The sequence below is a fragment of the Streptomyces kanamyceticus genome (assembly GCF_008704495.1).
GTDB classification, from domain to species: domain Bacteria; phylum Actinomycetota; class Actinomycetes; order Streptomycetales; family Streptomycetaceae; genus Streptomyces; species Streptomyces kanamyceticus.
The window spans coordinates 8,957,439-9,072,781 of the sequence record NZ_CP023699.1 but is presented as its reverse complement, the minus strand read 5'-3'; the positions used below and the strand labels follow the sequence as shown (position 1 = coordinate 9,072,781).

Here is a 115,343-nt window from a genome sequence, read left to right as displayed (position 1 = left end):
CTACGCGCCGAGCCGCAAGCCCGACGACACGACGCTCGCCACCGGCCAGCTGATCTGGGGCGCCGAGACCACCGACGCCCTCCTCGGCCTCGATCCCACCGATCACCCCCGGTTCGTGCCGACAGTGCGCTGGGCGCGCGCCGTCGTCCCCGCGCTGAGCCGCTTCGGCACCGGCTTCGGCGGGGATCAGCAGCAGTCGGTGTTCTATCCCGAGCCGTACGTACGGGACGCCTTCACCGAGGCGAACAAGGGGCAGGTCTTCATCGAGCTGGCCCAGGCCGTGGACCTCACCTTCCGCGACGGCGGCCAGAACGCGGGCGCGCTCGCCCAGCCGAACTTCCCGGTGGCGGGGCTCTCCCGGCTCACGGGACCCGTCGCGGCCACCCCCGCCCACCTGCTGGCGGCCGACGGGCAGGCCGTCGACAAGTGGGCCAAGCTCGCGCAGGGCCGGTTCAACCCCCTCGACTACTTCGGGGCACTGTCCGGGGCGAAGCTGTTCGGAATGTTCCCGCTCTCGGAGATCATGAGCGAGATCGGCCTGGACAACCTGAAGGCGCCGAACTTCTTCACGGCGACCGTCAACGCGGTCACCGGATTCCTCAGCGACCTGCGCGGCCTTCGCGATCTGCTCACCTCGGTCGAGGAGCAGTTCCCCGACATCGCGGACCAGGTCATCCGCGTGACGGACGCGGCGGCCGCATTCACCCAGCTCCTGGTCGACTACATCGTCGGTCAGCTGGAGGGCCTGCCCGACCCCACCACCATCGAAGAGGTGGAGAACGCCTTCAACGCGTTCTCCGAGGCGCTCGCCGCGCTGCGCGTCGGGCTGCCCGCCGCGGTGGACACCGGCGTGCGGCAGCTGCTCAGCAGGATCGCCGAGCAGGTCGCCACCTGGGACAGCGCCGTCGGTCAGGCGCTCGCCCTGAAGAAGGCGATCGAACTGGCGGCACTCGGCGCCAAGTTGCCCGACCTCGTCACCTCGCGCCTCGAATGGCAGCCCGACATCAAGGCCTGGACCCCGGACAAGCCGACGCCGACCAAGGCCGAGGACGCCGTGTTCTGGCCGGTGGGCAAGTTGACGCTGGTCACCGACCTGCGGGGGTCGCTGCGTCCGGATGTGACCCAGGCGGCGGACGTCACCTGCACCCTCGGCAAGTTCGACCTGCGCATGGTCCCGGGCTTCGACGCGATCGTGCTGCACTTCGACCAGATCAAGTTCACGATGCGTGCCGGGCAGAAACCGGACGTGGAGGTGAAGTTCGGCGGCGTCGACTTCGTCGGGAACCTGGAGTTCGTCCAGACCCTGCGCAACATCATTCCGCTGGACGGCTTCAGCGACCCGCCCGCGATCACCGTGGACAGCTCCGGGATCCACGCGAACTACTCGATGCAGCTGCCGAACGCGGCCGTCGGTGTCTTCAGCCTGGAGAACCTCTCGCTGAACGCCGCGCTCTCGGTCCCCTTCATCGGCGACACCCCGCTGCAGGCCGGGTTCGCGTTCTGCCGCCGGGAGGCGCCCTTCCGGCTCACGGTGTCGATGCTGGGCGGCGGCGGCTACTTCGGGATCGTCCTCACTCCCAAAGAGATCGCCGTCATGGACGCCGCCCTGGAGTTCGGCGCCGCCGTGTCCATGAACTTCGGCGTGGCCAGCGGCAGCCTGTCCGTGATGGCGGGCATCTACTTCCGCCTCGACCTCGCGCAGAAGAGCGTCACGCTCGTCGGCTATCTGCGCGCCCGCGGCGAGGTCGACGTGCTCGGCATCGTCTCCGCCTCCATCGAGCTGTACATGGAGCTGGGTTACAAGGACGGCTACGCGATCGGCCGGGCCAGCCTCACCATCAGCATCGAGATCGGCTTCTTCGAGACGTCGGTGACCATCCGCTGCGAGAAGAAGTTCGCGGGCAGCGGGACGCGGACCGCCTTCGCGGCGGGCGCCGACGCCCCCGCTCTGACCCCGCCCACGTTCTCCGACCTCATGTCGCCGTACGACGATCCGGCGACCGGCGCCCGGATCGACCCGGTCCTCGACTACTGCACGGCGTTCGCGGAGGTGGCCTGACCCATGGACAGCATCCGATGGACCGTACTCCCCGACGGCGTCCTCGACGCGGGCTCCGTACGGGTGTCCGTCCTCGTGAGCCCGAGCCTCACCGGCATCAGCACGCTCGGACAGTCCGACGCCTTCAAGAACTGGCCGGAGCGGCTCGCCGCGCTGCTGCCCTCGCTGTGGCTCCAGTTCGACAGCGCGCAGGGCCCCGTCGTCAAGGAACTGCGGCCCACAGGCCGCTATCCGGCCGCCGACCGCACCCTGTGGCGGACCCTGTTCAACGACTCCACCTATGTCAGGGAGCCCCAGCGGCCGAACGCACTCGCCGCACAGGAGCGCCGCACCCTGCGCTCCTACCCGGGCAAGATGGTGCACGACGAGGTCACAGGGCTGTACAAGGCGGTCGCCGTGTACACCACGCAGAGCAGGCTCCGCACCGAATGGGCCCGTGAGGAGCGGGCGTTGTGCGAGGAGCCGCCCACGGACCACCGCGGCTGGGAGCTGCCCGGGCTTTTCCGCCTCGTCGACATGATCTCGGACCCGGTGCTCAAGCTCGGCCGCAACCTGGACGCCGGGTACGCGGTGCTCCAGACGGCCCTGCACCCCCGCGGCATCGACGCGAGGGACGACGAGAACGCACCGCGCTACATGGACCGCACGAGCGGCGTGTACACCAGCGAGGACAACAACAGAATGCTGCCGCTGGCCGAGGCGTCACGGTTCTACGACCGCGAGAAGCCCTCCGCCACGCTCGCCGAAGAGCCCCCGCACCGCGTCGACTTCCACGAGGCGTGCGGTCTCCTGGGCGACTATCCGGAGCTGCAGCGCCGGTTCGGCCTCGTGCTGGACCTGCGCTTCGCGGTGCCCGCCGCGGTGGGCGAGCAGTCGAAGGTCCGCGTGCACTTCGACGACCGCATCGCCGACGCGGGCCGCCTCAACGCCGCGGGCAACTGCCCCTGGACGAAGCTCCGTCACGTCCGGGGCAGCGTCTTCGAGGCGGCCGCCGGGGACAGCGGGGTGATCACCGGGCGCATGCTCAACCTCGGCGACCCCAAGACCTGGCACCTCACCGAACTCGACGTGGACGGCGCGGCCCTCAAACACATCGACTACGCCCGGACGATCGACAGCCTGTGGACCAGGGGCGAGGCGCGGAGCTCGGTGGCCCAGCAGATGCTGGGCACCGGCACGCCCGCGGCCCGTGGCGGCGGGATCACCCTGCTGCACACCGACCGCGACAAGCACCTCGCCGGGCAGATCGGCACCGACGTCGACCGCCAAGTCAGCGCTGGAGAGGTCGAGTTGACGGCCCAGGACCTGGTGCGCGGCTACCGCGTCGACATCGGCACCGTCGACCCGGTGACCGGCAAGGTCACCCAGTGGCGTTCGCTGCTGCGGCGCCGCGGCCACTATGTCGTCCGCCGCCCGGGCCAGCCGCCCGTCGAGATCACGGTCGGCCCCGACGAGGGACTGGTACGCGCCAGCGCCGTCACCACCGACGCGGTCGACGACCGTCAGCTGTACGGACACCAGGCCGTGTGCGGCTGGCACGGCTGGAGCCTCGCGGCTCCGCGCCCGGGCCGGACCATCGGCCTGGACGACAAGCCGGAAGCACCCGCTCCACCGGTGTCGCCGGATGTGCCGCTCGACACCAAGTTCACCGCCGAGCCCGGTTCGCTGCCGGCCCTGCGCTTCGGCAGGACCTACCGGATGCGCGCCAGGCTCGCCGATCTGACGGGCAACGGCCTCGACCACACGGCGAGCACCCCGGACGCGGTCCACTCGGACGCGATCACGTACGGCCGCTGGGAGCCGGTCCCCCAGCCCGTCGTGCTGCCGCTCCTGCCGTTCAACGAGGGCGAGTCCACCGAGCGCCTGGTCATCCGCAGCACCGTCACCGACGACGGCCGCGCGGTCTCCACCGACGAGTACGCCCTGCGGCACAACGACGTCCCCGACCACAAGGCCCACTCCGAGGTGGACGACCTCGACCGGCGGTACAAGCCGATCGCCGAGCGGCATATCGCGCCGCCGAAGACCGCGCTCCAGATGGCCGAGGAGCACGGGGTGTTCGACGCGGCCTTCGGCCCGGACAAGCCCGACCAGGCGCGTGAGGAGTACGTCACCGTCGCCTCGCGCGAGTCGGGCTCCTTCCTGGACACCAAGGTGCGCGACCCCGAGTGGCCCTACCGGGAGCACGACCTGCTGCGCGAGGGCGACATCCACATCGCCAAGCACGACGTGCACGACCCGCTGCCGCTCACCGCGCTTCCACTGCCCCGGCGCGGCGCCGAGCTGAAGCAGGGCGAGTTCGTGGTGCACAGCGCCGACCAGCTGCTCCTGCCGTACCTCCCGGACGTCCTGGCCGAGGGGGTCATGCTGCGCGGCCTGCCCGGCGACACGGAGAACCGCAAGATCCCCTTCCCCGGCCCGTGGCCGCAGGCCAAGCCGTTCAAGCTGTGCATCAAGGAGGGCACCGGCGAGCCGCACTGGCACGACGGCCTCATCGAGCGGGTGCTCGACGTGTTCCTGACCAAGGGCGAGATCGCCACCGTCCGGCTGAGCTGCTACGTCGACCCGCGGAAGCTCCCGTTGCTGCGCCAGTGGAGCCTGCTGACGGCATCCCCGTACTGGACCCAACTGCCCGCCGCCGACCGGACGTTCGTCACCCGCGCGAGCGCGGACGGTGAGAACTGGATGCTCACCCCGTGGACCGAGCTGACGCTGGTGCACGCGGTGGAGAAGCCCGTGCTCCGCCCCGAACTCGGCCAACTGGCCGCGGAGCGGACGTCCGAGCAGACCGCGGCCCAGGTGTCCGGCCGCCTGACCAGCCACTCCGAGAGCAGCGGCCACGTCGAGCTGGACGCGCACTGGAGCGAGTGGCTCGACGACGTCAGCCAGCCCGCGCCGAGCAGGATCGAGGGACACACGCACCTCGAAGACGTCGTCCTCGACTACACCGACGACGACGAACGGATCACCCGCGCGCACGAGTTCGGCGACACCCGGCACCGCGACGTCCGCTACACCCCGACCGCCGTCACGCGCTTTCGCGAGTACTTCCACCCCAGCCTCACCGAGGACCGGGCCAAGGTCACCCGCGTCGGCCCGGTCACCGCTCCCCTGTCGGTGCCGAGCGCGCGTCGGCCCGAGCCGCCGGTGATCGCCTATGTCGTACCGACCTTCCGGTGGGAGCGGACCGTCGACGAGGAGCACCACACGGTCACCCGCCGGCGCCGCTCGGCAGGACTGCGCGTCTATCTGAACCGGCCCTGGTACTCCTCGGGCGACGACGAGATGCTCGCCGTGATCCTGGACCCGGGCACGGCCCTGCCCGACACCCTCGCCACCCGCTGGGGCGTGGACCCCGTCTGGGCGGACACCACGGTCCTGCCCACCCCGTCGGCCGCGCACTTCCCGAACGCGGAGCGGCGCCCGACGGGCCTGCGGCTCGCCGAATCCCCGGACACGGCACCGGTGTTGGTGGACGCGGCCGCCTTCACGCCCGTGTACCACCGGGAGCGGCGGCTGTGGTACGTCGACATCGATGTGGACTTCGGCGCGGATGCCACGACGCGGACGGCCTACTTCCCGTACGTGCGCCTCGCCCTCGCCCGCTACCAGCCGCACTCGGTCGACCCGCTGCACCTGTCGAAGGTGGAGCGCGCGGAGTTCGCGCAGCTCGCCCCGCCCCGTTCGGTCAGCGGCCACCGCGAGGGCGACAGGCTCACCGTCCGGATGACCGGGCCCGCGGCGTTCAACGAGCTCGGCGAACTCGGCGGTTCCGGGGTACCGGCAGCGGCCGCGAGCAGGCGGGTCGTGGTGAGTCTGCAGAGCCGGGCGAGTCTGACCGAGGACGAGATGGACTGGCAGCCGCTCGGCGCGCCGGTGGAGCTGGCGTGCGGGGCGGACGCGGGCGGCTTCGCCTGGACCGGTGGGATCGCCGCGCCGGTCGGGCAGTTGCTGACGTCGTACCGCCTGCTCGTCCAGGAGTATGAGCTCTACCGCACGGACCGGGACACGGCGACCGACACCGTCACCGTGCGGGGCACCGTGCTGCCCGCCGCCCGGCGTCTGGTGCACGCCGACTTCTTCGGCCTGACCGTCGGCCTGCTCGGCCGGATCGACTTCGACCTCCGGGAGGACAGCGAATGAAGCGACGACCGTTCGCCTACTGCCTGATGACCCTCGCGCTGGCCCTGGTGTGGTCCTCGCCCGCTTCCGGCGCCCCGGCGAGCAGGTTCAACGACCCGCCGCCGCACCGCGGCGGCGCCGAGATCCGGATGACCGTGCTGGGCGGCACGTACAACTGTTCGTCAGGGTTCGCGGTGCGCAGGGTCGAGGACGGCAAGCGCGCCATGACCACCGCGGGGCACTGCCCCCTCGGTCTGATCAACGTGGACACGACGTCGGGCCAGTACCCCTTCGGCACGTTCGTCAGGACCTTCTACGACAACGTGGTGGACGCCGCGCTGGTCGCGGGGACCCCGCAGAAGCCGCAGCTGTACGCGCCGACGCTGTGGACCGACGGCGGCCCGCAGGGCAGCCCGGTCGCCCGGCGGGTGCTCGGCAAGGCCGACGGCCCGGTGGTCGACCAGAAGGTGTGCGTCAGCGGCAAGGTGACCAAGCTGGTCTGCGACATCGAGGTCTACAACCTCACCAGCGGCGAGTCGTGCGGCGAGGAGCCGCCGCACATCTGCACGCGCGGTCTCGTCCTCGCGGGCAAGGAGGGCAAGAACATCGTGAAGGCGGGCGACTCGGGCGCGCCCGTGTTCGTCCCCATCGACACGGAGATCGACGGGCACAAGGTGTACGGCGCCATGCTCGTCGGCATGCTGGTCGGCGGCGGCCCCCGGGTCGAGCACGGACCCGAGGACCTGGTGGTGTTCCACCCCATCAAGCAGATCGAGTGCTCGCTGAACGCCAGGGTGCTGACCACGGCGGAGGCGGAGTCGGGCGACACGACACCGCCGCCCCCGCGCGACGACTGCGCGGGGACGGGCTGACTCCGGGAATCAGAAGACGGGCTGATTCCCGGCGCTCAGGAGAGGGGGATCAGGAGAGGGGGATCAGAAGATGGAGAGACCCGTATGCGTCGTGAAGCGGTCGAGCGCGGCGACACCCGCGACCGAGTTGCCGCGCTCGTCCAGGCCGGGACTCCACACGCACACGGTGCAGCGTCCCGGCACGACCGCGATGATGCCGCCGCCCACGCCGCTCTTGCCCGGCAGGCCCACCCGGTGCGCGAAGTCACCGGCCGCGTCGTAGGTGCCGCAGGTCAGCATCACCGCGTTGACCTGCTTGGCCCGGCTCCTGGAGAGCAGGGTGGAGCCGTCGGCCCTTATCCCGTGCCGGGCCAGGAATCCGGCGGCCAGGGCCAGATCGCCGCAGGACGCCTCGATGGAGCACTGCCGGATGTACTGGTCGAGCAGTTCGGGGACCGAGCAGGTGATGTTGCCGTACGACGCCATGAAGTGCGCGAGGGCGGCGTTGCGGTCGCCGTGGGCGGCCTCCGAGTCGGCGACGGCCAGGTCGAAGGTGAGGTCGGGATTCCCGGATTCGGCGCGCAGGAAGTCGCGCAGTGTTCCGCTGGCGTCGCCCGTCAGGAACTGCAGGCGGTCGGTGACGACGAGCGCGCCGGCGTTGATGAACGGATTGCGGGGGATGCCGTTCTCGTACTCCAGCTGCACCAGTGAGTTGAAGGGGTTGCCGGACGGCTCGCGGCCGACGTGCTCCCACAGCTCGTCGTCCTCCTGGGCGAGCGCGAGGGCCAGGGTGAAGACCTTGGTGATGGACTGCGTGGAGAAGGGCTGCTGCCAGTCGCCGACCCCGTGGACCGTGCCGTCGAGTTCGGCGACGGCCATGCCGAAGCGGTTCGGGTCGACCGCGGCAAGCGCCGGAATGTAATCGGCGGGGCGGCCGCGGCCCGGGGTGGCCTCGATCTCGCCGGCGATGCGGTCAAGGACGGACTGGAAAGAGTCGGACACGCAGGCTCACTTCGACTTCGTACGGTAGTGCTTGAGCCACACCTTATCCGGCACAGTCGGGACGAAAGGGAACACCTCCCCGTCGCCCCCCTGCCACCTCCCTGTCACCTCCCCTTCGCCGCCCCGGACCGCCCGTCAGGCGCCGACGTACTCCGCCAGATGCTCCCCGGTGAGCGTGGAGCGGGCGGCGACGAGCTCGGCGGGGGTGCCCTCGAAGACGATCGTGCCGCCGTCGTGGCCCGCGCCTGGCCCGAGGTCGATGATCCAGTCGGCGTGCGCCATGACCGCCTGGTGGTGCTCGACGACGATCACCGACTTGCCGGAGTCGACGAGCCGGTCGAGCAGCGCGAGGAGCTGCTCGACATCGGCGAGGTGCAGACCCGTGGTCGGCTCGTCCAGGACGTAGACGCCGCCCTTGTCGCCCATGTGCGTGGCCAGCTTGAGCCGCTGCCGCTCGCCGCCGGAGAGCGTGGTGAGCGGCTGGCCGAGGCTGAGGTAGCCGAGCCCGACGTCGACGAGCCGGTCGAGGATCTTGTGCGCGGCGGGGGTGTGCGCGTCGCCCGAACCGAAGAAGGCCTCGGCCTCGGTCACCGACATCGCGAGCACCTCGCTGATGTCGCGGCCACCGAGGTGGTATTCGAGCACCGAGGCCTGGAACCGCTTGCCCTCGCAGTCCTCGCAGGGACTGGCGACACCGGCCATCATCGCCAGGTCGGTGAAGATGACGCCCGCGCCGTTGCACGTGGGGCAGGCGCCCTCGGAGTTGGCGCTGAACAGCGCGGGCTTGACTCCGTTGGCCTTGGCGAAGGCCTTGCGGATCGGGTCGAGCAGTCCGGTGTACGTCGCGGGGTTGCTGCGCCGCGAGCCCTTGATCGGGGACTGGTCGACGGAGACCACGTCCGCGTCGCCCGGGATCGAGCCGTGCACGAGCGAGCTCTTGCCGGAACCGGCGACACCGGTGATGACGGTGAGTACGCCGAGCGGAATGTCGACGTCGACGTCCCGCAGGTTGTTCGCCGAGGCGCCGCGGATCTCCAGCGCGTCCTTGGGCGTACGCGCCGTCTCCTTGAGGGAGGAGCGGTCGTCGAAGTGGCGGCCCGTGCTGGTCCCACTGGCCCGCAGTCCCTCGACGGTGCCCTCGAAACAGACGGAGCCGCCCGCCGTGCCCGCGCCGGGGCCGAGGTCGACGACGTGGTCGGCGATCGCGATGGTCTCCGGCTTGTGCTCGACGACGAGCACCGTGTTGCCCTTGTCCCGCAGCCGGAGCAGCAGGTCGTTCATCCGCTGGATGTCGTGGGGGTGCAGTCCGATGGTCGGCTCGTCGAAGACGTAGGTGACGTCGGTGAGCGAGGAGCCGAGGTGGCGGATCATCTTGACGCGCTGCGCCTCGCCACCGGACAGGGTGCCCGCGGGGCGGTCGAGCGCGAGATAGCCGAGGCCGATCTCCACGAACGAGTCGAGGGTCTGCCGCAGCGCGGTGAGAAGCGGGGCCACCGAGGGGTCGGACAGGCCGCGCACCCATTCGGCCAGGTCGCGGATCTCCATCGCGCAGGCGTCGGCGATGGAGATCCGCTTGATCTTCGAGGACCTGGCGCCCTCGCTGAGCCGGGTGCCCTCGCACTCGGGACAGGTGGTGAAGGTGACCGCCCGCTCCACGAAGGCGCGGATGTGCGGCTGCATCGCTTCCTTGTCCTTGGACAGGAAGGACTTCTGGATCTTGGGGATCAGGCCTTCGTACGTCAGGTTGACGCCGTTGACCTTGACCTTGACCGGCTCTCCGTAGAGGAAGGCTTGCAGTTCCTTCTTGGTGTACCTACGGATCGGCTTGTCCGGGTCGACGAAGCCTGACTGGGCGTAGACCTGCACGGTCCACTGGCTGTCCGACTTCCAGCCGGGGATGGTGAACGCGCCCTCGGCGAGCGACTTGGAGTCGTCGTACAGCTGGGTGAGGTCGATGTCGGAGACGCTGCCCCGGCCCTCGCAGCGCGTGCACATGCCGCCGGTGCGCTGGAAGGTCGCCTTCTGCGCCTTGGTCTTGTCGCCGCGCTCGACGGTGATCGCGCCGCTGGCCTTCACCGACGCGGTGTTGAAGGAGTACGCGCTGGGCGGGCCGATGTGCGGCTTGCCGAGACGGCTGAAGAGGATGCGGAGCATCGCGTGGGCGTCGGTGGCGGTGCCGACCGTGGAGCGCGGGTCGGAGCCCATCCGCTGCTGGTCGACGGTGATCGCGGTGGTCAGGCCGTCGAGGACGTCGACCTCGGGGCGGGCGAGGGTGGGCATGAAGCCCTGCACGAAGGCGCTGTAGGTCTCGTTGATCATCCGCTGGGACTCCGCGGCGATCGTGTTGAACACCAGCGAGCTCTTGCCCGAGCCCGAGACCCCGGTGAACACCGTCAGGCGGCGCTTGGGGATCTCGATGCTGATGTCCTTGAGGTTGTTCTCGCGCGCGCCGTGCACGCGGATCAGGTCGTGGCTGTCGGCGGTGTGCGGCACGGGCGACCGGTCTTCCGTCCTCTTGGGCATGCTCGTCGTGTCTCCCTCTGTCGCGCGGGCCGCCTTCGCGGTCTCCGTCGGCCTCGTCCGGCTCGATCCAACCAGCTTCGAGAGTGGTCTGCGGTGCGATCGGGGCGGGCGCCGCACGGGCTGTACGCGTGCGGCGCCCGGCGCCCGACCCGGGTCACTGCTTGCGCGGCTGGCTGAAACGCAGCATGTTGCCCGCGGGGTCGCGGAAGGCGCAGTCCCGGACGCCGTACGGCTGGTCGATCGGCTCCTGGAGCACCTCGCCGCCCGCGGAGCGGATGCGTTCGAAGGTGGCGTCGCAGTCGTCGGTCCGGAAGATGACGCCGCGCAGCAGGCCCTTGGCGAGCAGCTCGGAGACGGCCTTGCGGTCGGCGGCGGCCGCGTTCGGGTCCGCGAGCGGGGGCTCGAGCACGATGTCGACGTCGGGCTGCGTGGGTGAGCCGACGGTCACCCAGCGCATGTCCTCGTAGCCGACGTCGTTGCGCACCTCCAGGCCGAGGACGTCCCGGTAGAAGGTGAGCGCCTTGTCGTGGTCGTCGACGGCGATGAAGGTCTGAGAGAGGTTGATGTCCATGCGCTTCACGCTACGAGCGCCGGCCCGGGGCCGCTTCTCCATTCCTGACCGGTTGCGTCCCTGCCTCTCCGGTGGCTCACCGGCGTCCGCCGAACTCCCAGTCGTGCACCTCGATGCCCGCGTACCGGTCCTCGGTCAGCACGGCCCGTGCCTCCTCCGGCCCCGGGGCCCTGACCAGCGCGGCCGTGCCGAGCCAGGTGTCGCCGTCGTCGGAGAGCAGCGGCCCGTACGCGATGAGCTCGTCCTTCTCGGCCGGTACGGCGAGGTCGACGGCCTCCCCGGAACCGAGGCCGAGCACCAGATACCGGTTACCGCCGGTGTTCCCGCCGGGGAACTCCCACATGGTGCGGCCCAGCAGATCGCGCCAGCGGCGCAGCAGGACGTCCCGGTAGACCCCGGCCTGGTACCCCGGCTCGTCGAAGGCGAACGCGCGGGCGGCCGCGAGGTCGGGAAGATCGACGATGTGCACACTGCCGGTGGGCGTCTCACCGTCGGCGCCGAAGGTGGGACCGCGGGCGATCATCCGCTCCTGGTAGTGGTCCATGTAGGACCAGTGGTCCTCCAGCAACTCTTCGCGCAGGGCGAGGGATCCGGGCCGGTCTCGGTGATAACAGAGGAACTCCATGCGGACAGACTGTCCCGGATGTGCGGCGGGGCTCAAGGGGGTTTGGACGGGGTGGGTGGGTGGCCCACCCCTCCGGTCGTCAGCCGGTCTCGTCCGCCGCCTCCTCCCCCGTGTCGTACCAGAACGCGCCCTGTACGGATCCCCGGCCCTTGGGTGCGCCGTCGCCGCCGATCCACCAGGTTTCCAGGCTGCTGGGGATGCGCGACACCGCGGCCACCCCGCTGTAGGCGGCGCCGCTGCCGAACGCGGAGTGCTGGTAGGCGGTCCACTTGCCGCCCTCGTACCAGAACGCGCCCTTCACCTCTCGTTGCGGGCCGACCCACCAGATCTCCATGCTGCCGGGGATCCGGGAGACCGCGGCGATTCCGGTGCCGGGCGAAGCGCCTGCGTTCGGGGCGATGCGGTAGCGGGCCCACTGGCCGCCCTCGTACCAGTAGGCGCCGTCCAGGGCGGCGATGGCGCTCCCGGTGTCACCGACCCACCAGATCTCCATACTGCCGGGCACGCGGGAGACCGCGGCCATGCCGCCGTTCACGGACGCGCTGCGGTCCGGGGCGATCTGGTAGCGGGCCCACTGGCCGCCTTCGTACCAATAGGCGCCCTCCACCGAACCGTTGGCACCGATCCACCACAACTCCATGCTGCCCGGGATGCGGGACACGGCAGCCACGCCACCGCGCACCGCTGCGCTGCCGCCAGGGGCGATCTGGTAGCGGGCCCACTGGCCACCCTCGTACCAATAGGCGCCCTCCACCGAACCGTTGGCACCGATCCACCACAACTCCATGCTGCCCGGGATCCGGGAGACCGCGGCGATGTTGCCCTCGTTGTTCACGCTGCCGTTCGGGGCGATCTGGTAGCGGGCCCACGAGCCGCCCTCGTACCAATAGGCGCCCTCCACCGAACCGTTGGCACCGATCCACCACAGCTCCATGCTGCCCGGGATGCGGGAGACCGCGGCCATGCCGCCGCTGACCGAGGTGCTGCCGTTCGGAGCGATCTGCTGGCGCGTCCACTGGCCGCCTTCGTACCAATAGGCGCCTTCGACCGACTGGTTGATTCCGGTCCACCAGACTTCCATGCTGGTGGAGATCCGCGAGAGCGCCGTGATGCCACGGGTGTCAGTGGCGCTGCGTTCCGGCGCAAGGTTGTATTCGTGCCATGAAGCGCACATCGGGATTCCCCTTCCACTTCCGCACCGGAAATTAGCAATGGGGGAAGGGCGGGGCACCGGCGTGCAATCGCGCGCTGGAGGCACGGTCGTACCCCCGGCGCGCACCGTTTTCCGGGCGTTCTCCTGGTCGATCAGTCGATGACGGCCGTGGCTTCGACCTCGACCAGATGGTCGGGGACGGACAGGGCCGCCACCCCGATCAGGGTGGCCGGGGGCACCGGCGTGACGCCCAGTTCCGCGGCCGCCCGGGAGATGCCCTCCAGGAGCAGCGGCATCTTGTCGGGGGTCCAGTCGACGACATACACGGTCAGCTTCGCCACGTCGGCGAAGGAGCCGCCGATCTCGGCCAGGGCGGTGCGGACGTTGAGGTAGCACTGCTCGACCTGGGCGGCGAGGTCACCCGCGCCGACGGTCTTGCCGTCGGCGTCCCAGGAGACCTGTCCCGCGATGAAGACCTGCTTCGACCCGGTCGCGATCGACACCTGCCGATAGACGTCGATCTCCGGCAGTCCGCTCGGATTCACCAGGGTGATGGCCATGCCGTACGTCTCCTCTGTTGTCTCTTCCGGTTACTTGGGAACCGTAGGAGAGCGGCTTCTGACAGGGAAGAACGCACTTTTTCGAAACCGGGTCACCTCCTGGTGACCCAGGAGCTCAGCGGCCGGTTCCCCGGAGTGGCGCGAGCGCCGCGTCGTCCACCGGCGCCGTCCCCGTGAGCGTGCCCAGGAGGGCGCGGGCGAGGACGGTGGCCGAGTCGACCCGGGTGTCCTCGGGTTCGTCGCCGGTGGCGCCGGCGATGACGGCGTCGCGCACCCACTGGGAGCTGTCGAGCCCGCCGAAGAGTTCGGGGAAGGAGAGCGCCATCAGGCACACCCCGACGTTCGCCGACATGATCGACTGCGCGGCCAGCTCGACGGACGTACGCAGCCTGCCGGCCTCCGCGCAGCGCCGCACCGCGGAGCGCAGCAGCTCCTGGGCGTCGTCGATGGCCCGGGGCTTGGGGTCGCCAAGGGGCGTGAACATCAGCCGGTACAGGTGGGGGTTCCCGAGCGCGTACGCGACGTGGCTGTCCCAGGCGACCCGCAGATCGGCGACCGGGTCCGCGGTCAGCGGGTTCTTCCGCTTGTTCGCGAGGAAGCGCTCGAACCCTAGGTCGGCGACGGCCGTGAGCAGGCCCTGCTTGTCGCCGAACTGCCGGTAGATCTCCGGCATGCCCACGCCCGCGCGGTCGCAGATCGCCCGGGTGGAGATGGCCGACGCGTCCTTGGTGGCGAGGAGCTCCGAGGTGGCTTCGAGGATGCGGTCACGTGCGGCAGACATGCGCCCGATGATAACGCCGCTAACACCTCGGGGCCCGGTACGGACCCGCTCTCGGCCTGGTCGGCGCGGGCTCCAGCACGGACTTCAGCGCTTCACCTACGACCATTGGAATCATCGCTAACTCCTCGTGTTAGCGTTACTAACACCTGAGGGGTTCCTCCCCCAGGTGCGTTTTCCACCGCTCGTAGCGAAAGTGCTGGTGCCCTGATGCAACGCAGACGCCCGAAGCTCCTCCGCCTCACGACCGCGGCCGTCGCCGCCACCGCCGGGATGTCCCTGCTCGCCGCGTGCGGCTCCGGCGACGGGGACGGCGACGGCGACGGGAAGGGGGCCGCGGACGCCAAGTCGCCCGCCGCGCGGCCCGGGCCCGCCGCGGGCCGGGACTTCTCCGTGACGCACATCGGAGGGCCGACCACGATCGTGGAGATCGCCGGTGCCCGGATCCTGCTCGACCCGACCTTCGACGAACCGAAGAAGTACAAGAGCGGCCTGGAGAAGACGGCGGGCCCGGCCCTCCGCGCCGACGAGATCGGGAAGATCGACGCCGTCCTGCTCTCCCACGACCAGCACGACGACAACCTCGACGACTCGGGCCGCGCGCTGCTCGAAAAGGTCCCCGTCGTACTCTCCACGCCCGGCGCCCACCAGCGGCTCGGCGACCACGTCAAGGGCATGAAGAGCTGGTCCTCGCACGACCTCAAGGTCTCCGGCAGGACCATCAAGGTCACCGCCGTGCCCGCCCTGCACGGCCCGGACGGCGTGGACCGCGGCGCGGACGGCGAGGTCACGGGCTTCGCGCTGAGCGGCAAGGGCGTCCCGACCACCTACATCTCCGGGGACAACGCCTCGGTCAAGGTGGCCGAGAAGGCCGGCGCCGGGATCGAGAAGCGGTTCGGCGCGATCGACACGGCGATCCTCTTCGCGGGCGCCGCCCGCACCCCGGCCATCCTCGACAACGCGCCGCTGACGCCGACGTCGAAGAACGCCGCGGCCGTCGCCGAGGCCCTCTCCCCGCGCAAGGTCGTCCCGGTCCACACGGACAGCTGGAACATCTACTCCCAGGACATGAAGAGCCTGGTCAAGGCCTTCGAGAAGCGCGGCGTCGAGGACGAACTCGTCGTCCCCGCCCCGGCGGGAAAGCCCAAGTCCCTGCGCTGACCGGCGCGTTCACCCCTACACGACACTTCGCACTCCTCGCATCCCCTGTACGAAAGGACCCCGTCATGACCGTCTCCCGCACCCTGCGTGACGTCGTCGGACTCGACAACACCCTGCCCCGGCTCAGCGAGTCGGCGCTCATCATGATCGACTTCCAGAACACCTACCGGACCGGCGTCATGCGGCTCGAAGGTGCCGAGGAGGCACTGGCGGCCGGTGCCCGGCTGCTGACCGCCGCCCGCGCCGCGGGCACCCCCGTCGTGCACATCGTCAACGACGGCGGCGAGGGCACGCCGTACGACATCCGGGCCGAGATCGGCGCCATCAGCCCCGAGGTCGCCCCGGTCGACGGCGAGCACGTCGTCGTCAAGCAGGTCCCGAACGCCTTCCACGGCACCGACTTGGAGAAGGTCCTGCGCGACCACGGCGTCGGCACCGATCTGGTCCTCGCCGGGTTCATGACGCACATGTGCGTGCAGTTCACCGCCCAGGGCGCGTTCAACCTCGGCTACCGCCCCACGGTCGTCGCCGAGGCCACCGCCACGCGCGCGCTGCCCGCGCCCGGCGGGGCACCCCTGTCCGCCGATGCCCTGCGGACGGCGGCGCTCACCACGGTGGCCGACCTCTTCGGCACGGTGGCCCCGACGGTCGACGACCTCGCCGTCTAGGACCACCGCTCCCCGGCGCACGGTCGTCATCGGTGCGCCGGGGAGCGGAGCCGAGTCCGACCGAGTCCCGACATCGCGTTTGCGTGACGGGCGTCGCAATCGCAAGGAACTGCGAACGGAATCCCCTTCCCGGCTCCACATGATCTCCACGAGATCCATGACCAACGGTTGAGGCTTGGACCAACTCCCAGCTCAGCGGCGTTTATTACTCATTCTTTGGCAAGATTTTGCTCTGTCATCAAAGGTTAATGCGATGGCAAAGTGAGGGTCACGGCAGCGGTTCACGCTGTCTTCGGGGCGCCCCGGGCGCCCGCCTCCACGGCGGGCCGCGCCGCCCCACCGTCACCATCGACCCGACCACACCGCGTCACGGCTTCCGCCGCACCGACGCAGGAGGCAGGCCACCTTGCAATCACTGATCGAGAACGCCCGTACCTTCGCCGCCACGCACGTGGCGGATCCCCAGAACGCCGCGGCCTTCGAGGCACTCGGAGCCGGACAGTCGCCCGAAGCGCTGTTCGTCACCTGCTCCGACTCACGCGTCGTCCCGACCCTCATCACCGGGGCGAACCCCGGTGAACTCTTCGAACTCCGCACGGCGGGCAACGTCGTGCCGCCCTATCCGTCCTGCGGCCCGATAGCCGCCGAAGGACGCCCCATGAGCGAGGCGGCCACCATCGAGTACGCGGTGTGCGTGCTCGGCGTCCGCGACATCGTGGTCTGCGGGCATTCGCACTGCGGGGCGGTCGGCGCGCTCGTGCGCCGCGAAGACCTCTCCGCCGTACCGGCCGTACGCGACTGGCTCGAACTCTCCGTCGCGCCCGACGCCGCCCTGCGCTCACTGGCCACCACCTCGATGGACGTCGCCGAAGCGGTGCAGGCGCACGTCCTCGACCAGGTGGAGATACTGCGCTCGTACCCCTGCGTCAGCGAGCGGACCGCCGATGGTTCGCTCACCCTGCACGCCTGGTACTACGAGGTGCACACGGGCACCGTCGCCGCCCACCGTCCGTCGTCGGACGGCCGACCGGTCTTCAGTCCACTGTGAGTGCCGCCGCGCCCCACCGCCCGGCCCACTCCCACGACAGGACCCCCCACCCTCATGTCCTCCTTCACCTCCCACTTCCTGACCCCCTACCGCGCGCTGCGTGAACCGGGCGCCGTGCGCCGGGACTTCCTCGCCTCGCTCGTCGTCTTCCTCGTCGCCCTGCCGCTCTGCGTCGGAGTGGCCGTCGCCTCCGGCGTGCCCGCAGAACTGGGCCTGGTCACCGGCATCGTCGGCGGTCTGGTCGTCGGCTTCCTGCCGGGCAGCGCCCTCCAGGTCAGCGGTCCCGCCGCCGGACTCACCGTGCTCGTCTTCGAGGCGGTACAGGAGTTCGGCCTCGGCATGCTCGGCGCGATCGTGCTGCTCACCGGCGCGCTCCAGATAGCCCTCGGCCTGCTGCGCTGCGGCCGCTGGTTCCGCGCGATCTCGGTCTCCGTCGTCCAGGGCATGCTGGCGGGCATCGGACTCGTACTGATCCTCGGTCAGCTGTACACCATGGCGGGCGCGGAGCAGCCGCGCTCCGGGGTCGAGAAGATCACCGGGCTGCCCGGACTGCTCGTCGACACCCTGAGCGGCACCACGGCGCTGACCGCCGCGGCCGTCGGGTTCGGCACCATCGCCGTGCTCGTGCTGTGGCCCAAACTGCCGCCGTCCGTGCGCCTGGTGCCCGCGCCGCTGGCCGCCGTCGCCCTCGCCACCGCCGTGACCGCCGGGTTCCGTCTGGACGTCGCGAACGTGACGGTGCGCGGCCTGGTCGACGCGATCCAGCCACCGGGACTCGGTGATCTGGCGGAGCTCGGCAGCGTCGCCGTGCTCGGCACCGTCCTGGCGTTCACCCTGATCGCCTCCGCCGAATCGCTGTTCAGCGCGGCCGCCGTGGACCGCATGCACGACGGACCCCGTACGCACTACGACAAGGAGCTCGTCGCCCAGGGCGTCGGCAACACGGTGTGCGGCGTGCTCGGCGCCCTGCCGATGACCGCGGTCATAGTCCGCAGCTCGGCCAACGTGCAGGCAGGCGCCCGCACTCCGCTCTCCCGCGTCCTGCACGGCGCGTGGCTGCTGCTCTTCGCCGTGCTGCTGCCCGCCGCGCTCGGCGTCATCCCGCTTGCGGCGCTCGCCGGTGTCCTGGTGCACGCGGGCTGCAAGCTGATCCCCGTCAAGGAGATCGTCCCGTTGGCCCGCGCGCACCGTGGCGAGGCCGTCGTCCTCGCCACGACCGCGATCGCCATCGTCGTGACCAACATGTTCGAGGGCGTGGTCATCGGCCTGGTCCTCGCGGTGGTCAAGTCCGCGTGGGACACCTCCCACGTGCACGTGGACGTACGGGAGTTGACCGGTGGCCGCCTGGTCGTGACCCTCACGGGGAACGCCACCTTCCTGCGGCTGCCGCGCATCCTGGAGACGCTGGAGGCCATGCCCAAGGACCGGCCGATAGAGCTGGACCTGACGGTCGTGCGCCACTTGGACCACGCGTGCCGTACGACGTTGGAGAACTGGGCGCTGCGGCACAACGACAGCGGTACGGAGGCGGTGCGCATGATGCTGCCCGTGGCCGGTTCCGTGGCCGACCCGCCTGCCGCCGCCGCGGCCGATTCCAGAGTCGAGGAGTCCGCGAAGGCGCGGACCCGACGCTGACACCAGCCCCGACGACCGGGGCCCGACCCGCCGCGCGCCGACGTGCCCGCGCGCGGCGGGCTCGGCGTGCCCGCGTGCCACGACTGGCCGTATCCGGACGCAGGAATGCGATTTACGCCATCCAGTCCGCCCCCATTGACACCCCCTTGACCATCTCTTTACGTTTGATGGCGAGGGGACAAACACCCTCAAAAGCTAATCAGCTAGGAGATTTCACTATGGAGCAGCTCATCAAGCGCATGACCGAAGAGACCGTGTGGCAGAAGTGGGTCGCCGCCAACTCCGCCCAGGGCGCGAAGGACGGCTGTATCAGCGCCACCGCGAAGAGCGGCTGCATCAGCGCCACCGGCAAGGCCGGTTGCATCTCCTGACCCGCTGATGTTTCACGGGGCCGCCGCCGCCGTCACGGTGGCGGCCCCGCCCCTCCTCCACCACCCCGGAGCCCCCTTGAACCGCCTGCCGAGCGCCGACGTCCTTGACCAGGTCCGCGACATCCCCCTCTACCGCGACTCCGTGGAGCGCGGGGAGTTCCCGATCCTCGAGAAGCCGGAGATCGCCCGGGGCTTCCCCGACAACTGGATGACCCCCGACCTCGCCCGCGCGCTGGAGGCGGGCGACGCCGAGTACGTGCTGTCCACCGGGACCAACCACGCCCGGATGCGGCTCATCCGGCCGCCGTACTTCCTGCTCCGCTCCTACTACCGGCTGTGGAGCGAGCACCCCGACCTCGCGGCGAGCTGGCACGAGGGCGCCCGGCGGATCTCCCTGACCACCGTGCTCGCCACCGAGCACGTCGCCCGCGTCAACGCCGCCAAGCCCGGCGCGACACCCGGCGAGCGCTGGCTCGACGACCGCACGCTGTACCTCAACCGCCGCCTGGACCCCGCCGATTGGGACCGCGCCGAGGTCGAGCGGATGCTCGCCGAGATCCGTGAGGTCAGTGCCGCGCACCCCGGCGGCTCGTACCTCCTGGACTGCTCCGGGAACCATCTGGCGCAGCTGGTCCGCAAGGTCACCGAATGGGACCTGTGGGACCGCTTCCCCCGTCCCTCCGGCATCGTGCACGCCTATGAGTACGCGCCGTTGAACGTCCGCGCGTATCTGCGGTCCCGCTTCGACTGCCCCGTCGTCGACCTCTTCGGCAGTACGGAACTGGGCTACCTCTTCTACAGCGACGCGGACGGCGGCTACCGGCCCTATCTGCACGACATGAGCGTGGAACTGATCCCGGTGGAGCCGGGCAGCGGCATCCACAGCCTCATCGTCACCAGCGTCCGCAATCCGTACATGCCCCTGGTCCGCTACCGGTCGGGAGACTGCGTGCGCACCAGCGACGGCGGCACCGACCCCGAGCGGATCGTCTCCTTCTGCGGCCGCGAGAAGGAGCTCCTGCCCGCACCCGAAGGGCCGGTCGCGCAGGCAGATCTCGACGCCCGCGTCGCCGCCGTCTCGCCCCGCGTCTTCCTGCAGCAGCTGCACCTGACCGGGGAAGGGACCTGCCGCCTGCGGTACACGACCTTCGACGGCAAGCCGCTCGCCCCCGGCGACGAGACCGAACTCGCCCTGTCCGTCCATGCGTTGACAGGACGCGCCTGCACCGTGGAACACCTCGACCACGTGCCCATCGGACGCTCCGGCAAATACGCCTGGCTGACCACGCAGGACCCGGCGTGACCACGCGCCCCTACGCACAGGACCCCACCATGCACACGGACACCCGCACGCCTCACGGCACCGCCCCCACCGCCGAGGAACTGCTCGGCACCGCCCTGCACGACGAGGTGGTCCGGTACTTCGCGGAGCGGCCCGACGCCCCGGACGCCACCTTCGTCACGTACCAAGTACGCGAATGTCTGCGCTACCTCTACCTCGTCTCCCGCCACCCCGACCGGCTCGGCGGCCTCTTCCTCCCCGTCGAGCAGGACATCGACGAGATCTGGCACTACCTCATCCTGCAGACCCGCGAGTACCGGGAACTGTGCGAACAGCGGCTCCCCGGCGGCCACTTCATCCACCATCGCAGCGTGTCGTACGACGCCTACCAGGCCGAACCCGGACGCGAGACGGCCGCCGAGGAAGCACTGCGGTGGATCCCCCTCTACACCGCCGCGTTCGGCCCCTTCGACGCGGACGCCCTGCCGCACTGGACGGTCGTGCGGTTCCTGCACGACCAACTGGGCCTGTCCCTCGCGGAGATCGCGGACGTCGACGCCGTCGCGGGGACACCGGCATGACCGTCACGGCGCCGCGCGCCGGGGGCGCGGCGCCGCCTGACGTACGACGGCGCGTCATGACCGTGCTCGTCGTCTCGCAGACGCTCGGCGGCGCGGGCATGGCCGCGGGCATCACCGTCGGCGCGCTCCTCGCCGAGGACCTGCTCGGCTCCACCGGCCTGGCCGGACTGCCGACCGCGCTGTTCACCGGGGGCGCGGCCGTCGGCGCCGCGGCCATCGGCCGCATCTCGCAGCGCCACGGGCGCCGTCCGGGCCTCGCGCTCGGCCACGGCGCCGCCGCGCTCGGCAGCGCGGGAGTCGTCGCGGGCGCCGCCTGGCAGTGGGCGTGGCTGCTTCTGGCGTCGCTCTTCGTGTACGGGGCCGGTACCGCGACCGGGCTCCTCGCGCGGTACGCGGGCGCCGACATCGCCCCGCCCGAGCGGCGCGGCCGCGCCACCGGCACGGTGCTGCTCGCCACGACGCTGGGCGCGGTCGTCGGCCCGAACCTCGTCGGCCCGACGGGCGCGCTCGCGCACGCGTGGGGCATTCCGCGTCTCGCGGGGCCCTTCCTGCTCGCCGCGGTCGCCTACGCGGCGGCGGGTCTCGTGCTGTGGGGGTGGCTGCGGCCGGATCCGCTGCTTCTTGCCCGGACGGCGCCGGAGGCGAGTGCGACGCCCGAGCCGGGCTCGGAACCGGCGCCGGAGCCGAGCGCAGCGCCCACGTCCGCCCCTGTTCCCGCGCCCCGGTCGGCAGCGGCGCGTTCCACACGGTCCGACCGCCCCGCCCCCGGCCTCGTCACCGGCGCGACCGTGATGATCACCGCCCAGCTGGTGATGATCGCCGTGATGACGATGACGCCCGTCCACATGACCGGGCACGGCCACGGCACCCAGGCCGCCGGGTTCGTCATCGCGTTGCACGTGGGCGCGATGTTCCTGCCGTCGCCGCTGAGCGGACTGCTCGTGGACCGGATCGGGCGGCTGCCCGTGGCGGCCGCGTCCGGCGCCGTGCTGCTCGCGGCCTGCCTGGTCGCCGCGCTTGCCCCGCCGACCGGCATGGTGGCGCTGTCCTGCGCGCTCGTCCTGCTCGGCGTGGGCTGGAACCTGGCGCTGGTCAGCGGCACAGCGCTGATCACCGATGCCGTGCCGGGGGAACGCCGCGCCTCCGTGCAGGGCTTGGTCGACGTCGGTGTCTCCCTGGCGGGCGCGACCGGCGGCATGGCGTCAGGACTGGTGGTGGCGGGCGGCGGCTATCCGCTCCTCGCGGTCGCGGCGGGCACGCTCGCCCTCGCGGTGATCCCCGTGGTGGCGCTGCGGGGCGCCGCCCGGTCCTGACCTCCGGCAGATCAGGCGGTCGGGCGGCGCCCAGGCGCGCGTCAGCGGTGGGCGTCGAGCACCTTGCGGAGCGCCCCGGCGAACTCCTCCGGGGCACCCTGCTGGCCGAACTCGCCACCGAGGAAGCCCCCGTGGTGACTGGGGAAGATCACCGGCGCGGAGCCGAGACGGGCGGCGATCTCCGCCGCGGCGCGGGCGGCGAGTTCGCCCTCGGACTCCTCGCCCGCCGCGAGCACGACGTGCGTCGACGCGGCGCCGAGTGCGGCGAAGTCGGGCAGGTAGCCCGTGCACGTACGGAGGTTCTGGCCGAGCAGCGGATCGTCGCGCGAACCGTCGTCCTCGGCGGGCAGGCCGAAGTCGGCAGGGGCGGGGACCGGTTCGTCCCGCCAGTTGTCCTGGAAGGGGCCCTTCCGGCCCGTCACCGCGATGAACTTGGCCATCGCGGGTCCCATTCCCTCGCGCAGATACGTCTCGTGCAGATCCGCGCAGACCGCGAGGGCCGCGGCTCGGTCCGGCAGGACCTGTGCCGTCGGCGGCTCGTGCGCGACGAGCGTGTGCACGAGCTCCGGGTGCGCGGCGACCAGGGCCAGCGCGTTGACGGCGCCACCACTGCTGGCGAACAGGTCCACGGGGCCCGCCCCGAGCGCCTCGATCACCCGGCGCACGTCGTCGGCGTGCTCCTCGGGCGTCGACTCCACCGCACCGTCCGTACGGACACTGCGGCCCACCCCGCGCGGGTCGTAGGTGACGACGGTCCGGTCGGCGAAGTGCGAGGACAGCGAGGCGAAACCACTGGCGTCCATCGGCGAGCCGATGAGTACGAGCACCCGGTCGCCGTCCGCCGCGGTGGTCAGCGGGCCCCGGATGTCGTACTGGATCTCGGCACCGTGCGTGGCCAGCTTGTGCGTCACCGGATCGGGCATGGCTGTCTCCTCAGTCGTTCTGGGTCGTCATGTCGTTCACCGGTACAGACCGCCGCCGACGCCGGAACTCATCGCACGGGCTGCGCCTTTCGCGCCCCCGTGTCCGCGCAGTGTTCGAGGGGGTTCACGAAGAACTGCACCGCTCCGGACGCGACGACCTCCGCCATGACCCGCTGCCAGCGGGGCGAGCAGTCCTCCAAGGTCTTGGCGACCTCGTAGTAACAGAGGCCGGACTCGAAGCGGTCCTTGATGGCGGCGCAGGGTTCCGGGGCATCGGCCTTCGGGGCATCGGCCTTCGGGACGGCGGGGGCTACGGCGGGGGCGGCGGCGCCCGCGGAACCTGTTGTGAGGACGGCGGCCAGCATCACGCCCCCGGCCAGGGACGCGGCGAGGCGGCGGGGACGGGGCGTGGTCAGAGGGCGGTGCATGGTGTGGCTCCTTCTCGGGTGACCGATCGACCGGGTCGCGTGACTCCATAACCGGGGTAACGGTGACCGGGTAACTGGGTCACCGCCTGTCCGGCTGACCGGGCGTCATGCCCCTGCCGCTCGCGCTCGCCGTCGTCTACCGTCGTGATCATGACTGACGCCAGTGCAGTACCCGAGGATCCCGCGCTGTTCAGCACCATGTCCACGATGCGTGCCATGCGCAGGATCAAGCCGGATCCGGTTCCGGAGGCCGTGCTCGACCAGCTGGTCCAGGCCGCCGTGTGGGGCCCGAGCGGCGGAAACATGCAGTGCTTCGAGTACGTCGTCGTCACGGACCGCGAGGTGATGGCGCGGCTCGCCCCGCTCTGGGAACGCTGCGTGAACGCCTACTTGGCGACCACGGGGAAGCACGCGCCCGAGGGGATGGACGGCGCGGCGTACGGGCGCATGGTCGACGCGATCGAGTACCAGCGCGATCACTTCGCGGAGACCCCCGCGCTCGTCATTCCCTGCTACAGCTTCCCGCCCCCGCGCATCGACGCGGAGGGGATACGGGTCTCGGCCGAGGCACTCGGGCCCGTCGCCGCGGCGCGGCAGGCGGATCCCTCGGCGCAGGTGCGTTTCCATGCGCTGGCCGAGGGTTCGTGCGTCTATCCCGGAGTCCAGAACCTCCTCCTTGCCGCGCGAGGCCTCGGCCTCGCCGCCAACATCACCATCTGGCACCTGATGCTGGAGCGGGAGTGGAAGGCCGAGCTCGGCATCCCGGAGGGGATCAACACGTTCGCGGTGATCCCGGTCGGCTATCCCGTAGGCAACTTCGGTCCTGTCAGGCGCCGTTCCGTACGCGAGGTGGTCCACCGCGACGGGTGGTGACGTCCCGAAGCGTGCTGCCGTACGCACGGCAGCACGCGTCACCTTCGCACGGCGGCCGCCGCCCGGCGGTCCAGCGCCCCGTGGTCGACCTTGCCGTTGGGCAGCCGTGGCAGCCCGGGCACGGCGATGACGCGGGCGGGCAGCGCGGTCGTGGGGAGACTGCTCAGCAGCTGCGACCTGACCCGCTGTTCGTCGAACGCGGTGCCGTCGGTGACCACGAAGCCGACCGGCCGCGGACGGGGCGCCCCGCTCACGCCGATGCCCGCCTCGGTGATGCCGTCGCACAAGGTGAGGGCTCGTTCGATCTCGGCGCGTTCGAGTCGCACGCCGCCGAGTTTGAGCTGGTGGTCGGCCCTTCCGTGGAAGAGGAGTTCGCCGTCCTCGCGGACCGTCACCAGGTCGCCCGTGCGGTAGTGGCGGGTGCCGTGCAGATGGACGAAGCGGTCGGCTTCCCGGTCACCGGGGACGGCCAGCCCCGGCCCGGCGATGTACAGCTCCCCCGCTCCCGGGGCGTCCGGTCCCTCGTCCGGTACCTCGGCGACGTGCAGGGTGACCCCGGCGATCGGCCGCCCGATGGGCACCGTGCGGGCGTGGGCGTCGGCGGGCGTACAGGCGTGGACCGTGGCCCACACCGTGCACTCGGTCGGTCCGTACTCGTTGTACAGCTCGGCCTGCGGCAGTTCGGCCAAGTGCCGTGCGACCAGACCGGGTGAGCAGCTCTCGCCCGCCACGATCACGGTGGTGAGCGTACGCAGCCGTGGCGCGAGGCCCCCGCGCAGTGCCGCCCCGTAGAGCGAGGGCACCATCAGCAGATGCGTGGCGCCGTGGCGTTCGGCCGCGCGGGCGACGGCCAGGAGATCACCTGGCCTCCCGCCGGGGAGGACGAGCAGCCCGCCGCTGGCCAGGGTCCACCAGATGCCCGCCATGGAACTGTCGAAGGAGATCGACGAGCAGAGCAGGAACGCGCCGACCCGCTCGGCGTAGTGGCGCAGGCGCGCGGCGGTGGACCAGCCGAGGGAGGTGGCCGCGATCGTCACGGGCTTGGGGAGTCCGGTCGAGCCGCTGGTGTAGCAGGTGTAGGCGTGGGTGCCGCGGCGCGCGTCCATCGGGCCTGTGCGCTGCCCGGTGACCTGCTGTGCCCCGCAGTCGACGTGTTCCAGATCCGCCACGGGGACGGCGGCGTTCTCCTCGGGTACGAGAACGAAGCGGGCGCCGGGGCCCTGCGCCATGAGCCGTCGCCTCTCCTCGGGGAAACCCGCGTCGACGGGGACGTAGCAACAGCCCGCCCGCAGGACGCCGAGCAGCGCGGCGATCGTGTGGCGCGACGCGGTGGTGCCGTGCACCACGACCGGCTCGTCGGGGCGTGCGCCGCGGGCGAGCAGGGCGCGGGCCACCGCGCGCGAGGCCTCGTCGAGTTCGCGGTAGCTGAACGTGCCCGTGCTGTCGGCGACGGCGGCCGCGCGGCCGCCGAGACGGGGCTCGACCAGGTCGAGGATGTGCGGCGGCTCGCCGGTCAACCGCGGCCCGGCGAGCCGGACTTCGCCGGTGGGGCGGACTTCGCCGGTGGGGCGGGCTTCGTCGGTGGGGCGGGCCGCTGCCATGTCAGCCGACCAGTCCGGTGAGGGCGTCCAGGTAGGTGGCGACGGCCCGTTCCATCCACGCTGCGCTGAACAGGTGGGTGTCGTAGGTGATGTAGCCGCCCGGATCGCCGTCCCAGCGCATCGTCCACAGGAACGGCACCGGCATCGGCATCGCCGTCTGCGCGTCCAGCGCGAGACGGTCCAGGTGGAGCGCGGGCGTCCCGGTTGCCGGGCGGACCGGTGAGCGCACGATCATCTGGAAGACGGGGGCGACCAGGTCGCGTGCGGTCATCCGCTCCAGGAGCTGCGGGGACTGCTCCAGTACGCGGATCAGCGGGATGTCGTTGGCGTACGCCTCACGGCAGCGCCGGTCGACGCGCGGGCCCAGCTCCCGCAGGGCCTCCGCGTCGTGCGCGCCGGAGTGCTCGACGCGGATCTGCAGGAGGTTGAGCAGGAACCCGACGGTGTCCCATTCGGACGGGATGCGGCCCGCCGTGATGACCGGTACCAGGGCGTCGCCCGGTGGCAGCAGCGCGCCGACGAACGCGGTGAGCAGCACGGTGAACGGGGTGGTGCGGCCGCGCCGTGCCGTCGACCGCACGGCGTCGCGCAGTTCGTCGTCGATGCGGAAGGAGTGCACGGCGGTCGGACCCGGTGCGGCGTCGGGCGTCTCGGCGGGCAGCCCGAGCCCCTCCACTCCGGTGAGCCGCTCCCGCCAGTACGGCAGTGCCTGGCCGATGCGGGCCTGCCACTTGTCACTGTGGTCGTCCGCCGCGATGTCGGCGTACTGCATGACGTCGGGAGCGAGCGGCGGTTCGCCGTGCAGCCGCGCGGTGTAGGCGGCGACGACGTCGCGGGCGAGCACGTCCTGCGACCAGGCGTCGGCCGCGACGTGGTGGACGACGAGCACCAGGACGGCGTCGTCGCCCTTGCGGCCCAAGTCGGCCCACAACAGCGGCGGTTCGTCGTACGGATGAGGTCGGAGGGCGACCTCGGAGATCCATGCGTCGAACGACCGGCCGGGGCCGAGGCGGGTCACGGCGAGCCGGGACGGCATCGGGGGCAGCACCCGCTGCCGCAGGTCGTCGCCGTCGCGCAGGAGCAGGGTGCGCAGCGCGCCGTGCCGGGCGACGACGTCGTCCAGGGCCCGGCGCAGCACCCGTTCGTCCACCGCGCCCGACACCCGATAGGCCGCGCGCACCAGGAAACCGGGCTGCAGGACGGTGCCCGGCAGGAGCGTCTCCACGAGGCCCAGGAGCTCTTGCGCGTACGTGGCTCGGTGCGTGTCGTGCGTCGCGTGGTGTGTGTCGTGCGGTGCGCGGGGTGTGTCGTGCGTCGCGTGGGGCGTGGGTTCCGTCACCGCGCCACCTCCTTCTGCCTCGGCCGTACGCGTACGGGCAGGTGCGTGATGCCCGAGAGGAACGTCGATCGCGCCCGCACGGGCGCGCCGGTCACCTCGATCTCGGCGTACCGCGCGAACAGTTCCGCGAAGAACAGCCGGAGCGTGACCCGGGCGATGCTCGCGCCCGCGCAGTAGTGGGGACCCGCGCCGAACGCGAGGTGCCGGTTGCGGCGGCGGCCCGGGTCGAACACGTCGGGGCGGGGGAACACGGTCTCATCGTGGTTGGCGGAGCCGAGCCAGGCCACGACCGGGTCGCCCTCGGCGACGGGCACACCCGCGAGGACGACGGGACGCCGCGCGTGCCGCATGAAGTGACGCGCGGGCGAGGCCCTGCGCAGCGCCTCCTCCACCCCGCTGTCGAGCAGGTCGGGACGTGCGGCCCACTCCGCGTAGCGGCCGGTGCGCGAGAGTTCGAGCACGGCGGCCGGCGGCACGTGGGCCAGCGTCACGCTCGCGCCGAGCAGCAGGCTGTAGCAGTTGGAGAGGACCTCACCGGGCGTGAGGCGCGCGCCGTCGACCTCCATGGACAGGAGGACGTCGACCAGGTCGCCGGGGCCCTCGCGCGGACGTCCGGCGCCCTCGCACGGACGTCCGGCACGGTCCTCGTGCGCCCCACGCCGCCTCTGGCGCACCACGTCGGCGAAGTACGCGAAGAGTTCGCGGTGTCCGCGCTCCAGGGTGGCCTCGGATCCGCCGGGCAACTGATGTTCGGGGTCGTCCTCTGCCGCGCACATCATCGCGAGCCGCACCAGGCGGGGACGGTCCCGGGCGGGCAGCCCGAGCAGCGGGCCGAGCACCACGAGCGGCAGCTGCGCACAGGCCGCGGCGAAGTCGAACTCCCGCGCCTCGCCCGGTGGCGCATCGGGCAGCAGCTCGCGGATGCCCGCCCGGATCTCCTCGGCGTGCGCCTCGGCGGAGCGCAGCCGCAGGGCCCGGTGCAGCGGCGCGCGCATCCGGTTGTGGCGAGGTGGATCCGTGACCGCCATCTGCCGCCCCGCCGCCGGGTCGCCCCTGCCCAACAAGCTGAGCAGCGTGCCGCGTTCGGAGGTGAAGGACGCGTGGTCCTCCAGGACGCGCTCGACGTCCGCGTACCGGGTCACCGACCAGAAGCCGAGGGTTCCTGAGACCTGCTGCCAGGACACGGGCGCGTGTGCGCGCAGCGCGCGCCAGGCCGCGTACGGATCGCCGTCCGTGTACAGCTCCGGGTCGGCGAGGTTCACTTCGGCGGGCCGGACGGTCACAGGACCGGCTCCGGGCCGCCGTTGTCCGCCGCGGACTCCACCGCCTCGGCGAGGGCCGCGATGGTGGGCGTCAGGAACAGCGCCGCCGCGGGCACCTCCACGCCGAACTCCATGTCGATGGCCAGCTGCAGTTCGGCGGCGAGCAGGGAGTCGCCGCCGAGCTCGAAGAAGTCGTCCTCGACGCCGATCGGTTCGGCCTCGATGCCGATGCCGCCAAGGCCGGTGCTCCACAGGGCGACCAGTCGATGCTCGACGGCGGTCCGTGGCTCGATGTAGGCGGAGCTCATGCCGAGTGATTCGCGGCTGGAGCCATGGATTGCAGGACCGTTGTCCACCGGCATCGGCCTCCCCCAAGGCGTGACAAGGCAGTGTCCGTCGACCCTGCCAGCCCGGGGATGTGGCGGACAACCTCGCTTTCCCGTCAAAGCCTCTTCAAAAGGTTTTCCAAAGGCGCGCAAAAAGAGAGTCAACTGCGGGACCCGACTTCCGGAACGCCCGAGGCGCGATAAAACTCCCATGCACACACGATCCCCATCAACTGCTCACGAGACTGCCCACCTCCAGCGCCCCACTGGCACCTTGCCGAGTCCCCGGGACAAGAAAGCACGTTTCCACTCGAGCCCATTCGGGCCAGGCTTTACGTGCGCCGCGCCGACGAGGCGCATCCGGCACCCAAGGCGGCGATATTCGCAGCTCAGCACGGTAAATGAGTGCCACTCCGCAATTCGCGAGCACTTCCGCCAAGAGTTCCACATGTGGCGTGAATCACATCGAACAAAGCTTCACCATGTGGTTCAGTGTGTTTTCTGCACTGTATTTGAAAAAGGACAAGCAATGGGGGAATTAAGCGTAATGCGGTCCGACGCTCAAGGCTACTCCCTGCCTATATCAAGCGAATATCAGCAGCCCACTCCTTTCGATATCTTCGAGGCACAGGCGCGGCGCACACCGAATGCGACGGCCGTACTCGACGGTGCCGAACAGCTGACGTACGCGGAGCTGGAGCGGCGGGCGAACCGCCTCGCCCACCTGCTGATCGAGCGCGGAGTCGGACCGGAGCGCCTGGTCGCCCTCGCACTGCCCCGCTCGTCCGGGATGATCGTGGCGCTGCTCGCCGTCCTGAAGGCGGGTGGCGCGTATCTGCCGGTCGACGCGACCTATCCCCGTCGACGCATCGACTTCATGCTCGACGACGCCGCGCCGGTCCTGCTCGTGACGACGGCCGACATCGGCGCGACCGGCATCGGCGCGAGCGCCTCGATTCCGCGGCTCGTCGTGGACGCCGACGACACCCTCGCCGCGCTCGAAACCCTCCCTGACACCCCGCCGTCCGCGCCGCGCGCCCTCTCGTCGAACCCCTGCTACGTGATCTATACGTCCGGTTCCACCGGCACCCCCAAGGGTGTCGTCGTGACGCACCGGAACGTGGTCCGGCTCTTCGACTCCATCGGCAGGCGCCTGCCGCTCACCACGGACGACACCTGGACCCTGTTCCACTCCACCTCGTTCGACTTCTCCGTATGGGAGATCTGGGGCGCCCTGCTGCACGGCGGCCGCCTCGTCGTTGTCCCGTACGAGACGAGCCGCTCGCCGGTGGACTTCCTGCGGCTGCTCGTCGACGAGCGCGTGACGATGCTCAGCCAGACGCCGTCGGCCTTCCAGGGCCTGACGCGCGCCGACCGCGAGAACCCCGGGCTCGGCGACGCGCTGCGGCTCCGCGCCGTCGTCTTCGGCGGCGAGGCCCTCGACCTGGGCAGCCTCGCGCCCTGGTACGAGCGGCATGACGACCGCGCTCCCCTGCTGGTCAACATGTACGGCATCACCGAGACCACGGTGCACGTCACCTACCGCGCACTCGACCGCGCGCAGGCGGTCGCCGGTGCGGGCAGCGCCATCGGCGACCCCCTCGCCGACCTCGACGCCCACGTCCTCGACGAGACCCTGCGGCACACCGCCGACGGTGTGACGGGTGAGCTGTACGTGGCGGGCGCGGGTCTGGCGCGCGGGTACCTGGACCGCCCCGGCCTGACCGCAGGACGGTTCGTGGCCTGCCCGTTCGAGGCCGGGCAGCGGATGTACCGCACCGGTGACCTCGTGCGCAGGCACGCCGACGGTCAGCTCGAGTTCGTCGGCCGCGCCGACGACCAGGTGAAGATCCGCGGCTTCCGCATCGAGCTGGGCGAGGTCGAGTCAGCCGTCGCCGAACACCCCGGCGTCACACAGGCCGCGGTGATCGCACGCTCGGACCGGGCCGGTGAGCAGCGTCTGATCGGGTACGTCGTGGGGGCATCGGTCGGCGGCGCGGACGATCCTGCCGCCGAGGGCCCGTCCCCGCAGGACGGAGTGGCCGACGCCCAGGTCGACGAGTGGCAGGAGATCTACGACGACCTCTACACCGACGCCGCCACCGCCACCTGGGGCCAGAACTTCATCGGCTGGAACAGCAGCTACGACCAACAACCCATCCCCCTCGACCAGATGAGGGAATGGCGCGACGCCACCGTCGACTCCATCCGCGCACTCAACCCCCGCAACATCCTGGAGATCGGCGTCGGCACCGGACTCCTCCTCTCCCACCTCGCACCCCACTGCGACAGCTACTGGGGCATGGACCTGTCGAGCGCGGTGATCGAGGGCCTCAAGGCTCAACTGGCAGGCAATCCGACACTGTTGGAGCGCGTGGAGCTGCGGAACCAGGCCGCCCACGACGTGAGCGGCCTGCCCACCGACCACTTCGATGTCATCGTCATCAACTCCGTCATCCAGTACTTCCCCAACGCCGACTACCTCACCGACGTCATCACCAAAGCACTCCACCTCCTCACCCCCCACGGCGCCCTCTACATCGGCGACATCCGCAACCTCCACACCGCCCGCACCTTCCACACCGCCGTACACATCCAGCAGACCGACCCCGATACCGACACCACCACCCTCCGCGCCACCGTCGAACGCGCCCTCGTCCGCGACAAAGAACTCCTCATCGCCCCCCAATACTTCACCGCCCTCCAACACCAGCACACCGAACACATCACCGAGATCCACATCAAACGCGGCCACCACCACAACGAACTCACCCGCCACCGCTACGACGCCATCCTCCACAAAAACCCCCACACCACCCTCGACCTCACCACCACCCCCCAACACCCCTGGGGACAAGACCTCACCGCACTCCTGAAGTCCAACAGCAGCCCGGCCGTACGCGTCACCGGCATCCCCAACAAGCGTCTGACCTCGGAGGCGGCAGCCAAGAGACGGCTCGCGGAGGGCGACGCGCCCGCGGCGATCCGGCAGGCCCTGCACGGGCCCGACGAGTCCGGCGCGGTCGATCCCGAGGAGCTTCACCGGCTGGGAGAGGAGCTCGGATACCGGGTCACCCTCACCTGGTCCGCGAGCCGCGAGGACGGCATGGACGCGGTGTTCGTCGCGCATGACAGCGCTGACGCGGCGACGGCGACGGGCCGCGCGCCGATGGACCTCTGCCCGCCGCTCGCCCCCGGCTCCGCGAGCCCCTCCTCGTTCGCCAGCAGCCCCGCGACCGCCCGCGACATCGGCTCCTTCGTGGCGTCCCTCAGGGAGCACGTGCGCGGCAAGGTCCCGGACTTCATGGTGCCGTCCGCCTTTGTGGTCCTCGACTCCTTCCCCCTGACCGCGAACGGGAAGCTGGACCGGGCCGCGCTGCCTGATCCGCAGTTCGGCGCTGCGGCTTCACGCCCGCCACGGACGCCCGTCGAGGAGGTGCTGTGCGGGCTCTTCGCCGATGTGCTCGCACTGCCCGAGACCGGTGCGGAGGACGACTTCTTCGAGCTTGGTGGGCACTCGCTGCTCGCGACGCGGCTGCTGTCGCGGGTGCGGTCGGCGTTCGGCGTCGAGCTTGGTGTGCGGGTGCTGTTCGAGGCGCCGACCGCGGCGGCGCTCGCCCGTGTCCTGGGCGGTGCGGGCAAGGCGCGGCGCGCGTTGGAGGCGGTGGAGCGGCCCGAGCGGCTTCCGCTGTCGTACGCGCAGAACCGGCTGTGGTTCCTGCACCGACTCGAGGGCCCTTCGGCCACGTACAACGTTCCTCTGGTCGTACGGCTGACAGGAACCCTGGACGAGCATGCCCTGGAGGCCGCACTCGCCGATGTGGTGTCCCGGCACGAAAGCCTGCGGACCGTCTTCCGTGAACACGACGGCGAAGGCGAACACGAAGGCGTGCCCTATCAGTTGGTGCTCGACGGCGAATCCGCGCGGCCCGCGCTGCCGATATCCCCGGTGACCGAAGAAGGCTTGGAAGAGGCGGTCGATTCGGCGGTCAAGGAGCCCTTCGACCTCGGTACGGACATTCCCCTGCGCGGCAGGCTCTTCGCCCTGTCGCCGCGCGAGCACGTCCTCGTCCTCGTGGTCCATCACATCGCCGCCGACGGCTGGTCGCTCGAGCCACTGTGGCGCGATGTCGCCACCGCGTACACGGCACGGCTGCGCGGCGCGATGCCGGGGTGGCGGCCGTTGCCGGTGCAGTACGCCGACTACACGCTCTGGCAGCGCGAGATCCTCGGCGAACCCGCCGACCCCGACAGCACGCTCGCCCGCCAACTCGACTTCTGGACAAGCACACTTGCCGGTCTCCCGGCACGGATCGAACTCCCCGCGGACCGCCCACACCCGGCGGCGGCCTCCCACCGCGGCGCGTCATTCACCTTCCACTGGAACGCCGACCTGCACGCCGATCTCGTCCGGCTCGCGCGCGGTTCGGGCGCCAGCCTCTTCATGCTCGTACAGGCCGCCCTCGCGGCGCTGCTCTCGCGGTCGGGCGCCGGTGACGACATCCCCATCGGCACGCCGATCGCGGGACGTACGGACGAGGCGCTCGACGACCTCGTCGGGTTCTTCGTCAACACCCTGGTCCTGCGTACGGACGTGTCGGGCGACCCCACCTTCCGCGAACTCCTCGCCCGCGTCCGCGAAGCCGACCTCGACGCCTACGCCCACCAAGACGTCCCCTTCGAACACCTGGTGGAGGCCGTCAATCCCGAACGGACCCTGTCCCACCACCCGTTGTTCCAGGTGATGCTGGCCTGGCAGCAGGCCTTCGACTCCGGTCTCGAACTGCCGGGCCTCACGGCGGAAGGCTCCCTCGCGGCCACCGGAACGGCCAGGATGGACCTGGTCCTCAGCGTCACGGAGATGCACGCGGCCGACGGCGGCCCTGCCGGAGTCGGCGGTGTCGTCGAGTACAGCACCGACATCTTCGATCACGACACGGTCCACGCCCTGATGGAACGGCTCGGCCGGCTGATGACAGCGGTGGTGGCCGACCCGGATCTGCCGGTACGCGAAGTCGTGCTGCTGAGCGAGGAGGAGTACGAGCAGGCCGTTTCCGGCTGGAACGACACCGCCCGCGAGGTGCCCCGGGCCTCTCTCGCCGAGCTCTTCCAGGCACAGGCCACCCGCACCCCGGACCAGACAGCCGTCATCCACCAAGACACCCAGCTCACATACGCAGAGCTCAACTCCCGGGCCAACCAGCTCGCCCACCACCTCATCGCCCACGGCGCAGGGCCCGAACAGGTCGTCGCGCTCAAGCTGCCCCGCTCCACCGACATGGTCGTCGCGGTCCTCGCCGTCCTCAAGAGCGGCGCGGCCTACCTGCCCGTCGACCCCACGTACCCCGACGACCGCATCCAGTTCATGCTGGACGACGCCCACCCCCTCACCACCATCGAGGGCCCCCTCACCGCCGACGACCACCCCGACACCAACCCCGAGATCCCGGGCCACAGCCCTCTCCACCCGGCGTACATCATCTACACCTCGGGATCCACCGGACGGCCGAAGGGCGTCGCGGTCCCCCACAGCGCCGTGGTCAACCTGGTCTCCTGGGCCGGAGCCGAATTCGGCGGCACCCGCGGCTTCGACCACACCATCGCCTCCACCTCCCTCGCCTTCGACGTCTCCGTCTTCGAAATCCTCGCCCCACTCCTCAACGGCGGCAGCATCGAACTCATCGCCGACGGACTATCCCTGACGGACCGTCTGACCTCTGAGCCCACGCCCGGGCTCATCAGCGGCGTCCCCTCCGTCCTGGACCACACACTCACCAACACGCCCGCCACCATCACCGGCACCCTCGTCTTCGCAGGCGAAGCCCTCCCCGCCCACACCCTCACCAACATCCGCACCGCCCACCCCGACACACGCGTCATCAACGCCTACGGCCCCACCGAAGCCACCGTCTACGCCACCACCTGGACCGCCAACACCAACCACACCACCACCGTCCCCATCGGCACCCCCATCTGGAACACCCACACCTACATCCTCGACAACCGACTCCAACCCGTACCCCCCGGCGTCACAGGAGAGCTCTACCTCGCAGGCGCAGGCCTCGCCCGCGGCTACACCAACCAACCCGCCCTCACCGCCCAACGCTTCACCGCCAACCCCTACACCCCCGGCCAACGCATGTACCGCACCGGCGACCTCGCCCGCCGACGCACCAACGGACAACTCGAATTCATCGGACGCTCCGACCACCAAGTCAAGGTGCGCGGCTTCCGCATCGAACTCGGCGAAATCGACGCCGTCGTCGCGGATCACCCTGCGGTCAGCCAGGCCGTCACGGTGACGTACAACGACGAGCTCCTCGTCACCTACGTCGTGACTTCCGCTTCCGACGACGCACTCCCCTCCTCCATACGGGACTTCGTACGCACCCGGCTGCCGCGCTTCATGGTCCCTGCCACGGTGATGGTCCTGGCCGAGTTCCCGCTCACCAGCAACGGCAAGCTCGACCGCGCCGCCCTGCCGACCCCCGACTTCACCTCAAACGACACCACCTCCCGCGCCCCCCGCACCCCCGCCGAAGAACTCCTCCGCACCCTCTTCGCCCAACTCCTCGACACCCCCGACATCGGCATCGACGACAACTTCTTCGACCACGGCGGACACTCACTCCTCGCCACCCGGCTGATGTCCCGGATCCGGTCGGTGCTCGGCGTGGAACTCGGCGTGCGCGTGCTGTTCGAAGCGCCGACCGTCGCCGCGCTGGCACAGGAGGTGGCGCGGGAAGCGGGCGGCGGCGGGCATGCGCGGCCCGCGCTGGCGCCCGCGGCACGGCCGCAGCACGCACCACTGTCGTACGCGCAGAACCGCCTCTGGTTCCTGCACCGCCTCGAAGGCCCGTCCGCCACGTACAACATCCCGCTGGCCGTGCGTCTGACCGGCGCTCCGGACCGCCAGGCGCTGGCGGACGCGCTGGCCGACGTCGTGACCCGGCACGAGAGCCTGCGCACCGTCTTCCCCGAGATGAACGGCACACCCTTCCAGCAGGTGTTGCGGGGCGAGGCCGCACACCCCGTACTCGAAGTGACTGAAGCGGTGGACGCCGCCGGGCTCGACGCGGCGATCGACCGTGCCGTCCGCTACGCCTTCGACCTCAGTACCGAACTGCCCGTGCACGCAGAGCTGTTGATGCTCTCACCGGACGACTGCGTCCTTGTACTCGTCGTGCATCACATCGCCGCCGACGGCTGGTCGCTGGCGCCGTTGTGCCGCGACATCACCACCGCGTACGCGTCGCGGGCCCGCGACGGGCAGGCCCCGGACTGGGCACCGCTGCCGGTCCAGTACACCGACTACGCCCTGTGGCAGCGCGACGTGCTCGGCGACGGCACGGACCAGGGCAGCGCCATGGCGGATCAGCTCGCGTACTGGAGCAGGACCCTTTCCGGCCTGCCGGAACGCATCGAGCTGCCCGTCGACCGGCCGCATCCGGCGGTGGCCTCGTACCGGGGCGGGTCGTACGCCTTCCGGTGGGATGCCGAACTGCACGCGGATCTGGCCGAGTTGGCGCGTGCGACCGGCGCCACCATGTTCATGGTCGTGCACGCCGCACTGGTGGCGCTCCTGTCCCGCTCCGGAGCAGGGGACGACATCGCCGTCGGCAGCCCGATCGCGGGCCGCACGGACGAGGCGCTCGACGACATGGTCGGCTTCTTCGTCAACACTCTGGTCCTGCGTACGGACGTGTCCGGTGAGCCGACCTTCCGCGAGCTGATCGCCCGCGTGCGAGAAGCGGATCTGGACGCGTACGCCCATCAGGACGTGCCCTTCGAGCACCTCGTCGAGGTGCTCAACCCGACCCGCACCCTGTCCCACCACCCCCTGTTCCAGGTGCTCTTGGCATGGCAGAACACCGAGGAGTCAAGGCTGAGCCTGCCCGGCATCGCGACGGAGACGCTCGCGGTGAGCACGGAGGCCGCACGGCTCGACCTGGCCTTCAGCCTGACCGAAAGCCGGGTCGACGGCGGTACCGGTACCGCCGTCGACGGGCTCGTCGAGTTCAGCGCCGAGCTCTTCGACCGGGAGACGGTGGAGGGGCTCGCGGCGCGGCTGGAGCGGTTGCTGCGGGCCGCGGTCACCGACCCCGACCGGCCCGTCGCCGGACTTGACCTGCTCTCCAAGCACGAGCGGGAGCAGGCGCTCTTCGGCCGGAATGACAGCAAACGCGACCTGCCCACGCTGACGATCGCGGAACTGTTCGAGGCGCAGGTGGCACGCACACCGGACGGCATCGCGCTGAGCCGTGGTGACGTCGAGCTGACGTATGCCGAGGTGAACACGCGAGCCAACCGGCTGGCTCGCTGGATGACCGAGCACGGCGCAGGACCGGAGAGGGTTGTCGCGTTGCGGCTGCCCCGGGGCGTGGACCTCATCGTCTCGACACTCGCAGCGCTCAAAGCCGGTGCCGCCTTCCTGCCGGTCGACCCGTCGTATCCGGAGGAGCGGGTGCGGTTCATGCTCGATGACGTCCGGCCCGTGCTGGTCGTCCATGAACCCGTCGCCGTTGAGGGGTACGACGACAGCAACCTGCGCGTCGAGCAGGATCCGGCGAGTACTGCCTACGTCATCTACACCTCCGGCTCCACCGGCAGGCCCAAGGGCGTCGCCGTCACCCACACCGGCATCACCGCCCTGCTCACCGCACACGCCGAGGCACTCCACCTCACCTCCGCATCACGCGTCTTCCAAGCCGTCTCCCCCAGCTTCGACGTCGCCGTCTGCGACCTCATCATCACCCTCGCCACCGGCGCCACCCTCCTCCTCGACAGCCCGGGCCAACTCGCCGGACACGAACTCACCACCGCCCTCCACCACACCAAAGCCACGCACGTAGCCCTCCCCGTCTCGCTCCTGGCCACTCTCTCGCCAGACCAACTCCCGGATCTGCGCCATGTGCTGACGGGTGGTGAGGTCTGCCCGCCCGACCTCGCCCGCCTGTGGACCACTGACGGACGGCAGCTCACCACCGCCTACGGGCCCACCGAAGCCACCGTCTGCGCCACCCTCACCACCACAACGGGCGACAACCCCACCCCCTCACTCGGCCACCCCATCCCCAACACCCACACCTACGTCCTCGACGCCTGGCTCCGCCCCGTACCCCCCGGTGTCACAGGAGAGCTCTACCTCGCGAGCCCCGGCCTCGCCCGCGGCTACACCGGCCACCCCGCCCTCACCGCCGAACGCTTCACCGCCAACCCCTTCGTGCGCGGACAGCGCATGTACCGCACCGGCGACCTCGCCCGCCGACACAGCAACGGCACCCTCACCTTCGCCGGACGCACCGACCACCAGATCAAGATCCGCGGCTTCCGCATCGAACCCGGCGAAATCGAAGCCGCGCTGACCGGCCACCCCGACGTCGACCGGGCGGCCGTCATCGCGCACGACGGTGAGCGTCTGGTGGGTTACGTCGTGCCCGCGTCGGCCGACGCGACCGTCGGCGTAGAGGAGCTCACCGCTGACCTCAAGGCCTTCGTGCGCAAGCAACTGCCCGACTTCATGGTCCCGGCCGCGCTCATGGTCCTGGACGAGCTCCCGCTGACCGGCACCGGCAAGCTCGACCGGAACGCGCTCCCGGACCCCACCTTCGACACCGCGTCCTCCCGCGCACCCAGAACACCTGCCGAAGAGATCCTCTGCGGCGTGTTCGCGGATGTCCTTGGACAGCCCCACGTCGGCATCGACGACAGCTTCTTCGACCTCGGCGGACACTCGCTCCTCGCCACCCGCCTGGTGTCCCGGATCCGGTCGGCGTTCGGTGTGGAGATCGGCGTACGGGTCCTGTTCGAGGCGCCGACCGTCGCCGCGCTCTCCGAGGTGCTCAGCAGTGCGGGAAAGGCACGTCTCGCTCTGCGCCCGGCAGTGCGGCCGGAGAAACTTCCCCTGTCGTACGCGCAGAACCGGCTGTGGTTCCTCCACACCCTGGAGGGGCCATCGGCGACGTACAACATCCCGCTGGCCCTCCGTTTCACCGGCGCCCTCGACCGGCAGGCCCTGGAGGACGCGCTCGCCGACGTCGTGACCCGGCACGAGAGCCTGCGCACGGTCTTCCGCGAGGAGGACGGCGCCCCGTTCCAGCACGTGCTCGACGTGGCGGACGCGCGGCCCGCCTTCGTCGTCTCGGACCTGCGTCACACCGCTGGCGAGGACGTCTCCGACGCGCTGGCTGCCGCTGTCCGCCGCCCGTTCGACCTGAGTCATGACGTCCTGCTCCGCGCGGAGTTGCTCTCACTGCCGGATGACGAGTACGTCCTCGTTCTGGTGGCCCATCACATCGCCGCCGACGGCTGGTCGTTGGAGCCGCTCTGGCGTGACATCGCCATCGCCTACGAGTCGCGACTCGGCGGCGCCTCTCCGGACTGGGCCACGCTTCCGGTGCAGTACGCCGACTACGCCCTCTGGCAACGAGACCTCCTCGGCAACGACACCGACCACACCAGCCTCATGACCGACCAGCTCGCCCACTGGAAGCAGACACTCTCCGGTCTCCCCGACCGCATCGAACTACCCACCGACCGCCCCTACCCCACCGCCACCACCAACCAAGGCGACACCCACACCTTCCACTGGGACACCCACCTCCACACCCAACTCACCACCCTCGCTCGCGCCACCAGCACCACCCCCTTCATGATCATCCACGCCGCACTCACCACCCTCCTCACCCGTCACGGCGCAGGCACCGACATCCCCATCGGCACACCCATCGCCGGACGCACCGACGAAAACCTCGACCACCTCGTCGGCTTCTTCGTCAACACCCTCGTCCTGCGTACGGATGTGTCGGGCGACCCCACCTTCCGCGAACTCCTCGCCCGCGTCCGCGAAACCGACCTCAACGCCTACGCCCACCAAGACATCCCCTTCGAACACCTCGTCGAAATCCTCAACCCCCAACGCACCCTCGCCCACCACCCCCTCTTCCAGACCATGCTCGCCTGGCAGAGCGAGGGGCAGTCCACGTCGGACCTCGGTGGTCTCACCGTCGAGCCCGTCCCCGTGTGGACCGGCACCGCACGGATGGACCTGACCTTCGGCATCACCGAACGGCGTACGGCCAACGGCGAGGCCAACGGGCTTTACGGGCAGGTGGAGTTCAGCACCGACATCTTCGACCGTTCCACCGTCGAGGCCCTCACCGACCGACTCGGCCGACTCCTCACCTCCGCCGTCACCGACCCCGACCAACCCATCGGCGACATCGACCTGCTCAGCGAGGAGGAGCGCCACTACGCCCTCACCACCTGGAACGACACGGCGAACGAAGTCCCCCGGGCCTCTCTCGCCGAGCTCTTCCAGGCACAGGCCGCCCGCACCCCGGACCAGGCAGCCGTCATCCACCAGGACGCTCGGCTCACGTACGCGGAACTGAACTCCCGGGCCAACCAGCTCGCCCACCACCTCATCGCCCAAGGCGCAGGGCCCGAACAGGTCGTGGCGCTCAAGCTGCCCCGCTCCATCGACATGGTCGTCACGGTCCTCGCCGTCCTCAAGAGCGGCGCCGCCTACCTGCCCGTCGACCCCACGTACCCCGACGACCGCATCCAGTTCATGCTGGACGACGCCCACCCCCTCACCACCATCGAGGGCCCCCTCACCGCCGACGACCACCCCGACACCAACCCCGAGATCCCGGGCCACAGCCCTCTCCACCCGGCGTACGTCATCTACACGTCGGGATCCACGGGGCGGCCGAAGGGTGTCGCGGTCCCCCACAGCGCCGTGGTCAACCTGGTCTCCTGGGCCGGTGCCGAATTCGGCGGCACCCACGGCTTCGACCACGCCATCGCCTCCACCTCCCTCGCCTTCGACGTCTCCGTCTTCGAAATCCTCGCCCCACTCCTCAACGGCGGCAGCATCGAACTCATCGCCGACGGACTATCCCTGACGGACCGTCTGACCTCTGAGCCCACGCCCGGGCTCATCAGCGGCGTCCCCTCCGTCCTGGACCACACACTCACCAACACGCCCGCCACCATCACCGGCACCCTCGTCCTCGCAGGCGAAGCCCTCCCCGCCCACACCCTCACCAACATCCGCACCGCCCACCCCGACACACGCGTCATCAACGCCTACGGCCCCACCGAAGCCACCGTCTACGCCACCACCTGGACCGCCAACACCAACCACACCACCACCGTCCCCATCGGCACCCCCATCTGGAACACCCACACCTACATCCTCGACAACCGACTCCAACCCGTACCCCCCGGCGTCACAGGAGAGCTCTACCTCGCAGGCGCAGGCCTCGCCCGCGGCTACACCAACCAACCCGCCCTCACCGCCCAACGCTTCACCGCCAACCCCTTCACCCCCGGCCAACGCATGTACCGCACCGGCGACCTCGCCCGCCGACGCACCAACGGACAACTCGAATTCATCGGACGCTCCGACCACCAAGTCAAGGTGCGCGGCTTCCGCATCGAACTCGGCGAAATCGACGCCGTCCTGACCGAGCACCCCGATGTGGCCCAAGCCGTCGTCACGGCATACGACGGCAACCGCCTCGTCGGATACGTCGTCCCAACGGCCGTTGGGACGAACGCGGAAGTCTCTGAACTCGCCTCCGCCCTGCGCGACTTCGTCCGCTCCCGCCTGCCCGAGTTCATGGTCCCGGCGGCCGTCGTCGTACTCGACCGGTTCCCGCTGACCAGCAACGGCAAGCTCGACCGCGCCGCCCTGCCGACCCCCGACTTCACCTCAAGCGACACCACCTCCCGCGCCCCCCGCACCCCCGCCGAAGAACTCCTCCGCACCCTCTTCGCCCAACTCCTCGACACCCCCGACATCGGCATCGACGACAACTTCTTCGACCACGGCGGACACTCACTCCTCGCCACCCGGCTCGTCTCCCGCGTCCGTTCACTGTTCGGTGTGGAGCTCGGCGTGCGTGCCCTCTTTGGGGCGCCGACCGTCGCCGCGCTTGCGCGGGAGCTGGGCGGCGCCGACCAGGCGCGTCCCGCGCTCGGGCCCGTCGCGCGGCCGCAGCACCCACCACTGTCGTACGCACAGAACCGCCTCTGGTTCCTGCACCGGCTCGAAGGCCCGTCCCCGACCTACAACGTCCCCTTCGCGATCCGGCTCATCGGCGCGCTGGACCGCGCGGCGTTCGCCGCCGCCCTCGGCGACGTCGTCGAACGGCACGAGAGCCTGCGCACCGTCTTCCCCGAGAAGAACGGCACACCGTTCCAGCAGGTGCTCCAGGGCGAGGCCGCCCGCCCCGTACTCGAAGTGGCCGAGGTCGAGGTCGAGGTCGAGGAGACCGCCGGTCTCGCTGCGGCCATCGACGAGGCCGTCGGGTACTCCTTTGACCTCAGCCGCGAAATACCGGTCCACGCAAGGCTGTTGGTGCTCTCTCCGGACGAGTGCGTCTTCGTCCTGGTCGTGCATCACATCGCCGCCGACGGCTGGTCGCTCGCGCCGCTCTGGCAGGACATCGCCGCCGCGTACGACGCGCGGTCACGCGACGGACGGGCCGATGACCGTGTGCCCCTTCCGGTGCAGTACGCGGACTACACGCTGTGGCAGCGGGAGCTGCTCGGCAGCGCGGACGATCCGGACAGCGTGATGGCGCGGCAGTTGGCGTACTGGCGGGAGACGCTGGACGGGCTGCCCGAACGCACCGCGTTGCCGACGGACCGCCCCCACCCTTCGCCCGCCACCTACCGGGGCGGCACCTTCGCCCACCAGTGGGACGCGGAGCTGCACACGGGCCTCGCCGAGCTGGCCCGTGGCAGTGGTGCCACGGTGTTCATGGTCGTGCACGCCGCGCTGGTGGCGCTCCTGTCCCGCTCCGGAGCAGGGGAGGACATCGCCGTCGGCAGCCCGATCGCGGGCCGCACCGACGATGCCCTGCACCAGCTCGTCGGCTTCTTCGTGAACACCCTGGTGCTGCGCACCGACGCGTCGGGGGATCCGACGTTCCGCGAACTGGTGGAACGCGTACGGGAAGTGGACCTGCACGCCTACGCGAACCAGGACGTGCCCTTCGAGCACCTGGTGGAGGTGCTCAACCCGACGCGGTCGCTGTCCCATCACCCGCTGATCCAGGTGATGCTGGCCTGGCAGGACAACGCCCCGCACGATGTCGAGCTGTACGGTCTCGCCTCGCGTCCGGAGTTCGTGAAGACGGGCACCGCCAAGTTCGACCTGTCCTTCTACCTCGACGCGGACGGCGGGATCGTCGAATACAGCACGGACCTCTTCGACGAGTCCACCGTGGCGGCCCTCATGTCCCGGCTCGGGCGGCTGCTCGCATCGGTGATCGCCGACCCGGACCAGCCGGTCGGCGCCATCGACCTGCTGTCCGAGCGGGAGCGGGACCGCGTGGTGAGCGAGTGGAACGCCACCGCGCACGAGCTTCCCGTGACGACCCTGCCGGAGCTGTTCGAGGCGCGGGCCGTGCGCACGCCGCACGCCGTCGCGGTCGTCGCCGGGGACACCGAACTCACCTACGCCGAGCTCGACGCGCGGGCGAACCGGCTCGCGCACTGGCTGGCCGACCGCGGTGCGGGCCCGGAGCGGACCGTGGGTCTGTGCCTTCGCCGGTCCCCCGAGCTGATCGTGGCGATGCTGGCGGTCCTCAAGTCGGGCGCGGCCTATCTGCCGATCGACCCCGACTTCCCCGCCGAGCGCATCCGCTTCATGCTGGACGACGCCCGCCCCGTCCTCGTACTCGACGGTGATCTGCCCGTCGGCAACGCACAGGACACACAAGCGAGTTCGGGCCGCCCCGTCCATGTCTCCCCGCACCCGCAGCACCCGGCGTACGTGATCTACACCTCCGGTTCCACGGGGACTCCGAAGGGCGTCCACACCACGCACCACAACGTCGTCGCCCTCGCCCTCGACCCGTGTTTCGGACCCGCGGCCCGCGAGCGGGTGCTCGTCCACTCGCCGCACACCTTCGACGCCTTCACCTACGAGGTGTGGGTGCCCCTCCTGAGCGGCGGCAGACTGGTGCTCGCACCGACCGGCGGGCTCACACCCGGCGGCCTCGGCGCGCTGGTGGAGCGGCACGGCATCACCGGCACCTGGCTGAGTGCCGGGCTCTTCCACGCGTTCGTCGAGGAGGCGGCCGACTGTCTCGCCGGGCTCCGCGAGGTGTGGACCGGCGGTGACATGGTATCGCCCGGCGCGGTCCAGCGGGCGCTACGGGCCTGCCCCGGCCTCGTCGTCGTCGACGGCTACGGCCCCACCGAGACGACCACCTTCGCCACCTGCCACCCCGTGCGGTCCGCCGACGAGCTGGGCCCCGTCATGCCGATCGGCGCCCCGCTCGCCAACACGCACACGTATGTCCTCGACGACGGGCTCCGGCCCGTCGGTGTCGGCATCGTCGGCGAGTTGTACGTGGCGGGCGCGGGTCTGGCGCGCGGGTACCTGGACCGCCCCGGCATGACCGCAGGACGGTTCGTGGCCTGCCCGTTCGAGGCCGGGCAGCGGATGTACCGCACCGGTGACCTGGTGCGCTGGCGTAGCGACGGACGTCTGGAGTTCGTCGGCCGCGCCGACGGGCAGGTCAAGGTCCGCGGCTTCCGCGTGGAGCTCGGCGAGATCGAGGCGGCGCTGGACGACCATCCCGCGGTCGCCAGGTCCGTGGTCGTGACGCACGCGGACCAGGCGGGTGAGCAGCGTCTGATCGGGTACGTCGTGGGGGCGCCAGCCACAGGGGCGGACCATGCCGCCGCCGAGGGCCCGGCCCCGCAGGACAGCGTCACCGACGGTGTGGCCGACGCCCAGGTCGGCGAGTGGCAGGAGATCTACGACGACCTCTACACCGACGCCGCCACCGCCACCTGGGGCCAGAACTTCATCGGCTGGAACAGCAGCTACGACCAACAACCCATCCCCCTCGACCAGATGAGGGAATGGCGCGACGCCACCGTCGACTCCATCCGCGCACTCAACCCCCGCAACATCCTGGAAATCGGCGTCGGCACCGGACTCCTCCTCTCCCACCTCGCACCCCACTGCGACAGCTACTGGGGCACCGACTTCTCCGCCGAGGTCGTCGCGGCGCTGCGGACGCAGATTCCTGAGGCGCTCGCGGACCGTGTGGAGCTACGGCATCAGCCCGGCCACGACGTAAGCGGCCTGCCCACCGAACACTTCGACGTCATCGTCATCAACTCCGTCATCCAGTACTTCCCCAACGCCGACTACCTCACCGACGTCATCACCAAAGCACTCCACCTCCTCACCCCCCACGGCGCCCTCTACATCGGCGACATCCGCAACCTCCACACCGCCCGCACCTTCCACACCGCCATCCAGCTCCACCAAACCCAAACCGGCACGGACGCCGACACCACCACCCTCCGCGCTGGCGTCGAACGCGCCCTCGTCCGCGACAAAGAACTCCTCATCGCCCCCCAATACTTCACCGCCCTCCAACACCAGCACACCGAACACATCACCGAGATCCACATCAAACGCGGCCACCACCACAACGAACTCACCCGCCACCGCTACGACGCCATCCTCCACAAAAACCCCCACACCACCCTCGACCTCACCACCACCCCCAACACCCCTGGGGACAAGACCTCACCGCACTCCTGAAGTCCAACAACAGCCCGGCCGTACGCGTCAACGGCATCCCCAACAAGCGCCTCACCGCCGAAGTCTCCGCCGTGCGTCGACTCGCCGCCGGTGACGCGCCCGCCGATCTGCTGCGCACCCTCGCCGAGACGGACGGGCCCGGTGTCGATCCTGAGGAGCTGCACCGGATCGGCGAGAGCCTGGGCTACCGGACCGTGCTCACCTGGTCGGCGGAGTCCGAGGATCTTCTGGACGCGGTGTTCCTCTCGGCCAACATGGCCGAGGTGGCCGAGGGCGTCGTCGTCGAAGGGCTGTACCGGCCCGGTGCGGGTGGCGCCGGGGAGAACCCGGCGACATGGGCCAACAATCCGGCCCTGTCGCGCGACATCGGCGCCTTCGCCGCCTCGGTGCGCGAGCATCTGCGCACGCGGCTGCCCGAGTTCATGGTCCCGGCCGCGGTTCTTGTCGTGGACGAGTTCCCGCTGACGGTCAACGGCAAGCTGGACCGGGCCGCGCTCCCGGTGCCGGAGTTCCTGGCCGCGGCGACGTCCCGGGTGCCGAGGACGCCGGTCGAGGAACTGCTGTGCGGGCTGTTCGCCCAGATCCTCGGTGTGCGCACGGTCGGGGTCGACGACGGCTTCTTCGACCTGGGCGGGCATTCGCTGCTCGCGACGCGCCTCGTGTCGCGGGTGCGGTCGGTGTTCGGTGTGGAACTCGGTGTGCGGGCGCTGTTCGAGGCGCCGACCGTGGCGGCGCTCGCCAGGCTGCTCTCGGGCGCCCAGCGGGCCCGTCTGGCGCTGGCGGCGGCGGAGCGGCCCGAGCGGCTTCCGCTGTCGTACGCGCAGAACCGGCTGTGGTTCCTGCACCGGCTCGAGGGCTCTTCGGCCACGTACAACATCCCGTTGGTCGTACGGCTGACAGGGTCGCTGAACAGGAAGGCCCTTGCGGCGGCCCTCGGGGACGTGGTCGCCCGGCACGAGAGCCTGCGGACCGTGTTCCGCGAACACGACGGCACGCCCTACCAGTTGGTGCTCGACGCCGCCTCCGCGGTTCCCGCGCTCGACGCCGTGGCGGTCGCCGCCGGGGAGGTCGACCGCGCCGTGGCATCAGCGGTACGGCACGCCTTCGACCTCGGCTCCGAACTCCCCCTGCACTCCACCTTGTTCACGTCAGCGCCGGACGAGCACACGCTGGTACTCGTCCTGCACCATGTGGCGGCCGACGGCTGGTCGCTCGAACCGCTCTGGCGCGACCTGGCCGCCGCGTACGAGACACGCTCGCGCGACGGCGCGGCTCCGGAGTGGGAGCCGCTGCCCGTGCAGTACGCCGACTACACCGTGTGGCAGCACGAGCTCTTGGGCGACGGCGGGGACCCCGACAGCGTGCTCGCCGAGCAGCTCGGCTACTGGCGGACCCGGCTCACGGGTCTGCCCGAGCGGCTCGAACTGCCCACCGACCGGCCGCATCCTGCGGTCGCCTCCTACCAGGGCCGCACACTGCCCTTCCGTTGGGACGCCGATGTGCACGCGGGACTCGCGGAGTTGGCGCGGAGCAGCGGCGCGACCGTGTTCATGGTCGTGCACGCGGCGCTCGCCGCGCTCCTCGCCCGGTCCAGCGGCGGTGACGACATCGCGGTCGGCTCCCCCATCGCGGGACGTACGGACGAGGCCCTCGACGACCTCGTCGGGTTCTTCGTGAACACGCTGGTCCTGCGTACGGACGTGTCGGGCGATCCCACCTTCCGTGACCTGCTCGCCCGGGTTCGGGAGACCGATCTGGACGCGTACGCGCACCAGGACGTGCCGTTCGAGTTCCTCGTCGAGGCGCTGAACCCGGCACGCGCCCTCTCGCACCACCCCTTGTTCCAGGTGATGCTGGCCTGGCAGAACACGCCCGATGTCGGGCTCGCGCTGCCGGGTCTGGCCGTCGAGCCCGCTCCCGTGGGGACGGGTACCGCCCGTATGGACCTCGTGATCAGCATCGCGGAGAGCAGGGCGGGCGACGGGGATCCCGCGGGCCTCGACGGGGTGGTCGAGTTCAGCACCGACGTGTTCGACGAGGCGACGGTCGTGGCGCTGGTGGAGCGGCTCCACCGGGTGCTCGCCGCCGTGGTCGCCGACCCCGAACTGCCGGTCGGTGCGATCGAGTTGCTGAGCGGCACGGAACGCCGCGAGCTGCTCACCACGTTCAACGACACGGCACGCGAACTGCCGGGCCACACCCTGCCCGAGCTGTTCGAGGCGCAGGTGGCACGCACCCCGGACGCGGTGGCGTTGGTGTTCGACGACACCGAGCTGACGTATGCCGAGCTGAACTCGCGGGCCAACCGGCTCGCCCGCCATCTGGTGGCCAAGGGTGTGGGTCCCGAGGCGACCGTCGCCGTACTGCTGGACCGCTCGCCCGAACTGGTCGTGGCGCTGCTGGCCACGCTCAAGGCCGGTGGCGCCTATCTGCCCGTCGATCCGGGATATCCGTCGGACCGGGTGGCGTTCATCCTGCGGGACGGGGCGCCGGTGTGCCTGGTGACCAGCGGCGACACGGCCCTGCCCGACGGCTCTTCGGCCGGGCCCCTGGGCATTCCCCTCGTCCGCGTGGACGACGCTTCGGCGAAGAACCTCGCCGATGCCGACCTCACCCAGTCCGAGCGGGTCCGCCCGCTCCACCTCTCGCATCCGGCCTACCTCATCCACACGTCGGGCTCGACCGGACGCCCGAAGGGTGTGGCCGTCACGCACGCGGGCATCGGCAGTCTGTCCGCGACGCAGATCGAACGGTTCGGGGTCTCGGGCGACAGCAGGGTCCTGCAGTTCGCCTCGGTGAGCTTCGACGCGGCGGCGTGGGAGCTGTGCATGGCGCTGCTCTCCGGAGCCGCACTGGTCATGGCGCCGAAGGAGGACCTGGCGCCCGACCGGCTCGGGGCCCTGTGCGTCCGGCAGGGTGTGACCCACATGACGCTGCCTCCCGCGCTGCTCCCCGTGGTGGCACCGGAGGACTTCCCGTCGGGCGGTGTCCTCGTCGTCGCGGGTGAGGAGTGCCCGCGCGAGGTGGCCGCGCGCTGGTCGGCGGGCCGCACGATGATCAACGCGTACGGCCCCACGGAGGCCACGGTCTGCGTCACCATCAGCGCGCCGCTGTCCGCCGGGGGCCGACCCGGTCCTGTGCCGATCGGCGTGCCGGTCGACAACACGCGCGTGTACGTGCTCGACGGCGGGCTGCGGCCCGTACCCGCGGGTGTGGTGGGCGAGTTGTACGTGTCCGGTGCCGGTCTCGCACGCGGGTACGCGGGCCGGTCCGCCCTGACCGCCGAACGGTTCGTCGCCTGCCCCTTCGAGGACGGGCAGCGGATGTACCGCACCGGTGACCTGGTGCGCCACCGTGCCGACGGGCAGCTGGAGTTCGCCGGACGCGCCGACGACCAGGTGAAGGTCCGGGGCTTCAGGGTCGAGCCCGGCGAGGTCGAGGCCGTCATGGCGGCGCATCCGGCCGTGACCCGGGCCGCCGTGGTGGCGCGGGCGGGCAGCGATGTACTGGTGGGTTACGCCGTCAGGGATTCCTCGACGGACGCCTCGGAGGTCGAACTCGCGGGTTCGGTGAGGGACTTCGTGCGTGGGCGGCTCCCGGAGTACATGGTGCCCGCCGCCGTCATGGTCCTCGACGAGCTGCCGCTGACCTCCAACGGAAAGCTGGACAAAGCGGCCCTGCCCGTACCCGAGTTCATCGCGGGGCCCTCGTTCCGCGCGCCGCGCACCCCGGCCGAGGAAGTCCTGTGCGCGCTCTTCGCCGATGTCCTCGGCACCTCGCACGTCGGCGTGGAGGAAAGCTTCTTCGATCGTGGCGGGCACTCCCTGCTCGCGACGAAGCTGGTGTCGCGCATCCGCTCGGCGTTCGGCGCGGAGCTCGGCGTGAAGGCGCTGTTCGAGGCACCCACGGTGGCGGCGCTCGCCCGCGTGCTCGACGAGCGGGTAGGCGCGGGCCGGACCAGGCCGGCGCTGCTCCCGGTGTCGCGTCCGTCGCGTCCCGAGCGGCTCGCGCTGTCGTTCGCGCAGAAGCGCCTGTGGTTCCTGTACCGCCTCGACGGCCCTTCGGCGACGTACAACATTCCGCTGGTCGTACGGCTGACGGGAGCACTCGACGGTGCCGCCCTTGAGGCCGCGCTCGCGGACGTGGTGGACCGGCACGAGAGCCTGCGGACCGTGTTCCGCGAGCATGACGGCACGCCGTACCAGCACATTCTCGCCCCGGACGCGGCGCGGCCCGCCCTGCGCAGGCGCCGGGTGGACGCCGACGCGCTGGACGGGGCGGTCGCCTCCGCCGTGCGCCACGCCTTCGACCTGGGCGCCGAAGTTCCCGTCCGCGCCGAGCTCATCGAGCTGTCGCCGGACGAGCACGTCCTGGCCCTCGTGGTGCACCACATCGCGGCCGACGGCTCCTCGCTCGCGCCCCTGTGGAGCGATCTCGCCACCGCCTACGAGGCACGCTCGCTCGGCGGCGCGGCGCCCGCGTGGGAGCCGCTGCCGGTGCAGTACGCCGACTACACGCTGTGGCAGCGCGAACTCCTGGGAGACAGCGCCGACGAGGACAGCCCGCTGGCCCGGCAGCTCGGCCACTGGAAGGAGCGGCTCGCCGGACTCCCCGAACGGATCGAACTCCCGACGGACCGCCCGCATCCGGCGATCGCCTCGTACCGCGGCGGCAGCCTGACGTACCACTGGGACGCCGAACTGGGCACGCGGATCGCCGAGTTGGCGCGGCGCAGCGGCACGACCGTGTTCATGGTCGTGCACGCGGCGCTCGCGGCGCTGCTCTCGCGGTCGGGCGCGGGTGACGACATCCCGATCGGTACGCCGATCGCGGGACGTACGGACGAGGCGCTCGACGACCTCGTCGGGTTCTTCGTCAACACCCTCGTCCTGCGCACCGACGTGTCGGGCGACCCCACCTTCCGCGAACTCCTCGCCCGCGTCCGCGAAACCGACCTCGACGCCTACGCCCACCAGGACGTCCCCTTCGAACACCTGGTGGACGTGCTCAACCCGTCCCGCACCCTGGCCCACCATCCCCTCTTCCAGGTGATGCTGGCCTGGCAGAGCACCGCGCGGTCCGCGCTCGGCCTGCCGGGGCTGACCGCGTCCCCCGTGGCGACGGACACCAGCACCGCCCGGATGGACCTGGTGTTCAACCTGACGCAGAACACGGCCGAGGGAACCATCGACGGGTTCGTGGAGTTCAGCTCCGACGTGTTCGACCGGCGGACCGTCGAGGCCCTGGTCGGGCGGCTCGGACGCCTCCTCGCTGCCGTCACCGACGACCCGGACCTGCCGGTCGGCGCCATCGGCCTGCTCACGGCCGACGAACGCCACCAAGCGCTCACCGCGGGGAACGACACCGCGCTCGACCTGCCGTCATCGTCCGTACCGGAACTCGTCGACGCACAGGCGCGGCGCACCCCGGACGCGGTGGCGGTCGCCTTCTGCGACGTAGAGCTGACGTACGCCGAACTCGCCGCGCGCTCCGACCGCCTGGCGCGCTCGCTCATCGCGCGCGGCGCGGGACCCGAGCGGCTCGTCGCGCTGCGGCTGCCGCGCTCGGCCGGGCTCGTGGTGGCGATGCTGGCCGTGCTCAAGACCGGCGCGGCCTATCTGCCCATCGATCCGGAGTATCCCGAGGAGCGCATCCGGTTCATGCTCGACGACGCGCGGCCGGTCGTCGTCCTGGACTCGCTCGACGACGAGACCGACGAGGCCGACGAGGCCGACGAGGCCGACGAGGCCGACGAGGCCGACGAGGCCGACGAGGCGGAGAGCCGAGACGCGGGTGGGGCCGAGGTGGGGCCCGTGCGGCGCCATGGACTCCATCCCGCGTACGTCATCTACACATCGGGCTCCACGGGACGGCCCAAGGGCGTCACCGTGCCCGGCGAGGCCCTGCTGAACCTGGTGGTGGCCATGCGCGACCGCCTCGGTCTCGGCGCGGGCGACACGTTCCTCGCGGTCACCACGACGGGGTTCGACATCGCGGGCCTGGAACTGTTCGTCCCGCTGGTGAGCGGCGCCCGCGTCGTGGTCGCGCCGCGCGGGACCGTCCGCGATCCGGAGGCACTCGGCGCGCTCCTCACCCGGTCGGGCACCACCGTCATGCAGGCCACTCCCAGCCTCTGGCGCGCTCTGACGGCGACGGACGTACGACTCGACGGGGTCAGCGTGCTCGTCGGCGGCGAGGCCCTGCCGCAGGACCTGGCGATCTCGCTGGCCAAGCGCGCCGGTTGCGTCCTCAACGTCTACGGGCCCACGGAGACGACCATCTGGTCGACGGCGGCGACCGTGGAGGACGAGACGCCGGGCATCGGCACACCGATCGCGAACACCCAGGTGTACGTGCTCGACGGGCGGCTCGCACCGGTGCCGGCCGGTGTCGTCGGCGAGTTGTACATCGCGGGCTCCGGTCTCGCACGCGGGTACGCGGGTCGTGGCTCCCTGACCGCCGAACGGTTCGTCGCCTGCCCGTTCGGCGGGCCCGGCGAGCGCATGTACCGGACCGGCGACCTGGTGCGCCGCCGCGCGGACGGCCGAATCGACTTCGTGGGGCGCGCCGACGACCAGGTGAAGCTGCGCGGCTTCCGCATCGAGCTAGGTGAGATCGAGTCGGCGCTGGCCGGGCATCCGGCGGTACGGCAGGCGGTGGCGGTGGTGGTCCGGGGTGGTGAACGGCTCGTCGCGTATGTGGAGTCCTCCTCCTCCGACACAGCTGCCACTGAACTCGGCGCAGTACTGCGGGAGTTCATCCGAGCGCGGCTGCCCGAGTTCATGGTCCCCGCCGCGATCGTGACGCTCGACGCGTTCCCCCTGACCGCCAACGGAAAACTCGACCGTGCCGCGCTCCCGGCGCCGGACTTCGCCCCCGCGCCCGCGTCCCGCGCGCCGAGCACCCCTGCGGAGATCGCCCTCTGCCAGGTGTTCACCGAGGTGCTCGGGGTCGAGGCAGGTGTGGACGACGGGTTCTTCGACCTGGGTGGCGACAGCATCATGTCGATCCAGGTGGTCGGCCGGGCTCGTGCGGCCGGTTATGTGATCACGCCCCGGGACGTGTTCCTGCACAAGACCGTGGCGGCGCTCGCCGAACGCGTGCAACCGACGGAACCGGCAGCACCCGCTGAACCGGCACCTCAAACAGAGCCACAGGCGCCCCTGGTGAAAATGGGCCGCGGCCAGTTGTCGAAGATCGAAGCAGCGTGGAGGAATCGCAAGTGACGCAGTCGGAACTGTCGGAACTGGTGGACGTATGGCCGCTCGCTCCCCTGCAAGAGGGCCTCTTCTTCCACGCCCGCTATGACGAGGACCGCGCCGACGTCTATGTCCTCCAGGCCGTCTTCGACCTGGCGGGCCCGCTCGACACCGAGGCGCTGCGCGGCGCCGCGGACGCCCTGCTCGTCCGGCACCCGAACCTGCGCGCGGGCTTCTGGGACGAGGACCTGGAGCAGCCCGTCCAGCTGATCCCCGCCGAGGTCACCGTCCCCTGGCACGAGACCGACCTCGGGAGCCTCGAAGGGGACGGGCAGCAAAACGCGCTGGACCGGATCCTGGCCGAGCAGCGGACGCTCCGCTTCGACCCGGCCGACCCGCCGCTGCTCCGCTTCGCGCTCATACGCCTGGGTGAGCGGCGGCACCGGCTCGCCCTGACGGCGCACCACATCCTGCTCGACGGCTGGTCGCTGCCGGTCCTGTACCGGGACTTCTTCCACCTCTACGAGCACCACGGCGACGACTCCGGGCTGCCGCCCGTGACTCCCTACCGCGACTATCTGGCCTGGCTCGGGGAGCAGGATCCGGCGCGGGCGACGGCAGCGTGGGGTGCGGCGCTCGCCGGTGTCGACGGGCCGACGCTGGTCGGGGGCGCCGAGGCCGACCACGCCGCCGCCGAACCCGCCGACTCCGCACACGACACCGCCCGCCCCGAACGGCTCGACCACCCCCTGCCCGAGTCGCTGACGGCGGACCTCACCGCCTTCGCACGCCGCCGGGGGCTCACGCCGAACACCGTCGTGCAGGGCTGCTGGGCCCTGCTGCTCCAGCGGCTCACCGGCCGTGACGACGTGGTCTTCGGCATGACCGTGTCCGGCAGGCCGCCGCAGCTCCCCGGTGTGGAAGGCATGGTCGGGCTCTTCATCAACACCCTGCCCGTACGGGTACGGCTCCGCCCCACGGAGACCGTCGCCGCTCTGCTCACACGTCTCCAGACCGAACAGGCGGAGCTCGCCGAGCACCACCACCTCGGCCTCACCGAGATCACTCGCCTCACGGACCACAACGAGCTCTTCGACACCTTGATGGTCTTCGAGAGCTACCCCCTCGGCGACAGCGACGACGACCCGGTCTTCAACGGGCTGCGTGTCTCGGGCGCGAGCGGGCACGACGCCACGCACTACCCGCTCAGCCTCGCTGTCGTACCCGGCCGCAGGATGGTGCTGCGGCTCGACCACCGTCCGGACGTCGTCGACCGGGGGAAGGCGGAGGGGCTCGCGGCGCGGCTCGAGCGGTTGCTGCGGGCCGTGATCAGCGAGCCCGACCAGCTGGTGACCGGACTCGACCTCCTCTCAGCGGAAGAGAGGCGGCAGGCCCTTGCCGGATGGCACGACAGCGGGCGGGACCTGCCCGCACTGACCATCACGCAACTCTTCGCCGCGCAGGTGGCGCGCACTCCGGACGGCACCGCCCTGACCTGCGGGGACGTCCAGTTGACGTATGCCGAAGTGAACGCGCGGGCCAACCGGCTCGCCCGGTGGATGCGCGAGCGGGGCGCGGGCGTGGACGATGTCGTCGCGCTGCGCCTGCCCCGCGGCGTGGACCTCGTCGTCTCCGCGCTCGCGGCGGGCAAGGCGGGCGCGGCGTTCCTGCCCGTCGACCCCGGGTATCCCGCCGAGCGGGTGCGGTTCATGCTCGACGACGCCCGCCCCGCGATCGTCGTCGACGGGCCCATCGAGGCGTTGGAGTACGACGACACCGACCTGTGCGTGGCACAGGACCTGGCCGGCACCGCCTACGTCATCTACACCTCCGGCACGACGGGACGGCCCAAGGGCGTCGCCGTCACCCACACCGGCATCGCCGCACTCCACACCGCGCACGCCGAAGCCCTGCGCCTCGGCCCCGGGGCCCAGGTGTTCCAGGCCGTCTCCCCCAGCTTCGACGTCGCCGTCTGCGACCTCGTCATGACCCTGGGAACCGGCGCCACCCTCATCCTCGACAACCCCGGCCAACTCGCCGGAGACGAACTCACCACCGCCCTCCACCACACCGGAGCCACACACGTCGCGCTGCCCGTCTCCCTCCTCGCCACCCTCACCCCCCACCAACTCCCCCACCTGCAGCACGTCCTGACCGGCGGCGAGGTCTGCCCGCCCGACCTCGCCCGTCTGTGGACCACTGACGGACGGCAGCTCACCACCGCCTACGGGCCCACCGAGGCCACCGTCTGCGCCACCCTCACCGCCCCGGCCGGGAAACCCTCCCTCGGCCATCCCATCCCCAACATCCACACCTACGTCCTGGACACCTGGCTGCGACCGGTGCCCCCCGGTGTCACCGGCGAGCTCTACCTCGCGGGCCCCGGTCTGGCCCGCGGCTACGTCAACCAACCCGCCCTCACTGCCGAACGCTTCACCGCCAACCCCTTCGCCTCAGGGCAACGCATGTACCGCACCGGCGACCTCGCCCGCCGACGCACCGACGGCCAACTCGAATTCGCGGGACGCGCCGACCACCAGATCAAGATCCGCGGCTTCCGCATCGAACCCGGCGAGATCGAGACCGCACTCGCCTCGTTCCCCGGCATCGCCCAGGCGGCCGTATCCGTACGCCACGAAGTGCTCGTGGGCTACGTCGTGCCGATGAGCGCGACAGACCACGCGCAACTCACGAGCGCCCTAGGCGACTTCGCCCGGTCCCGTCTCCCCGCCCACATGATCCCCGCCACCGTGATGGTCCTCGACGAACTCCCGCTGACCACCACCGGTAAACTCGACCGCGACGCCCTCCCCGACCCCGCCTTCGAGGTCACCACCACCCGCGCACCCCGCACACCCACCGAGGAAATCCTCTGTGCCCTCTTCGCCGACGTGCTCGGACAGCCCCACGTAGGTGTCGACGACAGCTTCTTCGACCTCGGCGGACACTCGCTCCTCGCCACGCGTCTGATGTCCCGGATCCGGCCCGCGTTCGGCCTCGAACTGGGCGTGCGGGCGCTGTTCGATGCGCCGACGGTGGCCTCTCTGGCCCGGGTACTCGGCGGGGCCCGTCCGGCGCGGGCCGCGTTGGGGCGCGCGATACGGCCCGAGCACGTTCCGTTGTCGTACGCGCAGAACCGGCTGTGGTTCCTGCACCGCCTTGAGGGGCCCTCGGCGACGTACAACGTGCCGCTCGCCGTACGCCTCACCGGCACGCTCGACCGGCAGGCCCTGGAGGACGCGCTCGCCGACGTCGTGTCCCGGCACGAGAGCCTGCGTACGCTCTACCGCGAACACGACGGCACGCCCTACCAGTTGGTGCTGGACAGTGATGCCGCGCGGCCGACGCTCACGGTGTCGACCGTTTCCGCCCCCGCACTGGAGGAGTCGGTCACCTCAGCCGTACGCCACGGCTTCAACCTGAGCAACGAACTGCCCCTGCGCGCCACGCTCTTGACGCCTGAGTCGGTGGACGGGCGGCACGGCGAGGCCAACGAGCACGTTCTCGTCCTGGTCCTGCACCACATCGCCGCCGACGGCTGGTCGTTGGAGCCGCTCTGGCGCGACATCGCCGCGGCGTACCGGGCACGCCTTGCGGGAGCGGCTCCGGACTGGGCCGCACTCCCGGTGCAGTACGCCGACTACACGCTCTGGCAGCGCGAGATCCTCGGCGAACCAGCCGACCCCGACAGCACGCTCGCCCGCCAACTCGACTTCTGGACAAGCACACTCGCCGGTCTCCCGGCACGGATCGAACTCCCCGCGGACCGCCCGCACCCGGCGGCGGCCTCCCACCGCGGCGCGTCATTCACCTTCCACTGGAACGCCGACCTCCACGCCGATCTCGTCCGGCTCGCGCGCGGATCGGGCGCCAGCCTCTTCATGCTCGTACAGGCCGCCCTCGCGGCACTGCTCTCACGGTCGGGCGCCGGTGACGACATCCCCATCGGCACCCCGATCGCCGGACGCACCGACGAGGCACTCGACGACCTCGTCGGCTTCTTCGTCAACACCCTCGTCCTGCGTACGGATGTCTCGGGCGACCCCACCTTCCGCGAACTCCTCACCCGCGTCCGCGAAACCGACCTCAACGCCTACGCCCACCAAGACATCCCCTTCGAACACCTCGTCGAAATCCTCAACCCCCAACGCACCCTCGCCCACCACCCCCTCTTCCAGACCATGCTCGCCTGGCAGAACACCGCGGACGCCGTGCTCGACCTGCCGGGGCTCTCCGTCTCGCCCGTCGCCGCGGGCACGGGCACGTCCCGGACGGATCTCACCTTCAGCATCTCCGAACACCGGACGGCCGACGGCGGCCCGAACGGGATCGACGGGCAGGTGGAGTTCCGCACCGACATCTTCGACCGCAGCACCGTCGAGGCCCTCACCGCCCGACTCGGCCGAATCCTCACCGCAGCCGTCACCGACCCCGACCAGCCCATCGGCGACATCGACCTGCTGACCGAGGAGGAACACCGACAGGCCGTTTCCGGCTGGAACGACACCGCCCGTGAGGTGCCCCGGGCCTCCCTCGCCGAGCTCTTCCAGGCACAGGCCGCCCGCACCCCGGACCAGACAGCCGTCATCCACCAGGACACCCAGCTCACGTACGCGGAGCTCAACTCCCGCGCGAACAGGCTCGCCCACCACCTCATCACCCACGGCGCAGGCCCGGAAGGCGTCGTCGCGCTCAAACTGCCCCGCTCCACCGACATGGTCATCGCGGTCCTCGCCGTCCTCAAAACCGGCGCCGCCTACCTCCCCATCGACCCCCAATACCCCGACGACCGCATCCAGTTCATGCTGGACGACGCCCACCCCGTCCTCGTACTCGACGACACGGGCCTCGACACGTCCGACCAGCCGGACACCGACCCCGCCTCCGCCACCCGCAATCCCCTCCACCCCGCCTACGTCATCTACACCTCGGGGTCCACCGGGCGGCCGAAGGGCGTCGCGGTGTCCGACGGCGCCATGGTCAATCTGCTGTCCTGGCACAGCGGTGAGCTGCCGTGCGCGCGGCCGACCCGTACCGCGCAGTTCGCCGCGCTCAGCTTCGACGTGTCCGTGCAGGAGATCCTGTCCGCGGTGCTGTTCGGGAAGACGCTGGTGATTCCGCCGGACGACGTCCGTTACAGCCCTGAGGATTTGGTGGACTGGCTGGACGAGCAGCGGGTCGACGAGTTGTTCGCGCCGAATCTGGTGATCGACGCGCTGGCTCACGCGGCGGTCACACGTGGGCGGGAGCTGCCCGCGCTGCGGGAGGTCGTGCAGGCCGGTGAGGCACTGACGCTGAGTCCCCACGTGCGGGCGTTCTTCCGGCAGGTGCCCGGGCGGCGGCTGCGCAACAACTACGGTCCCAGCGAGACACATGTGGTCACCTCGCACACACTGCCCGCCGACGTCTCCGCCTGGCCGTCGTCCCCGGCGATCGGAGCACCTGTAGGGAACATCCGCGCCTATGTGCTCGACGACCGCCTGCGGCCCGTCGGCACGGGCGTGACCGGCGAGTTGTACATCGCGGGCGCGGGGCTCGCCCGGGGCTACACCAACCGTCCCGCCCTCACCGCCGAACGCTTCATCGCCAACCCCTTCACCCCGGGGCAGCGGATGTACCGCACCGGTGACCTCGTACGGCGCGGTACGGACGGAAAGTTGCACTACGTCCGCCGGGCCGACCAGCAGGTCAAGATCCGGGGTTTCCGCATCGAACCGGGCGAGGTCGAGTCCGTCCTCGCCGAGCACCCCGATGTCGCCCAGGCCGTCGTCACGGCGCACGAAGGCCACCGGCTCGTCGGGTACGTGGTCCCGGCGGCAGCCGCCGGAGCGCCCTCATCACCCGGTGAACTCGGCGCCTCTCTACGCGAGTTCGCCCGCACCCGCCTGCCCGAGTTCATGGTCCCCGCCGCGTACGTGACCCTCGACGCGATGCCGCTGACCCCCAACGGCAAGCTGGACCGCGCCGCGTTGCCCGAGCCCGACTTCGCCTCACCCGCCTCCCCCGCCGCCCGGCGCCCGGCACCGAGCCAGGAGGAGCAGCTCCTGTGCGGGCTGTTCTCCGAGGTGCTCGGGGTGCCCGTGGGCGCGGACGACGGCTTCTTCGACAGGGGCGGGCATTCGCTGCTCGCCACCCGGCTCGTCTCCCGCGTCAAGGCGGTGTTCGGTGTGGAGCTCGGCGTGCGGGCCCTGTTCGAGGCGTCGACGCCCGCCGCGCTGGCCCGGCGCCTGGACAGCGACACCTCGGGGGACGCGCTGAACGTGCTGCTTCCTCTGCGGACCACCGGCACCCTGCCTCCGCTGTTCTGCGTGCACCCCGCCGCGGGCATCAGCTGGCCGTACGCGGGGCTGCTCGCGCACGTCGCGCCCGACCGGCCCGTCTACGGGCTCCAGACGCGCGGCCTCACCGGCGCGGAGCCGCCCGCCCACACCATCGACGAGATGGCCGACGACTATCTGGCGCACATCCGGGCCGTGCAGCCGTCGGGACCGTACTCCCTGCTCGGCTGGTCCTTCGGCGGGCTCGTCGCGCACGCCGTCGCGACCCGCCTGGAGAAGGCCGGGGAGCGGGTGGAACTGCTCGCGCTCCTGGACTCGTTCCCGCCCGACCGCAGGCCAGGCGAGGAGATACCCGAGCTCGACCTGCGCGATGTGCTTGCCCTGCTCTTCGAGGAGATCGTCGGCATCGACCGCAAGCAGTTCGACGCGGACTTCGGCGGGCGGGAACTGACGGCGGAGCAGCTGATCGACTTCATGCGCGAGGAGAGCGCGGGGCGGGTCGACCTGCTGCTCGACGAGGACGTGCTCGCCAGGGTCGTCGACATCTTCATGCGGGTGCCGGACGCCCTGGACAAGTTCGTCCCCGAGCGGTTCGGCGGCGACGTACTCCTGTTCACCGCCGCGCAGTCGGCCGCGGAGTGGCCCGCGGACGATCCCCGGCGATCGGCGGGGGCCTGGTCGCCGTTCGTGGCGGGCGAGGTGACGGAGCACAGCGTCGACGTGCGACACGAGCACATGCTGCGCGCCGACGCGCTGGAACGGATCGGGGCCGTCCTGGCGAGGGCCCTGTCGCCCACACCCTGACGTTGCTGTACGCCCCTCAGCTGTCGGGCCCCGTAAGGGGCGCGGGGAACTGCGCGACCAGCCCCCACCGGCCCGCAGGTCGGCGACCACAGCGGGTGCGCTCAGGCCGCGACTGGGACGCTGCGCGGGCCGCGTACCAACAGGCCCGGGCGGTAAGGGAGTTCGGCCGCGTCCGCGGTCAGCCGGAGGCCAGGAAACGCGGCGAACAGACGCGGCAGCGCGACGGCCGCCTCCAGGCGGGCCAGGCGCGAGCCGACGCAGAAGTGCGGTCCGTGGCCGAACGCGACGTGGGGTGCGGCGCGCGGGCCACGGCCCGTGGCGTCGTGCGCGTAGCGGCCCGGGCGGAAGGCGTCCGGTTCGGGGAAGTGCCGGGGGTCGCGGTTGGCCGCGGCCAGGACGGCGAGGACCGAGGACCCTGCCGGTATGCGCGTGCCGTCGCCGAGGTCGACGTCCTGCGTGGCGTGCCGCCAGGTCGTGCCCTCCAGGGGGCTGGCGTGCCGCAGCGTCTCCTCGACGACGGCGGGCCAGCGCCCGGGGTCGCGCCGGGCGGCCGCCAGTTCGGCGGGGTGCGTGAGCAGCAGCAGGGACGCCGAGGCGAGCAGGTTCATGGTCGTCTCGTAGCCCGCGAACAGCAGCAGGAACGCCATGGCGAGCAGCTCGCCGTCGTCCAGGCCGCCTTCCGTCGCGTCGTGCGTGAGCGCGCTGAACAGGTCGGGGCCCGGGGCGCGGCGCTTGTGTGCGATCAGCTCGCCGAAGTAGGCGTACAGCGATGTCCACGCCTCGTCCACGGCGCCCGGCCGCAGTGCGTCGGCGGGCGAGCCGACCCGGTACGTCCAGTCGCGCAGGGCCGCCCGGTCGGCCTCGGGCACCCCGAGTACCTCCCCGATCACGAGCACGGGCAGCGGGAAGGCGAAGGCGTCGACGAGGTCCGCGCTCCCCTCGCGCGCGAGGCGTTCGGCGACGTCGCGCAGGAGCCCGTCGGTCAGCTCCTCGATCCGCGCCCGCAGCGTGTCGACGCGGCGCGGCGCGAACGCGGCGGTGGTCAGCCTGCGCAGCCGGGTGTGGTCGGGCGCGTCGGTGTTGAGCATGTGCCGGGCCAGACAGGCGCGGGCTCGCTGCGCGGGCGAGTCGCTCTTGGGGCGGCCCGCGCCGCGCGGCGGCACGTTCGAGAAGCGGGGGTCGGCGAGGACGGCCCTGGTCTGCTCGTAGCCGGTGACGAACCAGGCGTGCGTGCCGTTCGCGAGCGGTACGCGCGCCGCCGGGCCTTGCTCGCGCAGCCGTGCGTAGTACGGGTATGGGTCGCGCGCGAAGGCGGGGTCCGCCGGGTCGAGGGCGGTCGGCGGCGCGTCGGGGTGCCGGGGTGTGGGCAGGGGTGTGGTCACCCGCTCATCCTCGCCGGGGCGGGTGGTCCGTTTCGACGCGGTCCTGAGCCAGCGACCATGGCCGGGTGCTGTAGGAACCGAACAAAGAGTGGGTGATGACGCAGGGCCGCTGGTCGGCTATGTGCCGGGATTCCCGGCCGGTGGCTTGTGCGATGCGTACGCACGTTCCACCCTCGGCCCGGCTCTCCGCGCGCCCGACGCTGGCCTCTCCGTCCCTGCCGCACGCATGCGGAATTCCTCGAACGCGCCCGTCTCGCGCGTGCGGCAGTGGTACAGAGCACAACCACCTTGACGCAAGGGGGACTTGAGACCGCGTCATCGCGCTTGCTGTCGGCCCCCGTTGTGGAGAGTCCCCATACGTCTTCGCAGGTGGTGAGACGCCGGGCCCGACCCGCGGGTAACGTCTGCGCCGGTGTCAACACCCTGCCACCACCGTCGATTCGGAGACCCGACATGCCCGAGCAGCCCCCGCCCTTCGTCATCGACCCCACCGGCGCCGACCCGGACACGGAGAACCGTGCGCTCCGGGCCGCGGGCCCCGCGACCCGCGTGGACGTCCTCGGCGTCACCGCGTGGTCCGTCAGCGATCCCGCGCTGCTGCAGAAGATGCTGACGAGCCCGGACGTCTCCAAGGACGCGCGCAAACACTGGCCGCTGTTCGACGAGGCCATAGCGACCTGGCCGCTGGCCCTGTGGGTCGCGGTCCAGAACATGTTCACCGCGTACGGGTCCGATCACCGCAGGCTGCGCCGCCTGGTGGCCCCCGCGTTCAGCGCCCGGCGCGTCGCCGCGCTCCAGGAGAGCATCGAGCAGATCGTGACGCGGCTCCTCGACGATCTGGAGGAGGGGTTCGACCACGGCAGGAAGACGGAGAACGGGATCATCGCGGCCGGTGAGCCGGTCGATCTGCGCGAGCACTTCGCCTATCCCCTGCCGATCCGGGTCATCGGTGAGCTCATGGGCGTGCCGGAGGAGCAGCGCGAGGGGTTCCGCAGGCTGGTCGACGGCGTCTTCTCCACCACCCTCACCGCCGAGGAGTCCGCGGCGAACACCGCGGAGCTGTACGCCTCCTTCGACCGTCTGGTGGCCACCAAGCGGGCCGAGCCCGGCGAGGACATGACGTCGCTCCTCATCGCCGCGCAGGACGAGGAGGGCGACGGCTCGGGCCTGAACGAGGCCGAGGTGCGCGACACGCTCCTGCTGATGGTCAGCGCCGGGTACGAGACCACGGTCAACCTGATCAGCAACGCCGTCGCCCAGCTGCTGACCCACCCCGAGCAGCTCGCGCACGTGCGCGAGGGCCGCGCGGGCTGGGGCGGCGTGGTGGAGGAGACGCTGCGGGTCGAACCGGCCGTCAAGCATCTGCCGATGCGCTTCGCCGTACGGGACATCCCGCTGCCCGACGGGCAGACGATCGCCGCGGGCGACGCGATCCTCGCCTCGTACGCCGCCGCGAACCGGCACCCCGACTGGCACGGTGAGAGCGCGGACGTGTTCGACGTGACGCGCGGCAACCCTGAGCACCTCTCCTTCGGGCACGGCGTCCACTTCTGCCTGGGCGCTCCGCTGGCCCGCCTTGAGGGGAGCGTGGCGCTGAGCCGGTTCTTCGAGCGGTTCCCCGACGCCGAACTGGCCGTGCCCGTGGACCAGTTGGCGCGGGTTCCCTCGCTGATCACGAACGGTCAGGCGCAGCTTCCCGTCCGCTTGAAGCCGACGCGCTGACCGCCGCCTCCCGCACCAGCTGCACGGGGTGCCACGCGTCGCGCTCCGTGCCGTGGAAGATCTGCTGGCGGCAGGAGGCACCGGTCGCGACGACGACGGTCTCGTCGGCGGCGGCGCGCACGGCGGGGAAGAGCCGGTCGTCGCCGACGGTCATCGACACGTCGTAGTGCTCGGACTCGAAGCCGAAGGATCCGGCCATCCCGCAGCAGCCCGCGTCGAGTTCGACGACCTCGACGCCGGGTATGCGGCGCAGCAGGGCCATGGTCGCGGCCGTGCCGACCTCGGCCTTCTGGTGGCAGTGGCCGTGGAAGAGCAGGGTGCGGCCGCTGAGCCAGGAGTCGGCGCGCAGGCGCAGCCTGCCGTCGTCGATGGCGTCGGTGAGGAGTTCCTCCAGCTGGCGCACCCGGTCCGTGATCGCGATGCGCGCCGAGTCCCTGGGCAGCAGCGCCCGGTGCTCGTCGCGCAGCGTCATCAGGCAGGACGGCTCGCAGCCGGTGATCGGGGCGTCGGCCGGGGTGCTCTCCGCGAGCCGGTGGACGAGCTGGAACGCCTTGTCGCTCGCGTCGTCCACGAGGCCCTTGGAGAGGCTGGACCGGCCGCAGCAGCCGCCGCTCTCCAGGCGTACGTCCCATCCCGCGCGTTCGAGGAGTTCGACGGCGGCCTGGCCGATCTCCGGTTCCGTGTAGGTGGTGAAGGAGTCGGCGAGGAGGACGACCGTGCCCTGGGTGACGGTCCGTGCCGGTGCGCTGTGGCGGTGGAACCAGCGCACGAGGTTGCGGCGGGCGTAGCGCGGCAGCGGGCGGTGCGGGGTGATGCCGAGCGTGCGGTCGAGCAGGCGGCGCAGCAGGGGGACGCGGCCCGGCAGGTTGGAGAGCGGCGCCGTGGCCGAGCCGAGGCGGTTCAGGAGCCGGATCGCGCCGAAGATCCGTGAGCGGGCGGGGACGCCGTGTTCGTCGTGGTGGTGGGCGAGCGCCTCCGTCTTGAGGGCGGCCATGTCGACGCCGAGGGGGCATTCGCTCTTGCACGCCTTGCACATGAGGCAGAGGTCGAGGACCTCGTGCAGTGCCTCGTCGCCGAGTGCGGTGTGCGGGTCGGGGGCGGAGAGTGCCTTGACGAGGGCGCCCGCGCGGCCGCGGGTGGAGTCCTGTTCGTTCCTGGTGGCCATGTAGGAGGGGCACATGGTGCCGGTGTCGGTCTTGCGGCACAGGCCGATGTTCATGCAGCGGTCGGCCGTGGCGCGCATGCCGCCCGTGACGTCGAAGTCGAGGCGGGTGCGCAGGCCGGGTGCGGGTGGCAGGGCGGCGTCGCGGAGGTGGTCCGTCATGGCGGGGGCGTCGACGATCTTGCCGGGGTTGAGCCGGTCGTGCGGGTCGAAGAGGCCCTTCACCCTGCGCATGGCCTCGTAGAGCTCGTCGCCGAAGAGCGCGCGGTTGAACTCGCTGCGGGCCAGGCCGTCCCCGTGCTCGCTGGAGTTGACCCCGCCGTACTCGGTGACGAGGTCCTTGATCTCCTCGGCGACGTCGCGCATGGTCTGCCGCTGCGCGGGGTCGGTGACGTCCAGGAACGGGCGGATGTGCAGGCAGCCCACCGAGCAGTGGCCGTAGAAGCCCGCGGTGAGGCCGTGCCGGTCCAGGACCTTCTTCAACCGCGCGGTGTAGGCGGGCAGGTGGACCGGGTCGACGGCGGTGTCCTCGATGAAGGCGAGGGGACGCTTGGTTCCTTCGCTCGCGGCCATGAGCAGCCCGAGGCTGGACTTGCGGACCTTGAGCAGGGCGGCCCGGTGGGCGGGGTCGACGGCGCGCAGGGTGTGGTAGCCGTGGCCGTGGCGGCGCCAGAGGGCGGTCAGCGTGTCGAGCCTGCCCATGAGTTCGCGTTCGTCGTCGCCGGTGAAGGAGACGAAGAGGAGCGCTTCGGGGTCGCCTTCGAGCACATCGGAGAGGGACGCGTATTCGATCTTCTGGCGGGACAGGTCGAGGATGGTGCGGTCCATCAGCTCCACGGCCGCCGGGTCGCAGGCGAGCGCGTCCTGCGTCGCCTCGATCGCGCCGGTGACCGAGGTGAAGTGGCCGACGGCGAAGACCGTGCGGGACGGTTTGGGCACCAGGTCGACGAGCGCCCGGGTGGTGACGGCCAGGGTTCCCTCGGATCCGACGACGAACTTCGCCAGGTCGAAGGGGGTGTTCTCGCGGGCGAGCCGGTCCAGGCGGTAGCCGCCCGCGCGGCGCCAGTGCCGCGGGAACCCGGCCTCGATGGCCCCGGCGTGCGCCGCGACGAGGGCGGGCAGTTCGCGGTGGATGCGGCCGTCGAGGGTGGCGTGCCCGGCGCGGGCCGCGCGCTCCTCCTCGGTGAGCGGCGCGAAGTGCGCGGTGCTCGCGTCGGAGAGCACCACGTCGAGCGCGCGGATGTGGTCGATGGTCATGCCGTGGCGCAGCGAGCCGCTGCCCGCGGAGTTGTTGCCGATCATCCCGCCGAGGGTGGCGCGGTTGCTGGTGGAGGTGTCCGGGCCGAACATCAGGCCGTACGGTGCCGCGGCGCGGTTCAGGTCGTCCTGGACGACGCCGGGTTCGACGAGCGCGGTGCGGGCGTCGGGGTCGAGGGCGACGATCCGCCGCATGTGCCGGGAGAGGTCGAGGACGATGCCCGGGCCTGTCGTCTGCCCGGCGAGGCTGGTGCCCGCGCCGCGCGGCACCACGGACACGCCGTGCGCGGCGGCCGCGGCGACCGCCGCCCTGACGTCGTCGGCGTGGCGGGGGAAGACGACGCCGAGCGGGGTGATGGCGTACATGCTGGCGTCGCGTGCGAACAGATGGCGGCTGTAGTCGTCGAAGCGGACCTCGCCCTCCAGGTCGGCGGCGAGCCGCCGTGCGAGGTCCTCGGTGTCGGCGGCGATCTCGGTGCTCTTGGCGTTCTCGGTGCTGGTGCTCTTGGTGCTCTCCGTGCTCGACGTCATACGACATGCTCCGGGGGGGGCGAAGGGGCGTACGTACGGTTCAGGTGGTGCGCAGGTGGTCGAGTGCGTCGGCCAGGCCCTGGTGGCCGACCGGGACCCCGGCGAGTTCGAGGCCCATCTGGACCCCGGCGAGGGTGCCCGCGAGCGTGAGGTCGTTGAAGTGGCCCAGGTGGCCGATGCGGAAGACCTTGCCCGCGAGCCGACCGAGTCCGGTGCCGAGCGACATGTCGAAGCGCTCGAGGACGACCTTGCGTACGGCGTCGGCGTCCTGTCCTTCGGGCAGGAGCACGGCCGTCAGGGATCCCGAGTGCTCGCGCTCGTCGGCGCAGAGCACGTCGAGTCCCCAGCCGCGTACGGCACTTCGGGTGGCGGCGGCGTGCCGTGCGTGCCGGGCCCAGACCTGTTCGAGGCCCTCGTCGGTGAGCATGTCGAGCGCCTCGTCGAGGCCGTAGAGGAGGTTGGTGGCGGGGGTGTACGGGAAGAAGCCCGCCTCGTTGGCGTCGATGATCGGCGTCCAGTCCCAGAAGGACTTGGGCAGCCGCGACGTGCGCGCGGCGGCCAGGGCCTTCTCGCTGACGGCGTTGAAGCTCAGGCCCGGCGGCAGCATGAGCCCCTTCTGCGAGCCGGTCACGGTCACGTCCACGCCCCACGCGTCGTGCCGGTACTCGATGGAGCCCAGCGAGGAGACCGTGTCGACGAGGAGCAGCGCGGGATGGTCCGCCGTGTCGATGGCGGCGCGGATCTCCGGGATGCGGCTGGTGACGCCGGTGGACGTCTCGTTGTGGACGACGCAGACGGCCTTGATGCGGTGCGCGGTGTCCGCCCGGAGGCGTTCGACGGCGGCTTCGGGGGACGCGCCGTGCCGCCAGTCACCGGGCACGAACTCCACGTCGAGGCCCAGGGATTGAGCCATGGCACGCCACAGCGAGGCGAAGTGCCCGGTCTCGAAGCAGAGCACGCGGTCACCGGGGCTGAGCGTGTTGACCAGGGCGGCTTCCCAGGCCCCGGTGCCCGACGCGGGATAGACGACGACGGGGCCCGACGTGCCGAAGACGGGCCCCAGCGCGTCGAGCAACCGGCGGGTGAGGGCGGCGAATTCGGGACCGCGGTGGTCGATGGTGGGTGCGGCCATGGCGCGCAGCACCCGGTCGGGAACGTTGGTGGGTCCGGGAATCTGGAGAAAGTGGCGGCCGGTCTGGACGGTCATTGCGCGAATCTCCCCTCCACGCTTGTGCCGTGAGACGGCACGGCGTATCGTGATGCGGCACGACGCAGCATAGGGTCATCCTCGGCGAGGGGTCAACGGCCCCGTCGCGTCGCGCCAACGGCCGTACGCAAGGGGGATTTCGGTGCAGAACGTCCTCAACACCCTGCGCACGCTGGAGGAGTTGGCAACGCGCCAGCCCATCGGCGTCGCCGAACTCGCACGGGCCATGGACCTGCCCAAGAGCACGGTCCAGCGGGCGCTCGGCACGCTGCACACGGCGGGCTGGATCAAGCAGACCGGCAGTACGCCCACGCGCTGGACTCTCACCACGAAGGCGCTGCTCATCGGGCGGCAGGCCACCGGCGAACTCGGCGTGCGGGACGTGGCGGTGCCCGTGATGGAGGAGCTGCGCCGCGCCGTCGACGAGACCGTGCACCTGGCGGTCCCCGAGGGCGACCGGATCGTCCTCGTCGAGCGCCTGGAGACGAGCCAGCCGGTGCGGATCGTGCTGCCGCTCGGCCAGCCGCTGTCCGGGCACGCGTCCGCCAACGGCAAGGCGATCCTCGCCGCGGGATCCCCCGAAGCGGTCGAGCGCTATCTGGCCCGCGGCCTGACGCACTTCACCGGCACCACGATCGACGACCCCGACGCGCTGCGCACCGAGCTGGACTCGGTCCGGGCCCGCGGCTACGCCCTCAACCAGGGCGAATGGCGTGACGACGTGTCCGCCGTCGCCGCCGCGGTGCTCGGCCCCGACGGCGTCCCGGTGGCGAGCATGAGCATCAATCTGCCCAGCAGCCGGTGCGACAGCGAGCGCCTGCACGCCCTCGGATCACATGTGCGCGCGGCGGCCCAGGAGATCAGTGCGGCGCTGGGTTACGAGGCGCCGCACGCGAGCCGCGTCCGGTAACTCCCGTGCCGTCGCACCCCCTTGACGGTTCGTGACAGCCGTCACATACTCGCCAACGCCGCAGGAGAGTTCCGCATAGTGGAACCTTAAGTCCATGCTGCGGACAGTCCCGGCCGACTCTCTCGGCCGCAGCCCGAAGGCGAGGACGTGTCATGGCAGACCATCTCATCGCGATCGGCGCACTGGTGCTCGTGTTCACCGTCGCCACTTTCACCTCGGTCCACATGGGAGTGCTCGCTCTCGTCGCCGCCTTCGCCGTCGGCTCCGCCGTCGCGGGACAGAGCGCGGACGACGTGTTCGGCGGCTTCCCCGGGGACCTCTTCGTCGTACTCGTAGGAGTCACTTTCCTCTTCGCCATCGCGAAGAACAACGGCACCATCGAATGGCTCGTGCACGCCGCGACGCGGGCCGTGGGCGGCCGGATCGCCCTCATCCCCTGGGTGATGTTCCTGATCACCGCGGCCCTCACCGCGGTCGGCGCCGTCGTGCCCGCCGCGGTGGGCGTCATCGCGCCCATCGGCATGAGCTTCTGCACGCGGTACAAGATCAGCCCGCTGCTCATGGGCCTGCTGGTCATCAACGGCGCGAGCGCGGGCGGCTTCTCGCCCGCCAGCGTCTTCGGCAGCATCACCAACGGCGTCGTCGAACGCAACGACCTGCCGGGCAGCCCCGCACTGCTGTTCGCGATGTCCTTCCTGTTCAACGCGGCGCTCAGCGTCGTGGCGTACTTCCTCATCGGCCGCCGCAGCACGGACCTCGGGCCCGCGCCCGCCACCGAACCCACGGAACCGCTCCCCCACGAGGGCGGCGGCTCCACGACCGCGACGATCGCACCCGCGAAGCCCGCCGTCGCACTGCGCCTCGACAGGTCCCGCACCCTGACCCTGCTCGGACTGCTCGGCATGGTCGCGGGGGCGCTCTTCCTCGACCTGAACGTCGGGCTCATGGCGCTCACCGTGGTCGTCGTGCTGACCCTCGTCGACCCCGAGGCGGCCAAAGGGGCGGTGGACCGGTGCGCGTGGTCCACCGTGCTGCTCGTCTGCGGGGTCGTGACCTTCGTCGGCGTCATGGAGCGCATGGGCACGATCGACTGGCTCGGCGAGAGCGTCGCGAAGATCGACTCACCGCTCGCCGGGGCCCTGTTGATCTGCCTCATCGGGGCCCTGGTCTCCGCGTTCGCCTCCACCACCGGCATCCTGGGGGCCCTGATCCCGCTCGCCGTACCGTTCTTGATGGACGGTCAGGTCTCCGCCGTGGGGCTGATCATCGCCCTTGCCGTCTCCTCGTCCGTCGTCGACTCCTCACCGCTGTCGACCTCCGGGGCGCTGGTCGCCGCCAACGCCCCGGAGGAGATGCGCCCACAGGTGTTCGGCGCGCTCATGAAGTGGGGGCTCTCCATGGCGCTCATCGCGCCGCTCGCCACCTGGGCGCTGTTCGTGGTGCCCGGGCAGGGATGAGCGCCACGCGGTCGGGGCCGCCGATCAGCGCAGCAGACCGGGGCGCCCGCTCCGCGCGGTCGCCACCAGCTCCTCCACCGTGGCGAGCTTGACCCGGGGCCGCCCGTCGAGGTGGCCCCGGGCGACCTCCGCCCGCTCGATCGCGGCCAGGCCGCGGGCGTCGACCACCTTCCGGTTGCGGCGCCTGGCCAGGCGCCGGAAGCCCTTGGCCGGGTGCCGCGGCGCGGGCAGGGCACCGGCGACCGCGTCGGCCAGGAGCGTGGAGACCGTCTCGGCGGCGCAGGTGCGGTTGGCGCCGATGCCGCCGCTGGGACCGCGCTTGATCCAGCCCACCACGTACGTGCCCGGCTGCCCCGTCACCCGGCCGCCCTCGTGCGGCACGGTGCCGGTGGCCTCGTCGAAGGGCAGCCCGGCGACCGGCACCCCGCGGTAGCCGATGGCGCGCAGCAGCGCGCCCGCGCGGATCGTCCGCCCGTCCACGTCGCCATCGCCATCGCCATCGCCATCGCTGCCTTGTACGACCTGTCCGCCCTCGACCCGCACGGCCTCGACCCGGTCGTCGCCGAGCACCTCGACGGGCGCGCAGTGGAAGCGCAGGACGATGCGACGTCCCGGCGCGGGCGGCGCCTGCCAATCAGGCCGTGCGCGTCCGACGCCCTGCAGTGCGGCGGCCTTGTCGCGCGCCGCGGCCGCCTCGATCGCGGGGGCGGTCCGCGGGTCGTGGTCGTCCACGACCAGGTCCACGCCCGGCACGTGGCGCAGCGCGAGCAGTTCGGACCTCGTGTACGCGGCGTCCTCGGGCCCGCGCCTGCCGAGCAGCACCACCTCGCGCACCTTGCTGGCGCGCAGCGCGGCCAGCGCGTGGTCGGCGATGTCGGTGCGGGCCAGGGTTTCGGGGTCGGCGAGCAGGATCCGTGCCACGTCGAGGGCGACGTTGCCGTTGCCGACCACGACGACGCGCTCGGCCGACAGGTCGACGGGGTCCCGCGCCGCGTCCGGGTGGGCGTTGTACCAGGCCACGAACGCGCTCGCGGAGACGCTGCCCGGCAGCTCCTCGCCCGGTATCGCGAGCTTCCGGTCGGCGGCGGCGCCCACGGCGTAGACGACCGCGTCGTGGTGCGCCGCTATCTCCTCGTGGGTGACGTCGGTGCCCACGTCGAGCCCCAGGTGCATGCGCACCCTCGGGTGGGCGTGGAAGCGCGCGAAGGTGTCGCCGACCTTCTTGGTCGCGGGATGGTCAGGGGCCACTCCGTACCGCACCAGGCCACCGGCGACCGGCAGCCGGTCGATGAGCGTGACCTCGGCGCTGGTGTGCAGGAGCAGGTCCTGCGCGGCGTACATCCCCGCGGGGCCCGTGCCGACGACGGCGACCTTGAGCGGCGCGAAGTCGGCGGGCAAGACGCGCGGGAAGGACGGCTCGCCCCAGGCGTGGAAGGTGGGTCCTTCCGGCGCGGGTCCCGGCTCCTCCCCGTCGTAGTACGCCGCGTTGATGTCGGCGTACTCGCGCTGCGCGGCGGGCAGCCGGTCCACGGGGAAGATCGCGTCGACCGGGCAGGCGTCGGCGCAGGCACCGCAGTCGATGCAGGACTTCGGGTCGATGTGCAGCATCTCCGTGCTGCCGAACGCGCGCTCTTCGGGCGTCGGGTGGATGCAGTTGACCGGGCACACGGCGACGCAGGTGGCGTCGCTGCAGCAGGTCTGCGTGATGGCGTAGGTCATGTCGTCGGCTCGGCTCTGCTCGCTCGGAAGGGCTCTGATCTCGGCACGGGTCGGACCTCGGAACGGGTCAGATCAGGTGCGCGCGCTTGTAGAACGCCAGGGCGGGCCCGGTGAGCAGGCGCGAGGAGGCGAGGAACTCCATGAGGCCCGAACAGCTGGACCGCATCATGGACTTGTGGTGCTCGTTGGCCTTCGCCTCGGCGAGCGCCCGCTTCTCGTCGAGCCCGGCGTTCGCGTACACCTGGCGGTTCACCATGCTCGTGACGATGTAGTACGAGGCGACGGCGACGACGAAGGCGTTGATCTGGCGGCGCACCGGGCCCGCGCCCTTCAGCCGCTTGCGCGTCTGGTCGCGGGCGAACTTCATGTGCCGCGACTCCTCGACGACGTGGATGTTGTTGATCGTGCGGACGAACGGCGCGACCCGCTCGTCCCGCATCCAGTCGCGCTGCATCACGTCGAGCACCTCCTCCGCCACGAGGATCGCCGCGTACGCCGCCTCGCCGAAGGCCACCGTCTTGAAGACCCTGCCGAGTTCGACGACGAACCGCTTCGGCCGGTAGGGCGGCGCGCCGAGCTTCCGGGCGCCGCGGGCGAACATGATCGAGTGCCTGCACTCCTCGGCGATCTCCGTGAGCGCCCACTGGACGTCGGCGCTCGTCGGGTCCTTGGCGTACACGTCGCGCAGCACCATCTGCTGGAGGATCATCTCGAACCAGATGCCCGTACTCGCCACGGACGCGGCTTCCTGCCGGGTCAGCTCCTTGCGCTGCGCCTCGGTCAGCTCCCGCCAGTACGCGGTGCCGTAGAGCGTGCTCCACTCCGGGCTCGCGCCGTGGTGGTCGGTGTCGAGGGGCGTGTCCCAGTCGACCTCGGTGGCCGGGTCGTACGCGAGGACGGCGGCCGATGCGAGCAACCGCTGCGACACGTCGCCCTCTTGAGAGGTGTCGGCCTCTTGAGAGGTGTCGGCGGAGGCGTGGTGCGGCTGGTCCTGTGTGCTGGGGCGAACGGTGCTGCTTGCCATGCTGCGGCTCCTCGGCTCAGAAGTGTGCGCAGAACGGAGCGCGGCGCATCGTCCCTTCGCCCGCCGCGCCCCCCTTGTTAGACGGACCGTATAACAAGGGGGTCGGCGCGGCCTACCCTTGAGTAAGAACCGCTTCTTCCGCGGTTCCTGGCGCGGCAGCCGGGGACGTCCACCGGATCCGCGTACCACACAGCGACACGACGAGGGCCGATGCGGCGACGGCACCGAGGCCCCAGGCCAGGCTGCTGGCGTGCGCGATGAATCCGATGAGCGGCGGCCCGGCGAGCAGTCCCGTGGTGCCCATGGCGGCGACCAGAGTCAGCGTGTCCGAGCCTTGGTTCGCCGCGGCGACGTAGACGCACGGGGTGACGGCCGCGACGCCGAGACCCACACAGGCGAACCCGATGAGGGCGGGCACCAGACCACCGCTGAGCAGGGCGAGGGCAAGGCCGACACCGCCCACCGCGCTGCCCACCACGACGATGCGGCCGTCGCCCCAGCGGCTGCGCCAGCCGTCGGCGAACAGCCGGGCGACCACCATCATTCCGGAGACCACGGCGATGCCCAGGGGCGCGAGCTCGGCCGACGCCTTGGCCACGTCCTTCAGGTAGAGCGCCGACCAGTCGTTCATGGCGCCCTCGGTGACGGTGCCGAAGGCCATGGCGCAGCACATCCACAGGGTCATGCGGGAGGGCAGGGCCCACTTGCCCTTCTTCTCCCCCTCTACTCCCTCTACTCCCTGTGTCTCCTTCTCCTCACTCTCCTGTGAATCCGTGCCGCCCTCGGCCGCCCTCTCCTCGGTGAGCAGCCCCGTACTGGCGTACGCGACGAGCAGGAAGAGGATCACGGCGGCCGCGGCGAAGTGCACGGCGACCGTCGAGGTCACCGCGTTCATGCCGGAGGCGACGAGCGCGGCGAGCAGCGAGCCGCCGCTGAACGTCGCGTGCAGACGGGCCATGGCGTTGCGCTCGTGCCTGCTCTCCAGGGCGGCGCCCTGGGCGTTCATGGAGACGTTGAGGCAGCCCACGAGGAAGCCGTCGAAGCACATCACGGCCAGCGCCACGGGGAAGTTCGGCGCGGCGGCCAGGGCCGGGAGCATCAGGGCGAGGCCGATGGCCGACAAGACGGCGATGCGGCGCGAGTCGAAGCGCCGCATCAACATCGCGACCAGCGGGAACGAGACGGCCGCGCCCACCCCTGCGGCCATCAGGAGCACACCGACCTCCGCCGCCGAGAGGCCGAGGTCCGCCTTGATGGCCGGGATCCGGGCCGCCCAGGTGGCGTACTGGAAGCCGAGGGAACAGAACAGGGCGGCGATCGCCAACTGGCCCCGATAAAAAGGATCACGTACGCGGAGCACCCGCATCAGCCCACTTCTCTTCGCGAATGACTTGTCTGCGGCGACGCACCGGCGAGCGCCACGTCGCCGGGCACCGCGCGGTGCATGTACACGGCGCCGGGACCGTAACCGGCGGGGGCGGCCTCGTCCTCGCGGGCGGTGAATCCCCGCGCCGACCAGAAGGTGTCGCTGCCGCCGACGGCGATCAGGGAGATCCGCTCGTACCCGTGCGCACGCGCCGTCTCCATCAGGTGCTCGACGAGGTGCCTGGCGAGCCCCCGGTGGCGGAGGTCCTCGGCGATGACGACGTCGTGCAGATGGAGGTTGCGCGTCACGGGCGCGGCGCCTGCCGCCTCCGTGCTGCGCAGGTCCGGGTACTGGTGTTCCGCGTAGGGCAGCGCGAGGAGGTAGCCCGCGAGCCGGGGGCCGATGTCCAGGACGAAGCAGGTGTCGGGGGACGCCCGCATCCGCGACTCCAGCGCGGCGCGCCCCTCCGAGAGGCCGAGTCCCGTGTAGGCGCGGGCCTCCAGTTCCGTGATGCCGTCCCAGTCGGCGTCGACGATGTGTCTGACGCGCACTTCATGCCGCATGCGCACCGCCGTCGATCCACGTGTACGGAAGGGGACGGAACCCGTTGAAGCCCTGCGTCATGTAACTGGTCGCGTACGCCCCGCAGGAGAGCACCCAGACCGGGTCGCCCGATGCCAAGTCCTTGGGCACCGGGACGAGTCCGTCCTCGTGGGAGTAGGCGTCGTCGCTGTCGCAGGTGGGGCCCGCCACGACGGCGGGGACCGACTCGGCGCCGCGGTGCGTGGGGAAGACCAGGCGGTACTGCAACTGGTCCATCTCGTAGAGGCCGTTGAACTTGCCGCAGCTCAGGTAGAGCCAGTACCGCCGCTCACCGTCGGCCTGGCCGCGCGCGGAGAGCCGCGCGACGTGGGCGCGGATCGCGCCGTGGTCGGCGACGAGGTAGCGGCCGGGCTCCACGACGAAGCCGAGGCGGTGGCCCCTGATCTCCCGCAGGCGTTCCATGCCCTCGCGGATCACGGTGAAGATCTTGTCCATCGGGGGGTCGAGCGGTCTGCCGTGCTTGTCGCGGTAGCCGAGCGCGGGCAGCCCGCCGCCGAGGTTGACGTGGTCGAGGGATATCCCGCGCTCCCGCAGGGCGGTCAGGACGTCCGCGATGCGGTCGAAGGCGCCGCGCCAGGCGTCGGCGGTCATCTGCTGGGATCCGACGTGCACGGACAGGCCCGCGGGGACGAGTCCGTTGTCCCGTGCGGTCGTCAGGATGTCCACGGCGTCGGCGGGCGAGCAGCCGTACTTGTTGCTGAGGCCCCACAGGGCCCCTTCGCCGGTGGTCGCGAGGCGGCAGAACACCCGGGCGCCGGGGGCGTGCTCGGCGAGGGCGGTCACGTCCTCCAGGCTGTCGGTCGCGAAGTCCCGGATGCCGAGCCGGAACACGTCGGCGATGTTCCGGTCGGACTTGACCGTGTTGCCGTAGTGCATCCGTTCGATGGGCACACCCGCCCGGAGTGCCTGCGCCACCTCGTCGGGGCTCGCCGCGTCGACTCCTGAGCCGCGCTGCGCGAGCCGCCCGAGCACCTCGTCCACCGGGCAGGCCTTCATGGCGAACCGGACCGCGACGCCCGGCAGTTCGCGGCGCAGCGTGTCGTAGCGCGCCTCGATGCCCGGCAGGTCGTAGACGATCTGGTCCGCGGAAGCCGCCGCGAGGGCGTCGAACAGGGGTCCGCTCTCGGCTTCGTACGTCATCGTGGCGCTCAACCGGTCCGCCCCGGGGTCGGCGGGGCACCGGCGGCCGCGCTCGCGCGCACCAGCGACTCCCACGCCTCGGTGAGCAGCGCGAAGTCCTCGATGTCACGCCGCGCCTCGTCCAGGAGGCGTTCGCGGCGCTCGGCGAGGAGGTCGGCGAACTCGGCGTAGCGGCCGCCCAGTTTGCGGTAGGCGACGTCGACCCTGTCGAGCCGTTCGACGTTCTCCGCCCGGTCCAGGAGAGCGCTCTCGCGGGCGAACGCGGCGATGGCGCGGGCGCTGACCCGGCCCCGCTCGTCCAGGAGCGCCTCGCCCGCCTCGGTCATCCGGTCGTAGATGACGTTGAAGTAGAGCATCGAGAGGAAGAACTTGACGAAGCGCGTCTGGTACGCCGTGAAACCCGCGTCGGTGCGGCGTTCCTCGGTGTAGTAGTTGACGATGTGGCGGTTGTGCAGGACGCCGGGCAGTGCGGCGTCGTGGGCGAGGTGGATGAGGAAGTAGTCGCTGCCGATGGTGTCGGTGGCGGGCGGCAGCGGGACGCGCTCGTGCACGTCGTGGAAGGCGATGTTGCACATGTCGACGCGCATCGGGTCGACCAGGGTCAGCGTCGCGCGGTCGTGCGTGAAGGTGTCGGAGCCCGCGCCGCGGAAGGATTCCTCGACGAGGTCCCGCTTCTCCTCGTCGGACCAGTGGACGGGCGCCCAGAGGCTGACCACGTCGTAGTACACGTCCGGGTCGATCGCGTTGATCTCGCCGATGTCCACGGAGAGTTCGCCGACGAAGGAGCTGCCGACCATCGCGACGCGCTTGTCACGGTGCTCGTCGGCGAGGTCCATCTCGGTGACGCCGTCGACGGCGTCGGCGGCGCGCTTGCCGAGCGACATCAGTTCGTGGTGGACGGGGAAGACGGGCTCGCCGTCCAGGACCTGGTAGTGGCTGTCGGAGTCCCTGCGGTGCACGGACTCGCAGCCGAGCGCGGCGGCGATGAGGAAAGCCCGGTTGGTGCAGGCTCCGTAGGAGACGCCGTCCGGCAGCATCAGGTCGAGCATCAGCTCGGGCTTGGCGACGCCCGCGCCGTCGATGACCCGGCGCAGGAAGTCGCGCTGCGCCGCCTCGTCGAGGTGGTGCGTGACGACACCGGGGACGTCGCCGAGCTCGCGCACGGCCGCCGCGTGCTCGGTGTAGGTGGCGGTGTCGGAGGAGTCGAGGATCAGCAGCCGCACCTCGACGTCGAAGGTCCGGGCGGCGTACGCCGCCTCGTCGCCGATCGCCGCGATGGTGTGGGAGCAGGCTCTGTTCGTGGGCAGTGTCAGGCAGATTCGGCGCATGCGTCTTCCCCGATCGGCTCGTCGAAGTGCTGCCCGTTCCAGGACTTCAGGCCGAGGAGCTTGGCGCCGAGGCCGGTCAGCGCGGCCGTGCCGTACCGCTCGGACTCGTGCTTGACGTGGTCGCCGACCAACGTCGCGTTCCAGTCGGGCGTGCTGAGGTCGCGCCAGGACTCGACGCGGGAGCGGCGCAGGGTCTCGTGGGACTCCAGCGCCGGCATCATCGAGAGGTACTGCACGGCGCGCACGCCGCTGCCCGAGGTGTTGGGGGCGACGCCGTGGGCCAGCAGGCCGTTCCAGATGAGCAGGTCGCCCGCCTCCAGTTCGGGGCGGACGACGGGCAGTTCGGAGCGGTCGATCGCGGGGCGGATCGGGTCGCGGTCGTCGGGCTGGAGGGCCTTCCACCGGTCGAACTGGCGGAACAGCTCCGGGCAGCACTGGAAGCCGCCGAGCTCAGCGCTCGTGTCGTCGAGGGCGATGATGCCCTGGACGCGCTGGGGCAGTACGCCGAGCGTGGTGTCGACGTCCCAGTGGAGGTTGATGTCGAAGCCGCGCTCGGTCGGCGCGATCAGGCCGCGGTCGCGGTTCTTGACGTTGGGCGGGTTGAGGTTGAGCCGGTCGAGGGTCACCCAGAGCTCTTCGCAGTCCCACACGTCGACGAACGCGTCGTAGACCCGCTGGGTCTGGCGGCTGTCCCATATGAGCTGGTGGTGGTACGCCTCGACGAAGCCGTAGATGTGCAGCTCCCTGTCCAGGTCCGAGCGGTACTCGCGCTCCTCGTACCAGGTCTCCGGGCGCTCGCGGTCGAGGCCCTGGAACTCCCAGGTGAAGTCGAGGAGCCCCTTGGCCGCGGCGGCGGGGATGGCCTGCTTCACCACGACGTAGCCGTACGTCTGCCAGAAGGCGAAGTCCTCCTCGGAGAGCACCCTCAGCTCGCGGGTCTTGTCCAGGTCCCGCAGCTGGGTCTGCGCCAGATACGTCTCGCCGTCCGAGCTGAAGTAGGGGCGGCCGGAGGGGGCTCGATGGAGGTAGCGGTCAGCAGCTGGCATGTGGTGCTCCAAGGTTCGGTTCTCTCTGCCGCTCGCGAGGGGCGGTGTGCACACAGGCACCCCCTGTCACATCCACCCCACGTCGAACTCACGTAGCACCAAAATGGACTAGACCAACTCTCGCTGTCAATAAATGAGTTGGGTGTCCTTGTTGACAGAAAAGCTCATATTCGCCCCCGCTTCACGCGGCCTTCACGCATGAATTCCGGCATGCGAACAAGGTCTTGACACCTCGGCCACCCCAAGCAAACATCACATTGGTCTGTACCAAAAATAGCCCCAGGACGGAGCGGGATTGCTCACCTCCGTCCATTGACGCCGCGAGGTGCCCGGTTCAAGGTGTTGCCCGCAGTTCCGATGCTCGGCGCAGCCCCGAACCCTCTCCTTCGAAGAAGGGCTCCTCTCATGCGAAGACGCGTCTTTGTCCGTGGACTTGCCGCGACCGGCGCGGCGCTGGCCCTGCCGACGCCGCTGGCCCGGGCCGCCACCGGATCCGCCGCCCGGTCCGTCGGCGCGGCCGGAAGCTGGCAGGAAGTGACCGCACCGCCCGGACGGCCCGCCACCCATCTCGTCTCGGTGGCCGCCACCGGGCCCGACCGGGCCTGGGCGGTGGGCGAGCAGGGCCTCAACGGCGCCACCTCCGGCACCCCGATCTCGCTCAGCTGGAACGGCTCCGCCTGGACGACGAACGACGTCTCCCACCTCGCGTACAAGGGCGCGCTGCGCGGCCTCGCCGCTGCTCCCGGCGGCGAGGCGCACGCCGTCGGCACCGACGGTGCGGGCCACGACCAGCTCCTGACCTGGGACGGTACGACCTGGCGCGAGACCCCCTTCCCCGGCAGGGGCGAGGCGGGGACCGCGGTGACGGACGTGGCCCTCGCGCCCGACGGCCGGTTCTGGGTGTCGGGGCGGCACGGCGGCCGCGCGGGGCTGCTGCACGGCCGCGGCGCGAAGTGGCGCTGGTGCACGCCACTGCCCGACGCGGCCGCGCCCACGCCGAGTGGCGTCCATGTGACGCCGGGCGGTGAGGTGTGGGTCTTCGGTGACGTCATCGCCCGCTGGGACGGCGCCTGGACGGTGATCCCGCGACTGCTCGGCGTGCGGGCATCGGTGACCGGGCTGCTGCCGGTCGCGCACGACGACATCTGGCTGACCGGCTTCGGCTACGGAGTGGGCGGACCGCCCGGCAAACCGCCCGGCGTCATGTTGCAACGCTACGACGGGACGGACTGGAACTACGTCGCGGCCCCGTTCGGCGTGGGCGCGTTGACCGGCATCGTGGGGGACGCCGCGGGCCGCCCCGACCGAATCTGCGGCTGGGACTTCTGGGACGACAAGCGCGCCCACTACCTGCGCTGGGACGGTACGACCTGGGTCAGCGAGCGCGGCCCGACGACCACGACCACCGTGCTGCCCGAGGCGATCACCGCTGTCCCCGGAGGGTCGGGCGGCTACTGGTCGGTGGGCACGACCTCCTCCTCGCCGTTCCCACCGGCGCAGCTGCACATCGAGCGGTACCTCTAGGGCCTGTCCGGCGGATCAGGGCGCGCTCGGGTGGCGTCCCCCGTCCGGTGCGGGCGAGCGGGGTGTGGTGCGTGCGGCTGCAAGGCGGAGGAGGGCGGCAACGCAGTGGGGCCTCCCCTGCTCGAGCGAAGCCGAGAGCTTGGGGGAGTGCGTGCCACACCCCGCGACAGCGCCATGATCCGCCGGACAGGCCCTAACGCGCGGATCCGGCGCGCGGCGTGATGTCGAAGTCGAAGGCGAGGGTGCCGGGATCGAGCGCCGTCACCCCGCCGTCGACGGTGAGCGTCGCACCGTTGACGAACGACGCGGCGGGCGAGAGCAGCCACGTGATCGCCTCGGCGACCTCGGCGGGATCGCCGGGGCGGCCGGTCGGGATCAGGCGGGTCGCCTCCTCGTACGCCGCGTCGGCGCTGCCGTCGCCCAGGTCGGCCTCCCGCGCGAAGCGGGTCATGCGCCCGTCGGCCATCTCGGTCCGCACCCAGCTGGGACAGACGGTGTTGGCGCGCAGGCCCTGCTTGCCGTAGTCGACGGCGACGGAGCGGCACAGTTGGAGGAGCGCCGCCTTGGACGTGGCGTACGCGGCGTTGGCGACGCCGTTGCGCAGCGCGGCGACCGAGGCGACGGCGACGACCGAGCCACGCGTCTGAAGAAGGTGCGGAATCGCGGCGCGCAGCAACAGGAAGGGCCCGGTGAGGTTGGTGCGCAGCACCAGGTCCCAGTCCTCGTCGGGGATGTCACCGACCGCGCCGCCGCGCCCGACCCCGGCGTTGAGCACGACACCGTCGATGCGGCCGTACGCCTCCACCGTCGCGTCGACGAGGCCCTGGACGTCCGCGGGGTCGCCCGCGTCGGCGTGGTGGGCGAGCGCCCCGGTCTCCTCGGCGATCTGCTCCAGGGGATCGGCGCGGCGGCCGGAGATCACCACCCGGTGCCCGTCGGCGCGCAACTGCCGCGCGGTGGCGGCGCCGATTCCGGTACCGCCACCGGTGACGATGACAACTCGACTCTCCGTCATGCCCGTTCAGCCTCCAAGCGCGGTCGTGAATCCACACCGTGATCATACGGAGCCGCTCACGACCGCGCCCGGACGTCCCGCTGTCGCGGGGCCCTGTCTACTCGTCGACGGCCGCGCCGAACGCCGCGCCCTTGCCCGGCGCGCCGAGCGCCTGCGCGTCGTACGTCCAGGACCCCGCGGCGGTGATGCCGCCGGTCCCCGCGGAGAGCACCCACACCGTGCCGTCGCCCGCGTTCTCACCGGGCGCCGCGGCGAGGAGCCCGAAGCGGCCGTCGCGGTTGGGGTCGGTGAGGCGGACCTGCGCGCCCCACTTGTCGCCCTTCTCCGCCGTGCCGGGGACGTCCGCCGAGTTCTGGTCGAAGGACTTGGCGCCGGTCGCCGTCATCCCGTACTCCCCGCCGCGCAGCACCCAGACCGCGCCCGCGTCGGCGACGGTGCCGATGTCCTCGCCCGGCGCGCCGATCGCGACGTCCGCGTAGCCGTCGCCGTTGGTGTCCGCGACGGACAGGTCCGCGCCCCAGCCGTCACCCCGCTCGGCGACTCCCGGCACGCCCGCGGAGTCCTGCGTCCACCACTTGGCCTCGTCCTTCAGGCCGTTCTCGTCGCCGTAGCGCACGCCGACCAGGCCGCCGGTCAGCGTCTCGCCGCCGTCGTCGGGCGACGCGGGCTCACCGGTCACCAGGTCGTCGTAGCCGTCGTGGTTGATGTCTCCGGAGGCCGCGACGGGGCCGCCGCGCAGGTCGCCCTTGTACGAGAGTCCGTCGGCGGCGCCCGCGTAGTGCATGGACCAGCCGTGGCCCGGCTCGGCGCCCTCGGTCACACCGGACACGACGAGGTCGGCGTAGCCGTTGTTGTCGTAGTCGCCCGTGGTGAGCGACTTCGGCAGGATGTCGCGCTGCTCGGCCGCGGCGGAGAGCCGCTCGGTGACCAGGCGGCGCAGCGGGGCCCGCTCGCCGGCCTGCGGTGCGGCCTCGTACCCGAAGAGCTCCAGGTCGTCGCGGTCGAGCACGGCGAGCAGGTCGCCCGGCGTGTCGTTGGTGAAGTGCGCGGCGGCGAGGCCGACGCCGAACTGCTCGCCCTTGGTGGGTTCCTGGGTCTGCAGCCAGTCGCTGGCCGCCCCGGTGAGGCCGTTCTTGGAGCCCCAGAGGATCGCGACGCCACCGGCGTCGGCGGTGTCCCCGATGTCCTCGCCGGGGATGCCGACGATCGCGTCGTCGTAGCCGTCGCCGTCGAGGTCGCCGCTGGCGACGGCCTTGCCGAAGCCGTCGCCCGCCTCCGCCGCGCCCGCGACGCCCGCGGTCGACTGGCTGAATCTGGCGACGTTGCTGGTGCCGATGCCTCTGGTGGAGCCGTACTGGACGGTGACGAGCCCTGCGCCCTTCTGCCCGCTGACGGTGGCGCCGGGGGCGCCGACCAGGACGTCTTCGTATCCGTCGCCGTTGAAGTCACTGTTGCGGTCGTCGGCGTGCGTCCCCCCAGGGGTACCGGCGAAGGCGGAGGGGGCGGCGGCGATACCGGCCCCGGTCAGCAGAAGGAACGATGCCGCGGCGAGGGCGACCGAACGGTTCTTGCGCACGAGCGGCTCCTGTGAAGGAAGGTGGCCGGGCAGCGCGGGGGGATGTCCGGAAAGGGCCCGTTCCTTGTCCGGCGCCCTGTTCGACACGGGATGCGGCACGAGGGTTGTACGGGATTCACGATTCTGTGCGCGGGCCCGAACTCACAGGCGGCGGGCGTCACTTCCAGCCGTACGCGTACGCCGCGACCCAGGTGATCTCCAGCTGGGCGCTGCTGCCGGGCGCCGCGCCGGGTCCCTCAAGGGCGCTCTCGTTCTGCAGGACCCAGGACAGCGGCTCGTCGGGCACGCCCCGGGTGTCGTGGCCGGTCTCGCGTCCGTCGACGAAGAACCGCACGCTGCCGGGCGTCCACTCGGTCGACACGGTGTGCCACTCGGTCCAGTCGTCGGCGCCCCGGAAGGAGCCTTGTTCGCCGCCGCCGCAGGGATGGTGGAAGGCGCTCAGGGATCCGGTCCACTCGCCCTCGGGGTGGTCCATCTCGCAGCCACCGCCGTAATGCAGCCACGCCGACTTGTAACCGGCGGCCTGCTCGGTCACCTTGATGCGGGCGCTGTACTTGCCGTACTTCATCTGCATGACGGCACGTGGTACCAGCGCGGCGGCGTGCACGGGTCCTCCGTCGGCGGGCCGCCACATGCGGACGCGCATGCGGCCGTCGCCGTTCGCCGCAGCGCCCACGCTCACGGTGTCCTCGGGGTGGTAGACGCCGACGACGTCGCGCGCGCGGTCGTTCGCCGTGTCGCGCCAACCCGTGGGGTACGCCCACCAGTTGTCGCGGTAGGTGCCGGTGAGTCCCGCGCAGTAGGCGGCGGAGGTGTCGGCGTGGTGATCGCAGTCGCTGAACGCGCCGAGCGGCACCCGGTCGCCGTTGAAGTCCTCGGCGAGGACCTGCCAGAAGGGACCGCAGTCACCGCGCGGCAGCTCGGTGTCTCCCCTGCGGCAGGCGTCCGCCGACACCGGGGCTCCCCCGGCGCTCGGGACGCACAGGAGGGCCCCGAGCAGTGTCACGCCGAGCACTCCGGACACGAGCGGCCTGCGCCGCTTCGCCGCCGCGTGTGATCCCATCACGCCGCCCTCCTTTGGCCCACGGCCGCCGCACGGGTGGCGGACGCCCCGGGGGCGAGGGGCCGTCCGCGCCGAGGGGGCATCGTCGCCGAGGGGGCGGCCGCCCGCCATCCCCCTGACACGTCCGATGCCGACGCGGCGGGCCGTTACAGACGCGCCGCCAACAGCTCCTTGGTGTAGGCCTCTTGGGGCCGCTCGAAGACGTCGTCGCGGGTGCCCGTCTCGACGATCTCGCCGTGGTGCAGCACCGCGACGCGGTCGCACAGGTGGCGTACGACGGCGAGGTCGTGCGAGACGAAGAGGAGCGAGAGCCCGAGTTCGTCACGCAGGTCCATCAGGAGGTTCAGGACCTGTGCCTGCACGGAGACGTCGAGCGCGGAGACCGGTTCGTCGGCGATGATCAGGCGCGGCCGTGGCGCGAGGGCCCTGGCGATGCCGATGCGCTGACGCTGGCCACCGGAGAACTCGTGTGGGTAGCGCGGCAGTTGGTTCGCGTTCAGGCCGACCTGCGCGAGGAGTTCGGCGGCCCGTTCGCGGCGCTCACGTCGACTCATGTTCGTGTGAACGCGCAACGGTGTGGTGACGATCTCCTCGACGGTGCGGCGCGGATTGAGCGAGGCGTACGGGTCCTGGAAGACCAGCTGGACCTCGCGGCTGAGCTCCCTGCGCAGCGCGGTGTCGTCGGCGGCGCGCGCGATGTCCCTGCCGTCGAAGCGGACGGTGCCGCCGCTCGGCCGCTGGAGTCCCGCGAGCACCCGGGCCGTGGTGGACTTGCCGGAGCCCGACTCGCCGACCAGGCCGAGGGTCTCGCCCTCGGCCAGGCACAGGCTGATGCCGCGCACCGCGCGGGTGGGCTCGCGGCGGCGGCCGAGCAGGGTGCGCCCGCCGCCGAACTCCACGCGCAGATCGGTGACTTCGACGAGCGGCGGTCCGGCCGCGTCCGGCGCGACGCGGGTGGCCGTACGGCCCTCGGGCTCCGGGGCGTCGACCGTGGGCAGGCGGCTGCCCGGCACCGTCGTCAGGGAGGGCGCCGCGCCGATGAGCGCCCGGGTGTAGGGGTGGTTCGGCGCGGTGAGCACCTGATGCGTGGGGCCCGTCTCCACCATGCGCCCCTCGCGCATGACCAGCATGCGGTCGGTGGCGGCGGCGACCATGTCCACGTCGTGCGTGACCAGGACCACGGCGGTGCCGAACTCGCGCTGCAACTCGGCGAGCAGATCGAGGACTTGGCGCTGGACGCGGGCGTCGAGCGCCGTGGTCGGCTCGTCGGCGATCAGTACGTCGGGGTGGTTGATCAGCGCCATCGCGATCATCACGCGCTGGCGCATGCCGCCGGAGAACTGGTGCGGATAGTCGCGGGCGCGGGCCCCCGCGATGCCGACGCGCTCCAGCATCTCCAGGGCCCTGGCCCGCACTTGGGCCCTGCTCGCGTCCTTGTGGTGCAGGCGGTAGGCCTCGCCGAGCTGGTCGGCCACGGTGTGGAAGGGCGAGAGCGAGGCGAGGGCGTCCTGGAACACCATCGCGATCCGCGCGCCGCGCAGCGCCTTCAGCTCGGCCTCGGCCGCGCCCACGACGTCGGTGCCGCCGACCTCGACGGTGCCGCTGACGGTGGTGCGCGAGGGATCGTGCAGTCCCATCGCGGCGAGCCCGACGGAGGACTTGCCGGAGCCCGACTCCCCCACCAGGCCGAGGACTTCACCCCGCGCCAGGTCGAAGGAGATGCCTTCGGCGGCGGTGACGGGGCCCCGCGCCCCGGTGAAGGAGACGGTCAGGTCGCGCACGGCGAGCACGGTGTCCCGCTGCTCGCGCACGGCGAGCACAGTGTCCTGCTGCGGTGTCATGCGAGCCTCACTCTCGGATCGAGCCAGGCCACGACCAGGTCGGCGACGGCCACGAAGACCACCACGAAGAAGGCGGCGATCAGGACGGTGCCGACGACGGTCGGCAGGTCGTTCTGGGTGACGGCGTCGACGGCGAGCTTGCCGACGCCGCTGAGCCCGAAGACCGTCTCGGTGATGAAGGCGCCGCCGAGCAGCGCCCCCACCTCCAGACCGAGGAGCTGTACGACAGGACCCGCCGCACCCCGTGCGGTGTACTTCAGGTGGGTGCGCAGGGTGCCGAGACCCTTGCCGCGCGCGGTCCTGACGTACCCCTCGTGCATCACTTCGAGGAGCTGGGCGCGGGAGAGCCTGGCGAACACGGCGGCGTTGACGAAGCCGAGCACCAGGCAGGGCAGGAGCAGCCCGGCCGCCCAGGCCGCCGGGTCCTCGCCCGGCGGGGTGTAGCCGGGGAGCGGCAGCCAGCCGGTGGAATACACGAGCAGGTACTGGAGGGCGTAGCCGAGGAAGTAGATCTGCACGCTCGCGCCGATCAGGGTGAAGCCGGAGAGCAGCCGGTCGCCCACGGAGCCGCGGCGCAGCGCGGAGACGAAGCCCACCCCGATGCCCGCCACGAGGATCACGGCGAGCGCGCCACCGGCCAGGGCCAGCGTGACGGGGAAGCGGCTGGTGATCGCGGAGAGCACCGGCTCGTGGAGCGTGTACGAGTAGCCGAGGCAGGGCGCGGCGCAGGCGATGGCGCTGCCGTCCACGTCGCTGATGGTGCGCCCGGCGACCAGGCCGCGCAGGTAGTCGCCGTACTGGGTGAGGATCGGCTGGTCCAGGCCCATGCTGTGGCGGACCGCCTCGATCTGGGTGGCGTCGCACTTGGGGCCGCAGGCGATGGTCGCCGGGTCGGAGGGCGCGGCGTAGAAGAGGGCGAAGGCGGTGGCGGAGATGGCGAGCAGCACCACCACCGCCTGGAGCCCTCGTCTGATCAGGTAGGTGAGCATGGGTCAGGACTTCTTCAGGTACAGCCAGGCGAGGCTGATGGTGCCGTAGATGGGGTGGATGAAGGCGCCGCCGACGTTCGCGCCGCGCGCCTGCTGGACGCGCTGGTGCAGGAACGGCACGAGCGGCACGTCCTTCATGATCTTGTTCTTCTCCAGGGCGATCAGCGCCTCGGCCTTCTTCTCCGCGTCGCCGATCTTCGCGATCCGGTCGAGTTCCTTGTCGACGGCCGGGTTCTTGTAGCGCGGGTCGTTGTCGAGGGAGTCGCGGCGGCTGTCGAAGCGGTAGGGCACGCCGGTGGCCGGGGTCGGCCAGTCGACCGAGCTGCCGGACATCCACAGGTCGTACTTGGGGTCGGCGTTGCGCTGCACCTCGTTGGTGAACGCGGGCAGCGGCATCGGCTTGGTGACCAGGGTGATGCCCGCCTTCTCGAAGGCCTCGACGAGGACCTGCGCCATTCGGTCGTTCGCGGCGTTCGACTCGTAGGCGTAACTCAGGCTCTTGACCGGCTTCTCGGCCTTGGCGAGATGTTCCTTGGCCTTCTTGATGTCGCCGGTCGGCGCCACCGGGTAGAGGTCGTACTTCTCGTAGCCGACGATGGCGGGCGAGGAGTACGTCGTGGCGATGTCGCCCACGCGCGGGCCGCCGAGCGCCTGGCGCGCCTGCTGTCGCGGGAAGAGGTAGTGGATGGCCTTGCGGACCTCGGGGTCGGCGACCCGGTCGTTCCTGGCCACCAGGTGGTAGGTGAAGGCGCCGCGCCGCCCGTCGACGACGAGCCGCTTCTTCTTCGGGTCGCGGGTGGCCTCGCCGTACAGCTCGGGCGGCAGTTCGTTCTTCGTGGTGACGGTGTCCGCCCCTTCGCCTCGTCCGTTGAGGATCTCCTGGGCGGTGTTGAGCTCCTTCTTCTCGAAGGTGAACTCGAACTTGTCGGCGTACTGGTGGCGGATCGGGTCGGTCCCGGCCTTCCAGTGCGGGTTGCGCTCCAGGGTCATGCTCTGGTTCTGCCGGTGCTCGACGATGCGGTAAGGACCGGTCGCGAAGGGCTTGAGGTCGTACTTGGTGCCGGTGTCCTTGTCCGGGCGTACGGGCGAGGAGGAGGACTGCGCGGCCATGAACGGCACGTCGGACTGCGGCTGGGCGAAGTGGAAGACGATGGTCTTGTCGTCCGGGGTCTCGATGCCCTTGAAGTCGCCGTCCTTCTTCGGTCCTCCGTAGACCTCGCGGGCCTTGGCGAGGTCCTGCTTGCCGGTGAGCCACTGCGGCCAGTAGGGCGGGCCGAGCTCGAAGCCGGGCGCGAAGGTGCGCTCGATGCCGTACTTGACGTGCTTCGACGTGATCGGCTTGCCGTCCTCCCAGGCGATGCCGTCCTTGAGCCGGTACGTCCAGGTGCGGCTGCCGTCGGAGGGCTTCCCGGTGTCGGTGGCGAGGTCGCCGACCAACTTCGGCTTGCCGTCGACGACCTGGTACTGGGTCAGCTGACGGCCCCACAGCAGCGAGGTGTTGTAGGCCTCGCCCGCGTAGATCTTCTGCGGGTCGAGGTGGGAGGAGTCCCTGAGGTTGGCGACGTGGACGGTGCCGCCGCGCCGGGCCCCCTCGACGGCGGGCGCGGGGCCCGCGCTGTCCTTGGCGGTGCCGATGCCCGCGGTGAGGTTCGCCTCCTCGGCCACCGACGGCGCGTCGTCGCCCTTGGCCCCGGCCCCCGACGAGCACGAGCAGAGCACGAGCATGGCGGAGACGGCGGCGAGGGCGGGCACCGCGGCGGCGCGCGGGCGGATTCTGGGCATGGCGAACTCCCTTGAGGAGATGACGGGTTGACCGGAGAGTGGAGAAGAGAAGAAGAGGAGCACTCAGCGGCGCGTGCGGGGGTCGAGCGCGTCCCGCACCGAGTCGCCGAGGAGGTTGAAGGCGACGACGAAGACGAGGATCGTCACGCCGGGGAAGAACATGTACGTCGGGTCGTCGTAGAAGACCTCGGCGCCGCGGGCGATCATCCGTCCCCAGTCGGGGATCGGCTCGCTGATGCCGACGCCGAGGAAGGAGAGCGCCGCCTCGGCGGTGACGATGCCGGGCAGGGCGATGGTGATGTGCACCAGGACCGGCGCCCACACGTTCGGCAGCAGCTCCCGCAGCACGACGTGGCGGCGGGACGCGCCCACGGCACGGGCCGCGTCGATGAACTCCCGCTCCCGCAGGGAGCGCACGGTGGTCCGCAGCATCATCGCGAGGGGCACCCAGCCGAAGGCGGCGAAGACCAGGACGAGCACGGTGAACTGCATCCACGCGGGCTCGTTCTCCCCGGGCGGGACGAAGCGCGTCTGGATGACCGGGCTGAGCGCGAGGAGGAGCAGCAGCGTCGGGAAGGCGAGCAGGACGTTGCAGACGAAGGTGAAGACCCGGTCGGCGAGCCCGCTGAGATAGCCCACGGTCACGCCGAGCACGACGCCGAGGACGGCGATCAGCGCGATGGACGCAACGGCCACGGTCAGCGAGGTGCGCACCCCATAGAGGAGCTGGGTGAACACGTCGCGGCCGAGTCCGGGTTCGATGCCGAACCAGAAGTCGCCGGAGATCCCGCCGTTGGGCAGTACGGGCAGTCCCTCGGCGCTGAGCAGCCCCGGCTCGTTCTGGCCGTAGTGCTCGGTCGGGTCCTTGCCGTAGAACCCGGCGATGAGCGGCGCGGCGAGCGCGAGCACCGCGAAGAGCAGCACGACGCCGAACGAGGCGAGGCCGACCCGGTCCCTGCGGAACGCCTTCAGGGCCACGGCGAACGGGCCTCGGGGCTCCTGCGTCTGTACGTCGGCCATGTGCTGCCGTGCTCCTGGTGCTCGCGCCCGCACCGGGTCGCGGATGCGGGTCGTGGAATTCGTTCCTGCGGCTCGGAAGGGGTGGTCCGTGCCGGGTTGCGGAGAATTACAACACCGCGGGAAGCGGCCCTGCCACACGCGCCGAATCCGTTCACGACGAACGTGAGCAGGACGTTTCAGGAGCCTTTCCGGAAGCCTGGAATTGTTCATGCCGCGGCAACAAGTGCCGGAATTCTTCACCACGAAACCGGACATACATCCCGATGGGGCCACACCTGCGCGTTGCCTTGTGAACCCGCCCACACCTCTTCACATGCAAGTCGCTACCTCCTTGCCACCACATATTTAAAGGCAGTATCCGGGGCTAGCCCTTCGGGTCTCCCCGAGGTGTCGCGCAGGCGTGCGAGCGCTTCCCGTACGGCCCAACACTCATCCTTTGCAGTGCTCTTCTTATGAAGCGCGGATCGGTTGAATGGCACCGGACGCCATTCGTGCGAGCCTCCTCCACGAGTCTTTGACCATGTGAGGAGCTGATCTGCGCGTGACCCTCCCCTCCCTAGTCCATTCCGGATTGAGATACCTCTGTCTCCTCGGTATCGCCGCTGGAACAGGTCTGTCCACCGCGCCCGCCGTCGCGCACACCGCCCCGGCACCGGGCCAGGTGCCCGCCGCGGTCGCCGCCGCGAAGCCGCTGCCCGGCGGCCTCGGCCCGTGCGTCCCCGGCAACTGTCCGAGCGGCCCCTATCCGCCCATCAACAACGGGTCGATCCAGTACCGCGACGATGCCATCAACGTCTACGTGGGCCAGGACTTCCTCGTCCGTGAGAAGGCCGCGGAGGCCGAGGGACGCGTCGTGGTGCTCGGCGACTTCGACCAGGACAAGGCGGATGGGGTCAGCGGCATCTACAACGTCGGCGAGGCCGGCGTCGGCTCCCGGGTCACTCCCTCCGAGGGCTCCGACTGGCTCACCACCGGCGGCGACGTCAAGGTCGCCTCGGGTGAGCGGCTGCTCGCCGAGAAGGGGGTGGTACGGCACGCCGGGGATGCCACCGGCACGATCGTCAGCACCGTGACCAAGGACCCCGACGCCGCCAAGCCCTACATCCCGCTGCGGGACCAGCTCACCGCGTCCAGTCAGTGCTACGCCCACCCGACGGGCGGCACCAGCACCCGTCCGCCCACGGGTACGGCCACGCACGCGGGCGGCGAGACGCTGTTCCGAGGCGACAACACCTCCAAGATCCAGGTGTTCAACGTCGACTTCGACCTGATGGGCGGCAGTGGCGGCCAGGAGGACATCCGCTTCGAGGGGATCCCCGATGACGCCACGGTCCTCGTCAACATCCTCGGCACCAACCGCACCATCAACACCTACAGCGGCACCATCGACGACAGCAGCCAGCTCAACAAGATGCGCAGCCGTCTGCTGTGGAACTTCCCCGACGCCACGTCCGTCGAGATCAAGGGCACCGGGCAGTTCCAGGGCAGCGTCCTGATCGGCGATCAGGGCTCGATGGCCACGGTCAGCGTGCCGGGCATGAACGGCCGCTTCTTCACCACCGGTTCGCTCACCCACACCAGCGGGGCGTCGGGCGGCGGCGGCCAGGAGTTCCACAACTACCCCTTCGAGGGCGACCTGCCCGACTGCGCCCTCGCACCCACCGTGGGCGAGGTCAAGGTCCTCAAGGAGGACAAGGCCAGCGGGGACCCGCTGGCGGGCGCCGAGTTCGAGCTCTGGCAGGAGACCAACGGCGTCGAAGGACTGCAGACCGGCGGCGCCGCCCCGGACACGCAGGTCGGCGGCACCTGCACCACCGACGCTCCCGGCGAGTGCGTGCAGACCGTGCCGCTCGGCACGTACTACTGGCGCGAGACCAAGGCTCCGAACGGCTACGACCTTCCCGACCCCGCCGTCTTCGGCCCGCTGGAACTGACCGCGGCCAACGCCGACAAGGGCGTCACGGTCACCGCCACCAACAAGAAGAAGCCGGTGGTCGTCAAGGGCGACGTCACTGTCCTGAAGAAGGACGAGAGCACCGGGGACGCGCTGCCGGGCGCCGAGTTCCAGCTCTGGCACGAGACCAACGGCCTCGACGGGCTCCAGCAGGACGGCCCCGACCCCGACACCAAGGTCGGCACCCCCTGCACCACCAGCGCCACGGGCAGCTGCCGCAGGAACGTCGAACTCGGCACCTACTACTGGGTCGAGACCAAAGCCCCCAACGGCTACGACCTCCCCGACCCCGCCGTCTTCGGCCCCCTCGAACTGACCGCGGCCAACGCCGACAAGGGCGTCACGGTCACCGCCACCAACAAGAAGAAGCCGGTGGTCGTCAAGGGCGACGTCACGGTCGTCAAGAAGGACAAGGCCAACGGCGTCCTGCTGCCGGGCGCCGAGTTCCAGCTCTGGCACGAGACCAACGGCCTCGACGGGCTCCAGCAGGACGGCCCCGACCCCGACACCAAGGTCGGTGCCCCGTGCACGACCAGCGCCGCGGGCGTCTGCCGCAGGAACGTCGAACTCGGCACGTACTACTGGGTCGAGACGCAGGCTCCGCCGGGGTACCAGCTGCCCCGCCCCGCGGTCTTCGGCCCGCTCGTCCTGACCGCGGCCAACGCCTCCAAGGGTGTTTCCGTCGAGGCACGGAACTCCTTGCAGCAGCACCCGGGCATCACCGGCCGGATCATGGTCGAGAAGAAGGACAAGAAGACGGGCAAGCCGCTCCCTGGCGCCGTCTTCCAGCTGTGGTGGGACACCAACGGCACGCCGGGGCTCCAGACGACCGGTGCCCGCCGTGACACCCTCGTCGACAGCGGCTGCGCCACGGACAGCCGGGGCCACTGCGACTACCGCGACCTCGCACTCGGCACGTACTACCTCAAGGAGACCGCCGTCCCCGACGGCTACGTCCTGCCGAAGAACACGGTCAGCGGCCCGCACAAGGTCACCTCTGGCAACGCCGCCAAGGGCGTCACCGTGAAGCTCAGCAACCAGCGCGGTGGAGGCAAGAAGGGCAAGTGACGGACGAGGGGGCCGGGTGGACACCCGGCCCCGCTCCCGCGCACCGGGCACGGACGGCGTCAGCCGCCCGTGCCCGGTTTCGTTCCCCAGATGTAGAGGCGGTCGCCCTTGCCCAGCAGGTCGAACAGCCGCTTGGCGTCCGCCAACGCCATGTTCACGCACCCGCCGGATCCTGCCGAGAACAGATCCGCTCGGGTGCCGTGCAGGGCCTGCCCGCCGTTGAAGAACTGCGCGTACGGCATGGCCACGTGATAGATCGTCGAGAAGTGGTCGCGGTTCTTCCAGTAGATCCGCTGCCAGCCGCGCCGGGTCTCCAGGCCGTCGCGTCCCGTACGGACCGGCACCGGCGAGAAGACCAGCCTCCGGCCCGTCTGCACCCACAGGATCTGCCGGGTCAGGTCCACACACGTGACCCGGTACGACCTGACGGGGCAGCCGCGCCTGGCCGCCGGATCCCGCTTGATGCGGTCGGCGACGACGAGGCGGTACGTCCGCAGGGTCGCGCGGCCGTCCGCGGGGCGGATGCCGAGCCGCTGCTGCAGCCGTCTGATGGCCACGCAGTCCGCGGTGGACTGGCGGCCGTCGACGGGCAGCCTCAGCTCGCGCTCCAGCTCGCGTTGGTAGGGGGCCGGGCCCCCGCGGCACGCCGCGTCGGCCCGGGCGGGCGCCGCCGACGCGTGGGCCGAGGGAACGGCCAGGGACAGGGCGGCGATCGAGGAGATGAGCCAGCGCATCGCCCCAGCTTCGCCGCCGCGCACGCCGGCGCCCCGCGACACGGCCCGACTAATCCCACAATTGATCCGGTCGGGCGACGCCCGCCGCCCTGCCGGGGCCTGTCGCGCCGGGCCGCACCCGTCGCGTCAGTCGTCCAGGACGCCCAGTTCGAGGCGGCCGAGGCTCTCGCGGTCCGCGACGACGTCGATCCCGGCGATCCGCCTGTCGTCGAACGTGAAGCGCAGGACGAGACGGAGCCGCCCGCGCGGGGCCATCACCAGGCCGACCGTCCCGTCGACGAGCGCGAGCCCGGTGTGCTGGGCCCGTGCCACGGCCGCCATCGCGCCCTTCGCCACGGCGACGTCGCCGTGCACCACGACGGGCTCGGGCGTGGGGATGACCGACGTGTCGGCGTGCAGCACCACACCCGGGTGCAGCAGCGTCACCAGCGCCTCGAAGTCCCCGCCGCGGGTGGCGGCGAGGAACGCCTCGACCACCACGCGCTGCCGGGACAGGTCGGCGCCGGGCAGCGGAGAGCCGCCCTTGACCCGGCGGCGCGCGCGGCTGGCCAACTGCCGGGTCGCGGCGGGGGTGCGCTCGATCATCGGGGCGATCTCGTCGAACGGCACGGCGAACGTGTCGTGCAGGACGAAGGCGAGCCGCTCGGCGGGCGCCAGGGTGTCGAGGACGACCAGGAGCGCCTGGCCGACCGAGTCGGCGAGCAGCGCCTCCTGCTCGGGGTCACCGCCCTCCTCGCGCACCGGGGCGGAGTCCGGGGCGAGGGCCTCGAGCGGCTCCTCGCTCCGGTGGGCGCGCGAGCGCAGCATGTTCAGGCAAATCCGGCCCGCGACCGTCGTCAGCCAGCCGCCGAGGTTCTCCACGTCGCTGATGTCGGTGCGGCTCAGCCGCAGCCAGGTCTCCTGGAGCGCGTCGTCGGCCTCGCCGAGCGAGCCGAGCATGCGGTAGGCCACTGACCGCAGATGAGGCCTGTGCTCCTCGAAGCGTGCCGCCAACCCCGTGATGTCGTCCACCGTGTCTCTTTCGTTCGCGCCGAGGGCCGTCGCGACAGATCCGCGCGGCCCGCCCGAAGGTACCCGGCGCCGCGCCGCGTCCGCGCACCGCCCGTGCGCGTGACGTGCCGTGCAACCTCGTTGCAACGTCCCGCGCGCTGCACTGGTGCCATGACCCACGACGAGCACGAGCCGCACGGCAGCAGCCCCCGCGTGGAGTTGACCCCCGGCGCCGCCGACCTGGTGCGGCGCCTGACGCGGGACCACGGGCCGCTGATGTTCCACCAGTCCGGCGGGTGCTGCGACGGCAGCGCGCCGATGTGCTACCCCGAGGGCGAGTTCCGCACCGGAGCGTCGGACGTGCGGCTCGCCTCGCTGAGGGTCGATGGCGTCGCCGAGCCCGTCGGGTTCTGGATGTCGAAGAGTCAGTACGAGGTGTGGAGCCACACCCGGCTGATCGTGGACGTCGTGCCGGGGCGCGGCAGCGGCTTCTCCCTGGAGGCGCCGGAAGGCGTCCGTTTCCTGATCCGTTCCCGGCTGGTCGGCAGCTAGCGGCCGCCGCGGCAACGGCACGTCACCGTCCTCTGGTGCACTCCCCAACAGCCCCTCACACTGGGGCCGTTGACGGCCCGGAGACACCGGGGAACACCGGAGTACACCAGGGGTGGGACAGTGACGAGACGACGTGACAGACGGTTCGGAGCGGTCGGCAGAGCACTCACCGCACTGACCGCGCTCGGCACGCTGGCCGGTGCCGCTCTCACGGGAGCGGCACCGGCCAGCGGCGCTTCTCCGGAGGCCGCGGCCGGTCCCGGCACGGCGCGGACGTCGGCGATAGCGCCGGGCGTGAGCTACGGCTACTTCGACATCCCGACCGCGCGCGGCACGGCCCGCGCCCACGTGCTGGACGTGGACCTGCGCGATCCGCGTACCGGCGTCGGCCTGCTCTACCCGGGCGCGGTCGCCGCGCGGGCCCCCGTCTCCGCGCTCGCGGACGGCGTCGGCGCCGTCGGCGGGATCAACGGCGACTTCTTCAACATCACCGAGACCCAGCATCCGGGTGTGGAGGCGACCGGCGCGTCGGTCGGCCCGGCGATCGCGGAAGGACACGCGCTGAAGGGGGCGGTGCCGAACGGCCAGCGGTTCGGGCCCGCCATGCCGCCGGGAGTGACCACCGAGGCCGTACTCGGTGTGGGCTACGACCGGCGTGCGCGCATGGACGACCTGTCCCTGGACGGCGTGATCCGCACGCCCGACGCGCGGCTGCCGCTCGGCGGCCTCAACCAGTACGCGCTGCCCGTCGGTTCCGTCGGCGCGTTCACCAGCGACTGGGGCGCCGTCTCACGGGTGCGCTCCACCTGTGGCACCGACACCAACCGCGGCGCGCCGTGCAGCACGGACACCCATGAGGTGACGGTGCGCGGCGGGCGCGTCGTGGCGGAGGCCGACACGCCGGGCAGCGGCCCGATAGCCCGCGGCAGCACCGTCCTGGTCGGCCGCGACGCGGGTGCGCAGCAGCTGCGCAAGCTCTCCCCGGGCGACCGGGTGCGGGTCAGCCACCGCCTGGTCGCGGCCGATTCGCACATCCCGTTCCGCTTCGCGCTCGGCGGCTACCCCGTGCTGCGGGACGGCGCGCCGCTGCCCGGCCTTGACCCGACCGCGTCGGCGGTCCGCACGGCGGCCGGGATAGCCGACGACGGCCGACGGCTGCTGCTGCTCTCCCTCGACGGCTCGCCGGAGTACCGCGGCGGGCTGACCATCGCCGAAGTCGCCGACACACTGCGGGGGTTGGGCGCGACGGACGGCTTCAGCCTGGACGGCGGCGGCTCCTCCACGCTGGTGGCCGCCACCTCGACCCTGGTGGCGCGGGCGCCGGGCGCCGATGCCGTGACCGTGCGCAACAACCCCAGCGGCGGGGCGGAGCGCCCGGTGCCGAACGGCATCGGCGTGTTCTCCCACACGTGATCCGTCGCCTCACTCAGGGCCGCAGCCCGCTGACGATGTCGGCCGTGGCCGTCAGGCCGTTGTGGATGGTCGGCGCCATGCTCGAACTCGCCAGGAAGAACCCGAGGAGCGCACAGACCACGGCGTGCGAGATCTTCAGTGCTCCGCTGCGCAGGAAGACCACCGCCAAGATCACGAGCAACAGCACCACAGAGATCGAGACAGCCACCGGACGTACCTCCTCCGCCACGCGACACCGCGGCTTTCGGCCGTCAGTGTGGCGCAGCGGAGGGGCCGTTCGGGCGTCTGACCTGTGCTCCGAACGGGTGCTATGTGCGCGGGTGTTGATCCACCGAGGTCAGCGGGCGTGCGCGTCGAGGAACGCCTCGAGACCGGCGAGGTCGTCGGTGTTGAGGTGGTCGACACCGGCGGCGAGCAGTTCGCCCCAGACGGCGTCGCGCTGTGCTCCGGGCAGGTCGGGCGTCGCCCAGAAGCGGACGCGCTGTCCGCGCGCGTGGGCCGCGGAGACGATGCCGCGCAGCTTGTCCCGTTCGGCGGCTGGCATCGGACCCGTGCCCTGCCAGCCGAAGTTGAGCGTCCAGTTGTCGCTGATCAGCGGGATGAGCGAGGCGGGCGCCGCGGTGCCGAGGTCGGAGAGCCGACCGTCGTAGAAGGCGTGCCTGACCTTCTGCGCCTCCATCGGGGCGCGGGCCGCGCGGTCGCCCGAGACCACCGCGGTGATCGCGGAGCGGCGGACCTTGCCGTACGCGTACGTCGTGAAAAGGCGCCGGTAGGGCCGCAGATGACGGTGGAGTTCGGCGTACGTCGACGCGCCCTCGGTCTTGATGTCGATGAGGAGCTGGAAGGGGGTGCGGTGGAAGCCGCGGTACACGGACCCGTGCTGGGCGCGGACGCGGGCGGCCAGGGGGTCCAGGTAGAGGGATTCGAGGGTGCGGGTGGGGTCGAGGTCCACCGGGTCGTGGGCGACGAGGAGTTGCCCGTCCACGAGGTAGATGTCGGCCTCGACGCTGTTGAAGCGGTGGTCGAGCGCGTCGTACAGGGGCCGGGGGTGCTCGTAGTCGTTGTGCGCGTGGGCGCGGACCAGCGGGCGGGGCCTGGGGTGGTGACCGCGCTCGCCCGCCTGCGCGTAGGCGGGTATCGCGACGCTGCCTGCCAGCGCTGCGCCGAGGGTGGTGAGGGCTCTGCGACGGGTGGTGGGTGCCATGTCTGCCTCCCGGGGACGAGTGGGTACGGCGTCGGGGTGCGACGCGCGGGTACGACGTGGGGCGGAGCCTCAGTGAGTATGCGGCCCCGCCCCTGCCCGGTAACCCCGCTCGTAGGGGAGTTGGCGCTATCGATGCCGTGCGTTCACGCCCGGTCCGCGAACACCTCGGGGTTCGCGCAGTGGGCGAGCGGCTCGCCGCGCAGGAAGCGGCCGACCTCACCCGCCACGATCCTGGCCGCCTTGTGCGCGACCTCCTGGCTGCCGCCCGCGATGTGCGGCGTCATGACGATGCCGGGGGTCTTGAGCAGGCGCGAGTCGGCGGGCACGGGCTCCTTCGGGTAGACGTCGAAGGCGGCCCCCGCCAGCTGTCCGCAGTCCAGGGCGTCGCAGACCGCTTCGTAGTCGAGCAGCGCGCCGCGGGCGCAGTTGACGAGGACGGAGCCGCGCGGCATCTTCGCGAGCTGCGCGGCGCCGATCATGCCGGTGGTCTCCTCGGTCACGCGCGCGTGCAGCGACACGATGCGGGAGCGGGTGAGCAGCTCCTCCAGGGACACCTGCTCGGCGCCGCCCACGAGCGATTCCGGCCGCACGTAGGGGTCGTGGACCAGGACCCGCGCGCCCATCGCCGCCAGGACCTTCGCGACCCGGCTGCCGATGGCTCCGTAGCCGATGAGGCCGACGGTGGCGCCCTCGATCTCGATGCCGCAGTTGTCGTAGTCGTAGTAGTCGCCGCGCCATACGCCGCGGCGCAGGTCGCTGTGCGTGTCGCCGACGCCGCGCGCGGCGGCGAGGAGCAGGGTGAGGGTGTGTTCGGCGGTGGCGACGGCGTTGCGTCCCGGGGCGTAGCAGACGGCGACGCCGTGCCGGGTCGCCGCCTCCAGGTTGGCGTTGACCGGGCCGCCGCGGCTGACGCACATCAGCTTCAGGTCGGGGCAGTTGGCGAGGATGCGCTCCGTGAGCGGCGCCATCTGCGTGACGCAGACCTCAACTCCCTGGAGGGCCTCGATGATCTCGTCCTCGGTGCCGGACGCCTCGTCGACCTCGCCGACGCGGCCGAAGGGGGTGTGCGGCCAGGGCAGCGTGAGTTCGCGGACCTCGACGGCGCCGGTGCCTTCGGTGGCCCCGCGGACCTCTTCGGTGAGCAGGCGGGGCAGGACGAAGTGGTCGCCTGCGGCGAGGACGGTGGTGCTCATGAGGGGCTTCTCTCTGCGAGGTGGTGCGGGCGTTACGCGGGTACGGGGGCGACGGCGGCCGGGGCGTTGAGGCGGATGAGGGACATCTGGCCCTCGCGCAGCCGCAGTTCGGTGAGGGCGCCGTTGTGCAGCGCGGGGAAGACCCGCCGGTAGTCGGCGAGCGGGATGCCCAGTTGGCGGCAGAGGAGGAGGCGTACGAGGGTGGAGTGCGCGACCACGAGGATCCGCCCTTCGGGGAACGCCGTCGCCAGCTCCGTGAGGCTCTCGGCGGCCCGCTCCGCCGCCGCGCGCGGGTCCTCGCCGCCCGGCAGGTGGTGGGTGACGGGGTCGCGCAGGAAGGCTGCGAGCTCGTCGGGGAACCGCTCGCGCATCTCGTCCCTGGTCAGCCCCTCGCCGCGGCCGAAGTCGACCTCGATGAGCCGCTCGTCGACGCGTGGCCGGAGCCCGAGCGCGTCGGCGGCGGGCGCGGCGGTGAGCCGGGCGCGGCTCAACGGCGAGCTGACCACGGCGTCGACGCGCTCCCCCGCGGCCCACGCGCCGAGCGCCGCGGCCTGGCGCAGGCCGCGCGGTGTGAGGTCCACGTCGGTGCGTCCCGCGTAGCGGTTGCCGTCGTGCCAGACGGTCTCCCCATGGCGTACGAGGATGAAGTCGGTCACTGCCCTGCCCTTTCCTGTGCGGCGCGCTCTTGTGCGGCCCGTTCCTGTGTCGCGCGCGTGCGGTGTGCGCGCTCCCGTGCGTGAGCGGCGACGGCCGCGTCCAGCCAGCCGCGCTCGACGAGCGCGTCGACGAAGTCGAGGTAGACGGGAGCCCACCGGGCGGTGCACGCCGGGTCGGGGAAGACCTCCTCGCCGATGCGGACCATCTCGGCCGCGGCATCCTGGACCGGTACGCCGCTGGAGGTGGCGGCGAGCACCGCCATGCCGATGGCTCCCTCGGCCTGTTCGGGGATCCAGACGGGGCGGCCCAGGACATCGGCGCGCAGCCGGTTCCAGTAGCGGTTGCGGGCGCCGCCCCCGGTGAGGGTGAGCGGGCCGTCGACGGGGGCGCCGATCAGGTCGAGGTAGTCGAAGCAGAGCCGCTCGACGCAGGCGACGCCGAGGAGGTGGGCGTGGAAGCGCTCGGCCTCGTTCGCGGGTGCGCCGATGACGAAGGGCGCGGCGTCCGGGGCACGGAAGGGGAAGCGTTCGCCGCCGGTGGACACCAGCGGGTAGGCCACCGCGTCCGTGTCGGACTCGCTTGCCAGGACGGTGAGTTCGTCGAGGTCGGCGCCGGGGAACTCGCGGGCCACGACGCCCGCGCCGCTGCTTGAGGCGCCGCCGGGCAGCCAGCTGTCGCCGGGGCCGCGGTGGCAGTAGACGACGCCGCCCGGGTCGCGCACCAGGTGGGGGCTCATGCCCTTGAAGACGAGGGTGGTGCCGAGCACGGAGTTCCAGGCGCCCGGGGTGAGGGCGCCCGCGCCGATCTGGGCCGCGCAGCCGTCGGTCATGCCCGCGACGATCGCGGTGCCCTCGGGGATGCCGGTGGCTTCGGCGGCCGCGGCGCAGACGGTGCCGAGGACGCTGCCGGGTCGTACGACGTCGGGCAACAGGCCTTCGGGGACGCCGAGTTCGGCGAATTCCCGATGCGGCCAGCGCTCTTCGGCGAGGTGGTAGCCGGTCTTCAGGGCATGGCTCGCGTCGCTCGGCACCTGGTGTCCCGCGAGCCGCCAGGTGATCAGGTCGGGCTGGTGGAGAAGACGGGCCGCCCCGGTACCGGCCGTCGCGGTCCCGTGTTCCAGGAGCCAGAGCAGTTTGGGCAGGGCCCAGGACGGCTGCATGGAGCGGTAGCCGAGCTCCCGCCAGACGTCGTCGCCCGCCGCGTTGGCGCGGGCGGCCTGCTCGGCGGCGCGCCCGTCGTCGTACATCAGTCCTGGCGTGAGCGGGGTGCCCGACGCGTCGGCGAGGAGGATCGTGCCGGAGGTGCCGTCGATCGCGAGACCGCGGATCCGGTCGGCGTCGATGCCGGACAGGGCTTCGCGGCAGGCGGCGGCGAGCGCGCTCCACCACTGTTCGGGGTCCTGCTCGTGGCGGTTGCCCTCACGGCGGCTGGCTAGCGGCCTGGACGCGGCGGCGAGCACCTCGCCGGTGGAGTCGACGGCGACGCAGCGGGCGCTCTGGGTGCCGAGGTCGAGGCCGAGCCAGACGGCGTCCGGGGGCAGTTGCTCAGACACGGGGGGCTCCTTGTTCGTGTGCCGTACGGGGTCCGGGGAAGGGGGCGGCCCCCGCGGCCCAGCCCGCGTCGCGCGCCAGGGTCCGCCAGGACAGGAACGACTCGTAGAGGTCCGCGTAGTAGGCGGAGCGCTCCGGGTCCGGCTCCCAACTGCTGCGCATCCGGACGTACTTGGCGGCCGCGCTGTGCATGCTGGACTCGGCGCCGCTGAGGACGAGGCCGGTGAGGAAGGCGCCCTTGGCGCCGAGTTCGGTGTCCGCTGAGCGGGCCGTGGGCACCCCGGTCGCGTCCGCGATGAGCGCGCACCACTCGGCGCTGTTGGCTCCACCGCCGCACAGCCGCAGCTCCGTGACGGCCGTGCGCGAGGCGACGAGGGAGTCGCGCAGCACGAGGGAGAGCCCGTCGAAGACGGCGCGGGCGATGTCGGCCCTGGTGTGTTCGAGGGAGAGGCCCCAGAAGGCGCCACGAGCGCGCGGGTCGAGGAAGGGCGCCCGCTCACCGGCCGGGGAGAGGTAGGGCAGGAACATCAGGCCGCGGGCGCCGGGTTCGGAGGTGAACGCGAGGTCCGCGAGTTCCGGCGGCCCTTCGACGTGCAGCGCGCGCGACGCCCAGGTGAGCACCTCGGCGCCGTTGAGGGTGGGGAAGGCGCGCAGGACGCGTTCGCGGCCGCGGTAGGCGATGTTGATGCCGGACGGTTCGCCGCTGGTGTCGACGTCCTTGCGGACGATCTCCGTGCACAGCGTGGTGCCGAGGATGCCGCACGCCTGGCCCGGGTTGACGACGCCCGCGCCACGGGCCGTGGAGGCGATGTCGTAGGGCGCCATGACGACGGGAAGCCCTGCGGGCAGGCCGAGTTGGGCCGCCGCCTGGGAGGTGATCTCGCTGATGCGCTCCTGCTCGCCGAGGACCTCGGGCAGCAGGCGGGCGTAGGAGGTGAGGCCGAACAGGTCGACGATGGCGGGGTCGTAGTCGCCGGTGGCGTGGTCGAGGAAGGGCGCGGAGGCGTCGGACTCGTCCGTGGCGGCGACGCCGGTCAGGCGCAGGAACAGCCAGCCCGCGGCCGTCAGCGACGCGGCCGAGCGGGCGAGCCGCTGCGGGTCGTGCGAGCCGAGCCAGCTGAAGATCGCGTTGGGCATGCCGCTGCAGGTGAGGGAGCCGTTGCGGCGGAAGGCCTCTTCGAGGACGCCCTCGCGCTGCCAGCGGGTGAGGATGTCGCCCGCGCGCCCGTCGGACCAGAGGATCGCGGGCCCGGTGGGCCTGCCCGCGGCGTCGACGAGCCAGGCGCCGTCGCCCTGCGCGGTGAACGTCACCAGCCAGACGGGGTCGGTGACGTCGGAGAGCGCGTTGCGGACGGTGTAGACGACGGCGTTCCACACCGTGTCCATGTCCTGCTCGGCCCAGCCGGGGTGGCGGCGGTGCACCTCGGTGGCCAGGCGCGACACGGCCAGCTCGGTGCCCTGGTCGTCGAAGACGACCGACTTGATCATCGTGGTGCCGACGTCGATGGCGAGTACGGACATGGGTTCACAGTCCCTTCGTGGCGGGGGCGCCGACGGGTGCCCGGTCGTCGGCGGGAAGCGGCTGTGGCAGGCGTACCGCGGAGTCGGCGGCGGGGGTAGTGGTCCGCAGCGCCAGGGTGAGGACGGCGCTGACCGCGTGGCACCCGGCGAAGATCCACACGACGCCGCCGACCCCGAGCGGCCCGAGGAAGAGGCTGACGACGAGGGGGCCCACGAAGGTCGAGGCGCCCGCGCCCAGGTTCAGGGCCGCCATGGCCTGCCCCTTGTGGGCGGGCGCGATGGCGGTCATCAGCGCGGAGAGCGGCACGTACCCGGAGAGCGTCGCGCCGTAGAGCACGGCGACCAGGACGCACAGGGCGTACTGCGAGCCGACGGCGGACGGCACGTAGTACAGGACGAGCGTGGACAGGGTGCAGCCGACGCCGCCGAACCAGGCGACGGTGGTGCGCCAGCCGACCTTGTCGCCGACGACGCCGAAGAGCAGGTTCGTGACGATGTTGGTGGCGAACATCAGGGCGAGCAGTCGCAGCCACTGCGCGTTGCTGAGTCCGATCTCCGTGACGAACCAGGCGGGCAGCATCACCAGGAAGCCGAACTGGGACGCGGTGTTGAGCATCCGCACCGCCGCCCCCGCGCCCACCCGCGGCTCCCGGTACAGGATCGTCAGGCTGCCGACGAGCCCGGTCAGCGGGCTCTCCCCCGGCGGCGCCAGGCGCGCGGAGCCGGTCCGTTCCCGGATCAGGAGTAGCGGTACGAGCCCGCCGACGACGACCACGCCGAGCGCGGCCCACAGCGTGCCGAGCTCCCCGACGTGCGGGATGAGGAGGCTGGCGGTGAGCGAGCCGAGCGTGGGCAGACCGGCGGAGAACGCCGACCAGAACCAGCCCATGGCGCTGCCCATCTGACGCTGCGGGGCGACCGCGGCGATCCACACCAGGAAGGCGTACGCGAAGAGCGGGAAGGCGAGGCCGCGCAGTCCGTAGCCGAGGAGCAGCAGCGGGTACGCCTTGCTGGGGATCGCCACCGTCAGGAAGAAGACGTGGGTGACGACGAAGGCGACGAGGCCGAGCCACATGACGCGGCGCGGCCCCCAGAGGTCGGAGAGCGCCCCGGCGAACCAGGCGGCGACGGCGCCCGTGACGCCGTACACGGTGAAGATCATCGCGACGTCGGCGGCCGGGATGCCGAGGCCCGCGAGGTACGGCGAGAGGTAGCCCGCCTCGACGCCGACGCCGGTCATGAAGATCAGGAGACCCAGATATCCCCAGGAGAGGGCGGGCGGAATGCCGAGTCGTGTGAAGACGGAACTCGGGGTGTTCGTCATTGAAGCTCCCCTGCGGCAACGGCGGCGACGAGTGCTGGCAGGAACGAGCTAACAAGTGGCCGAAAACCCGCGTCAATCGTCTCCCGGCATCTCCCGTGACTAGGGACTTTCGCCGTGTGAGGAGGACTTGGGTCCTGCCGCCCGGAGCAGGGCGGCGCCCCGGCGCGCTCCGGGGTTCACGTGTGAAGTTCATGAGATCATCACTCGAAGATTTCACACGGCACGGCGCGCGTGAGGAGCGGCATGGGAACGAGCGACCGGGCGGACGTCCGCGAGGAGCGGCGCCGGCGCATCCGCGAATCGGTGGTCGCGAACGGCTTCGTCCGCGCGGCCGACCTCGCCGACGCGTTCGACGTCAGCCTGATGACGATCCACCGCGACCTGGACTTCCTGCAGTCGCAGGGCTGGCTGCGCAAGGTGCGCGGCGGGGCGACGGGGCTGCCGTCCGCGCACTTCCACGGCAGCGTCGCCGAACGCATGTCGACGATGGCGCAGACGAAACAGCACCTCGCGCGGGCGGCCGCGCGCGAACTGGTGCCCGGGCAGACGGTGCTGCTCGACGACAGCACCACCTGTCTGCATCTGACGCGCCTGCTCACCGAGCGCACCCCGCTGACGGTGATCACCAATTCGCTGCCCGCGATCACGGCGCTCGCCAAGGAACCCGGCGTCTCACTGATCGCCCTGGGCGGCAACTACTTCCCGGCGTACGACGCCTTCATGGGCCTGCACACCGCGGACAGCGTCGAGGCGTTTCGCGCGGACGTCCTCTTCATGTCGACGACCGCGGTGACTCGGGGCCGCTGCTACCACACGTCACCGGAGACGGTGCAGGTCAAGCGCGCGATGATGGCGGCGGCGACGCGCCGGATCCTCCTCGCCGACCACACGAAGTTCACCCGCGACGGCCTGTACGCACTGGCGCCGCTGTCGGACTTCGACCTCTTGGTGGTGGACGACGGCCTGGCGCGGGAAGAAGTCCGGTCGATCAGGCAGGCCGGTACGGAGGTACGCGTGGTGCCACGGGCCTGAGGGCTTAATGGCACGACGGCCCTGACCGGTGTCCCCCGTACCGGTCAAGGCCGTCGGCCGTTCAGGAGTGGCCGCCGGGTCCTAGTGGGGTTCCCAGTTGCCCTGTGTGGTCACGTCACCCGTGGTGGGCGTGCCGGGCGCCACCTGGACGCAGCCACCGGAGCACTGCGTCGTCGGCTCACCGGCCTGCGCGGCGGCGGAGGCTCCGAAGAGGAGCGCCCCGGTCATGCCGCAGGCCACCAACAGGCCCCCGGCGGGTCGAAGAAGCGTCTGCTTGCTCATGTGGTCCTTTCCTGCTCCGGTTAGGTCCCTGCTCCTACTCAGTCAGTTCCCTGCGCTTACTCCAGCCAGGTCCCCACGACCCTGTCGCCGAGGTTGCACCACGCGGTGCTCTTCTCGGGCGCCCAGACCCAGGGACCGTAGTGGATGTAGCGGTAGCCCCCCAGCGTCTCGCAGCGGATCACCTGCCGGTAGCGCCCCGAGTCGCACCAGCCGCTGTTTCCGTAGTGCCCCGCGGAGCCGCGCTCCGGTTGGCCCCAACACGCCCGCGACTGGGACGTGTCGGACGCGGGAACAGCGGTCGACGACGAGCCGCCCGCCGCCGCGGCGCTCGGCGCGAGGGCCAGCGCTCCTCCCAGGACGAGCGTCATCGAGGCCAATGCCCCTGCGATACGACCTTTGGTCATGCGGATCCCCCAGTTGTCGACGAGACGTGCGTCCGTCGCGGCGACGGGTCCTGTCACCGCGGTCGAGCTCGTGCCTCAACCTAGGCTTCGGCGAGGAGCAGTCGCCAACGTTTCGACGAACATCAAAACGTCTCGTCAGGCGAGGGTGCCGTGTCCCAGCAGGGCGATGCCCAAGGACGTGGCCGTGTGGAGGACCGCCTTGCCCTCGCGCCGGGAGGTGACCAGGCGGGCATTGCGCAGCGCGGCGGCGTGGTGACTCGCGGTCGCCGGGGAGATGTTCAGGCGGCGGGCCAGCTCCGTGGTGCCGCAGCCCTCGACGGACGCGCTCAGCACGGCGGCCCTGGTGCGCCCCAGCAGACCCTCCAGTGGCGGAGCGGTGAGCTCACCGGCGCTCTCCCACAGCGTGGTTTCGAGCAAGGCCTCGTCCAGGGTGGGGACGGCCAGGGTCGGTGCCCGGTCCGGATCCAGCGGCGGGTACAGAAGCTCGACCTGCCATGTGGAGAACACGGTCGGCGCGATGACGAGACCTCGCCCCCGCAAGTGGATGTCCGCATCGCTCGCGTGGACCACTTCGAGCACGGGCGGCCGCCAACGGACCAACGGTTCGCAGAGCGTGGCCAGGAGCCGCTCGACCCCGCCGTCGGCCATCGTGGCCACGTACCCGGCCCGGACCTCGCTCAGATGGGAGCGCACCCTGCTCCAGTAGGGGGCGACGGTGGCGTTGTGGCACGCCCTGAGAGCCGTGGCCACCTGGAGGCGAGCCTCCCGGTCCCCGTCCCTCAGGGCCTGGGCCCAGGATCGGGCCGCGGGGTGGACGTCGATGTTCTCCAGTTCGACACGCAGCAGGGCGCGAGGAGCCGCCATGAGGTTGTCCACCGCCTCGTCGACGGATGCCGTGTCTCCCATCACGCTCATCGCGTCGAACAGCGGACCGCGGTGGGGCATCAACGCGGCGAGCGGGCCTGCCTGTTCGCCCACCCGCCCGCGTACCGATACGTGCCAGCGGCGGAAGGCGGGACCGGACCCGCGGTTCGTCAACAGCCGCACGCTGTCGAAGGTCTCCGCCGCCACGCCGATCGTCGTGGCCACGCGGGTCCGCGCCAGATCCGCCGCCGTGAAGTGAATGCGTTTCACCGAGCGCCCCGTCCCACACGTCACTGCTTGGTCCGAACAGTCTCGGTTCCGGACGGAAGTCACGCAATGATCAATCAGGCCGCTACTCGACCAAATCGGTCCACTGCACGGTGCGCCCGCACCATCGCTCGAGCAACACCCGGTCATGGCCTACGGCGAGAAGCCCCGCCCCGGACTCCGCCCGGTACGCCTCCACCGCGTGGACAAGGGCGGCGGTCGTGGAAGCGTCGAGCATCGCCGTCATCTCGTCACAGATGAGCCAGCGGGGCCGCAGCACCAACGCCCGCGCCAGACACGCCCGTTGCAACTGCCCGTCACTCACCTCGTGCGGCCGCCGGCCGAGAAGATCGGCGCCGAGGCCCACGACGGGCGTCAACTCCGCGACGCGGGCGGCGACTTCGGAGCCGAGGCCCACGGCCCGCAACGGCTCCGCGATCAGATCGGTCAGGGACAGCCGTGGGTCGGCGGACAGCCGCGGCTGCTGGAAGACGACACCGAAGGCGGTGCGCTGCTCGCGGGGCGCCCGGTGGCGCCAGCCCCGCGCGGCCTCACCGTCGATGACCACCTGCCCGGCGTCGGGCCGGTGAAGGAGCGCGGCGACCCGCGCGAGCGTCGACTTGCCGCAGCCGCTGGGCCCGAGAAGGCCGACGGACTCGCCGGGGGCGATGGTGAGATCCACCCCCCTGACGACGGGGTCCCGGCGGTCGTACCCGGCCGTGATGGCACGCAGTTCAAGCACGGGGCGCCTCCAGCACGTCCACGTGGGGGTGGTGGCAGGCGGCGGACCCGGTGAGCGCGGGCACGGTGGCGCACGCCGCGTCCGCACGGTCGCAGCGCGCGGCGAACGCGCACCCTTCGGGCAGCGCGGACAGCTCGGGCGGCATGCCGGGGATGGGCGTGAACTCCCGCTCCGGAAGCGCGTTCAGGAGCCCGCGAGCGTACGGGTGCCGAGGCCCTGGCGCGCCGAAGAAGCTCCCGGCGTCGGTGAGTTCGACGACGCGGCCCGCGTACATGACGGCGACCCGGTCGGCGATCCGCTCGGCGGCGGCCAGGTCGTGGGTGATCAGGAGCATCGCCCGGTCGTCGCCGACGTGCCGCTTCAGCTCGTCGACCGTGCGCTCCACGAGGTCCCTGTCGAGCCCGGTGGTGGGCTCGTCGGCGAGCAGCAGCGGCGCGTCGCCGATCAGCGCGAGCGCGGTGGCGGCGCGCTGGGCGAGGCCGCCGGACAGTTCGTGCGGATAGCGGTCGAGGTGCCCCGCGGGGAACGCGGCGCGTTCGGCGGCCGCTTCGGCGGCGGCCCGCAGCCGCGGCCGCCGGACGCCGAGGAGCTCCCGCAGCGTCTCCTCCAGCTGGGAGCGCACGGTCCGTACCGGCGTCAGGTGCGCGGCGGGACTCTGCGGTACGAGGCCGACGCGCCGCCCCCGTACGGTGCGGGCGAGGGTCCGCTCGTCGGCGGTGAGCAGATCGGTGTCGCCGAGGAGCGCGGCTCCCGCGGTCTCAGCGTTCTGCGGGAGCAGTCCGAGCAGCGCGGAGGCGAGCACGGACTTGCCGCAGCCGCTCTCGCCGACCAGGGCGAGGCATTCCCCCGCCGCGAGGTCGAAGGTGGCGTCGGTGACGGCGGCGACATGACTGCCGCCGCGCATCCGGAAGCGTACGGAGAGGCCCTGTACGGACAGGACGGGGACCGTCACAGCGTGAGCTCCGATCGGCGCCGGGGATTGATCCGTTCCCGCCAGGCGCCCGCGAGACCGGCGATCGCCAGGGTGGGCACGATGATGAACAGGCCGGGGAAGAGCGTCGGCCACCAGTCGCCCGCGAGGAGCGAGCCGCGCGCGCTCTGCACCAGGGTGCCGAGGCTGGCCTGGTGGGTGGGGAGGCCGAGGCCGAGGAAGGACAGCGCGGACTCGTGCCAGATGGCGTGCGGCACCATCAGGACGGCGGCGAGTCCGGCCTGCGGCAGCACGCCGGGCAGCAGGTGCCGCACGGTGACGCGCAGCCGTGAAGCGCCGCCGGAGATCGCCGCGTCGATGTAGGGCCGCGAGCGCAGGGAGAGGACCTCGGCGCGCACGAGGCGGGCGGTGGACAGCCAGTGCGTGAGCGCCACGGAGACGACGACGGGCCAGACGCCCGGCCGGAACATCGCGACGATGAAGATGCCGAGCAGCAGGTGCGGCACGGACGAGAAGACGTCCACGAGCCGCATCACGACCCGGTCCACCCAGCCTCCGGAGGCGGCGGCGAGGGCGCCCACCGCGGTGCCGATGACGGTGGCGACCACGGCCGCGACGACGCCCACCAGGAGCGAGACCCGCAGTCCGTACACGCAGCGCAGCAGCAGGTCACGGCCGACGTCGTCGGTCCCGAAGGGGTGCTCCCACGACGGCGGCAGCAGCTTCGACGCCAGGTCGACGGCCTGTTCGTCGAGGTGGACGAGGGGCGGTACGACGAGGACGGCGAGGACGAACGCGGCGACGAGCACCGCGGAGGAACGCACCCGCCACGCGCGCGTGGAGCGGCGCGCGCTTCCGTGCGCACGCCAGACGATGTCAGCCATCGAATCCCACCCTCGGATCGGCGAGGCCGTACAGGAGGTCGGCCACGAGGTTGCCGAGCAGGACCGCGGCGGTGGCCAGCGCGGTGAGCGCGGCGAGCAGCGGGAAGTCCACGGCGGTCGCGGCCTGCACGGTGGCCGCGGCGATGCCCGGCCAGCTGAAGACGGTCTCCACCAGGAGCGCCCCGGTGATGAGTTCGGGCACGCGGGAGCCGATGAGGGTGAGCACGGGCAGCATGCCGGAGCGCAGCGCGTGCCCGAGCAGGACGGTGCGCTCGGCGAGGCCACGCGCGCGTGCCCCGCGCACGGGGTCGTCGCCGAGTGCGTCGCCGACCCCTTGGCGTACGTACAGGACGAACCAGGGAAGCTGCGAGACGGCGAGCACGCCCGCGGGCAGCACCAGATGGCTCGCGACCTGCCCCGCGGTCACGGTCGAGCTGGCCGTGTCGGTCAGGCCGCCGGAGGGCAGCACGCCCAGCTTGAGGGAGAACACCCAGACGGCGAGCAGACCGAGCCAGAAGGGCGGCGCGGCTTCGAGGGTGTAGGCGAGCGAGGTGACGACGCGGTCGAGCCAGCCGCCGGGGCGGCGCGCGGCGAGCACGCCGAGCGCGGTGCCGAGCAGGATCGCGACGAGGAACGCGGTGGCGGCGAGCAGCACGGACCAGCCGACGCGCTCGCCGATGACGTCGGCGACGGGCTGGCGCAGGGTGCTGGAGTTGCCGAAGTCACCGGTGAGGGCCGAGGTGAGCCAGTCCCACCACTGGGCGGCGAGCGGCTTGTCGACGCCGAGGTTGGCGCGCAGCTGGTCGAGGTTCTCCTGCGAGGCGGTGAGGCCCGCCGTGCCCGCGTACGCCTTGACGGGGTCGAAGGGCGACGCGGCGGCGATGGCGAAGACGCCGAAGGTGACGACGAGCAGCACGGGCACGGCGAACAGCGCCCGCCGTGCCGTGAGCCGCGCCATCGGGCCCCAGGGAAGGCGGCGGCCCGCCGCCTTCTCCGGGGCCTTCGATATCGCTGGGGTCACTTCTCGGGCTGCCAGTCCTCGACGTTCCACCAGGGCCCCGAGGCCAGGCCGTGGTCGTGCGGCTCGACCTGGGTGCTCAGGTCGCCGAAGCGCTTGTCGACGACGTAGAGGTGGTCGATGTGGGTGAGGAAGGTGTAGCCGGGGTTCTTCACCAGTTCGCGCTGGATGGTGTCGTAGGCGGCCTGGCGCTTGGCGCGGTCGCCGCTCTTGCGGGCGTCCTCCAGGGCCTTGTCGACCTTGGCGTTGTCGTAGTGCGCCATGTTGTTGAAGCCGTCACCCGCGAGGGAGGACTTCAGGAGGGTGTACTGGTCGAAGTCCGGGTCCGCGGGCGAGCCGCCGCCGCCGAGGACCGCGTCCTTGGGCATGAGGGGCTCGATGACCTCCCACGTGCCGGACTGCACCTGGACCTTGATGCCGAGCTTCTTGGCGTCGGAGGCATAGGCGAGGGCGTGGTCCTGGCGGAGCTTGTCGCCCGCGAGGTACCAGAGGTTGAACTTCGCCTGGACGCCGTCCTTCTCGCGGATGCCGTCCTTGCCGGACTTCCACCCGGCGTCGTCGAGGAGCTTCTTGGCCTTGCCCGCGTCGAACTCGCGCTCGGTGCCCTTGGTGAACCAGGGGCTGTCGGTCGGGACGGGCCCGTAGGCCTCCTTGCCCGCGCCGTCCAGGATCGAGTCGACCATGGCCTTGCGGTCCACGCCGATGTCGAGGGCACGGCGGATGTCGGTGTCGCCGGTGACCTTGTCGCCGGTGGGCAGGGTCACCACGCGGTAGTCGAAGGTCTTGGCGGCGTACGTCGTCTTGCCGTCGTTGTCCGCGTACTTCTTGGCGAGGTTGGGCGGCAGGATGGCGCCGTCGAGCTCACCGGCGTCGAGCCGGGTGGCGCGGACGTCGTCGTCCTTGATGATCGCCATCGTGAAGTTCTTGATCTTCGGCGCGCCGCCCCAGTAGCCGGGGTTGGCCTTGAAGGTGAGCTTGTCGTTCTTGGTCCACTTCACGAGCTCGTAGGGGCCCGTGCCGACCGGCTTGGTGGTGAAGTCGCCGGTGTTCACGTCCTGCTTGCCCGCGATGTGCTCGGGCGCGATGGGCAGCACGGTGCGCTCGGCGAACGGCGCGTAGGGGTACTTGAGGTGGAAGACGACCGTGTCCCCGCCGGAGCCGCCCTTCGCCTCGACGCTCTTGACCGCGTCCAGCTCGGTCTTGGAGGCGTTGTTGGTCTTCTTGTCGAGGATCGTCTCGTACGTGAAGACGACGTCCTTGGCCGAGAAGGGCTTGCCGTCGCTGAACTTGACGCCCTTGCGCAGCTTGAACGTGTAGGTCTTGCCGTCGTCGGTGACCTTGGGCAGCTCGGCGGCGAGCGCGGGCTTGAGCTTCATGTCGGCGTCGTGCGTGAGCAGCCCGTCGAAGATCTTCGAGTTGCCGTCCTTGCCGTAGCCGAGGAGCGGGCTGAGGGTCTCCGGCTCGTACGCGATGCCGACGACCGCCGAGTCCTTGGCGCCGTCCCCGCCCGCGCCGTCGCCCGGCGCCGAGCACGCGGAGGCCGCGACCGCTATCGAGACGGCCGCCGCCAGTCCACCCGTGCCCCGTATCGATCGGGCCCTCATGCCCCACACCCCTACTGAAGATCAACCGTTATTGCGAACAGCTCGCAATTATGCCTTACGTAATGCGGACGTAAAACGCGCAGCCCGCACCCAGTACGTGCATATCCCATTAAAACCGGTCGCCCCGCAGTCTCGGTGGGCCCGCCCCGACCGCGGCCCTCCCCCGGTGCCCGTTCGGTCACCTCTCGCTGCCCTCGGGCCTCTGGCTCACGGGCGACGCACCACGTATGCATGAAGGGACGTCATGGCAACGTGGGAAGAGGGACCTTGCACGAACACGACAACGCACGGCAGCGCGGACCCGGGCGGGGGAACGCGCCCGCGCGCAAGGCCGGGGACGCGACCGGAACCCCCCGCGAGCGGCTGCTCGCCCTCCAGGCCGACGCGGGCAACGCCGCCGTCGTGCAGATGCTGCGCGCTTCGGGCCACGCCCAGGAGCAGGAGGAGCACCGGCACGGCGCCGGGTGCGGACACCAGCAGGCCGAGCAGGCCGCCGTGCAGCGCTCCGCCGTGCACGACGTGCTGCGCGGCAGCGGCCGCCCCCTCGACGAGGGCACCCGCACCGACATGGAGGCCAGGCTCGGCGCGGACTTCTCCGATGTGCGCATCCACGACGACAGCGCCGCCAAGTCGTCGGCGGCCGAGGTCGGCGCCCGCGCGTACACCTCGGGCAGCCACGTCGTCATCGGCGACGGCGGCAGCGACCGGCACACCCTCGCCCACGAGCTGACCCACGTCATCCAGCAGCGCAGCGGCCCCGTCGCGGGCACCGATCAGGGCAACGGGCTGCGCGTCTCCGACCCGTCGGACCGGTTCGAGCGCGAGGCGGAGAGCAACGCGCACCGGGTGCTCTCGGGGCCCGCGCCCGAGGCTCCGGTGGCCGACGCGGACGTGCAGCGCGCCCCCGCCGCGGCGGGCGGCCACGCCGTCCAGCGCGTCGCCGACGCCCCCTGGCGGGCTTCGAGCGGCACCCGGATCCTGGACATCATCGTCGGTGGGGGCAATGACGGCGACAGCCCCCGCCGGGTACTCGGCGGCTTCGAGTTCGGCCCCGAGTGCCGCAACAACGGCGGCAACAACCTCATCTCGCGCCCCAAGGCCATGACCGTCAGCCACGAGGGCAGGAGCGCCCGGCTCGCCGTGCACCTCAACGTGATGCTCGTCCTCGGCAACGAGACGGGGAACAGCAACGCGTCGACGGTGAAGATCAAGGGCACGCACTTCCACCTGACCGCGCGCCCGCTGGACGGCCAGAACCTCATCGAGGACGCGGGAGCCTCCGTCCTCACCGCCCAGGACTCCATCCACGTCGGCCCCGGCAACGCCGAGGCGGGCTGGAACAACCGGCCGGGGAACACGGCCAACCTCGCCGCGGCCGTCGGCGTGCCCGCCGAACAGATCGTCGCCGGGCTCCAGGACCGCTACCCCGCCGCCGACACCGTGTCGATCGCGCAGCAGTTCGCACGGGACGCGGGCCGCGCCGTCATCCACGGCCTGAAGCCCGAGAAGGTCACCGTGGTCTGGGAGGGCGACAACTCCTTCCCCGTGTGACAGATCCGTCGCCGGGCCGCCCGAAGGCGGCCCGGCAAGGGCGCCGCAGCCTCAGGGAGCCCGCAGGTCCACCAGCTCCGCCAGCGCCTCGCGGTGGCGGCCCGCCGTGCCGAAGGCGATCGAGTCGGCCTTGGCGCGCTTGAGGCACAGGTGCACGGGGTGCTCCCACGTCATGCCGATGCCGCCGTGCAACTGCAGCGCCTCCTCGGCGACGTGCACCGCGACGGGTGCCGCGTACGCCTGCGCGAGAGCCGCCGCGACGTCCGCGTCCGCGCTCCCCGTGGCCAGCGCGTCGGCCGCGTTCCTGGCCGCCGCACGGACGCCCACGACTTCCAGCCAGAGCTGGGCGAGCCGGTGCTTGAGCGCCTGGAAGGAGCCGACGGGCCGGTTGAACTGGTGCCGTTCCTTCGTGTAGCGGACGGTCTCGGTCAAACACCATTCGGCGAGGCCGAGTTGCTCGGAGGCCAGCAGCGCGGCCCCGGCCCGCAGGCCCGCGCGTACCGCCGTCTCCGCGTCCGGCGTCAGCACGCGCGCGCGTGCCGCGTCGAAGGCCACGGTGGCGATCGGCCGCGTCAGGTCGAGCGAGACCCGCGGGGTGACGGTGACGCCGTCCTGCGCGGTGTCGACCGCGTAGAGGGCGCCGTCGGCGGGGACGAGCAGGACATCGGCGCAGACCGCGTCCGCGATGCCGGTCAACTCACCGTGCAACGAGCCGTCTTCGTGCCGTACGCCGGACAGGCGCGTGCCGGGAGCGGCGGCGAGGGAGACCGCGAGCACCCCGATCGCGCGCCCGGCGGCGAGCACCCCGAGCAGCTCGACGGCCTCGCTCCCGTCCGTGCCGCCGCAGGCAAGGAGCGCCTCGGTGGCGACGACGGCGCTGGTGAGATAGGGCACGGGAGCCACCGCGCGGCCCAACTCCTCCAGGACGACGGCCGCTTCGCGGTGCGATGCGCCCTGACCGCCGAGGCGTTCGGGGACCAGGAGTCCGGCGAGGCCCATCTCGCCCGCGAGGGTCTTCCACAGTTCGAGGTCGTGCGGCCGGTCGGTCTCGGCGCGCGCGAGTACGGCGGCGGCGTCGCAGCGGTCGTCGAGGAGGTCCCGCACGGCGGCGCGCAGCGCGTCCTCCTCCTCCGTGTAGAGAAGATCGCTCATCGGGCCAGGTCCTTCCAGGCGACGTCCTTGTCGGTGCGCGGCTCGGAGGGCAGGCCGAGGACGCGCTCCGCGACGATGTTCAGCAGGACCTCGCTGGTCCCGCCCTCGATGCTGTTGCCCTTGGCGCGCAGATAGCGGTAGCCCGGGTCGCGGCCCACGAAGTCGACGAGTTCGGGCCGACGCATCGTCCAGTCCTCGTACAACAGGCCTTCCTCGCCCATGAGTTCCACTTCCAGGCCGCTGATCTCCTGGTTGAGGCGGGCGAAGCCGAGCTTCATGCCGGAGCCCTCGGGCCCCGGGTGGCCCGCCACGAGCTGCTGGCGCAGCCGCTCCCCGGTGAGCCTGGCCACCTCGGCCTCGACCCAGAGCTTCAGCAGGCGCTGGTGGAGGTCGTGGGTGCGCAGCTCGGGGCGTTCGCGCCAGGTCTTGGCGACGACGCCGATCATGCCGCCCTCGCGCGGGATCCGCATGCCGCCGATGGAGACGCGCTCGTTCATCAGCGTGGTCTGGGCGACCTTCCAGCCGTCGCCGACCTCGCCGAGCCGGTGCGCGTCGGGGATGCGCACATCGGTCAGGAACACCTCGTTGAACTCGGCCTCACCGGTGATCTGGCGCAGCGGCCGCACTTCTACGCCCGGGTCGGTCATGTCGCACACGAAGTACGTGATGCCGCGGTGCTTGGGCGCGTCCGGGTCGGTGCGGGCGATGAGGATGGCCCAGCGGGCGAGGTGGGCGCTGGACGTCCACACCTTCTGGCCGTTGATCACCCAGTCGTCGCCGTCGCGCACCGCGCGGGTGCCGAGCGCGGCCAGGTCGGATCCGGCGCCCGGCTCGCTGAAGAGCTGGCACCACACCTCCTCGCCGACCCAGAGCGGCCTGAGGAAGCGGCGCTTCAGCTCCTCGGTGCCGAAGCCGAGGATCGTCGGCGCGGCCATGCCGAGGCCGATGCCGATGCGGCGCGGGTCGTTGTCGGGGGCGCCCGCGGCCTCCAGCTCGGCGTCCACGACGGCCTGTTCGGAGCGGGCCGCGCCGAGCCCGCCGAGGCCCTCGGGGTAGTGCACCCAGGCGAGTCCGGCGTCGAAGCGGGCCTTGAGGAAGTCCGTGCGGTCCGTCGTGGCGGGCGGGTACGCGGCGAGCAACTCCTGCGTACGGATGACCAGTTCGGCGGCGTCGGTCATGCGGCACCTCCGTGCGGCAGGACGGCGACGCGTCCGGTGGTCACTCCGTCGGCGACGCGCTGCACCGCCGCGGCGGCCCCGTCCATCGGAACCCGCTCGCTCACCAGCGGCTTGATCGCACCCTTGGCGGCAAGCTCGGTCAGCTCCTCGTGACAGCGCAGGATCAGCCGCGGGTCCTTCCTCGCGTACAGGCCCCAATGCAGGCCGAGGATCGCGTAGTTCTTCACCAGGGCGTGGTTGAGCGCGGGCGTCGGGATGGCGCCGCTGGCGAAGCCGACCACGACGATGCGGCCCTCGAAGGCCACGCACTTGGCCGACTTGGCGTAGGCGTCGCCGCCCACGGGGTCGTAGATGACATCGGCGCCGCGGCCGCCCGTGGCCTCCTTCACCGCGCCGACGACGTCACCCGCGCGCCGGTCGAGGACGAGGTCGCAGCCCAGGTCGCGCGCGACCGCGGCCTTCTCCGCTCCCCCGACCACGCCGATGACCTTGGCACCGGCCGCCTTGCCGAGCTGTACGGCGGCGCTGCCGACGCCGCCCGCGGCCGCGTGCACCAGGAGCGTCTCGCCCTCCTGGAGGTGCGCGCGGCGGTGCAGGCCGAACCAGCCGGTCTGGTAGCCGATGTGCAGCGCGGCGGCCTCCGCGTCGTCGAGCGCGTCGGGCGCGGGCAACAGCGCCGCGGCGTCCGC

Annotated in this window: 73 protein-coding genes and 1 pseudogene (2 of these 74 cut by a window edge); 24 read left to right on the top strand and 50 right to left on the bottom strand. The window is 71.4% G+C overall.

Annotation, left to right across the window (positions count from 1 at the left end; translation table 11 throughout):
- The 3 genes in view from CP970_RS39300 to CP970_RS39290 are tightly spaced (at most 3 nt apart) and all read left to right on the top strand, a layout consistent with a single transcriptional unit that may run on beyond the window.
- Positions 1–2,059 carry the 3' portion of a hypothetical protein gene (locus CP970_RS39300; protein ID WP_055549781.1) on the top strand. Its footprint begins 1,628 nt before the window's first position, so the window shows 2,059 of its 3,687 coding nt (coding positions 1,629–3,687); its start codon lies off the left edge, out of view; the stop codon is at positions 2,057–2,059.
- 3 nt (positions 2,060–2,062) lie between these two features.
- Positions 2,063–6,202, top strand: a complete 4,140-nt coding sequence (locus CP970_RS39295) for a hypothetical protein (RefSeq protein ID WP_055549783.1) — start codon at positions 2,063–2,065, stop codon at positions 6,200–6,202.
- Positions 6,199–7,053 carry a chymotrypsin family serine protease gene (locus CP970_RS39290; RefSeq protein ID WP_150494559.1) on the top strand — a complete coding sequence of 285 codons (855 nt, stop codon included), beginning with the start codon at positions 6,199–6,201 and terminating at the stop codon, positions 7,051–7,053. The genes CP970_RS39295 and CP970_RS39290 overlap by 4 nt, the downstream gene beginning before the upstream one ends.
- 63 nt (positions 7,054–7,116) lie before the next feature.
- On the opposite strand, the gene CP970_RS39285 is transcribed toward CP970_RS39290, so the two are convergent.
- The 7 genes from CP970_RS39285 to CP970_RS39255 form a co-directional block, all read right to left on the bottom strand.
- Complete coding sequence (locus CP970_RS39285) at positions 7,117–8,034, bottom strand: glutaminase (RefSeq protein ID WP_055549788.1); 918 nt, start codon at positions 8,032–8,034, stop codon at positions 7,117–7,119.
- Positions 8,035–8,169: 135 nt separating this feature from the next.
- Positions 8,170–10,557 carry an ATP-binding cassette domain-containing protein gene (locus CP970_RS39280; protein ID WP_150494557.1) on the bottom strand — a complete coding sequence of 796 codons (2,388 nt, stop codon included), beginning with the start codon at positions 10,555–10,557 and terminating at the stop codon, positions 8,170–8,172.
- Between the two features lie 154 nt (positions 10,558–10,711).
- A complete protein-coding gene (locus CP970_RS39275; RefSeq protein WP_055557175.1) occupies positions 10,712–11,128 on the bottom strand; it encodes a VOC family protein in 417 nt (138 codons plus the stop codon).
- Positions 11,129–11,204: 76 nt separating this feature from the next.
- A complete protein-coding gene (locus CP970_RS39270) occupies positions 11,205–11,753 on the bottom strand; it encodes a YciI family protein (protein WP_150494555.1) in 549 nt (182 codons plus the stop codon).
- A 79-nt stretch (positions 11,754–11,832) separates the two neighbouring features.
- A complete protein-coding gene (locus CP970_RS39265) occupies positions 11,833–12,834 on the bottom strand; it encodes a hypothetical protein (RefSeq protein ID WP_150494553.1) in 1,002 nt (333 codons plus the stop codon).
- 224 nt (positions 12,835–13,058) lie between these two features.
- Positions 13,059–13,466, bottom strand: coding sequence for a RidA family protein (locus tag CP970_RS39260; protein ID WP_055554127.1), 408 nt, complete (start codon positions 13,464–13,466; stop codon positions 13,059–13,061).
- A 115-nt stretch (positions 13,467–13,581) separates the two neighbouring features.
- Positions 13,582–14,247: a TetR/AcrR family transcriptional regulator gene (locus CP970_RS39255; RefSeq protein ID WP_055554129.1), complete on the bottom strand. Its 666-nt coding sequence runs from the start codon at positions 14,245–14,247 to the stop codon at positions 13,582–13,584.
- A gap of 207 nt (positions 14,248–14,454) precedes the next feature.
- Between CP970_RS39255 and CP970_RS39250 the strand changes: the two genes are divergently transcribed.
- From CP970_RS39250 to CP970_RS39220, 8 genes are all read left to right on the top strand, one after another.
- Positions 14,455–15,405 (top strand): MBL fold metallo-hydrolase, encoded by a 951-nt coding sequence (locus CP970_RS39250; RefSeq protein WP_079043914.1) that lies wholly within the window; start codon positions 14,455–14,457, stop codon positions 15,403–15,405.
- Positions 15,406–15,470: 65 nt separating this feature from the next.
- Positions 15,471–16,073, top strand: a complete 603-nt coding sequence (locus CP970_RS39245) for an isochorismatase family protein (RefSeq protein WP_055554137.1) — start codon at positions 15,471–15,473, stop codon at positions 16,071–16,073.
- Positions 16,074–16,479: 406 nt separating this feature from the next.
- Entirely contained in the window at positions 16,480–17,121 is a 642-nt protein-coding gene (locus tag CP970_RS39240) for a carbonic anhydrase (RefSeq protein ID WP_055554139.1), read from the top strand.
- Between the two features lie 54 nt (positions 17,122–17,175).
- Entirely contained in the window at positions 17,176–18,756 is a 1,581-nt protein-coding gene (locus tag CP970_RS39235; protein WP_055556098.1) for a SulP family inorganic anion transporter, read from the top strand.
- A gap of 218 nt (positions 18,757–18,974) precedes the next feature.
- The gene (locus CP970_RS44480; protein WP_169801307.1) at positions 18,975–19,127 is read left to right on the top strand and encodes a hypothetical protein; all 153 of its coding nucleotides are present in this window, start codon (positions 18,975–18,977) and stop codon (positions 19,125–19,127) included.
- Positions 19,128–19,203: 76 nt separating this feature from the next.
- Positions 19,204–20,430: a phenylacetate--CoA ligase family protein gene (locus tag CP970_RS39230; protein ID WP_055556104.1), complete on the top strand. Its 1,227-nt coding sequence runs from the start codon at positions 19,204–19,206 to the stop codon at positions 20,428–20,430.
- Between the two features lie 29 nt (positions 20,431–20,459).
- Positions 20,460–20,990: a glycine-rich domain-containing protein gene (locus CP970_RS39225; RefSeq protein WP_055556100.1), complete on the top strand. Its 531-nt coding sequence runs from the start codon at positions 20,460–20,462 to the stop codon at positions 20,988–20,990.
- On the top strand, positions 20,987–22,303 hold the full coding sequence (locus CP970_RS39220; protein WP_055556096.1) for an MFS transporter: 1,317 nt from the start codon (positions 20,987–20,989) through the stop codon (positions 22,301–22,303). Before CP970_RS39225 ends, CP970_RS39220 begins: the two co-directional genes overlap by 4 nt.
- A gap of 41 nt (positions 22,304–22,344) precedes the next feature.
- Here the strand turns inward: CP970_RS39220 and CP970_RS39215 are convergent, their stop codons facing one another.
- Both CP970_RS39215 and CP970_RS44475 read right to left on the bottom strand, forming a co-directional pair.
- On the bottom strand, positions 22,345–23,226 hold the full coding sequence (locus tag CP970_RS39215; RefSeq protein ID WP_055556094.1) for an alpha/beta fold hydrolase: 882 nt from the start codon (positions 23,224–23,226) through the stop codon (positions 22,345–22,347).
- 68 nt (positions 23,227–23,294) lie between these two features.
- A complete protein-coding gene (locus CP970_RS44475; RefSeq protein WP_191095009.1) occupies positions 23,295–23,654 on the bottom strand; it encodes a hypothetical protein in 360 nt (119 codons plus the stop codon).
- Positions 23,655–23,804: 150 nt separating this feature from the next.
- Here CP970_RS44475 and CP970_RS39205 point away from each other — a divergent pair, with 150 nt between their 5' ends.
- The gene (locus CP970_RS39205) at positions 23,805–24,527 is read left to right on the top strand and encodes a nitroreductase family protein (RefSeq protein WP_055556075.1); all 723 of its coding nucleotides are present in this window, start codon (positions 23,805–23,807) and stop codon (positions 24,525–24,527) included.
- A 38-nt stretch (positions 24,528–24,565) separates the two neighbouring features.
- On the opposite strand, the gene CP970_RS39200 is transcribed toward CP970_RS39205, so the two are convergent.
- The 4 genes from CP970_RS39200 to CP970_RS44470 are packed head-to-tail and all read right to left on the bottom strand — an operon-like array spanning position 24,566 to position 29,037.
- Positions 24,566–26,128, bottom strand: coding sequence for an amino acid adenylation domain-containing protein (locus tag CP970_RS39200; RefSeq protein WP_150494551.1), 1,563 nt, complete (start codon positions 26,126–26,128; stop codon positions 24,566–24,568).
- Between the two features lies 1 nt (position 26,129).
- Positions 26,130–27,467, bottom strand: coding sequence for a condensation domain-containing protein (locus CP970_RS39195; RefSeq protein WP_055556118.1), 1,338 nt, complete (start codon positions 27,465–27,467; stop codon positions 26,130–26,132).
- Positions 27,464–28,750, bottom strand: coding sequence for a cytochrome P450 (locus CP970_RS39190; RefSeq protein WP_055556120.1), 1,287 nt, complete (start codon positions 28,748–28,750; stop codon positions 27,464–27,466). Before CP970_RS39190 ends, CP970_RS39195 begins: the two co-directional genes overlap by 4 nt.
- The gene (locus tag CP970_RS44470; RefSeq protein WP_055556122.1) at positions 28,747–29,037 is read right to left on the bottom strand and encodes a phosphopantetheine-binding protein; all 291 of its coding nucleotides are present in this window, start codon (positions 29,035–29,037) and stop codon (positions 28,747–28,749) included. The genes CP970_RS39190 and CP970_RS44470 overlap by 4 nt, the downstream gene beginning before the upstream one ends.
- A gap of 634 nt (positions 29,038–29,671) precedes the next feature.
- On the opposite strand from CP970_RS44470, the pseudogene CP970_RS39180 reads away from it, so the two are divergent.
- The 3 genes and pseudogenes from CP970_RS39180 to CP970_RS39170 form a co-directional block, all read left to right on the top strand.
- Positions 29,672–45,640: pseudogene (locus CP970_RS39180) on the top strand (amino acid adenylation domain-containing protein); the annotation flags it as partial.
- A 71-nt stretch (positions 45,641–45,711) separates the two neighbouring features.
- Positions 45,712–52,866 (top strand): non-ribosomal peptide synthetase, encoded by a 7,155-nt coding sequence (locus CP970_RS39175; RefSeq protein WP_150494547.1) that lies wholly within the window; start codon positions 45,712–45,714, stop codon positions 52,864–52,866.
- Positions 52,863–59,921: an amino acid adenylation domain-containing protein gene (locus CP970_RS39170; RefSeq protein WP_055543469.1), complete on the top strand. Its 7,059-nt coding sequence runs from the start codon at positions 52,863–52,865 to the stop codon at positions 59,919–59,921. The genes CP970_RS39175 and CP970_RS39170 overlap by 4 nt, the downstream gene beginning before the upstream one ends.
- A 101-nt stretch (positions 59,922–60,022) precedes the next feature.
- Here CP970_RS39170 and CP970_RS39165 read toward each other — a convergent pair whose 3' ends face one another.
- Positions 60,023–61,303, bottom strand: coding sequence for a cytochrome P450 family protein (locus tag CP970_RS39165; RefSeq protein ID WP_224058957.1), 1,281 nt, complete (start codon positions 61,301–61,303; stop codon positions 60,023–60,025).
- Between the two features lie 453 nt (positions 61,304–61,756).
- On the opposite strand from CP970_RS39165, the gene CP970_RS39160 reads away from it, so the two are divergent.
- Positions 61,757–63,025, top strand: a complete 1,269-nt coding sequence (locus tag CP970_RS39160) for a cytochrome P450 family protein (RefSeq protein WP_055543470.1) — start codon at positions 61,757–61,759, stop codon at positions 63,023–63,025.
- Here CP970_RS39160 and CP970_RS39155 read toward each other — a convergent pair.
- Both CP970_RS39155 and CP970_RS39150 read right to left on the bottom strand, forming a co-directional pair.
- Positions 62,976–65,975 (bottom strand): FAD-binding and (Fe-S)-binding domain-containing protein, encoded by a 3,000-nt coding sequence (locus CP970_RS39155; RefSeq protein WP_079043089.1) that lies wholly within the window; start codon positions 65,973–65,975, stop codon positions 62,976–62,978. The genes CP970_RS39160 and CP970_RS39155 overlap by 50 nt on opposite strands.
- Before the next feature lie 40 nt (positions 65,976–66,015).
- The gene (locus CP970_RS39150) at positions 66,016–67,182 is read right to left on the bottom strand and encodes a pyridoxal-phosphate-dependent aminotransferase family protein (protein WP_055543471.1); all 1,167 of its coding nucleotides are present in this window, start codon (positions 67,180–67,182) and stop codon (positions 66,016–66,018) included.
- A 142-nt stretch (positions 67,183–67,324) separates the two neighbouring features.
- On the opposite strand from CP970_RS39150, the gene CP970_RS39145 reads away from it, so the two are divergent.
- Positions 67,325–68,092: an IclR family transcriptional regulator gene (locus CP970_RS39145; protein ID WP_055543472.1), complete on the top strand. Its 768-nt coding sequence runs from the start codon at positions 67,325–67,327 to the stop codon at positions 68,090–68,092.
- Between the two features lie 152 nt (positions 68,093–68,244).
- The gene (locus tag CP970_RS39140) at positions 68,245–69,549 is read left to right on the top strand and encodes an SLC13 family permease (protein ID WP_055543473.1); all 1,305 of its coding nucleotides are present in this window, start codon (positions 68,245–68,247) and stop codon (positions 69,547–69,549) included.
- A gap of 24 nt (positions 69,550–69,573) precedes the next feature.
- Here CP970_RS39140 and CP970_RS39135 read toward each other — a convergent pair whose 3' ends face one another.
- From CP970_RS39135 to CP970_RS39105, 7 genes are all read right to left on the bottom strand, one after another.
- Positions 69,574–71,268 (bottom strand): FAD-dependent oxidoreductase, encoded by a 1,695-nt coding sequence (locus tag CP970_RS39135; protein WP_055543474.1) that lies wholly within the window; start codon positions 71,266–71,268, stop codon positions 69,574–69,576.
- Between the two features lie 67 nt (positions 71,269–71,335).
- A complete protein-coding gene (locus CP970_RS39130; RefSeq protein ID WP_055543475.1) occupies positions 71,336–72,292 on the bottom strand; it encodes an AurF N-oxygenase family protein in 957 nt (318 codons plus the stop codon).
- A 112-nt stretch (positions 72,293–72,404) separates the two neighbouring features.
- Positions 72,405–73,658 carry an MFS transporter gene (locus CP970_RS39125; RefSeq protein ID WP_191095008.1) on the bottom strand — a complete coding sequence of 418 codons (1,254 nt, stop codon included), beginning with the start codon at positions 73,656–73,658 and terminating at the stop codon, positions 72,405–72,407.
- The gene (locus CP970_RS39120; protein ID WP_055543510.1) at positions 73,658–74,221 is read right to left on the bottom strand and encodes a GNAT family N-acetyltransferase; all 564 of its coding nucleotides are present in this window, start codon (positions 74,219–74,221) and stop codon (positions 73,658–73,660) included. Before CP970_RS39120 ends, CP970_RS39125 begins: the two co-directional genes overlap by 1 nt.
- A complete protein-coding gene (locus tag CP970_RS39115; RefSeq protein ID WP_055543511.1) occupies positions 74,211–75,401 on the bottom strand; it encodes a type III PLP-dependent enzyme in 1,191 nt (396 codons plus the stop codon). Before CP970_RS39115 ends, CP970_RS39120 begins: the two co-directional genes overlap by 11 nt.
- Before the next feature lie 8 nt (positions 75,402–75,409).
- Positions 75,410–76,729, bottom strand: coding sequence for a DUF6271 family protein (locus CP970_RS39110; RefSeq protein ID WP_055543476.1), 1,320 nt, complete (start codon positions 76,727–76,729; stop codon positions 75,410–75,412).
- Entirely contained in the window at positions 76,711–77,775 is a 1,065-nt protein-coding gene (locus CP970_RS39105) for a phytanoyl-CoA dioxygenase family protein (RefSeq protein ID WP_055543477.1), read from the bottom strand. The genes CP970_RS39110 and CP970_RS39105 overlap by 19 nt, the downstream gene beginning before the upstream one ends.
- A 405-nt stretch (positions 77,776–78,180) precedes the next feature.
- On the opposite strand from CP970_RS39105, the gene CP970_RS39100 reads away from it, so the two are divergent.
- On the top strand, positions 78,181–79,299 hold the full coding sequence (locus tag CP970_RS39100) for an NHL repeat-containing protein (RefSeq protein WP_055543478.1): 1,119 nt from the start codon (positions 78,181–78,183) through the stop codon (positions 79,297–79,299).
- Positions 79,300–79,492: 193 nt separating this feature from the next.
- On the opposite strand, the gene CP970_RS39095 is transcribed toward CP970_RS39100, so the two are convergent.
- From CP970_RS39095 to CP970_RS39065, 7 genes are all read right to left on the bottom strand, one after another.
- Positions 79,493–80,314 carry an SDR family NAD(P)-dependent oxidoreductase gene (locus tag CP970_RS39095; RefSeq protein ID WP_055543479.1) on the bottom strand — a complete coding sequence of 274 codons (822 nt, stop codon included), beginning with the start codon at positions 80,312–80,314 and terminating at the stop codon, positions 79,493–79,495.
- A gap of 97 nt (positions 80,315–80,411) precedes the next feature.
- Entirely contained in the window at positions 80,412–81,890 is a 1,479-nt protein-coding gene (locus tag CP970_RS39090) for an FG-GAP-like repeat-containing protein (protein ID WP_055543480.1), read from the bottom strand.
- Between the two features lie 157 nt (positions 81,891–82,047).
- Positions 82,048–82,953, bottom strand: a complete 906-nt coding sequence (locus tag CP970_RS39085; protein WP_055543481.1) for a glycoside hydrolase family 16 protein — start codon at positions 82,951–82,953, stop codon at positions 82,048–82,050.
- Between the two features lie 146 nt (positions 82,954–83,099).
- Positions 83,100–84,794, bottom strand: coding sequence for a dipeptide ABC transporter ATP-binding protein (locus CP970_RS39080; protein ID WP_224058955.1), 1,695 nt, complete (start codon positions 84,792–84,794; stop codon positions 83,100–83,102).
- The gene (locus CP970_RS39075; protein WP_055543482.1) at positions 84,791–85,783 is read right to left on the bottom strand and encodes an ABC transporter permease; all 993 of its coding nucleotides are present in this window, start codon (positions 85,781–85,783) and stop codon (positions 84,791–84,793) included. The genes CP970_RS39080 and CP970_RS39075 overlap by 4 nt, the downstream gene beginning before the upstream one ends.
- Before the next feature lie 3 nt (positions 85,784–85,786).
- The gene (locus CP970_RS39070) at positions 85,787–87,565 is read right to left on the bottom strand and encodes an ABC transporter substrate-binding protein (RefSeq protein WP_055543483.1); all 1,779 of its coding nucleotides are present in this window, start codon (positions 87,563–87,565) and stop codon (positions 85,787–85,789) included.
- A 63-nt stretch (positions 87,566–87,628) separates the two neighbouring features.
- The gene (locus CP970_RS39065) at positions 87,629–88,585 is read right to left on the bottom strand and encodes an ABC transporter permease (protein ID WP_055543484.1); all 957 of its coding nucleotides are present in this window, start codon (positions 88,583–88,585) and stop codon (positions 87,629–87,631) included.
- Between the two features lie 571 nt (positions 88,586–89,156).
- Between CP970_RS39065 and CP970_RS39060 the strand changes: the two genes are divergently transcribed.
- Positions 89,157–91,607, top strand: a complete 2,451-nt coding sequence (locus CP970_RS39060) for a SpaA isopeptide-forming pilin-related protein (RefSeq protein ID WP_157877632.1) — start codon at positions 89,157–89,159, stop codon at positions 91,605–91,607.
- Between the two features lie 59 nt (positions 91,608–91,666).
- Here the strand turns inward: CP970_RS39060 and CP970_RS39055 are convergent, their stop codons facing one another.
- Together CP970_RS39055 and CP970_RS39050 are read right to left on the bottom strand one after the other, a co-directional pair.
- On the bottom strand, positions 91,667–92,341 hold the full coding sequence (locus CP970_RS39055; protein ID WP_055543486.1) for a L,D-transpeptidase: 675 nt from the start codon (positions 92,339–92,341) through the stop codon (positions 91,667–91,669).
- A gap of 126 nt (positions 92,342–92,467) precedes the next feature.
- Entirely contained in the window at positions 92,468–93,352 is an 885-nt protein-coding gene (locus tag CP970_RS39050; RefSeq protein WP_055543487.1) for a sigma-70 family RNA polymerase sigma factor, read from the bottom strand.
- Between the two features lie 150 nt (positions 93,353–93,502).
- On the opposite strand from CP970_RS39050, the gene CP970_RS39045 reads away from it, so the two are divergent.
- Together CP970_RS39045 and CP970_RS39040 are read left to right on the top strand one after the other, a co-directional pair.
- The gene (locus CP970_RS39045) at positions 93,503–93,883 is read left to right on the top strand and encodes a DUF779 domain-containing protein (RefSeq protein WP_055543488.1); all 381 of its coding nucleotides are present in this window, start codon (positions 93,503–93,505) and stop codon (positions 93,881–93,883) included.
- A gap of 120 nt (positions 93,884–94,003) precedes the next feature.
- On the top strand, positions 94,004–95,296 hold the full coding sequence (locus tag CP970_RS39040; RefSeq protein WP_079043091.1) for a phosphodiester glycosidase family protein: 1,293 nt from the start codon (positions 94,004–94,006) through the stop codon (positions 95,294–95,296).
- A gap of 13 nt (positions 95,297–95,309) precedes the next feature.
- Here the strand turns inward: CP970_RS39040 and CP970_RS39035 are convergent, their stop codons facing one another.
- The 7 genes from CP970_RS39035 to CP970_RS39005 all read right to left on the bottom strand — a co-directional run bounded on the left by CP970_RS39035 (position 95,310) and on the right by CP970_RS39005 (position 102,745).
- Positions 95,310–95,504: a hypothetical protein gene (locus CP970_RS39035; RefSeq protein WP_055543489.1), complete on the bottom strand. Its 195-nt coding sequence runs from the start codon at positions 95,502–95,504 to the stop codon at positions 95,310–95,312.
- A gap of 129 nt (positions 95,505–95,633) precedes the next feature.
- Entirely contained in the window at positions 95,634–96,500 is an 867-nt protein-coding gene (locus CP970_RS39030) for a phosphatidylinositol-specific phospholipase C/glycerophosphodiester phosphodiesterase family protein (protein WP_055543490.1), read from the bottom strand.
- Between the two features lie 143 nt (positions 96,501–96,643).
- Positions 96,644–97,693 carry a 2-hydroxyacid dehydrogenase gene (locus CP970_RS39025; RefSeq protein ID WP_055543491.1) on the bottom strand — a complete coding sequence of 350 codons (1,050 nt, stop codon included), beginning with the start codon at positions 97,691–97,693 and terminating at the stop codon, positions 96,644–96,646.
- Positions 97,694–97,725: 32 nt separating this feature from the next.
- Entirely contained in the window at positions 97,726–98,349 is a 624-nt protein-coding gene (locus CP970_RS39020; RefSeq protein ID WP_055543492.1) for a histidine phosphatase family protein, read from the bottom strand.
- A complete protein-coding gene (locus CP970_RS39015; RefSeq protein WP_079043092.1) occupies positions 98,346–99,902 on the bottom strand; it encodes an FGGY-family carbohydrate kinase in 1,557 nt (518 codons plus the stop codon). Before CP970_RS39015 ends, CP970_RS39020 begins: the two co-directional genes overlap by 4 nt.
- Positions 99,895–101,421, bottom strand: coding sequence for an FGGY-family carbohydrate kinase (locus tag CP970_RS39010; RefSeq protein ID WP_055543493.1), 1,527 nt, complete (start codon positions 101,419–101,421; stop codon positions 99,895–99,897). Before CP970_RS39010 ends, CP970_RS39015 begins: the two co-directional genes overlap by 8 nt.
- Positions 101,422–101,425: 4 nt before the next feature.
- Complete coding sequence (locus CP970_RS39005) at positions 101,426–102,745, bottom strand: MFS transporter (RefSeq protein WP_055543494.1); 1,320 nt, start codon at positions 102,743–102,745, stop codon at positions 101,426–101,428.
- 243 nt (positions 102,746–102,988) lie between these two features.
- Between CP970_RS39005 and CP970_RS39000 the strand changes: the two genes are divergently transcribed.
- On the top strand, positions 102,989–103,777 hold the full coding sequence (locus CP970_RS39000) for a DeoR/GlpR family DNA-binding transcription regulator (protein WP_055543495.1): 789 nt from the start codon (positions 102,989–102,991) through the stop codon (positions 103,775–103,777).
- An 81-nt stretch (positions 103,778–103,858) separates the two neighbouring features.
- Here CP970_RS39000 and CP970_RS38995 read toward each other — a convergent pair whose 3' ends face one another.
- The 8 genes from CP970_RS38995 to CP970_RS38960 form a co-directional block, all read right to left on the bottom strand.
- Positions 103,859–104,059: a hypothetical protein gene (locus CP970_RS38995; protein ID WP_055543496.1), complete on the bottom strand. Its 201-nt coding sequence runs from the start codon at positions 104,057–104,059 to the stop codon at positions 103,859–103,861.
- Positions 104,060–104,115: 56 nt separating this feature from the next.
- Entirely contained in the window at positions 104,116–104,520 is a 405-nt protein-coding gene (locus CP970_RS38990) for a hypothetical protein (RefSeq protein WP_150494545.1), read from the bottom strand.
- A gap of 78 nt (positions 104,521–104,598) precedes the next feature.
- Complete coding sequence (locus CP970_RS38985) at positions 104,599–105,597, bottom strand: ArsR/SmtB family transcription factor (RefSeq protein WP_055543498.1); 999 nt, start codon at positions 105,595–105,597, stop codon at positions 104,599–104,601.
- Between the two features lie 82 nt (positions 105,598–105,679).
- Complete coding sequence (locus tag CP970_RS38980) at positions 105,680–106,336, bottom strand: ABC transporter ATP-binding protein (protein ID WP_055543499.1); 657 nt, start codon at positions 106,334–106,336, stop codon at positions 105,680–105,682.
- Entirely contained in the window at positions 106,329–107,240 is a 912-nt protein-coding gene (locus CP970_RS38975; RefSeq protein ID WP_055543514.1) for an ABC transporter ATP-binding protein, read from the bottom strand. Before CP970_RS38975 ends, CP970_RS38980 begins: the two co-directional genes overlap by 8 nt.
- Before the next feature lie 44 nt (positions 107,241–107,284).
- Positions 107,285–108,151 (bottom strand): ABC transporter permease, encoded by an 867-nt coding sequence (locus tag CP970_RS38970; RefSeq protein ID WP_055543500.1) that lies wholly within the window; start codon positions 108,149–108,151, stop codon positions 107,285–107,287.
- A complete protein-coding gene (locus CP970_RS38965) occupies positions 108,144–109,109 on the bottom strand; it encodes an ABC transporter permease (RefSeq protein WP_055543501.1) in 966 nt (321 codons plus the stop codon). The genes CP970_RS38970 and CP970_RS38965 overlap by 8 nt, the downstream gene beginning before the upstream one ends.
- Before the next feature lie 59 nt (positions 109,110–109,168).
- Positions 109,169–110,773 carry an ABC transporter substrate-binding protein gene (locus CP970_RS38960; protein ID WP_055543502.1) on the bottom strand — a complete coding sequence of 535 codons (1,605 nt, stop codon included), beginning with the start codon at positions 110,771–110,773 and terminating at the stop codon, positions 109,169–109,171.
- 267 nt (positions 110,774–111,040) lie between these two features.
- Between CP970_RS38960 and CP970_RS45280 the strand changes: the two genes are divergently transcribed.
- Positions 111,041–112,324: a DUF4157 domain-containing protein gene (locus tag CP970_RS45280; protein ID WP_398656576.1), complete on the top strand. Its 1,284-nt coding sequence runs from the start codon at positions 111,041–111,043 to the stop codon at positions 112,322–112,324.
- Between the two features lie 51 nt (positions 112,325–112,375).
- Here the strand turns inward: CP970_RS45280 and CP970_RS38950 are convergent, their stop codons facing one another.
- The 3 genes in view from CP970_RS38950 to CP970_RS38940 are tightly spaced (each overlapping or abutting the next) and all read right to left on the bottom strand, a layout consistent with a single transcriptional unit that may run on beyond the window.
- A complete protein-coding gene (locus tag CP970_RS38950; RefSeq protein WP_055543503.1) occupies positions 112,376–113,476 on the bottom strand; it encodes an acyl-CoA dehydrogenase family protein in 1,101 nt (366 codons plus the stop codon).
- On the bottom strand, positions 113,473–114,654 hold the full coding sequence (locus CP970_RS38945; protein WP_055543504.1) for an acyl-CoA dehydrogenase family protein: 1,182 nt from the start codon (positions 114,652–114,654) through the stop codon (positions 113,473–113,475). Before CP970_RS38945 ends, CP970_RS38950 begins: the two co-directional genes overlap by 4 nt.
- Positions 114,651–115,343, bottom strand: the 3' portion of a protein-coding gene (locus CP970_RS38940) for an NADPH:quinone oxidoreductase family protein (RefSeq protein WP_055543505.1). It continues 276 nt past the right edge of the window; only the last 693 of its 969 coding nucleotides appear in the window; the start codon falls outside the window, past its right edge; it ends in the stop codon at positions 114,651–114,653. Before CP970_RS38940 ends, CP970_RS38945 begins: the two co-directional genes overlap by 4 nt.

What these genes read in the sequence shown, in the direction of transcription:
- CP970_RS39130 (WP_055543475.1), bottom strand. Translation starts at nt 72,292, where the DNA reads ATGGCAAGCAGCACCGTTCGCCCCAGCACACAGGACCAGCCGCACCAC.
- CP970_RS39065 (WP_055543484.1), bottom strand. Translation starts at nt 88,585, where the DNA reads ATGGCCGACGTACAGACGCAGGAGCCCCGAGGCCCGTTCGCCGTGGCC.
- CP970_RS39265 (WP_150494553.1), bottom strand. Translation starts at nt 12,834, where the DNA reads ATGGAAGTCTGGTGGACCGGAATCAACCAGTCGGTCGAAGGCGCCTAT.
- CP970_RS38945 (WP_055543504.1), bottom strand. Translation starts at nt 114,654, where the DNA reads ATGACCGACGCCGCCGAACTGGTCATCCGTACGCAGGAGTTGCTCGCC.
- CP970_RS39255 (WP_055554129.1), bottom strand. Translation starts at nt 14,247, where the DNA reads ATGTCTGCCGCACGTGACCGCATCCTCGAAGCCACCTCGGAGCTCCTC.
- CP970_RS39080 (WP_224058955.1), bottom strand. Translation starts at nt 84,794, where the DNA reads ATGACACCGCAGCAGGACACTGTGCTCGCCGTGCGCGAGCAGCGGGAC.
- CP970_RS38950 (WP_055543503.1), bottom strand. Translation starts at nt 113,476, where the DNA reads ATGAGCGATCTTCTCTACACGGAGGAGGAGGACGCGCTGCGCGCCGCC.
- CP970_RS39200 (WP_150494551.1), bottom strand. Translation starts at nt 26,128, where the DNA reads ATGGCAGCGGCCCGCCCCACCGACGAAGCCCGCCCCACCGGCGAAGTC.
- CP970_RS39290 (WP_150494559.1), top strand. Translation starts at nt 6,199, where the DNA reads ATGAAGCGACGACCGTTCGCCTACTGCCTGATGACCCTCGCGCTGGCC.
- CP970_RS39010 (WP_055543493.1), bottom strand. Translation starts at nt 101,421, where the DNA reads ATGTCCGTACTCGCCATCGACGTCGGCACCACGATGATCAAGTCGGTC.
- CP970_RS39155 (WP_079043089.1), bottom strand. Translation starts at nt 65,975, where the DNA reads ATGACGTCGAGCACGGAGAGCACCAAGAGCACCAGCACCGAGAACGCC.
- CP970_RS39120 (WP_055543510.1), bottom strand. Translation starts at nt 74,221, where the DNA reads ATGCGGCATGAAGTGCGCGTCAGACACATCGTCGACGCCGACTGGGAC.
- CP970_RS39075 (WP_055543482.1), bottom strand. Translation starts at nt 85,783, where the DNA reads ATGCTCACCTACCTGATCAGACGAGGGCTCCAGGCGGTGGTGGTGCTG.
- CP970_RS38960 (WP_055543502.1), bottom strand. Translation starts at nt 110,773, where the DNA reads ATGAGGGCCCGATCGATACGGGGCACGGGTGGACTGGCGGCGGCCGTC.
- CP970_RS39250 (WP_079043914.1), top strand. Translation starts at nt 14,455, where the DNA reads ATGCAACGCAGACGCCCGAAGCTCCTCCGCCTCACGACCGCGGCCGTC.
- CP970_RS39245 (WP_055554137.1), top strand. Translation starts at nt 15,471, where the DNA reads ATGACCGTCTCCCGCACCCTGCGTGACGTCGTCGGACTCGACAACACC.
- CP970_RS39070 (WP_055543483.1), bottom strand. Translation starts at nt 87,565, where the DNA reads ATGCCCAGAATCCGCCCGCGCGCCGCCGCGGTGCCCGCCCTCGCCGCC.
- CP970_RS39085 (WP_055543481.1), bottom strand. Translation starts at nt 82,953, where the DNA reads ATGGGATCACACGCGGCGGCGAAGCGGCGCAGGCCGCTCGTGTCCGGA.
- CP970_RS39005 (WP_055543494.1), bottom strand. Translation starts at nt 102,745, where the DNA reads ATGACGAACACCCCGAGTTCCGTCTTCACACGACTCGGCATTCCGCCC.
- CP970_RS39025 (WP_055543491.1), bottom strand. Translation starts at nt 97,693, where the DNA reads ATGAGCACCACCGTCCTCGCCGCAGGCGACCACTTCGTCCTGCCCCGC.
- CP970_RS39225 (WP_055556100.1), top strand. Translation starts at nt 20,460, where the DNA reads ATGCACACGGACACCCGCACGCCTCACGGCACCGCCCCCACCGCCGAG.
- CP970_RS39030 (WP_055543490.1), bottom strand. Translation starts at nt 96,500, where the DNA reads ATGGCACCCACCACCCGTCGCAGAGCCCTCACCACCCTCGGCGCAGCG.
- CP970_RS39125 (WP_191095008.1), bottom strand. Translation starts at nt 73,658, where the DNA reads ATGCGGGTGCTCCGCGTACGTGATCCTTTTTATCGGGGCCAGTTGGCG.
- CP970_RS39045 (WP_055543488.1), top strand. Translation starts at nt 93,503, where the DNA reads ATGACCCACGACGAGCACGAGCCGCACGGCAGCAGCCCCCGCGTGGAG.
- CP970_RS39055 (WP_055543486.1), bottom strand. Translation starts at nt 92,341, where the DNA reads ATGCGCTGGCTCATCTCCTCGATCGCCGCCCTGTCCCTGGCCGTTCCC.
- CP970_RS38970 (WP_055543500.1), bottom strand. Translation starts at nt 108,151, where the DNA reads ATGGCTGACATCGTCTGGCGTGCGCACGGAAGCGCGCGCCGCTCCACG.
- CP970_RS39260 (WP_055554127.1), bottom strand. Translation starts at nt 13,466, where the DNA reads ATGGCCATCACCCTGGTGAATCCGAGCGGACTGCCGGAGATCGACGTC.
- CP970_RS39215 (WP_055556094.1), bottom strand. Translation starts at nt 23,226, where the DNA reads ATGCCCGATCCGGTGACGCACAAGCTGGCCACGCACGGTGCCGAGATC.
- CP970_RS38995 (WP_055543496.1), bottom strand. Translation starts at nt 104,059, where the DNA reads ATGAGCAAGCAGACGCTTCTTCGACCCGCCGGGGGCCTGTTGGTGGCC.
- CP970_RS38965 (WP_055543501.1), bottom strand. Translation starts at nt 109,109, where the DNA reads ATGGCGCGGCTCACGGCACGGCGGGCGCTGTTCGCCGTGCCCGTGCTG.
- CP970_RS39105 (WP_055543477.1), bottom strand. Translation starts at nt 77,775, where the DNA reads ATGCCAGCTGCTGACCGCTACCTCCATCGAGCCCCCTCCGGCCGCCCC.
- CP970_RS39235 (WP_055556098.1), top strand. Translation starts at nt 17,176, where the DNA reads ATGTCCTCCTTCACCTCCCACTTCCTGACCCCCTACCGCGCGCTGCGT.
- CP970_RS39110 (WP_055543476.1), bottom strand. Translation starts at nt 76,729, where the DNA reads ATGCGCCGAATCTGCCTGACACTGCCCACGAACAGAGCCTGCTCCCAC.
- CP970_RS44475 (WP_191095009.1), bottom strand. Translation starts at nt 23,654, where the DNA reads ATGCACCGCCCTCTGACCACGCCCCGTCCCCGCCGCCTCGCCGCGTCC.
- CP970_RS39000 (WP_055543495.1), top strand. Translation starts at nt 102,989, where the DNA reads ATGGGAACGAGCGACCGGGCGGACGTCCGCGAGGAGCGGCGCCGGCGC.
- CP970_RS39115 (WP_055543511.1), bottom strand. Translation starts at nt 75,401, where the DNA reads ATGACGTACGAAGCCGAGAGCGGACCCCTGTTCGACGCCCTCGCGGCG.
- CP970_RS39220 (WP_055556096.1), top strand. Translation starts at nt 20,987, where the DNA reads ATGACCGTCACGGCGCCGCGCGCCGGGGGCGCGGCGCCGCCTGACGTA.
- CP970_RS39270 (WP_150494555.1), bottom strand. Translation starts at nt 11,753, where the DNA reads ATGGAGTTCCTCTGTTATCACCGAGACCGGCCCGGATCCCTCGCCCTG.
- CP970_RS39205 (WP_055556075.1), top strand. Translation starts at nt 23,805, where the DNA reads ATGACTGACGCCAGTGCAGTACCCGAGGATCCCGCGCTGTTCAGCACC.
- CP970_RS44470 (WP_055556122.1), bottom strand. Translation starts at nt 29,037, where the DNA reads ATGAGCTCCGCCTACATCGAGCCACGGACCGCCGTCGAGCATCGACTG.
- CP970_RS44480 (WP_169801307.1), top strand. Translation starts at nt 18,975, where the DNA reads ATGGAGCAGCTCATCAAGCGCATGACCGAAGAGACCGTGTGGCAGAAG.
- CP970_RS39135 (WP_055543474.1), bottom strand. Translation starts at nt 71,268, where the DNA reads ATGACCTACGCCATCACGCAGACCTGCTGCAGCGACGCCACCTGCGTC.
- CP970_RS39150 (WP_055543471.1), bottom strand. Translation starts at nt 67,182, where the DNA reads ATGACCGTCCAGACCGGCCGCCACTTTCTCCAGATTCCCGGACCCACC.
- CP970_RS39280 (WP_150494557.1), bottom strand. Translation starts at nt 10,557, where the DNA reads ATGCCCAAGAGGACGGAAGACCGGTCGCCCGTGCCGCACACCGCCGAC.
- CP970_RS39100 (WP_055543478.1), top strand. Translation starts at nt 78,181, where the DNA reads ATGCGAAGACGCGTCTTTGTCCGTGGACTTGCCGCGACCGGCGCGGCG.
- CP970_RS39160 (WP_055543470.1), top strand. Translation starts at nt 61,757, where the DNA reads ATGCCCGAGCAGCCCCCGCCCTTCGTCATCGACCCCACCGGCGCCGAC.
- CP970_RS39140 (WP_055543473.1), top strand. Translation starts at nt 68,245, where the DNA reads ATGGCAGACCATCTCATCGCGATCGGCGCACTGGTGCTCGTGTTCACC.
- CP970_RS39295 (WP_055549783.1), top strand. Translation starts at nt 2,063, where the DNA reads ATGGACAGCATCCGATGGACCGTACTCCCCGACGGCGTCCTCGACGCG.
- CP970_RS38975 (WP_055543514.1), bottom strand. Translation starts at nt 107,240, where the DNA reads ATGCGCGGCGGCAGTCATGTCGCCGCCGTCACCGACGCCACCTTCGAC.
- CP970_RS39275 (WP_055557175.1), bottom strand. Translation starts at nt 11,128, where the DNA reads ATGGACATCAACCTCTCTCAGACCTTCATCGCCGTCGACGACCACGAC.
- CP970_RS39095 (WP_055543479.1), bottom strand. Translation starts at nt 80,314, where the DNA reads ATGACGGAGAGTCGAGTTGTCATCGTCACCGGTGGCGGTACCGGAATC.